Source organism: Xenorhabdus bharatensis (assembly GCF_037996705.1).
In the GTDB taxonomy this organism is placed as follows: domain Bacteria; phylum Pseudomonadota; class Gammaproteobacteria; order Enterobacterales; family Enterobacteriaceae; genus Xenorhabdus; species Xenorhabdus bharatensis.
Genome location: NZ_JBBMXG010000012.1, coordinates 1 through 115343, shown reverse-complemented (window position 1 = coordinate 115343; position 115343 = coordinate 1). Strand labels below are relative to the sequence as shown.

Annotated in this window: 95 protein-coding genes and 1 tRNA gene (1 of these 96 running past the window's edge); 55 read left to right on the top strand and 41 right to left on the bottom strand. The window is 45.8% G+C overall.

The genetic code is table 11. The features are described 5' to 3' along the window. The 5 genes from AAC855_RS13065 to gntX form a co-directional block, all read right to left on the bottom strand. Positions 1 to 291, bottom strand: partial view of a DeoR/GlpR family transcriptional regulator gene (locus tag AAC855_RS13065; protein WP_099109541.1) — the 5' end (the start) only. The gene continues 468 nt to the left of window position 1, outside the view; the window shows 291 of its 759 coding nt (coding positions 1-291); its start codon is at positions 289 to 291; its stop codon lies beyond the left edge, outside the window. Positions 292 to 350: 59 nt separating this feature from the next. After that, the gene (glpG, locus tag AAC855_RS13060) at positions 351 to 1184 is read right to left on the bottom strand and encodes a rhomboid family intramembrane serine protease GlpG (RefSeq protein ID WP_340610139.1); all 834 of its coding nucleotides are present in this window, start codon (positions 1182 to 1184) and stop codon (positions 351 to 353) included. A 48-nt stretch (positions 1185 to 1232) separates the two neighbouring features. Beyond that, on the bottom strand, positions 1233 to 1556 hold the full coding sequence (gene glpE, locus AAC855_RS13055) for a thiosulfate sulfurtransferase GlpE (protein WP_340610137.1): 324 nt from the start codon (positions 1554 to 1556) through the stop codon (positions 1233 to 1235). 149 nt (positions 1557 to 1705) lie between these two features. Beyond that, entirely contained in the window at positions 1706 to 2281 is a 576-nt protein-coding gene (nfuA, locus tag AAC855_RS13050) for a Fe-S biogenesis protein NfuA (protein ID WP_086954736.1), read from the bottom strand. A gap of 59 nt (positions 2282 to 2340) precedes the next feature. Beyond that, complete coding sequence (gntX, locus tag AAC855_RS13045; RefSeq protein ID WP_340610205.1) at positions 2341 to 3024, bottom strand: DNA utilization protein GntX; 684 nt, start codon at positions 3022 to 3024, stop codon at positions 2341 to 2343. Positions 3025 to 3091: 67 nt separating this feature from the next. On the opposite strand from gntX, the gene bioH reads away from it, so the two are divergent. After that, a complete protein-coding gene (gene bioH, locus AAC855_RS13040; protein ID WP_340610136.1) occupies positions 3092 to 3874 on the top strand; it encodes a pimeloyl-ACP methyl ester esterase BioH in 783 nt (260 codons plus the stop codon). 55 nt (positions 3875 to 3929) lie between these two features. On the opposite strand, the gene AAC855_RS13035 is transcribed toward bioH, so the two are convergent. From AAC855_RS13035 to AAC855_RS13000, 8 genes are all read right to left on the bottom strand, one after another. Further along, positions 3930 to 4373 (bottom strand): OsmC family protein, encoded by a 444-nt coding sequence (locus tag AAC855_RS13035; protein ID WP_340610133.1) that lies wholly within the window; start codon positions 4371 to 4373, stop codon positions 3930 to 3932. 114 nt (positions 4374 to 4487) lie between these two features. After that, positions 4488 to 4949, bottom strand: a complete 462-nt coding sequence (locus AAC855_RS13030; protein WP_340610131.1) for an RES family NAD+ phosphorylase — start codon at positions 4947 to 4949, stop codon at positions 4488 to 4490. Further along, positions 4946 to 5392: a type II RES/Xre toxin-antitoxin system antitoxin gene (gene parS / locus AAC855_RS13025; protein WP_340610129.1), complete on the bottom strand. Its 447-nt coding sequence runs from the start codon at positions 5390 to 5392 to the stop codon at positions 4946 to 4948. Before parS ends, AAC855_RS13030 begins: the two co-directional genes overlap by 4 nt. 123 nt (positions 5393 to 5515) lie before the next feature. Continuing rightward, positions 5516 to 5758 (bottom strand): FeoC-like transcriptional regulator, encoded by a 243-nt coding sequence (locus AAC855_RS13020; protein WP_340610128.1) that lies wholly within the window; start codon positions 5756 to 5758, stop codon positions 5516 to 5518. A gap of 8 nt (positions 5759 to 5766) precedes the next feature. After that, entirely contained in the window at positions 5767 to 8079 is a 2313-nt protein-coding gene (feoB, locus tag AAC855_RS13015) for a Fe(2+) transporter permease subunit FeoB (RefSeq protein ID WP_340610203.1), read from the bottom strand. 70 nt (positions 8080 to 8149) lie between these two features. Further along, positions 8150 to 8380: a ferrous iron transporter A gene (gene feoA / locus AAC855_RS13010; protein WP_340610126.1), complete on the bottom strand. Its 231-nt coding sequence runs from the start codon at positions 8378 to 8380 to the stop codon at positions 8150 to 8152. A gap of 286 nt (positions 8381 to 8666) precedes the next feature. After that, positions 8667 to 9191, bottom strand: coding sequence for a pyridoxamine 5'-phosphate oxidase family protein (locus AAC855_RS13005; RefSeq protein ID WP_340610125.1), 525 nt, complete (start codon positions 9189 to 9191; stop codon positions 8667 to 8669). A gap of 268 nt (positions 9192 to 9459) precedes the next feature. After that, complete coding sequence (locus AAC855_RS13000; RefSeq protein WP_340610123.1) at positions 9460 to 11808, bottom strand: Tex family protein; 2349 nt, start codon at positions 11806 to 11808, stop codon at positions 9460 to 9462. 333 nt (positions 11809 to 12141) lie between these two features. Here AAC855_RS13000 and greB point away from each other — a divergent pair, with 333 nt between their 5' ends. From greB to AAC855_RS12940, 12 genes are all read left to right on the top strand, one after another. After that, positions 12142 to 12627 carry a transcription elongation factor GreB gene (greB, locus tag AAC855_RS12995; protein ID WP_340610122.1) on the top strand — a complete coding sequence of 162 codons (486 nt, stop codon included), beginning with the start codon at positions 12142 to 12144 and terminating at the stop codon, positions 12625 to 12627. Positions 12628 to 12804: 177 nt separating this feature from the next. Further along, positions 12805 to 13524, top strand: a complete 720-nt coding sequence (gene ompR, locus AAC855_RS12990) for an osmolarity response regulator transcription factor OmpR (protein WP_340610121.1) — start codon at positions 12805 to 12807, stop codon at positions 13522 to 13524. 30 nt (positions 13525 to 13554) lie between these two features. Then, on the top strand, positions 13555 to 14565 hold the full coding sequence (locus tag AAC855_RS12985) for an ATP-binding protein (protein WP_340610120.1): 1011 nt from the start codon (positions 13555 to 13557) through the stop codon (positions 14563 to 14565). A 154-nt stretch (positions 14566 to 14719) separates the two neighbouring features. Continuing rightward, complete coding sequence (gene pstS, locus AAC855_RS12980; protein WP_340610118.1) at positions 14720 to 15760, top strand: phosphate ABC transporter substrate-binding protein PstS; 1041 nt, start codon at positions 14720 to 14722, stop codon at positions 15758 to 15760. Positions 15761 to 15790: 30 nt separating this feature from the next. Further along, positions 15791 to 16765: a phosphate ABC transporter permease PstC gene (pstC, locus tag AAC855_RS12975; protein WP_422824384.1), complete on the top strand. Its 975-nt coding sequence runs from the start codon at positions 15791 to 15793 to the stop codon at positions 16763 to 16765. 1 nt (position 16766) lies between these two features. Further along, positions 16767 to 17693 (top strand): phosphate ABC transporter permease PstA, encoded by a 927-nt coding sequence (gene pstA, locus AAC855_RS12970; RefSeq protein ID WP_340610114.1) that lies wholly within the window; start codon positions 16767 to 16769, stop codon positions 17691 to 17693. Positions 17694 to 17714: 21 nt separating this feature from the next. Further along, positions 17715 to 18494 carry a phosphate ABC transporter ATP-binding protein PstB gene (pstB, locus tag AAC855_RS12965; RefSeq protein ID WP_340610112.1) on the top strand — a complete coding sequence of 260 codons (780 nt, stop codon included), beginning with the start codon at positions 17715 to 17717 and terminating at the stop codon, positions 18492 to 18494. A gap of 26 nt (positions 18495 to 18520) precedes the next feature. Then, positions 18521 to 19237: a phosphate signaling complex protein PhoU gene (phoU, locus tag AAC855_RS12960; RefSeq protein WP_340610111.1), complete on the top strand. Its 717-nt coding sequence runs from the start codon at positions 18521 to 18523 to the stop codon at positions 19235 to 19237. A 110-nt stretch (positions 19238 to 19347) separates the two neighbouring features. Next, a complete protein-coding gene (locus AAC855_RS12955; RefSeq protein WP_340610110.1) occupies positions 19348 to 20208 on the top strand; it encodes an ABC transporter substrate-binding protein in 861 nt (286 codons plus the stop codon). A gap of 232 nt (positions 20209 to 20440) precedes the next feature. After that, the gene (locus AAC855_RS12950) at positions 20441 to 21178 is read left to right on the top strand and encodes an amino acid ABC transporter permease (protein WP_340610108.1); all 738 of its coding nucleotides are present in this window, start codon (positions 20441 to 20443) and stop codon (positions 21176 to 21178) included. A 1-nt stretch (position 21179) separates the two neighbouring features. Continuing rightward, positions 21180 to 21935, top strand: coding sequence for an amino acid ABC transporter permease (locus AAC855_RS12945; protein WP_340610107.1), 756 nt, complete (start codon positions 21180 to 21182; stop codon positions 21933 to 21935). Between the two features lie 126 nt (positions 21936 to 22061). Further along, on the top strand, positions 22062 to 23261 hold the full coding sequence (locus tag AAC855_RS12940; protein WP_340610106.1) for a hypothetical protein: 1200 nt from the start codon (positions 22062 to 22064) through the stop codon (positions 23259 to 23261). Between the two features lie 77 nt (positions 23262 to 23338). Here the strand turns inward: AAC855_RS12940 and AAC855_RS12935 are convergent, their stop codons facing one another. Then, positions 23339 to 24202 (bottom strand): alpha/beta hydrolase family protein, encoded by an 864-nt coding sequence (locus AAC855_RS12935; RefSeq protein ID WP_340610105.1) that lies wholly within the window; start codon positions 24200 to 24202, stop codon positions 23339 to 23341. Positions 24203 to 24572: 370 nt separating this feature from the next. Between AAC855_RS12935 and AAC855_RS12930 the strand changes: the two genes are divergently transcribed. Beyond that, on the top strand, positions 24573 to 25262 hold the full coding sequence (locus AAC855_RS12930) for a helix-turn-helix transcriptional regulator (protein WP_340610104.1): 690 nt from the start codon (positions 24573 to 24575) through the stop codon (positions 25260 to 25262). On the opposite strand, the gene AAC855_RS12925 is transcribed toward AAC855_RS12930, so the two are convergent. From AAC855_RS12925 to AAC855_RS12915, 3 genes are all read right to left on the bottom strand, one after another. After that, positions 25263 to 25649: a cupin domain-containing protein gene (locus AAC855_RS12925; protein ID WP_340610102.1), complete on the bottom strand. Its 387-nt coding sequence runs from the start codon at positions 25647 to 25649 to the stop codon at positions 25263 to 25265. 204 nt (positions 25650 to 25853) lie between these two features. Beyond that, complete coding sequence (locus tag AAC855_RS12920; protein WP_340610101.1) at positions 25854 to 26966, bottom strand: acyltransferase family protein; 1113 nt, start codon at positions 26964 to 26966, stop codon at positions 25854 to 25856. Positions 26967 to 27342: 376 nt separating this feature from the next. After that, positions 27343 to 28836: an MFS transporter gene (locus AAC855_RS12915; protein ID WP_340610100.1), complete on the bottom strand. Its 1494-nt coding sequence runs from the start codon at positions 28834 to 28836 to the stop codon at positions 27343 to 27345. 105 nt (positions 28837 to 28941) lie between these two features. Here AAC855_RS12915 and AAC855_RS12910 point away from each other — a divergent pair, with 105 nt between their 5' ends. Together AAC855_RS12910 and AAC855_RS12905 are read left to right on the top strand one after the other, a co-directional pair. Next, on the top strand, positions 28942 to 29493 hold the full coding sequence (locus tag AAC855_RS12910; RefSeq protein WP_340610099.1) for a TetR/AcrR family transcriptional regulator: 552 nt from the start codon (positions 28942 to 28944) through the stop codon (positions 29491 to 29493). A 163-nt stretch (positions 29494 to 29656) separates the two neighbouring features. Then, positions 29657 to 30991, top strand: coding sequence for an NCS2 family permease (locus AAC855_RS12905; RefSeq protein WP_340610098.1), 1335 nt, complete (start codon positions 29657 to 29659; stop codon positions 30989 to 30991). 96 nt (positions 30992 to 31087) lie between these two features. On the opposite strand, the gene AAC855_RS12900 is transcribed toward AAC855_RS12905, so the two are convergent. Further along, positions 31088 to 32554: a glycosyltransferase family 39 protein gene (locus AAC855_RS12900; RefSeq protein WP_340610097.1), complete on the bottom strand. Its 1467-nt coding sequence runs from the start codon at positions 32552 to 32554 to the stop codon at positions 31088 to 31090. Between the two features lie 147 nt (positions 32555 to 32701). Here AAC855_RS12900 and yihI point away from each other — a divergent pair, with 147 nt between their 5' ends. Beyond that, the gene (gene yihI / locus AAC855_RS12895; protein ID WP_340610096.1) at positions 32702 to 33217 is read left to right on the top strand and encodes a Der GTPase-activating protein YihI; all 516 of its coding nucleotides are present in this window, start codon (positions 32702 to 32704) and stop codon (positions 33215 to 33217) included. Positions 33218 to 33397: 180 nt separating this feature from the next. Then, a complete protein-coding gene (hemN, locus tag AAC855_RS12890; protein WP_340610095.1) occupies positions 33398 to 34771 on the top strand; it encodes an oxygen-independent coproporphyrinogen III oxidase in 1374 nt (457 codons plus the stop codon). 294 nt (positions 34772 to 35065) lie between these two features. On the opposite strand, the gene glnG is transcribed toward hemN, so the two are convergent. From glnG to glnA, 3 genes are all read right to left on the bottom strand, one after another. Next, a complete protein-coding gene (gene glnG / locus AAC855_RS12885) occupies positions 35066 to 36496 on the bottom strand; it encodes a nitrogen regulation protein NR(I) (protein ID WP_340610093.1) in 1431 nt (476 codons plus the stop codon). Between the two features lie 8 nt (positions 36497 to 36504). After that, positions 36505 to 37554, bottom strand: coding sequence for a nitrogen regulation protein NR(II) (glnL, locus tag AAC855_RS12880; RefSeq protein WP_340610091.1), 1050 nt, complete (start codon positions 37552 to 37554; stop codon positions 36505 to 36507). A gap of 175 nt (positions 37555 to 37729) precedes the next feature. Continuing rightward, positions 37730 to 39139 carry a glutamate--ammonia ligase gene (gene glnA, locus AAC855_RS12875; RefSeq protein ID WP_340610090.1) on the bottom strand — a complete coding sequence of 470 codons (1410 nt, stop codon included), beginning with the start codon at positions 39137 to 39139 and terminating at the stop codon, positions 37730 to 37732. Positions 39140 to 39705: 566 nt separating this feature from the next. Here glnA and typA point away from each other — a divergent pair. The 4 genes from typA (at position 39706) to fabY (ending at position 44053) form a co-directional block, all read left to right on the top strand. Beyond that, entirely contained in the window at positions 39706 to 41529 is a 1824-nt protein-coding gene (typA, locus tag AAC855_RS12870; RefSeq protein ID WP_099109505.1) for a ribosome-dependent GTPase TypA, read from the top strand. Positions 41530 to 41767: 238 nt separating this feature from the next. After that, on the top strand, positions 41768 to 42385 hold the full coding sequence (yihX, locus tag AAC855_RS12865) for a glucose-1-phosphatase (RefSeq protein ID WP_340610089.1): 618 nt from the start codon (positions 41768 to 41770) through the stop codon (positions 42383 to 42385). A gap of 234 nt (positions 42386 to 42619) precedes the next feature. Further along, a complete protein-coding gene (gene dtd / locus AAC855_RS12860; protein WP_340610087.1) occupies positions 42620 to 43057 on the top strand; it encodes a D-aminoacyl-tRNA deacylase in 438 nt (145 codons plus the stop codon). 78 nt (positions 43058 to 43135) lie between these two features. After that, positions 43136 to 44053: a fatty acid biosynthesis protein FabY gene (fabY, locus tag AAC855_RS12855; RefSeq protein WP_340610086.1), complete on the top strand. Its 918-nt coding sequence runs from the start codon at positions 43136 to 43138 to the stop codon at positions 44051 to 44053. Between the two features lie 55 nt (positions 44054 to 44108). On the opposite strand, the gene AAC855_RS12850 is transcribed toward fabY, so the two are convergent. Next, complete coding sequence (locus AAC855_RS12850) at positions 44109 to 45884, bottom strand: AsmA family protein (protein ID WP_340610085.1); 1776 nt, start codon at positions 45882 to 45884, stop codon at positions 44109 to 44111. Between the two features lie 216 nt (positions 45885 to 46100). Next, complete coding sequence (locus tag AAC855_RS12845; RefSeq protein WP_340610083.1) at positions 46101 to 47486, bottom strand: nucleobase:cation symporter-2 family protein; 1386 nt, start codon at positions 47484 to 47486, stop codon at positions 46101 to 46103. A 239-nt stretch (positions 47487 to 47725) separates the two neighbouring features. Between AAC855_RS12845 and gltS the strand changes: the two genes are divergently transcribed. Then, entirely contained in the window at positions 47726 to 48937 is a 1212-nt protein-coding gene (gene gltS / locus AAC855_RS12840) for a sodium/glutamate symporter (protein WP_099120337.1), read from the top strand. An 86-nt stretch (positions 48938 to 49023) separates the two neighbouring features. Here the strand turns inward: gltS and recG are convergent, their stop codons facing one another. From recG to gmk, 5 genes are read right to left on the bottom strand one after another with little or no spacing between them, the layout of a single operon-like run. Then, positions 49024 to 51105 (bottom strand): ATP-dependent DNA helicase RecG, encoded by a 2082-nt coding sequence (gene recG / locus AAC855_RS12835; protein ID WP_340610081.1) that lies wholly within the window; start codon positions 51103 to 51105, stop codon positions 49024 to 49026. 54 nt (positions 51106 to 51159) lie between these two features. Continuing rightward, a complete protein-coding gene (gene trmH / locus AAC855_RS12830; RefSeq protein WP_340610080.1) occupies positions 51160 to 51867 on the bottom strand; it encodes a tRNA (guanosine(18)-2'-O)-methyltransferase TrmH in 708 nt (235 codons plus the stop codon). 5 nt (positions 51868 to 51872) lie between these two features. After that, entirely contained in the window at positions 51873 to 54026 is a 2154-nt protein-coding gene (gene spoT / locus AAC855_RS12825) for a bifunctional GTP diphosphokinase/guanosine-3',5'-bis pyrophosphate 3'-pyrophosphohydrolase (protein ID WP_340610079.1), read from the bottom strand. 18 nt (positions 54027 to 54044) lie between these two features. Further along, on the bottom strand, positions 54045 to 54320 hold the full coding sequence (rpoZ, locus tag AAC855_RS12820; RefSeq protein ID WP_086954696.1) for a DNA-directed RNA polymerase subunit omega: 276 nt from the start codon (positions 54318 to 54320) through the stop codon (positions 54045 to 54047). Between the two features lie 54 nt (positions 54321 to 54374). Continuing rightward, positions 54375 to 54998 carry a guanylate kinase gene (gene gmk, locus AAC855_RS12815; protein ID WP_099109496.1) on the bottom strand — a complete coding sequence of 208 codons (624 nt, stop codon included), beginning with the start codon at positions 54996 to 54998 and terminating at the stop codon, positions 54375 to 54377. A 306-nt stretch (positions 54999 to 55304) separates the two neighbouring features. On the opposite strand from gmk, the gene ligB reads away from it, so the two are divergent. Then, the gene (gene ligB / locus AAC855_RS12810; protein ID WP_340610078.1) at positions 55305 to 56978 is read left to right on the top strand and encodes an NAD-dependent DNA ligase LigB; all 1674 of its coding nucleotides are present in this window, start codon (positions 55305 to 55307) and stop codon (positions 56976 to 56978) included. A gap of 98 nt (positions 56979 to 57076) precedes the next feature. Here ligB and AAC855_RS12805 read toward each other — a convergent pair whose 3' ends face one another. Continuing rightward, positions 57077 to 57694 (bottom strand): trimeric intracellular cation channel family protein, encoded by a 618-nt coding sequence (locus AAC855_RS12805; RefSeq protein WP_340610077.1) that lies wholly within the window; start codon positions 57692 to 57694, stop codon positions 57077 to 57079. 136 nt (positions 57695 to 57830) lie between these two features. Between AAC855_RS12805 and AAC855_RS12800 the strand changes: the two genes are divergently transcribed. Then, positions 57831 to 59120, top strand: a complete 1290-nt coding sequence (locus tag AAC855_RS12800) for a YidR family protein (RefSeq protein ID WP_340610075.1) — start codon at positions 57831 to 57833, stop codon at positions 59118 to 59120. 75 nt (positions 59121 to 59195) lie between these two features. Here AAC855_RS12800 and AAC855_RS12795 read toward each other — a convergent pair whose 3' ends face one another. From AAC855_RS12795 to AAC855_RS12785, 3 genes are all read right to left on the bottom strand, one after another. Continuing rightward, on the bottom strand, positions 59196 to 59546 hold the full coding sequence (locus AAC855_RS12795; protein ID WP_340610201.1) for a YceK/YidQ family lipoprotein: 351 nt from the start codon (positions 59544 to 59546) through the stop codon (positions 59196 to 59198). A gap of 731 nt (positions 59547 to 60277) precedes the next feature. Then, positions 60278 to 61534, bottom strand: coding sequence for a valine--pyruvate transaminase (locus AAC855_RS12790; RefSeq protein ID WP_099109491.1), 1257 nt, complete (start codon positions 61532 to 61534; stop codon positions 60278 to 60280). Positions 61535 to 61666: 132 nt separating this feature from the next. Then, complete coding sequence (locus AAC855_RS12785) at positions 61667 to 62230, bottom strand: DNA-3-methyladenine glycosylase I (RefSeq protein WP_340610073.1); 564 nt, start codon at positions 62228 to 62230, stop codon at positions 61667 to 61669. A 319-nt stretch (positions 62231 to 62549) separates the two neighbouring features. Here AAC855_RS12785 and glyQ point away from each other — a divergent pair, with 319 nt between their 5' ends. From glyQ to AAC855_RS12730, 11 genes are all read left to right on the top strand, one after another. After that, positions 62550 to 63473: a glycine--tRNA ligase subunit alpha gene (gene glyQ, locus AAC855_RS12780; RefSeq protein ID WP_340610071.1), complete on the top strand. Its 924-nt coding sequence runs from the start codon at positions 62550 to 62552 to the stop codon at positions 63471 to 63473. 9 nt (positions 63474 to 63482) lie between these two features. Further along, positions 63483 to 65552, top strand: a complete 2070-nt coding sequence (glyS, locus tag AAC855_RS12775) for a glycine--tRNA ligase subunit beta (protein WP_340610069.1) — start codon at positions 63483 to 63485, stop codon at positions 65550 to 65552. Positions 65553 to 65747: 195 nt separating this feature from the next. Then, positions 65748 to 65824: transfer RNA gene (locus tag AAC855_RS12770), tRNA-Pro, on the top strand. A 588-nt stretch (positions 65825 to 66412) separates the two neighbouring features. Beyond that, positions 66413 to 68023 carry a dipeptide ABC transporter periplasmic-binding protein DppA gene (dppA, locus tag AAC855_RS12765; RefSeq protein WP_340610067.1) on the top strand — a complete coding sequence of 537 codons (1611 nt, stop codon included), beginning with the start codon at positions 66413 to 66415 and terminating at the stop codon, positions 68021 to 68023. 140 nt (positions 68024 to 68163) lie between these two features. After that, entirely contained in the window at positions 68164 to 69183 is a 1020-nt protein-coding gene (gene dppB / locus AAC855_RS12760; protein ID WP_340610065.1) for a dipeptide ABC transporter permease DppB, read from the top strand. A 10-nt stretch (positions 69184 to 69193) separates the two neighbouring features. Further along, on the top strand, positions 69194 to 70117 hold the full coding sequence (gene dppC, locus AAC855_RS12755; RefSeq protein ID WP_340610199.1) for a dipeptide ABC transporter permease DppC: 924 nt from the start codon (positions 69194 to 69196) through the stop codon (positions 70115 to 70117). A gap of 9 nt (positions 70118 to 70126) precedes the next feature. After that, on the top strand, positions 70127 to 71107 hold the full coding sequence (gene dppD / locus AAC855_RS12750; protein ID WP_340610063.1) for a dipeptide ABC transporter ATP-binding protein: 981 nt from the start codon (positions 70127 to 70129) through the stop codon (positions 71105 to 71107). Between the two features lie 17 nt (positions 71108 to 71124). Continuing rightward, complete coding sequence (gene dppF / locus AAC855_RS12745; RefSeq protein WP_340610197.1) at positions 71125 to 72153, top strand: dipeptide ABC transporter ATP-binding subunit DppF; 1029 nt, start codon at positions 71125 to 71127, stop codon at positions 72151 to 72153. A 203-nt stretch (positions 72154 to 72356) separates the two neighbouring features. Then, a complete protein-coding gene (locus AAC855_RS12740; protein WP_340610061.1) occupies positions 72357 to 73055 on the top strand; it encodes a HAMP domain-containing protein in 699 nt (232 codons plus the stop codon). 108 nt (positions 73056 to 73163) lie between these two features. Beyond that, complete coding sequence (locus tag AAC855_RS12735; protein ID WP_340610060.1) at positions 73164 to 74633, top strand: insulinase family protein; 1470 nt, start codon at positions 73164 to 73166, stop codon at positions 74631 to 74633. A gap of 25 nt (positions 74634 to 74658) precedes the next feature. After that, complete coding sequence (locus AAC855_RS12730) at positions 74659 to 75282, top strand: glutathione S-transferase family protein (RefSeq protein ID WP_340610059.1); 624 nt, start codon at positions 74659 to 74661, stop codon at positions 75280 to 75282. Between the two features lie 200 nt (positions 75283 to 75482). On the opposite strand, the gene AAC855_RS12725 is transcribed toward AAC855_RS12730, so the two are convergent. The 8 genes from AAC855_RS12725 to AAC855_RS12690 all read right to left on the bottom strand — a co-directional run bounded on the left by AAC855_RS12725 (position 75483) and on the right by AAC855_RS12690 (position 86117). Next, the gene (locus tag AAC855_RS12725; protein WP_340610058.1) at positions 75483 to 75854 is read right to left on the bottom strand and encodes a hypothetical protein; all 372 of its coding nucleotides are present in this window, start codon (positions 75852 to 75854) and stop codon (positions 75483 to 75485) included. Between the two features lie 157 nt (positions 75855 to 76011). Continuing rightward, a complete protein-coding gene (locus AAC855_RS12720) occupies positions 76012 to 76218 on the bottom strand; it encodes a 2-hydroxymuconate tautomerase family protein (protein ID WP_099109478.1) in 207 nt (68 codons plus the stop codon). Between the two features lie 55 nt (positions 76219 to 76273). After that, positions 76274 to 77245 (bottom strand): inner membrane protein YhjD, encoded by a 972-nt coding sequence (gene yhjD / locus AAC855_RS12715; protein WP_340610056.1) that lies wholly within the window; start codon positions 77243 to 77245, stop codon positions 76274 to 76276. Positions 77246 to 77298: 53 nt separating this feature from the next. Then, positions 77299 to 77856 (bottom strand): hypothetical protein, encoded by a 558-nt coding sequence (locus AAC855_RS12710; RefSeq protein ID WP_340610054.1) that lies wholly within the window; start codon positions 77854 to 77856, stop codon positions 77299 to 77301. Between the two features lies 1 nt (position 77857). After that, the gene (locus AAC855_RS12705) at positions 77858 to 78445 is read right to left on the bottom strand and encodes a ComF family protein (protein ID WP_340610052.1); all 588 of its coding nucleotides are present in this window, start codon (positions 78443 to 78445) and stop codon (positions 77858 to 77860) included. 231 nt (positions 78446 to 78676) lie between these two features. Then, the gene (locus AAC855_RS12700) at positions 78677 to 83092 is read right to left on the bottom strand and encodes a hemagglutinin repeat-containing protein (RefSeq protein WP_340610050.1); all 4416 of its coding nucleotides are present in this window, start codon (positions 83090 to 83092) and stop codon (positions 78677 to 78679) included. Positions 83093 to 83193: 101 nt separating this feature from the next. After that, a complete protein-coding gene (locus AAC855_RS12695; RefSeq protein WP_340610048.1) occupies positions 83194 to 84867 on the bottom strand; it encodes a ShlB/FhaC/HecB family hemolysin secretion/activation protein in 1674 nt (557 codons plus the stop codon). A 731-nt stretch (positions 84868 to 85598) separates the two neighbouring features. After that, positions 85599 to 86117, bottom strand: a complete 519-nt coding sequence (locus tag AAC855_RS12690; RefSeq protein ID WP_086954674.1) for an Hcp family type VI secretion system effector — start codon at positions 86115 to 86117, stop codon at positions 85599 to 85601. Positions 86118 to 87051: 934 nt separating this feature from the next. Between AAC855_RS12690 and tssB the strand changes: the two genes are divergently transcribed. From tssB to AAC855_RS12595, 19 genes are all read left to right on the top strand, one after another. Then, complete coding sequence (gene tssB, locus AAC855_RS12685) at positions 87052 to 87549, top strand: type VI secretion system contractile sheath small subunit (RefSeq protein WP_099109472.1); 498 nt, start codon at positions 87052 to 87054, stop codon at positions 87547 to 87549. Between the two features lie 19 nt (positions 87550 to 87568). Beyond that, positions 87569 to 89047, top strand: a complete 1479-nt coding sequence (gene tssC, locus AAC855_RS12680; protein WP_340610046.1) for a type VI secretion system contractile sheath large subunit — start codon at positions 87569 to 87571, stop codon at positions 89045 to 89047. A 2-nt stretch (positions 89048 to 89049) separates the two neighbouring features. Beyond that, the gene (gene tssE / locus AAC855_RS12675; protein WP_099109470.1) at positions 89050 to 89490 is read left to right on the top strand and encodes a type VI secretion system baseplate subunit TssE; all 441 of its coding nucleotides are present in this window, start codon (positions 89050 to 89052) and stop codon (positions 89488 to 89490) included. After that, positions 89491 to 91326, top strand: a complete 1836-nt coding sequence (tssF, locus tag AAC855_RS12670; protein ID WP_340610044.1) for a type VI secretion system baseplate subunit TssF — start codon at positions 89491 to 89493, stop codon at positions 91324 to 91326. Further along, on the top strand, positions 91290 to 92342 hold the full coding sequence (tssG, locus tag AAC855_RS12665; RefSeq protein WP_340610043.1) for a type VI secretion system baseplate subunit TssG: 1053 nt from the start codon (positions 91290 to 91292) through the stop codon (positions 92340 to 92342). The genes tssF and tssG overlap by 37 nt, the downstream gene beginning before the upstream one ends. A gap of 5 nt (positions 92343 to 92347) precedes the next feature. Beyond that, positions 92348 to 93643: a type VI secretion system-associated FHA domain protein TagH gene (tagH, locus tag AAC855_RS12660; protein WP_340610042.1), complete on the top strand. Its 1296-nt coding sequence runs from the start codon at positions 92348 to 92350 to the stop codon at positions 93641 to 93643. Next, complete coding sequence (gene tssJ, locus AAC855_RS12655; RefSeq protein WP_099109466.1) at positions 93627 to 94184, top strand: type VI secretion system lipoprotein TssJ; 558 nt, start codon at positions 93627 to 93629, stop codon at positions 94182 to 94184. The genes tagH and tssJ overlap by 17 nt, the downstream gene beginning before the upstream one ends. Positions 94185 to 94186: 2 nt before the next feature. Then, on the top strand, positions 94187 to 95539 hold the full coding sequence (tssK, locus tag AAC855_RS12650) for a type VI secretion system baseplate subunit TssK (protein WP_340610040.1): 1353 nt from the start codon (positions 94187 to 94189) through the stop codon (positions 95537 to 95539). Positions 95540 to 95554: 15 nt separating this feature from the next. After that, complete coding sequence (icmH, locus tag AAC855_RS12645; protein ID WP_099120305.1) at positions 95555 to 96334, top strand: type IVB secretion system protein IcmH/DotU; 780 nt, start codon at positions 95555 to 95557, stop codon at positions 96332 to 96334. Positions 96335 to 96343: 9 nt separating this feature from the next. After that, complete coding sequence (gene tssH / locus AAC855_RS12640; protein WP_340610038.1) at positions 96344 to 99064, top strand: type VI secretion system ATPase TssH; 2721 nt, start codon at positions 96344 to 96346, stop codon at positions 99062 to 99064. Further along, positions 99064 to 99858 carry a Fis family transcriptional regulator gene (locus AAC855_RS12635; protein WP_340610036.1) on the top strand — a complete coding sequence of 265 codons (795 nt, stop codon included), beginning with the start codon at positions 99064 to 99066 and terminating at the stop codon, positions 99856 to 99858. Before tssH ends, AAC855_RS12635 begins: the two co-directional genes overlap by 1 nt. Further along, a complete protein-coding gene (gene vasI, locus AAC855_RS12630; RefSeq protein WP_340610034.1) occupies positions 99855 to 100544 on the top strand; it encodes a type VI secretion system-associated protein VasI in 690 nt (229 codons plus the stop codon). The genes AAC855_RS12635 and vasI overlap by 4 nt, the downstream gene beginning before the upstream one ends. A gap of 5 nt (positions 100545 to 100549) precedes the next feature. Then, the gene (gene tssA, locus AAC855_RS12625) at positions 100550 to 102031 is read left to right on the top strand and encodes a type VI secretion system protein TssA (RefSeq protein ID WP_340610032.1); all 1482 of its coding nucleotides are present in this window, start codon (positions 100550 to 100552) and stop codon (positions 102029 to 102031) included. Further along, a complete protein-coding gene (gene tssM / locus AAC855_RS12620) occupies positions 102028 to 105633 on the top strand; it encodes a type VI secretion system membrane subunit TssM (RefSeq protein WP_422824383.1) in 3606 nt (1201 codons plus the stop codon). The genes tssA and tssM overlap by 4 nt, the downstream gene beginning before the upstream one ends. Positions 105634 to 105713: 80 nt before the next feature. Beyond that, complete coding sequence (locus AAC855_RS12615; protein WP_340610031.1) at positions 105714 to 107075, top strand: VasL domain-containing protein; 1362 nt, start codon at positions 105714 to 105716, stop codon at positions 107073 to 107075. Between the two features lie 26 nt (positions 107076 to 107101). Continuing rightward, positions 107102 to 109219, top strand: coding sequence for a type VI secretion system Vgr family protein (locus AAC855_RS12610; protein ID WP_340610029.1), 2118 nt, complete (start codon positions 107102 to 107104; stop codon positions 109217 to 109219). Between the two features lie 54 nt (positions 109220 to 109273). Continuing rightward, positions 109274 to 109693, top strand: a complete 420-nt coding sequence (locus AAC855_RS12605) for a DUF1795 domain-containing protein (protein ID WP_099120298.1) — start codon at positions 109274 to 109276, stop codon at positions 109691 to 109693. Between the two features lie 13 nt (positions 109694 to 109706). Further along, complete coding sequence (locus AAC855_RS12600; protein WP_340610026.1) at positions 109707 to 114341, top strand: RHS repeat-associated core domain-containing protein; 4635 nt, start codon at positions 109707 to 109709, stop codon at positions 114339 to 114341. Positions 114342 to 114354: 13 nt separating this feature from the next. Continuing rightward, positions 114355 to 114825, top strand: a complete 471-nt coding sequence (locus tag AAC855_RS12595; RefSeq protein ID WP_340610024.1) for an SMI1/KNR4 family protein — start codon at positions 114355 to 114357, stop codon at positions 114823 to 114825. 64 nt (positions 114826 to 114889) lie between these two features. On the opposite strand, the gene AAC855_RS12590 is transcribed toward AAC855_RS12595, so the two are convergent. Further along, positions 114890 to 115210, bottom strand: a complete 321-nt coding sequence (locus AAC855_RS12590) for a SymE family type I addiction module toxin (protein ID WP_340610193.1) — start codon at positions 115208 to 115210, stop codon at positions 114890 to 114892. Positions 115211 to 115343 lie beyond the last annotated feature (133 nt).

Sequence of the window (115343 nt, the reverse complement as noted above, 5' to 3'; positions counted from 1 at the left end):
AATGAACAGGGTTGCACCATTTGGGATTTGGGTAGCAACCTGCTGGGCAATACGTGCTTTTTCATCTGACCACATAATTTTGCGGTCATGATAAGCTGTGTTGACAGAACTGGAAGGTAAAGCCGCACCACCGTGATGACGCTGGATCTTATTTTTGTCGGCCAGTTCGTTCAAATCACGTCGGATTGTTTGTGGGCTGACATCAAAGTGTTCGACCAGTTCTTCAGTGCTGACATAGCCCTGAAGACGTACCAGCTCGATTATTGCATCATGTCGCTGAGTTTGCTTCAAAACATTCCCCTAATTTTACCTGAAATTATTATAATTAGCTGATTTTATTTGGAATATTATTAATTCTTTTGTCTGCGTAAATTGTCCCATAACCCCATCAGTAACCCGATAATTAAGCCTGAAAAGTGGGCAGCATTGGCAATGTTAAGAGAAAATACATTGAAATAGCCAACAAATAACCAGATGACTGAAATTGCGATAAGCCCTCTGGGGGCGCTAAGTCCTTTTTGGGGTGACATTTCGCCGCTCAGCCAAACATAACTGATCAAAGCGTAAACGACACCGGAAAGCCCACCAAAATGCGAGCCACTGAACAACGATTGTGCCCAGCCACTGAAAATGGCAGAAACTATTGTGATTTCAACGAGCTTTCCGGTATTAATGTTCCTTTCAACTTGACTGCCGAAATACCACCACAGAACTAGATTGAACAGAATATGCAATAACGAAAAATGTAATAAAGCGGGGCTGAGCCAACGCCATAGTTCCAGATACTGTTCTTTGTTAGGCCATGCCAGCCAGTTCATAACCTCATTAACTCCAGCCAACTGCATCCAAAAATAGACCAGAATACAGAGCGCAGAAATGGCGATAGTTAATGGGCCGGACTGATTTTTCAGTGTATGCCAGTTCAGACTACTTTCGTATTTCAGCGGCGTACTTGTTTTACCTGTTTGCCAGCTGGCAGCTTGATAGCGCTCATTGAGCGGGTCCCGTGAAAACTGATTAAGCTCCTGTTGAACAGCGCTTAATTGTTTTTCATCTTCCAGCCACAGTTCAACCACGTGTGGTTCATCGGTCTGGCGGATGGTCAGATGAATGCCCTGTGTCGCCATATAATCAATAAAGGCCTGAGCCAGTCTTGGATTATGTATTGAAGTTACATGGATCATTGCACGTATTATCTGCCTTAAATTAAGGGTTAATGGTACGGATGCCCGTTATTCAGCATGAACGGCATGAGGATAATCTTTTTTCCATACTTCAAAACCACCGTTAACACTGTATACGGTTTCAAAACCGATATTTATCAGATACTGTGCCGCTCCCTGACTGCTATGACCGTGGTAGCACATCACCATAACCGGCTGCTCAAAATCGGCCTCTTGCAGGAGTTGATTGATAGTTTCATTCGTCAGATGAAATGCGCCTGTTACATGCCCGGCAAGGAAACTCTGCGGATCACGGATATCTACCATCAGAGCACTTTTATTGAGCCAGTTCTGGTAGGCCTGTTCAGGGCTTATTGTTTGAAAATGTTCCATAAACACTCAGCTTGGTTTCTTGAAATTTCGTTTTAAGGTTTCAGTTTCTTAATAGTGCTGTTTTATAAATTTACTACCCTCCCAATGCAGGCATTGGGAGGGCACAACAGCAGGTAACAAAGATATAAAGAAAAAATAACGGGCTAAAATCAGTAGTAAGAGTGTTCGCCACGCTGATGTTCTGTCAGGTCTTTAACGCCTTTCAGCTCAGGGAACATCTGTAACAGCTGTTTTTCGATCCCCTCTTTCAGGGTCACATCGACCATCGAACAACCGTTGCAACCACCCCCAAATTGCAGAATGGCATAACCTTCATCCGTGATTTCCATCAGGCTGACACGGCCGCCATGACCTGCGAGCTGAGGGTTAATCTGTGATTGTAGGGTATATTCAACGCGCTCAATCAGTGGCGCATCGTCAGCTACCTTGCGCATTTTTGCGTTTGGTGCTTTCAGGGTCAGCTGGGAGCCAAGCTGGTCAGTCACAAAATCGATAACCGCCTCTTCCAGAAAAGGCGCACTGATTTCATCAACATAGGCAGAAAGTTGGTCAAATTTCAATTCGGTGTCAGTGGCTTCAACAGCATCAGGTGGGCAATAGGAAACACCGCATTCTGCTGTCGGCGTTCCTGGATTAATGACAAAAACGCGGATTTGGGTACCGGGTTCTTGATTTGCCAGTAGCTTGGCAAAGTGCGCTTGCGCTGCTTCAGTAATATTAATCATGTCATTTGCTCAATAGTTGACTGTTATAGTTGGTTATAATACGCCCATTCATAAAGGAACTACAAGGTTCGGCATATTGCCCAGACTTGCACGGAACGGGCACCAGCACGAATTAACAACTGTGTGGCTTCATGCAGAGTGGTTCCCGTGGTGATCACATCATCGAAAATGACGACATGTTGATCAATAAAATCGCCACGCAATTGAAAGGCATGCTTAAGATTGGTTTTCCTCTGGGCGGCAGATAAGCCCCGTTGTGTGAGTGTAGCACGTGTACGTTGCAAAAGATTAGGCTGATATTGGCATTGCAACCAGCGTGCTAATGGCCTGATGATAAGCTCAACCTGATTAAACCCCCGCTGCCAGCGTTTCCGGCGGTGCAGAGGAATACCGAGTATACAGTCCGGCTTAATCCAGCGCCCGTCACGATAGCCCCGCAACCAGTGAAGAAGGAATATGCGCGCCAGAACGGCGGCGAGCTGGGGGGTACTATGATATTTATAACGCCGGATAAGCTGGCTTAAGGGAGGAGCATAGTCGGTAACAGCGATCATTTGTTGCCAGAGTGGCGGCTCTTTCAGGCAGCGGCCACAAGGTAAATCACGGGAACCGGCTGGCAGAGAGCAGCGTGGGCAAATGTTTTCCAGTCGTTTTAGGTTTTGCCAGCAAATGTGGCATATTCCATGATGAGCGAAATACAAATTTTGATGGCATAACCAACAGTACCCAACCATTTTTAGCATGGTTTCTGTGAACATCGCTTTCTTCCTTGATAAGAAATTCCTGAGAGTAAATAAGGTGAGAATAACAATGGATAAGTTGTTTTGGCAGACTTTAGGCGAAGCTCCTCGTGATCTTGTGATGCTGCACGGATGGGGGCTGAACGCTGAGGTTTGGCGTTCAGTGGAAACACGATTAGCTTCGCATTTTCGTTTACATTTAGTGGATTTACCGGGATACGGTCGCAGTCAGCCGTATCCGGCCATGACACTGAAAGAGATGGCAGATACGGTATGGCAACAGGCACCAGACAATGCCTTGTGGCTCGGATGGTCACTGGGAGGGCTCATTGCCAGCCAGATTGCGTTAGATCATCCTGATAAGGTGGCGGGTTTAATCACAGTAGCATCATCGCCAAAATTCAGTGAAGACGGGGATTGGCCGGGAATCAAGCCTTCGGTTCTGAGTGCATTCAAGCACCAGTTAAGTGAAGATTTTCAGAAAACGGTTGAGCGCTTTTTAGCATTACAGACTTTGGGCACTGACAGCGCCCGTCAGGATGCGCGTTTACTGAAATCAGTGGTATTGAACTTGCCGATGCCGACAGTGGAAGTGCTCAATGCCGGGCTGGAAATTCTGCACACTGATGATTTGAGAAACGAGCTGGCGCAGCTTCAACTGCCTTTCCTGCGTATCTATGGTTATCTTGATGGTTTGGTACCGCGTAAGATTGCTGCCTTGCTTGATAGTGAATGGCCGCAAACCTGTTCTGTGACTATGCGTCATGCAGCACATGCGTCTTTTATTTCCCATCCGGATGAATTTGTCGATCTATTGATAGCGTTTGCGGAGAATGGGAGTGTCGTTGATTAGTTTCAGCTATCGATTACTCATTACCCATAACAGTGATGTTATGGGTAGTTGATATTTATCTGACAGGATAAACTTCGGTGACAATTTCCGGTGTATTGACCATGGTATCGAGCACGGGGCAGTTACTTTCGACAAACTGAATAAAATCGCGGATTTCTTGTTCGGTATTATCTGCTTTTATATGAAATTTTGATGTGATTTTCGAAAAGCCAATTTTAGCGTTCTTATTCTTACCAGTGAAACCATCGGTATCTAATTCTCCTTCCACATTGACCTGAATATCAATCAGGTTGATTTTATGTTTGCGGGCAAAACTTTTGGCCACAATACATTGGCAGGCTCCGAAAGCAGAAAGAAGCGCCTCGACAGGATTCATGGCTTCATCTGTTCCCCCCAGATTTTTGGGTTCATCGACATGAAAGGTAAAACCACGCGATGAGCATTTCATTTTAAGGTGACCAGCAGACTCTATTGTTGCAGCAAATAACTCTTTAGGCATTTTAGTATATCCTCAGGTTATTAATAGTGATGACAGAACTGCATGTGAAATAATCAAAAAGCGGTTGTTATTCTTTAATCTATCATGGTGATTAAACGAATTACCGTGCTGATGTTAACGAATTAGACGTTGGTCGAATGTAAAGTTCAATTCTTTAACTGACTCAATGGATTTGGAAAATTTAGGATGATTTGGATTGATAATGATGTTGTTTTCGTAAGGAACAATACAAGAAGGGATGATAAGGGCAACATTTTCGGCAGCATTCAGCCAGCCACTGCCTATATCCATTGTCGAAGTAGGGGCTGGGTCACTCCTCCAGTCATCAGGGAGATAACGATGATCCAAATAATCTACATGGGTATCGGCTAATTCAATAGAAAATAGCTGGTATTCTTCAAGCAGACTTTCTTTTGTTGTATGAACATACAATTCTAATGTGGCAAGTGCGATAGAACTAGAGGCATAAACTGCCCCATATCCTTTATGGTTCCAGCGTCCCCCGAATCTTTTTGCTCCATACCCCGTCCATGCTTCATTAGCATGAACGGATTTTACTAATCGATAAAAAATCATGAAATGACCCCGTGTTCCAGCCGACCAATGAGGTCCATTACTTCAAGGGCCCCACTTTCTGTCGAGATAAGGGAAATAGGAGCCACATGACCTAACCCTTTCACAGGCTCTTTGAGCCAATGGTAGGCAGCTTCTTTATCACCATTAAAGAAAGTGATGGTTGCATCGAATACGCGAACTAAACGGGCGATACGTTCACTTTCATCAGGTGAAAATGGGTGACCAGTACTTTTACGACGTGCAACATTACGTTCATTGATACCAGCAATGCGAAGGATATCGGTTTTAGATATCTTTGAATCTCGATGAATATTATCCAGCACATCGAGTGGTAATCCGGCTTGTAAGGTTTTGATCAGATCACTTCCTCGGTTCGCCGGCAGGCCTACAGAACGCCAGAGTGCTTTATTGTCGATTGTATTACTTGGTATGTAGATTCTCATAAATCATCCCCCAGACAAGACAAATGTCATATTAGTTATATGACATTTGTCTTGTCTGGGCAAGTCGCTGAAAGCTGTTTAGAAGAGAGGAAGGCAGTTTATTGCTGAATTAAGAAAATGTAATCAGCATGTTCTCATCGCCAGTTGATATGCTTTAACAGCACATCTCTGAGTTTCCGGGCACTGTTTACAGCCACCACTCAGGCAGGAGGAAAGATCTACTTCCTCCAGTTTACCCATCGTCACCAATTGATTGAGCATGGCTTCTACGATGGGCAGTGGTGCTGAAAACTGATGGCTCAGTGATCTGGCATCGGTGCGCCCATGAAGGGCGACCGTATCGCGGATTTGCAGCAGACTAATCATGGCGACTCCTAGTGGCAGCTACTGCCGGAACAATCGCAGCTCCGGTCTCTGGTGCTATTGAAGGTGATTGTGATTCTGCTGCGTGCACGACGCAATCCGACAAAAACAGCGACGTTGAACAAAATGACCGCCAGAATAGTAAGCAGGCTGCTTTGTGGATGCGCGGAAAAGGTGGCAGCCTGATAAAACAGTACAGCCAGAGAATAGGCGACGTTTAATCCCCATAAAATTGAGAATGTCATCCAACCACGGCTGGTTTCCCGGGCAATGGCCCCCATCACAGAAACACAGGGCACATACAGCAGAACAAAGATCAAATAGCTGTAGGCCGCAACAGGAGAACCAAATTTGGCACTCATCACTCCCATAGAACTACTGTCCATGTTACCGTCGCCTTTGCTGGCTTCAATCGGGTTGGACAGCGCACTCAGGGTGAATGTCTCTTTCAGGCTGTCCCAAGTTTCTGTTACTGAGCCTTTCAGTTCATCCAGTAGATTAAACTCATCCAGATTGAATGGCTGTTTAGTGATGTTCTCTGCGGTATAAAGTGTATTCAGCGTACCGACAACCACCTCTTTTGCCATCGCTCCGGTAATAAGCCCGACGGTCGCCTGCCAGTTATCAGAGTGTACGCCAATAGGATGAAGGATCGGTGTAATGACTTTACTGACCGAGGCCAGCGCTGATTCATTGATATTGTCTACGGTCTTACCGGAGAAAGAAAAGCTATTGAGAGCACCGATAAACATACTGGCTGCGACAATGACTTTACCCGCCCGGATCACAAACCCTTTCAGGCGTTGCCATGTCTGGATTAATAGCGTTTTGGCATGAGGAACATGATAGACCGGCAGCTCCATGACAAAGGGGGATGCCTCACCACGCATAATGGTGTATTTGAGTAGCAGGCCGGTCAGGATGGCAACGACAATACCGAGGATATACAGAGAAAAGACAATACTGGCACCCTGTTTATTAAAGAATGCGGCAGCAAAAACGGCAAAAATAGCCAGACGTGCGCCACAGGACATAAACGGTGCCATCATGATGGTAATCAGCCTTTCACGCGGCGCATCCAGTGTTCTGGAACCCATCACAGAAGGTACATTACAGCCGAAGCCGACAATCAGTGGCACGAAGGATTTACCCGGTAATCCCAGAGATTGCATCAGCCTGTCCATCACAAATGCCGCTCTGGCCATATAGCCGGAGTCTTCAAGAAAAGAGAGAAACAGGTACATCATGCCGATCTGCGGAACCAATGGCAGCATGGTATTGATACCGCCCCCGATCCCTTGTGCAAGGAAAATGGTCAGCCAGCCGGGAAAGTGGAGGGTATAGCCGAGCCACTGCATACCATCAATGAAAATGGCAGAGGAAGCACCATCAAAAATGGGTTGTAAAGCCCCGCCGATATTAATCGCCAGTACGAACATGAGATACATGACAAACAGGAAGACAGGCACGCCCAGCCAGCGATTGAGAATAACTTTATCTATTGCCTGAGTCAGTTTATTGGGTATTGCTGAGTCAACATCCGTGACTGCCAGACACAATTTATTGATTGCCTGATAGCGGGCATCTGCAATGATAAGCTCAGGTTCTTCAATCTGTTTCTGTTGCAGGCGAAGTTGACTTTCGTCTAATTGTGCCTGCGTCAGTTCTGAACGCTCAAAGCTGTATATATCCCCTTCCAGTATTTGTAAGCTGAGCCAGCGGCGCTGTTGCAGATTAAAGTTTTTGTTGATCAGGTCGGCGAGGTTGTTGGCTTCCTGCAATAAAGTATCAGGGTATTGAACTAATACAGGGCGTACAGGCTGGTGGTAGTGGTCAATGGCCTTTTTAAGCGTATCTATCCCTGTCGAGCGGGTAGAGACGAGCGGAATGACCGGGCAACCAAGATGCTGCTCCAGCGCTGCAATATCTATGCTGATATGCTGGCTTTTGGCGATATCCAGCATATTCAGGGCAACAATGCAGGGAATCCCAAGCTCAATGAGCTGTAGTGAAAGGTAGAGATTACGTTCCAGATTCGAAGCGTCAACGACATTGATGAACATATCGGCTTCGCTGCTCAGTATATAGTGACAGGCAATCTGCTCGTCAATTGAGGTTTGTTCGGAAATGGTTGTGAGAGAATAGGTGCCGGGAAGATCCACAAGGTCTATTTGATGGTTTGGAGTGGAAAAATGCCCGGTTTTGCGTTCAACCGTGACGCCAGACCAATTACCGACCCGTTGTCGGGAGCCTGTAAGTTGGTTGAATAAAGTGGTTTTCCCAGAATTAGGGTTACCGATTAAACCTATAGTTAATTGTTTCATCATACTTTTTACTGATCAGGAATAGGGGGCATCATTGCATTCAGTTTCTGGACTGTACGGCATCTGAACTTCATTCCGTTGGATGTACTGCTAATGTGAGGAGTGCTAAGTCTTTTTTACGGAGAATAAGGTTGACTCTGCGTGCTTCTATTTGAATGGGGTCTCCCAGAGGTGCAACCCGGATAACCTGAAAAGTAGAACCGGGTAACATCCCCAGAGACAATAATTTTTGTCTGTATGCGCGATTTATCTGTGGCAAAAACCCCAGAATTTTATAGCTTTGATTTGGAGTCAGTGACATATAACACTCCGTGAAAACTTAAAAGACAGTGATTATGAGAATGATTATCCTCAATAAAGCGAAATTCACAAGGAAAAAGTATATTAGTTATTTTGGATTAAAGCGCTAATGATAATAATATGCAATACCAATATCATCTATTTATCACTGAATAAGGACGGAATAAATTGATATTAATCAATTTAATGGTGATTTAATTAAAAATTAAAGTTATGTAAAGAATATCTGAGGGAAATGAACAACAAGCTCCAATAAGAAATGGAACTTGTTGTTATATATTTTTCTATTAATTTTTCGGTGGATAAAGTAGATCATTTAATGATATTGAGATTCGGGCATCATCCTGATGTTCACTCCAGAGTGTTAAGTCATACACCCACCATGCTTCAACGTTGAATTCATAGAAACGGCGTATTGCATCGCCATGAAAATCAGAAATCGGGGGCGATTTTTGCTTTCTGATATCTTCATCCGGATGAGTTTGCAGGAAAAAGTAATCGTATGTTTCCTGTAGTTTACTGTCGGGAACCTGATGGGCATGGCCGGTAAACTGAGAGCCAGCAAGTACCAGTGAGGAATCAGGCATGGTGATGCTGCTGTATATCGTACCGCTGACCTGAGGGTTGATACTGACTCCTTGAGAATGTCGGGTATCCTGTTTTGAATACCAGATTAAACTTAATGGATTATATTTAGGAATATAAAAGAGTGTGGATGACCAGGTTGATTTTGTGTCCGGGTCATAAGTAGAAAGACCGAAGAATCTTATATTGCTGAGTAAGTCAAAACTGCTTTGGATATATTTATTCATAAATTATTCCTTAACAATTTGAGTTTATTATTTGTATTTATAATTATTTAAACAATTTATCGTAATCATTAATAATGGTTATTGAATTGTTTGGTAGGTTATATGAAGTCTTAATGAAGACAGGCTGGTATTTCTCGTGTTCAGATTCTTTAGACTGGCAATAAATTGCCGTGTGATGATAGAAAATAGTATTAATTTATTAAGGTATTTTATGCCTGACAGAACTGGCTTAATTAAGCCAGTTCTGAAAGTGAACTACCGCAGAATATTAACGTTTTTTACCAAAAGCGGCTGCCAGAGCATCACTCATGGCACTGTTAGTTAATTGTGCGGAACCGGATGAACGGAAATTCTGGCGGCCTTTGCCATTTCGGTTACGTTCATTGCCATTACGTTCCTGACGGTTATTTCCCTGAACGTTATTACGGCGTGCTGGAGCTTCTCCCGGTTGCTCATCAAGGCGCATTGTCAGAGCAATACGTTTGCGGTTCAGGTCAACATCCATTACCTTCACTTTCACGATATCGCCCGCTTTCACTACCGTGTGTGGATCTTCCACGAACCGGTCGGAAAGGGAGGAAATATGTACCAGCCCATCCTGATGGACGCCGATATCAACAAATGCACCGAAGTTGGTGACATTGGTGACAGTGCCTTCCAGAATCATACCTGCACGCAGGTCATTCATTGTCTCCACACCGTCGGCAAACGTGGCGGTCTTGAATTCAGGGCGAGGGTCGCGACCCGGTTTTTCCAGTTCTTTCAGAATGTCGGTAATCGTCGGGATACCGAATTTTTCCGTGGTAAAATCCTGAGCCTTCAAATCACGTAAAGCCGCTGGGTTACCCATCAATTCCGGTAAAGTCTGTTCTGTTGTAGACAGAATTTTTTCAACTATCGGGTAGGATTCAGGGTGGACGGTAGAAGCATCCAGCGGGTTATCACCCTGATTAATGCGCAAGAAGCCCGCACATTGCAGGAACGCTTTCGGCCCGAGGCGGCGAACTTTCAGCAGTTCTTCACGGTTGTTGAAACGACCGTTTTCATCCCGCCAAGTGACGATATTCTGGGCGACAGAGCGGGTCAGGCCTGCAACACGGGTCAGCAGAGAAACAGAGGCAGTATTCAGATCAACACCGACGCTGTTTACACAGTCCTCAACCACCGTATCCAGTTTTTTGGCAAGCTGAGTCTGGCTGACATCATGCTGATACTGACCAACACCAATGGATTTTGGCTCGATTTTCACCAATTCCGCCAGTGGGTCCTGAAGACGACGGGCAATGGAAACCGCGCCACGCAGTGAAACGTCCAGATCAGGGAATTCCTGAGCAGCCAGTTCTGAGGCTGAGTAAACAGATGCACCTGCTTCACTGACAATCACTTTCTGTGCGGTCACAGCAGGATACTGTTTCTGAACATTGGCAAAGAAGCGTTCTGTTTCACGGGATGCCGTGCCATTCCCAATAGCGACCAGCTCAACATTATGTCTGGTGCACAGCGCTGCAACCGCGGCGGCTGCTTTATTTTCCTGGCCTGTGTGTGGGTAGATGGTATCTGTCGCCAGTAATTTACCGGTTGAGTCCACGACAGCAACTTTTACACCTGTTCTCAGACCCGGGTCCAGACCCATTGTGGAACGCATACCCGCAGGCGCTGCCATCATCAGATCATTCAGGTTACGGGCGAAGACGTTGATCGCTTCGTTCTCTGCTTTTTCGCGCAGCGTCCCCATTAACTCTGTTTCCATATGCAGCAGCACTTTGATCCGCCATGTCCAGCTCACGACAGCCTTGCGCCAGCTATCAGCCGGTGCGCTGTTCAGACGCAGGTTCAGGTGGTCAGTGATAATCTGCTCGCAGTAGCTCTCTTTAGGGGCTTCTTCAAACTGGGGATCGGCATTCAGGGACAGTTGCAGGATGCCTTCATTGCGTCCGCGGAACATCGCAAGAGCGCGGTGCGAGGGGACAGAAGAGATAGCTTCATGATGATCGAAGTAATCGCTGAATTTAGCGCCTTCTTCCTCTTTACCTTCAACGACTTTGGCAGTCAGGTGGGCATTTTTCCACAGGTACTCACGAACTTTCACCAACAGAGACGCATCTTCAGAAAAACGCTCCATCAATATATAGCGAGCGCCATCCAAGGCAGCCTTGGTATCCGCAACACCGTTGTCAGCATTAACATAAGCCGCAGCGGCGGATTCCGGCTCCTGCTGCGGGTCTTGCCACAACAGATCTGCCAGTGGCTCCAGCCCGGCTTCAATCGCAATTTGCCCACGGGTACGGCGTTTAGGTTTATAAGGAAGGTAGAGGTCTTCCAGTTCGGTTTTGCTGAGCGTGGTATTAATGGCTTCAGCCAGTTCATTCGTCAGTTTACCCTGTTCTTCAATAGATTTCAGGATAGTCTGGCGGCGGTCTGACAGTTCGCGCAGATAACCAAGACGGCTTTCAAGCTGGCGAAGCTGGGTGTCATCAAGACCTCCGGTTGCTTCTTTACGGTAACGGGCAACAAAGGGAACGGTGTTTCCTTCATCAAGTAAAGTCATAGCAGCCAGAACTTGTTGGGGTTGAGCCTGTAGCTCACCGGCAATAATTCGACTTAAAGATTCATTCATAGTCTATTTTCTTCAACTTTCTCTGTGCCTGCGGATATCAGCAGGCAGTGCCAGATTCATCCTTAACGGGATGCTGGCAGGGTTCAAACTTGACTCCATTATATACGTACAGAGCGCAATAATTTCCAGTATATGCCTTTTATCTTTCGGTTGTCTGTTTTGTTGCGAGCACTGAACCACCGTAGTGATTGATTATTTCCTGCTGTGATACAACTCGTAATCTGGCAGGTATAGCATAATATTTCTGTCATGTTGCGATGGAACTCATCGAATATCTGCCCGGTTAAGATATAGTACTGCGCCATTAATCATATTTTCTCAAGTGAGTTTTTCATGGGCAAAAGTAACTATATTACCCGAGAAGGCTGGCAGGCGCTTGATCAGGAACTGAAGTACCTCTGGAAAACTGAGCGCCCACAAGTGACTCAGGCTGTCTCTGATGCGGCTGCATTAGGGGATCGTTCAGAAAACGCAGAATATATTTATGGTAAAAAAAGGTTAAGGGAAATTGACCGCCGCGTACGTTTTTTATCTAAGAGACTGGATGTCTTGCAAATTGTAGACCCTGACCCGCGACAGGAAGGAAAAGTTTTTTTTGGGGCATGGGTTAAAGTCGAAAACGAAAAAGCCGAAGAATATATTTTCCGCCTCGTGGGGCCGGATGAGTTTGATCCGGCCAAAAAATGGATTTCCATTGATTCGCCGGTGGCAAGAGCACTGCTTGGTAAGCGGGTTGATGATGAAGTCACGGTAATGACGCCGAATGGTCTGGCGGTTTACTGGGTGTTGGCAATCAGTTATCAGCCACCGGAAATATAAAAGCCGTAGGTGTAAATCAGGGATTCAGGAAAACAGGGATGAAAAACAGAAACATAAGCAATTATTGCCAATAATGTGAATATTCTTAAAATACATGGCGTTAGTGTTGTTTTAAAGCATGGATTTTCTGTAAGAATAATGGATATTGCGGGCATGGAGCATCTTGGGAGCTGAAACATGCAAGAGAGTTATAAAATCCTTGTTGTTGATGATGATATGCGTTTGCGCGTATTGCTGGAACGCTACTTATCGGAGCAGGGTTTTCAAGTTCGTTGTGTTGCAAATGCAGAGCAGATGGACCGCTTATTGACCAGAGAATCTATTCAATTGATTGTACTGGATTTAATGTTGCCGGGAGAAGATGGGCTTTCTATCTGCCGCAGATTAAGGAGTCAGAGTAACCCGATTCCTGTCATCATGATATCTGCGAAAGGAGAAGAAGTTGACCGGATTGTCGGTCTGGAAATCGGAGCAGATGATTATCTGGCAAAGCCCTTTAATCCACGGGAATTATTGGCACGCATCCGCGCAGTGTTGCGCAGGCACTCTAATGAATTAGCCGGCGCATTGACACCGGATAACGCAGTCGTGACGTTTGGTAAATTTAAACTGGATCTCGGGACGCGAGAAATGTTCCATAAAGATGAACAATTGCCTCTGACCAGTGGTGAATTCTCTGTACTGAAAGCATTGGTGTCTCATCCCCGTGAACCGTTATCGCGGGATAAGCTGATGAGTCTGGCCCGGGGCAGGGAATACGGTGCAACGGAACGCTCTATTGATGTGCAGGTTTCCCGTCTGCGCCGTTTGCTTGAAGAAGATCCGGCACATCCCCGCTATATCCAGACCGTTTGGGGGTTGGGATATGTTTTCGTCCCTGACGGTAATAAAGCATAAATCGTAATAAGGGATAAGTGGAAGTACGTTATGAAAAAGTTCAGGCTCTCACTGCATAATAGATTTTCCCGTGCTCTGGTCTGGGCACTGGCGATGCCGTTGAGCAGCCTGATGATCAGTTATCTGCCTGCCACCATGCTGGCAAGGTGGGAAGGCATCTCATTTATCACCGTATTCCCGTATATCCTGTTCAGCACACTATTGTCAGTATTATTTGTTGCCGCAATGTGCTGGCTTTACTTTCGGGCACAAAGGCGCCCTTTGGCAGCCATACAACAGGCAATCATCAGGATCGGAAAAGGAAAAATCATCGCACCATTACCTGAATCGGGAACATCTGGCACCCGGTCAGTTATCCGTGCCTTTAACCAAATGTTGGTGGCGCTTAAATCGCTGGAGGATGATCGGGCTATTTTTATCGCAGGTCTCAGCCATGATTTACGTACACCGCTGACACGGATACGGTTAGCGATAGAACTGATTGACGGTAAAAATGATTTCCTTTGCGAGTCGGTGAATCATGATATTGAAGAGTGTAATGCAATTATTAGCCAGTTCATTGATTATCAGCGGGCAGGGCAGGATACGGCAAAAACTCGTTGTGAATTGAATCTGCTCATTGAGGAAGTGGTAAAGGCAGAAAAAGTGGCGATTGCAGCTAACCTGTCGACTCTTCCGGTTCTCATTATGGCTGACTCTCTGTCAGTGAAGCGCGTACTGGCGAATATGCTCACTAATGCCCAGCGTTATGGCAATGGATGGATCGGCATCAGCAGTGGAAAAACTGAAAAATTCGGCTGGTTTCAGGTGGAAGATAATGGCGCTGGTATCACAAAGGAAGACATTGATATTTTGTTCCAGCCTTTCAGACAGGGAAAAGCGCATAACATGAATAACCGCCATGATCACAATGGCGTCGGGTTGGGACTGGCTATTATCCGCCGTATCATCGACATGCATGATGGATATCTTGATGTGGGCAGAAGCGAAAGGGGCGGCTTATCCATTCGCGCTTATATTCCATTGGCTGTTGATTCCTGAGTTCCTCATTCTGAACTGCTGTCATAAAAATGTCATAATTCGTACATTTTGCTGTCATCAAAGTGACTTATTTTTCCCTCCAGAATCATCTTTTTTAAAACCAAACGATTATCAGTTGTTTTTAATGAATGATGTGTCTCTTAGCGGAGGGTGTATGAAACCAATGCGTCTCACTGTAGTAGGTATGATGGCAGCAGCATCAGCTATGGTATCTGTCTCTTCATTTTCAGCGGCCAGCCTGACAGGAGCCGGAGCAACCTTCCCGGCACCGATATATACCAAATGGGCTGATTCCTATCAAAAAGAAACAGGCAATAAAATCAATTATCAGGGAATTGGTTCTTCGGGTGGCGTAAAACAGATCATCGCTGGCACGGTTGATTTTGGTGCTTCCGATGCACCTCTCACCGATGAAAAACTGGCATCTGATGGTTTATTCCAGTTTCCGACTGTGATCGGTGGCATTGTGTTGGCAGTGAACCTTCCGAATATCAAATCGGGCCAACTGGTGCTGGATGGTAAAACGCTGGGAGACATCTATCTCGGTACCATCAAGAAATGGAATGATCCCGCCATTGCGAAACTGAATCCGGATCTTAAACTGCCTGATCAGGATATTGCCGTTATTCGTCGTGCGGATGGCTCCGGCACTTCATTTGTCTTTACCAGTTATCTCTCCAAAGTAAATAGTGACTGGAAAGCAAAAGTCGGTGCCGGTTCTACAGTGAAATGGCCGACCGGGCTGGGAGGAAAGGGTAATGATGGTATTGCCGCATTTGTTCAGCGTTTACCCGGCTCCATTGGTTATGTTGAATATGCCTATGCGAAACAGAATAACCTTGCTTATACCGGGTTGATTACCGCTGACGGAAATACGGTTGTTCCCTCTGAAGCCAATTTCAGTGCGGCGGCAAGAGGTGCTGACTGGAGTAAAAGTTTCGCACAGGATTTGACTAATCAACCGGGCGAGAATGCGTGGCCAATCACTTCAACAACATTCATCCTCATCCACAAACAGCAGAAAAATGGCGCAAATGGGGCCGCGGTTCTGAAGTTCTTCGACTGGGCTTATGAGAATGGAGGCCAACAGGCGAAAGCGCTGGATTATGCCGTGTTGCCGCAGGATGTCATCAAACAGGTACGTGCTGCATGGAAAAGCAATATTAAGGGTGAACACGGCAATGCCCTGTACTAGCTTTTTAGCGGGTGGAAACTGATAACTCAAATGGGAATTGAACGCATGGCAGAACATAAAGCCAGTTTGCAGAAAGCCCCGAACAGGTATGGCGATATCATTTTCAGTGTACTGGTCAGGCTGGCTGCGTTGATGACGCTATTCCTGCTGGGAGGGATCATCATTTCGCTGTTTGTTGCTTCCTGGCCGAGTATGCAGCAGTTTGGAATTGCTTTCCTGTGGCAGAAAGACTGGGATGCACCGGCAGAGATCTTTGGCGCATTGGTGCCGATTTACGGCACATTAATCACCTCGCTCATTGCCCTGATTATTGCTGTTCCGGTGAGTTTTGGTATCGCGCTGTTTTTGACAGAACTGGCCCCAAACTGGCTGAAACGGCCACTTGGTGTGGCCATTGAGTTACTGGCGGCAATTCCCAGTATCGTTTATGGCATGTGGGGGCTGTTTGTATTTGCACCGCTTTTTGCTACTTATTTTCAGCAGCCTGTCGGTGCAGTTTTGTCGGGTATCCCCATTGTAGGGGAACTGTTTTCCGGCCCGGCTTTCGGTATCGGTATTCTGGCTGCGGGGATCATTCTTGCCATTATGATTATTCCCTATATCGCTTCTGTAATGCGTGATGTCTTTGAGCAGACTCCGGTCATGATGAAAGAATCGGCTTACGGCGTTGGCTGCACAACATGGGAGGTGATCTGGCATATCGTTCTGCCTTACACCAAGAATGGTGTCATCGGCGGCGTGATGTTGGGATTGGGGCGGGCATTAGGAGAAACGATGGCGGTGACTTTCATTATCGGTAACACCTACCAGTTAGATAGTTTTTCGCTCTATATGCCGGGCAACAGTATCACCTCTGCGCTGGCAAACGAATTTGCCGAAGCGGAACCGGGCCTGCATACCTCCGCTCTGATGGAACTGGGGCTGATTTTATTTGTGATCACTTTTATTGTTCTCGCGTTATCAAAATTGATGATCATGCGTCTGTCCAGAAATGAGGGGCGCTGAAATGGCGATAGCTGATAAGCAGCGAACAAAGCGAACGAATGATAGTGTTGGCTCAGAAGGTGATGTCAGCCGTAACCGGAGGCAAATTTGGCGGCGTCAGAAAAACCGCCTCGCCCTGTTTCTGTCTATGGCAACAATGGTATTTGGCCTGTTCTGGCTGGTCTGGATTTTAATTTCGACAATCACAAAAGGCCTTGATGGTATGTCCGTGGCGTTATTCACTGAAATGACGCCACCCCCTAACAGTGAGGGAGGCGGGCTGGCAAATGCGATTGTTGGCAGCGGGCTCCTGATTTTCTGGGCAACGGTATTTGGCACACCTTTAGGCATTATGGCGGGGATCTATCTGGCGGAATATGGCCGTCGCTCTTTGCTGGCTGAAATGGTTCGCTTTATTAACGATATTCTACTTTCGGCACCCTCTATTGTGGTTGGGCTGTTTGTCTACACCATAGTGGTCATGAAGATGCAGCATTTCTCAGGTTGGGCAGGGATTATTGCGCTGGCGTTGTTACAAATTCCCATTGTTATCCGCACAACGGAAAATATGCTGAAGCTGGTGCCGAATAACTTACGTGAAGCCGCCTATGCACTGGGAACACCAAAATGGAAAATGATCACAGCGATCACATTAAAAGCCTCCATATCCGGCATTATTACCGGCGTCCTGCTGGCTATTGCCCGTATTGCCGGTGAAACAGCGCCTTTGTTGTTTACCTCCCTTTCTAACCAATTCTGGAGCACAGACCTCAGCCAGCCGATTGCTAACCTGCCTGTCACCATTTTCAAATTTGCCATGAGTCCATTCTCTGACTGGCAGCAATTGGCATGGGCCGGCGTTTTGCTGATCACCCTGTGTGTGTTGTTGATTAATATTTTGGCTCGGGTTTTGTTTGCCAAAAAGAAATCTGCCAGTAAGAAATTCTGAAACTGAAGAGAGAAGCTGTTGATGAATAAGGTTAATAATGATGTAGCAGGGAGTAAAATTCAGGTACGTGATCTGAACTTCTATTATGGCAAATTTCATGCCCTGAAAAATGTGACGTTAGATATCGCGCAGAATAAAGTAACTGCTTTTATTGGTCCTTCAGGATGTGGCAAGTCAACATTGCTGCGCACCTTTAACAAAATGTATGAGCTGTACGGTGAGCAGAGAGCAGAAGGTGAAATCCTGCTTGATGGGACAAATATTCTGGCCGATAAACAGGATATCGCCTTACTGCGGGCTAAAGTGGGGATGGTTTTCCAGAAACCGACACCTTTTCCGATGTCGATTTACGACAATATTGCGTTTGGAATACGTTTGTTTGAAAAACTCTCAAGAGCGGAAATGGATGAACGGGTGCGATGGGCACTGACAAAAGCGGCATTGTGGAATGAAACAAAAGACAAACTGCATCAGAGTGGTTATAGCCTGTCAGGAGGCCAGCAACAGCGTTTATGTATTGCCCGTGGTATTGCCATTCGCCCGGAAGTTTTATTGCTGGATGAACCCTGCTCTGCCCTCGACCCGATTTCTACGGGGCGTATTGAAGAGCTTATCAGCGAACTGAAAGCGGAATATACCGTCGTGATCGTGACTCATAATATGCAGCAGGCAGCACGTTGTTCTGATTATACGGCTTTTATGTACTTGGGTGAGCTGATTGAATTCAGTGACACTAACATTTTGTTCACCACACCCAAAATGAAGCAGACCGAAGATTACATTACAGGTCGTTACGGTTGATAAAGGCAGAAATGGGGTAACTAAAGATGGACAATCTGAATTTCGGCAGGCATATCTCCGGCCAGTTCAATGCTGAACTGGAACATATCCGTACTGAACTTATGGCGATGGGCGGGTTAGTGGAGGAGCAGCTTAGCAAAGCGATTCTGGCGATGCACAATCAGGATAGAGAGCTGGCTCAGCAGGTCATTGAGGACGACCAGAAGGTTAATATGATGGAAGTGGCGATAGATGAAGCCTGTGTTCGGATTATTGCCAAGCGCCAGCCGGCTGCCAGTGATCTGCGCCTGATTATGGTTATCTCAAAAACCATTGCGGAGCTTGAACGCATTGGTGATGGCGCGAATAAAATCTGTCAGACCGCATTGGAGAGATTTTCTCAGCAGCATCAGCCGTTGCTGGTCAGTCTGGAAGCGTTGGGCTGGCATACCATCCGAATGTTGCATGATGTACTGGACGCCTTCGCTCGCATGGATTTGGCAGAAGCCATTCGTATCTATCGTGAAGACAAGAAAGTGGATCAGGAATATGAAGGGATTGTCCGTCAGTTAATGACGTATATGATGGAAGATCCGCGCACCATTCCGAGTATTATGACCGCACTCTTCTGTGCCCGCTCTATTGAACGTATCGGCGATCGCTGTCAGAACATCTGTGAGTTTATTTTCTATTACGTCAAGGGGCAGGATTTTCGTCATATTGGTGGCGATAAACTGGAAGGGCTGTTGACAAAAGGTGAGTAATTTTTATTCCAAAAGGATATAAATATATCATTTTATATTATTTCATGTGCTATGACGAAATTGATAGCTTTTGTTAAACAATGAACAATTATTGATAACAGGGGTGTCCAATGAAATACCGCAATCAATCTCGGCGTAATCAATCCCGAATAGCACTGACTGCATTACTGACCGGTCTGGTATTAGCTTCAGGTGTCGCTAAGGCAGATAAACTTGATGATATAAAAAAAGCGGGCACCGTTCGTATTGCGGTATTTGACAGTAACCCGCCTTTTGGTTTTATCGACCCTGAAACAAAAAAACTGGCCGGTTATGATGTGGATATCGCTAATGCCATTGCCAGCGATCTGGGGGTTAAACTGGAGCTACGTCCGACCAATCCCGCCAACCGTATTCCACTCCTTTCATCCAAAAAAATTGATTTAATTGCCGCGAACTTCACGATAACTGATGAGCGCGCAAAACAGGTGAATTTCTCCATTCCTTACTTTGCCACGGGGCAAAAATTCATTGCACGTAAAGGTGTTCTGACTGACCCGGACGATATCGCTAAACTGCGTATCGGGGCAGATAAAGGGACCGTACAGGAAATTACGCTGCGTGAACGTTATCCAACAACCAAAGTCATCTCTTATGACGATACTCCGCTGGCATTTGCAGCACTGAGAAATGGTAATGTTCAGGCGATCACGCAGGACGATGCCAAATTAGTGGGTCTGCTGGCCAATGTGCCCGAGGCGCAAAAAGCGGATTTTGAAATTTCCCCGTTCAGTATTACCCGTGAATATCAGGCAGTCGCTGCTTCAAAAGGAGAAGCCCGCTTGGTTGATTCCGTAAATCAGACATTACTGAAACTGGAAAAAGAAGGCGAAGCAGAAAAAATTTATAACCGCTGGTTTGGCCCTGAAACAAAATCGGCTCAGCCGCGTGGTGATTTCAGATTTGCTCCGTTAAACAATCAGGCAGAGTAATCGATCACTCCTGAAATGACAGCGAAAACCTGCCCCGTCTTTGTACGGGGCTGTGTCGTTTGTTGGTATACCCGTTGTCTTTCAAGCTGTATCTTTGTTGGCTGCGCTCACTCCGATCATCGTTTTTATAAACATACGGTTTTCTATGTTCCTGAGGATGAGATCCCTTGCCGCCGCGATGCAGCTCGAAATCTATAGGGTATAGGGTGAATATTATTATGGTGAACGCGTTATGTTTGAGCAATTTCTCAGCGAGCATTTACTGTCGCCTGAATATCTGCAATGGCTCTGGCAAGGGTTCCTGATCACGGTGTGGATCTCTGCCTGTACTATTGCTTCTTCTACCTTATTAGGTTTTGTCATTGCGGCTGCACGGGACAGCCAAATTAAGCCATTGCGCTGGCTGGTTACAGCCTATACTTCGGTATTCCGCAATACTCCCCTTTTGGTACAACTATTTTTCTGGTATTTCGCCTCCGGTCAGATTTTGCCTCAGGCCGCTATGATCTGGCTGAATACTTCCCATGAAATCAACTTGGTAGGTTTAACACTGGAGTGGCCTTCCTTTGAGTTTTTGGCCGGGTTTATCGGTTTGACACTCTATTCAGCGCCTTTTGTCGCGGAAGAACTGAGAGCAGGCATGCAGGGGATTGGGCGTGGGCAAAAATATGCGGCTCAGGCACTGGGCTTAACTGGCTGGCAGGCGATGCGCTATGTTGTGCTGCCACAAGCATTGAAAATTGCTATGCCGCCCCTACTGGGGCAGTACATGACTATCGTTAAGAACTCATCATTAACGATGGCGATTGGTGTGGCTGAGCTTTCCTATGCTTCCCGTCAGGTAGAAACACAGTCCCTGAAAACATTTGAAGCGTTTGGGGTTGCGACAGTGCTTTACATCGTGATTATTGCGGTGATGGAAGGCTGGGGTCAGTGGCGCCAGCAGAGAATACTGGCGAGAGGGCATTGATATGGATTTTACTGTTATCGCTGAAAACTGGCGCTACCTGCTGTGGGGCACATTTCCTGACGGGCCACTGGAAGGTGCTGCATTAACACTGCTAATCAGCCTGATGGCCGGAGCAATTTCCATTGTTTTGGGAGTTATTGCAGGTGTTGCACTGGCGATGCTGCGTGGCTTCTGGGCAAACCTGCTGGCGGCGGTGTTAGGTTTTTTCCGCGCTATACCGGTTATTATGCTGATTTTCTGGACTTACTTTCTGTTGCCGGTGGTGCTGGGAATGGAAATTCCCGAAATCACAACGGTTGTCTGCGCACTGGCTCTGATCACCTCTTCCTATCTGGCTCACGGTGTGAAAGCCGGCATTCTGGCAATCGGAGAAGGCCAATGGCGAGCAGGGTTGTCTTTGGGCTTTAATCGCTGGGAAGTCTTGTGGCATATCGTTTTACCACAGGCTTTGCGCATGATGGTGCCTTCATTTATCAACCAATGGATCGCATTAATCAAAGATACTTCATTGGCCTATATTGTCGGCGTGGCAGAACTGTCATTTCTGGCAACACAGGTCAATAACCGCAGTATGGTTTACCCGATGGAAGTCTTTTTATTTGTCGCGTTAGTGTATTTCGTGATGTGTTTATCACTGGAATTAACTGCCAACTATGTGGCTCGTCGTTTCTCTGTGAAACGTGAAAGGAAGGGATTTTTCACGTTCTGGTCTAAAAAGGAATTAACGATAGTTTCTAACGCTAATATTAAATGTTAGCCAGATATTTGGCTTGTTTCACTTGTTAACTCTCCACGGTTGAAGTGGGGAGTTATTATCTCTATTATATTTTAATTTTAATAAAAGTATCCTGGCAGGGAAGTAAATTAAATTTTGGAATATAGTATGAATATAAAAAGTATATTGACAAATAGTCAATTTAAACAACTTTTAGAATTACATGGAAAAATAGATGAAAAGGTTAAAAACGGTGATTCATCATTATTGGATGAGCCGGAATTTATTAATCTAAAAAAAGAAGTTTCTATCGCATCTTATTCAGGGGGAAGTTTACTACAGGCATTATTTCCAATATTGATAATTTTTTCCTATATAATATTAATTATTGTGTTTTATGGGTTCTATTTTGATTCAGATGTTGCTGGTTTCCAACGCTCTGCTAATATATTTATTATTTCCGCCACTTCGGCTTTAACTCTATACGCATATAAAGGTCATCTCTTAGCTTTAAAGACATTGAATGTGCTGAATACATTAGGTATTGTTTTTGCAATATTTATATTCATGCTTGATTATTTTATCTATTATATGCATCACGAGTGGCATTTGTTAATAATAGTAGTTTTTAACTTTTTCACTAATCGAGTTGTTATTAATAGTCACCATTTTTCTCATAGTATGAAGGAAAACTTATGGTATAAGATAAATAATGATCTCCTGCAAAATAAGATAAATAAATCAATAGAAAAAAAAGAAAGTGAATCTGATGTTAATAATAAAAAAAGGAGTGTGTTAAAAATAATTTGGCAATATTGCGTATTGAATGAAAATATAAGAAAAACCTTTCAAGAAATTAATGTGCTAAATCAGAGGATGAAAAATAATGACAAGAATTTACTGAATGATAACAAGTTAAGTAAATATAATGGATTGTTATTGTTCAGTATAAATAAAAAAATTTTGATAAAAACAGTGTTATCTATGATTTTATTGGTTAAGGCTTATGTAATGACAGCATTTATATTGCTATCTAGTCTTGATAACAAAAATGATCTTCCTATTTTGTTTTTTATTATCGCATTAGTATTAATATTTTCTTCTTTCTCTGTTTTACTAACGCACAAAGGCGTTGTTTTTGGTTTTAAGATGCTGATTTCTGCACATTATCTCTTTTTTGTATTATTTTCCCTGTTGTTGGGATTGAAGTTTATTGCGGGAATAATAGACTATAGAAATATTTCTTTATATATTATAGCAATGGATTTTTTATTGACATTCTTTATGTTAAACACTAGAAACTACAATTCTTATCTCAGAGAACTGCATTATTTTTTTGCATATCATCGGATGATGATGAAATTATAATATTTATGGTGAAAAATCTTGCAACAGTGATACCTCAAGCTCAAGTGAAGTATCACTGTTGCAAGATGAAATATTGACTAATTATATATCTTAAAAATAAATTTTTTTATTTGGCCACATAATGTAGGTTGGTATTTGATTCTGTCAAACCCAGCAGGATCTTGAGAGGGTGGGAAATTAATATTGCTCATATGTGGTGGGAATGGGCTTTGAAAAGAGTGATGTCCTGCGTTTTCAATGACTTTGTGCTGAACATTGGGATTATTTTCGAGAGCTGATGTACATAATATATCCGATAGATGATCTTTTTCCGCAGTGAGCAATAGCATTGGAATATTGATATTATTTAAGGCACCTTTGTAATTAAACCACCCACATGCCGGAGCCAGTAATATCAGTGCACAAATACGGTTATCGTATGGAACGGTAATTTTCTCAACTGATGAACCTTCTGTTTTCTCCGGTGGTATAGCCGGTATGCCTCCACTAACAGCAAGGCCGGTATAGCCTCCCATTGAATGCCCAATAAATGTTATCTTGTCTTTTAATAAGTGGTTGCTTATTAATTGATTAGTAATGATATGATCAATAACTAATTTAATATGCCGTGGTCTGTTTTCTAAATTGATTAACGTTTCGGCCAGAGAATTATCAAGATAACAATTACCCGGATGTTCTGGTGCTAATACTGCATATCCGGCTTTAACAAGCGAGCATATAAGATCTCGATGAGTTAGAGGTGAGCTGCCACTGCCATGAGATAAAACGATCAAAGGTATTTTATCTCCGTGAATTGGGGCGTTTATTGCTACGGAGATATCATAAAATCCGAACTTTTCTGTTTTCTCTTTTTCTGTTGTTGGATAAAAAAAGTGAATAGGTATAAATGTACTTTGTTTATTATCGTACACTTTACTATTTATATATCCTATGTTTTTCATAATGTATCCATTTCATTGATAATTGCAAAAAACTCAACTATCTTAGTTTTTACGTTATTTAATCTCATGATAATATTTCTTTATTTTTAACTAAATTATTATTTTTTAATTTTATTAATAGAGTCCTATTGTTGTTGGCTAGAGCGTGTTTTAGGTATGTAACACCATTCTGATATTAAATTTTACACCTAATCAAAGTATATAAATACTCATAATTAGTTGTTTAAATCTATTTTGTTGATCTCTTGAATTTCCTCATTTTAACAGTTAGGCTGACAGTGATAAGCAATGAAAGTTATAGTAATATCATTTTTAATTATAAATGTAAGAAAGAATAATAATCAGCGGGATAATTTTCAGAAGGTAGCATATGAACGGTTCAGTAGAAGACTTAATCAAACCACTGATAACATTTTGGGAAGTGAGTAATGAGCCATGGGGAGCGAAAGATCATACCTCAAAATTTATATATGCTAATAAAAAATATCATGAATTACTTTCTCTTCCTAAAGGATATAGTGTGGAGGGACATTTTGATGGTGAACTACCCGCGGCCACTGCGAATTTTCAGGAGGAATTTCAACAGCATGACAGGAAAGTTGAAATGTTATTAGATAGGGTTACTTCTATTGAAATTCATCCCTTCCAAAATCTTCCTTACCTCCAGCCGTGGTATTTCGATAAATATCCGCTTATTGATGAAAATGGAACATGCAGAGGAACCATTTTTCATGGAAGGCCAGTGGATACGCTAGCATTAGAGAAACTAAGCAAAATAAATATACAAACATCATTAGTTTTTACCCCACCGTCTACATTTTTTAGCAAAAGAGAGTGGGAAATTGTGTTTTATATTCTACAAGGTTTTTCCACTAGGGACATAGCTGAAAGATTGATTCTATCTCACAGAACGATTACTAACCACATTCAAAATGTGTACCGAAAAACAGGGATAAAGTGTAAAAAAGATTTAGTTGCATATTGTTATGAAAATAACATCGCTAACTATATCCCTGAAAGTTTTTTCAGGGAATCACAATCTATTACTTTTGCAAAATAATTATTCACATATATCAGAAAAGCATACTCTATCGTGGGACAGGTGGGATTCAGGGCATAAAAATATTAACTCCACCTTTTCATGAGCGACAAGTTGATGTGCTGTATTCGGATAAATACAAAAAATAGATCCTTGGGAGAACTGCTTTTTTTGGACATCATGAACATCATCGTTTACCACCTCACCTGTCCATATTTCCCCTTCACCAGAAAGTATGATGTACCATTCATCTCCGTTGCTGTGGTTATGGCACCCGACTTTTTTACCGGCATTGATAGACGTCGCATAAGCATTTAAGCCTTCTTTTTTTATCATATGCCTGACAGAAATACCCACTGCATCATCTTTGATGGCATCTTCTGTAGAAAAACTAGCAAAATCTATCACAATGACATCCTTATATTTTAAATGAGAGCTTTTTACTCTTTTTTGACTGAGTATTAAAATTTAACATTTATTCATATGTAAAAAAATAAATTTTTATTATTATCCGAATAATCTCTCATTTGTATTAAAGATTTTGCTATTTTTACCTATATTGGGTGATGGGATATTTCCTCAAATTTATGATAGTAACGTAAGGTAATTTTATTATTTATTAGATGAAGGTTTAATTCTATATGTCATAAATCTCGCTTCAATATTATTGTATGTAATGGTTGCGGTAACGATGACGATGAAATAGATGCTTAATGCCAGTAAATTATTGAGGAAAATATTTCCGGTAGTCAAAGTACGTCTTCCTGCGATGAGCTGAGTTAACTCTATACCCGTTTTTTTCTGGATAATAAACATGACTGTTGTAATAATTAATATTATTGCCACGTGAACCATATAAATCGAGTAGGATATCTTACCTAAATGCTGCATATATTTGTTAAGAAAAAAAGATGAAATGACACCCTTTTGATATGCCAGAATAAAAATAGTCAGGCAATAAATGATGGTACAAATTATTTGTTTTTCTTCGTGTTGAGAGTTAACAAAATAAATAAGAAATGCCACACAGAGAGTTTCTAAAATAGTTGCCGTAATAGCGTTTATTTTTATATCAGAGAAAATTCTGAAAATACTATAGGTAAATGCTCCAGCAAAAAAACTTGATACTCCTCGAGTGACAGCTTGTTGTAACATATGATTGCCACTAACAAGCAGCCATAAAGTGGTTACAGATAGTAATAGCCATATTATAGGCGCAATATTCATTTTTCTAAAAATGATAATTGTTAAATACAGTATAATATATGTATAAAATTCGACACTGAGACTCCACGTAGGGTAATTAAAGGATAGATTGAGATAATGTGTTGTGGGAGTCCATGATTGAATTAAAAAGAGATTGGGTAAAATCTCGGAAGGGGCGGTTCTTCCGGTAAATGGTGTTGCATCAAAATGAATGCCCGAATTTTTCTGAATCAATAACCGGCACAATTCCAGCAATATAAATATCAATAACATTAATATGTGAAGAGGGAATATTCTGAAGAACCGAGACGATATATACGAAGTGAATTTTACATCTCTATAGGCATAGGTATGTGTCAGCACAAACCCACTAAGTACAAAAAAAAGCTCTACAATAATATAACAGGTACGAAAAAAATGAAGTTCAGTAAATGCACCAACAATATGTAAGTGACCAGTCACAACAATTAAAGCACCGATTCCTCTGACCGCATCCAAAGATTCAAATCGCTTCATCATATCCATCTCATTCAATATGTAAGTTTTAACTGTGTATCACTACAAATAATGATTTTTTAAAAAATTAATATTATTAGTGACTTCATCGTATGTAAAAAGGAGATTATTATCGCTATAAACAAGAGGACCGAGGTTATTTTTATCTTAATCCGTTTTATCGTCGTGAGTGATATTCCTGAATAGGCATTGAAACCAATATCTGCATAATGCCCATAAATTTCTGGTATGGTCAAGTTTCATTTTGTGATAATAACTGTTATTTATATTGAAGTTAATTTAATGAATTTTTTGGGCGTGACGGTTCTATTTGATAATTCGGAATAATTTGAAAGTGGCGCTCTCAGGAATGATTGCTTACGCCACTTTTTAAGGTAAGTTAGCTGTGTTTTTTCGGGGTAAACAACGCAATTATGGTAGCGCTTAACAACAGCAAGGCACCTGCTATAGTTAAAACGGACAGAAATGCGCTATCAAAGGCCAGTTTTGCTGCCTGAAGTAGTGATAATGCCATATCACCCTTTAGCCCTTCTGCGACGATAATCGCTTCATCAATACTATTCTGTAATGCACTACTGACTGATTCTGATACAGCGATATCGGCTGGCAGGATAAATGCTGTTGTATAAATTGCCACCAACAGGCTACCGAGTACAGCAACTCCAATCAGGCCTCCTAGTTCATAGGCGATTTCTTCAATTGAGGCTGCTGTGCCTGCGCTGTGATCGGGGGCGCTGAACATGATGGATGTAGAAGCGGCTGTCATCGCAGCACCGATACCGAATCCAATCATGGAAAATGTCGTGATTTGTACCAACATTCCAGATCGGAAACCGATGAGATAGCCAAAAGTGCCTAATCCCGCCAGAAAAAGAGAAAGCCACATAATTCGGCCCGAACCCAATTTGGGTATAGCGAGACCCGCTAATGGCCCGGCAACGAAAGAAGCTAATGGGATAGGTAAAATAAATAACCCTGCCTGTAAAGGTGATAAGCCAGCAACAAGTTGCAGTCGCTGACTGATTATTAATTCAATTCCCATAAGGGCGGCGGTGCTAACAAAAGCGGTCGCGACACCGGTAGCAAAACCATAGGATCTTAATGCATTAAAGTCTATGATCGGTGCAGATGAACGACGTTGTCGAGAAACGAACATCATCGTGAATATAATGCCGATTGCGCTGGCGATAATGGCTGTTCCCATTGATGGGGCTTGTTTGCTGATTTCTTTGATAGCAAAAGTCATGCCAATCAGCCCGATCATAATTTGGATGGAGGCCAGTAGGTCGAATGTGCGTTGTGGGTTACTTTGGCTTTTAGTCATAGTGAATAGGGCGAATATTAACGCAATAACGACGATAGGGACGTTGATCAGGAAAACGGAACCCCACCAGAAATATTCCAGCAGTATTCCACCTATGACGGGGCCAAGTGCCGCGCCTCCCGCAGCAACAGCTGACCAGATACCGATGGCAAGAGCGCGTTCTCCGGGTTCTTCGAAAACCTGACGGATGATTGCGAGTGTGGCTGGCATCATCATTGCGGCACCGATGGCAAGTGTCACTCGTGCACTGATCAACATACTGGTATTCGGAGAAAATGCTGCCATCATTGAGGCAATGCCGAACACGGCTAATCCGGCAGTAAACAATTTCTTGGCACCAAAGCGATCACTTAGAGCACCTGTCCCGGGAAGCAGGCCAGCAATGGTTAATGAATAAGCATTCATGATCCATAACTTCTCAGTGGAAGATGCTCGTAAATCGTATGTTAAACGTGGTAAAGCGGTATAGAGGACTGTCATGTCGATGACAATCAGAAAAAGTGCACTGGAAATAACAGCCAGCACAAGCCAGCGAGTATTTGATTTCATATAAGAACTCATCAATGTGGTTTAGAGATCCTGTATCGCCAACCCTTGACGGTACAAATTACGTACATTATAAATACATACGTATTGAATTAAAAGAGAGTAATCATGGGACGACGTAAAACAATTGACCGGAACATTCTGTTGGATGCAGCAGAACAAATTGTCACCACACAGGGGGCAGCGGCTCTTACCATTGATGCGGTAGCAAAAGCCGTCGGGATCACTAAGGGCGGGGTTCAATACAGTTTTAACACGAAAGATGCACTTATTGAGGCAATGTTTGAACGCTGGGGACTGAGCTACGAAGAGCAATTCCACAAAATAGCCGGCGAAGCGCCCGATCCACTGACGGCAATACGTGCGCACATTGAAGCAAGTCAATGTTCCGACGAAGTGTCATCGGCGAAAGCGGCAGGATTGATGGCATCGTTATTGCAAACACCGGAACATTTGGAATCAACCCGTGGATGGTATCGTGAGCGCATTGCTAATTTGGATACAACCACAGCAGAAGGTCGTCGGGCTCGCTTAGCTTTTTTGGCGACAGAAGGTGTATTTATTTTACGCTTCTTCGGCTTGATGAATATTGGCAAGGATGAATGGGCGGATATTTTCAGCGATATTCTGGCGATGGCACCGTCTGAAAATAGTGAATAAAAACAGCGTCCATTAGTGCAGTTCGTTAATAATCACTTTGTGATATAACTTATTGATTGTACTCATAGCAATCGTTTTCTTTTTTGATCTTTTAGGATAACGATTTATTTTGATTTCCTGTAGGATGAATCGAAAACTTCATCTGTTTAGGAATAAAACATTAATGAGTACACTCAATTCAGGCTCTGCAAATAGTCAGGGCTTACTTCAGCGCGTGTTTAAACTGGAAGAGCATGGCACAACAGTTCGCACCGAGATGATTGCGGGGCTGACGACCTTTCTGACGATGGTCTATATCGTCTTTGTAAACCCACAAATTCTGTCTGTTGCCGGAATGGATATTAAAGCCGTATTTGTCACAACCTGCTTAATTGCTGCACTTGGCAGCATTATGATGGGAATAGTGGCTAATTTACCCGTTGCGGTTGCACCGGCTATGGGCCTGAATGCATTTTTTGCCTTCGTTGTTGTTGGTGCCATGGGGGTTTCGTGGCAGGTTGCGATGGGGGCAATCTTCTGGGGGGCTGTGGGGCTGCTGATCCTGACAATTTTCCGCATTCGTTACTGGATGATAGCGAATATCCCCGTGGGGCTGCGGGTCGGTATTACCAGCGGTATCGGGCTTTTTATTGCCATGATGGGGCTGAAAAATGCCGGCATTATTGTACCGAATCCAGATACGATCGTTTCTATTGGTAACTTTACTGCTCATAACGTCCTGTTGGGCGCGCTGGGCTTTTTTATCATTGCTATTTTAGCCGCACGTAATTTCCACGCCGCAGTATTGCTGTCCATCGTAATAACAACGGGGATCGGGTTTATGCTGGGGTATGTGGAATATCAGGGTATTTTTGATTTTCCACCCAGTGTTATGACTGTTGTCGGGCATGTAGATGTGAAAGGTGCGTTGGATATCGCATTAGTCGGGATTATTTTTTCTTTTATGTTGGTGAACCTGTTTGATTCATCCGGTACGTTGATTGGTGTGACCGATAAAGCAGGCCTTGCTGACAGTAACGGCAAATTCCCGCAGATGAAGCAGGCGCTGTATGTTGACAGCATCAGCTCAGTGGCAGGTTCTTACATCGGCACTTCTTCGGTAACGGCGTTTGTAGAAAGTTCTTCTGGTGTTTCTGTTGGTGGCCGTACTGGATTAACCGCTGTCGTCGTTGGTATTTTATTCCTGTTGGTGATGTTTATCTCTCCATTGGCGAGCATGGTTCCGGCTTATGCAACAGCGGGTGCGCTGGTTTATGTCGGCGTTTTGATGACATCCAGCCTGACACGGGTGAAATGGGATGATCTGACGGAATCCGTTCCGGCATTTATCACCGCTGTGATGATGCCATTCAGCTTCTCAATTACTGAAGGTATTGCATTGGGCTTTATGGCTTATTGTGTGATGAAACTGGGAACAGGCAAATGGCGCGAGATAGGCCCGTGCGTTATTGTCGTTACGTTGTTGTTTGTACTGAAAATGGTATTTGTCGATGCCTGATAATAATAATGTCGGCTAAACTGAGTAATATAAAAAAAGCCTGATGCATCAGGCTTTTTTTATGGAAATTATACGGAATATTTTTCTAAAAGAGGATTAATGGCGACTTTCTGGTGCAATAAAACCGATGCAAATTACTTTTGATTCCGCATCTGGCTGCGCCTGAAAAGTGAAATCTTCCTTATGACTGAGCGTTAATTCAGGCCATGTAGCCAACGTGGACTGGAAATGCTCCTGTGAACAGTTTTTTCCGTTTGTTCCTACCAGCAATGCACCATATTTGACAATATCACTCTCTTTAATATGGCGATTATAAATATTGGGCGGCGCACCGTTGCCGGTTTCCCACGGTTGTATGGTTTGGGGGCGATAGTGGCTGTAGAACGTCAGCCATTGATGCAGGTATTCACCTCCAACATAATGCAATGGTGTTGCATACAATTTATTCCAGCGTTGATCCAGCTGGCTGGAAAAGGTTTTTATCCCGGCAAATTTTTCTCCCGCACCACGGATATTTGCCAGCATAACACTGGCATAGCCGATGAGAACCAAGACGGCAAAAACGGCTAATCCCCGCAATGTTCCCGTTAAGGGTTTACGGGGGAGCACGGTTATCGAGCCGGCCAGCAGCGCTGGAGCGACTGCCATGAAAGGCTGGAGCCATTCGGTCATGCGCCCACCCTCATTGAAGGAGAACCAGCCATAAATAATCAGCAGAGGCAGAAGAATGACAATATTGGCCAGTTGATTCGGTTGCTGTTTTGGCCAGCCAATTTTCCCGCCTAAGAGATAAATAATGGCACTGACGATAATGAGAGGATAGAAGACGGAAAACAGAGAGCGTGTGGTGTGCAGATTAAACCCGTGTTTGATTTGCGAGTCTACCCATTTGAATGCAGAAAAATCGTTATTTGCCAGCCACCAGATATTGGGCAATATCAACATCAGCCATAGCGCAAGCGCCAGATAAAACAGCGGCTCCCGATAATGGCGTCGTACTTTGGGAACAAACAGGGAAAGTAAAAAGACTGAGCCAACAATTGAAAGTGAAGAGTACTTACTCATTGTTGCCAGCCCTGTTGCTAGCGCGAACGCCAGCCACCATTTGGGATGGTCATCGATGGCTTTCAGGAAGAACAATAGTGACCACGACCACAACATTACCAACAGATAATTGTCATTATACGGAATGATATCGAAATTGATGATGCCAGACAGATTGAGAGACAGCATAGCCAGCCATGCCAGTTCAATTCTGCCTGTTAAGCGGAAAGCCAGTTGCCAGACACCCATCATCCCTATAGCAATGGCAGCAAAGTGGATGAAATACCAATAAAAACTGAGAGAAATATGGCTGATATGAATAGCGGGTAACATCACCGCACCCACCAGCCACGGGTTTTTCGGTGAACCCCATTCACCGTTTACGCCCCAGTTCAGGGCTTCTACGGCATCATAGGGAACAGTCGGATCAAGGTAATAACTTACTAATATCCATAAGACAGCATAACCAATACACCAAAGATACAATGAAGTTCTATAAGAAATATCAAAGAAACGCATAGTTGCTAAGGCTTATATTATTTGAGTTAAGGTAACTCAAAATAGTAGCTGAACTTGAAAGAATAAGTGAATGACATTGGATGTTATATGTGGATTCTGTTAGATTCCGCCGAAAATATCTTGATAACACGAGTTGAGTCACACGCTATGAATCAGTTAAAGAAAAAATCCCCGGCAAGAGCCTCTACGGGTAAGCACAAAAGAAAAAGCCGTGAAGAATTAAATGCAGAAGGGCGTGAGCGTAAGCGCCAGAAAAAACATCGCGGTAATCCATCCGGTAATCGCCATCAGGAAAGTAACCAGAAAAAACAGTCTGGTACTAAGCAAGAGAGGGATCCGCGTATCGGCAGTAAAGTCGCGGTTCCGTTGATTGTGGGTGAAAAAACAGTTGCTAAGCCAGTTGTAAAACAGCCTAAAGAGCTTGAAAAACCTCGTTTGTCAGCGCGGGAAGAGCTGGAAATGCTGGAAAATGATGAGCGTCTGGATGATTTGCTGGCACGTCTTGAACAGGGCGAAAATCTTTCCGAAGAAGATAATGTTTATGTCGATAAGATGCTCGACCGCATTGATGTTCTGATGGAAGAGCTGGGTATTGATCTGGAAGAGGACGACAGCGAAGAAGAAAAACAAGACGACATTATGCAGTTGCTGAAAGGTAAATAATGCCTGAAGGTGAGCGGTTCTGAATGGCTAGCCGCTCATGCATAAATTATCGTGACTATCAAAGGCGGTATACCCAATGATGAACAGTATATACCCACATGTTTAATATGGTATTTGCTGTGCTTATTGGGTAGACTATAGCGGCCCATTTGATAGGCCAGAATAGCGGAAGAGATAAGCATGTCAGAGCAAGCCATTGTCTGGGATCTGCCTTTGATCCAAAAATATAATTATTCAGGGCCTCGTTATACGTCATACCCAACCGCGCTGGAGTTTAACCAGCAGTATGATAATGCGGCGTTCATACAGGCCGCAGCGCGTTACCCTGAGCGTCCTCTTTCCCTTTATATTCATATTCCGTTTTGCCACAAGCTTTGTTATTTCTGCGGCTGCAATAAGCTGGTCACACGGCAGAAACATAAAGCAGATGATTATCTGGCTGTTCTGGAACAAGAGATCACAACAAGGGCAAAATTATTTACTCATCGGCAAGTCAGTCAGATGCACTGGGGCGGAGGAACACCAACGTATCTCGATAAGACGCAAATTAGCCGATTAATGTCGATGTTGCGTAGTCACTTCTGTTTTCTGCCCGATGCTGAAATTTCCATTGAAATTGATCCGCGTGAAATTGAGTTGGATGTCATTGATCACTTGCGCCATGAGGGTTTTAACCGCCTGAGTATGGGGGTGCAGGATTTCAATAAGGAAGTGCAGAGTCTGGTCAATCGTGAACAGGACGAGGATTTTATCTTCGAGCTGGTCAATCGCGCTCGCGAGACGGGTTTTACCTCGACCAGTATTGATTTGATTTATGGTCTGCCAAAACAGACACCGGAAAGTTTTGCTTTCACATTGCAGCGCGTATTGGCGTTATCGCCGGATCGTCTGAGTGTGTTCAATTATGCTCACATGCCGAACCTGTTTGCGGCACAACGCAAAATTAAAGAGAGTGATTTACCGAGTGCGGCACAGAAACTGGATATTTTGCAGCAAACTATTGCGACTTTGACAGGCAACGGCTATCAGTTTATTGGTATGGATCATTTCGCTCGCCCTGATGATGAATTAGCGGTTGCCCAAAGAGAAGGCGTATTACATCGCAATTTTCAGGGGTACACCACACAAGGTGAGTGTGATTTATTGGGCATAGGTGTTTCGGCTATCAGCATGTTGGGCGACTGCTATGTACAGAACCAAAAAGATCTCAAAACCTACTATGCTGAGGTAAACGCGCAGGGGCATGCGTTATGGCGGGGCTTAGCGCTGACGCAGGATGATTGCATCCGTCGTGATGTGATCAAGGCGTTGATTTGTAACTTCCGGTTAAATTTTGCTGATATTGAACACGCTTATGGCGTGAGTTTCACGGATTATTTCGCCGAAGATTTGCAATTATTGGCTCCGTTGGTGAAAGATGGGCTGGTTGAAGTGAGTGAAAAGCAGATTCGGGTATCAGCAAAAGGGCGTTTGCTAATCCGCAATATTTGCATGTGTTTTGATCATTATCTGCGTAATCAAATGCGCCAGCGGCAGTTTTCACGGGTGATATGAATTTGTTGAGTATTCAGGAAATAGCGATAAAGAGGAGGTTGGGCAGGAGTGATTATTCTTTTGAGCCAGTAACTATCACTGATGTGGCACAGAATGAGGTGGGTTTTCTGCCATTGATGGTAACAATAGCGCATTCTCTTAGCTATTATGAATTACCGATAGTAAAGCACCGGATCTTATGCTAGTGGCTCAAGCCAAATACGAAGGAATAATATTAGTAACAAATGATGAAGCGATATTAACCCAGTTTACTGACTTTTCTGAATATCTACTCAGCAATAGATAGCTGATATATCACTCCAACCCCAATTCCTTCAATTTCCGCGTGATTGTATTTCTGCCCCAGCCAAGTAAACGGGCTGCTTCCTGCTTATGTCCGTTAGTATGCGTTAATGCGCAGTGAAGTAAGGTTCGCTCCAATAATGGTAAAGCGTCAGAAAGAAGATCCGTCTTGCCAGCTTGTAAGGCATTCTCTGCCCATGTCGCTAATTGTTGTGACCATTCCTCTGATGATGAAAAACCGGAAGCAGAGACATTATCTGTTTGCTCAACGGGTTGGCCTTCAATTAAATCAGTCGGTAGATCCTGTACCAGAATTTCTTTACTGACAGCCATCACTGTCAGCCAGCGGCAGACATTTTCCAACTGACGGACATTCCCGGACCATGATAGGTTCATCAGGGTTTTTTCCGTATCGGGATGCAGTTCTTTAGCCTCAATTCCCAGCTCTTTGGCGGTTTGTTGTAGGAAATGTTGTGCGATGCGAGGAATATCTTCCACGCGATCCCGCAATGGGGGTAGCTGCAAGCGAATCACATTCAGGCGATGATAAAGGTCTTCCCTGAATTTACCTTCTTCGACCCGTTGTTCAAGGTTCTGATGAGTCGCAGCAATAATGCGGACATCAACTTTTACCGGTGCATAGCCACCAACCCGATAAAACTGCCCTTCTGCCAGAACCCGTAACAGGCGCGTCTGGATATCCAGTGGCATATCGCCGATTTCGTCCAGAAACAATGAGCCGCCATTGGCCTGTTCGAAGCGACCTTGACGAACCTGATTAGCGCCGGTGAAAGCCCCTTTTTCATGGCCGAATAACTCTGATTCAATTAAATCTTTTGGGATTGCCGCCATATTCAGAGCAATAAAAGGCGCGGAGGCTCTTGGGCTATGGCGATGCAAGGCATGAGCCACCAGTTCTTTTCCTGTGCCTGATTCACCATTGATTAACACGCTGATGGATGAGCGGGAAAGACGCCCGATAATCCGGTATACCTCCTGCATGGCAGGAGCTTCTCCGATTATTTCAGAAACCGAAGAGGCTATTTTCGGGCTGCGGGAAGTTTGTTGTTGTTCACGATAATGGCTTAATGCCCGTTCAACCAGTGCGACCGTTTCATCAATATCAAACGGCTTTGGCAGATAATCGAATGCTCCGTACTGATAGGCACTGACGGCTGCATCCAGATCAGAGTGGGCAGTCATAATGATGACCGGAAGCTGTGGGTGATTCTGCCTGATTTGATTGAGTAAACTTAACCCATCCAGCCCCGGCATGCGGATATCTGACAGCAAAACTTCAGGGCTGCTCTGTGATAACGCCGCTAAGACAGAATCTGCATTTTCAAAACTGACACAATCCATACCCGCGCCACTCAACGCCCGCTCAAGCACCCAGCGGATAGAACTGTCGTCATCAACGATCCAGATTTTTCCTCGTTGCATGATATCCCCTATTTCTTGATAGGCAGGTAAATGGAAAATTCCGTATGTCCTGGCCAGCTAGTAAATTCGATTTTTCCAGTGTGCTGATCAATGAGATTGCGGGCAATCGATAACCCAAGCCCGGTTCCGCCTTCATGCCCACTCACCATTGGATAAAATAACATATCCTGAATATTCGGAGGAATGCCCGGCCCATTATCTTCAATGTCAATCCGGGCTGCCAAACGGTAACGTTCACCGTGTAAGGTAATCTGGAAGGCTGTCCGGGTACGTAAAGTAATAGTACCTTTTTGATCACCCAATGCCCGTAGCGCATTGCGGGTGATGTTTAATAAAACCTGCTCAATCTGATCAGGGTAGTGAGACAGCTCTGGCAAGCTGGGGTCGTAATCTTTGACCAGAGTAATATTACCGGGCATTTCCAGTGATACCAGCTGAGAAACCCGTTCGACAACATGGTGGATACTCTGGCTAATCTGCGCCCCCGGATGCTGAGGCCCTAATAACCGATCGACAAGGGTACGAAGCCTGTCAGCCTGTTCAATAATGACTTGTGTATATTCCCGCAGAGAGGGCTCCGGCAATGCTTTTGCCAGCAATTGAGCCGCTCCCCGTAAGCCTCCCAGCGGATTTTTAATTTCATGTGCCAGCCCCCGAACCAATTCCCGTGCAGCTATCTGCTGTGCCTGTTGAATCTGCTCTTGGCTTAAACGTCGCTGACTATCCATAGACGCGAGTTCCAACAGAATAAACTGTTCGGAAATTGGCTGGGCACTGAGCGACATAACATGCGAGTGATTATTGATCACCAATATCACTTCATTATCTGTGAAACCATGCCCGCGTATCAGGCTGGATCGCATAAATTCCGTATCCAGCGAGATATAGCTGAATAAAACCGGAAGCGGAGTGCCGAATAATTTACGTGTACTTTGCGCCAGAAGTTGCATGGCGGAATGATTGGCATAGTGGATAATCAAATCGTTATCCAGCACTAATACATTATTTATTAATGAATCAAGAATTTGCTCTGCTTTGGGAAAATCAGCCATTGCCATTCAACCTTTGCACTTTTTTGGTGCATTGTATCTTATTTAATCATAAATGGAGTACCCCTCTTTGATATCCGTGATATCGGAGGGAAAGGTCAGAAGGAAAAGGACCCATCCGAAAATGGGCCAAAAGTTTCACGGCAACAAAACTAATAAAGAACGGTAGTAACGCTTTTAGGCATTACACGCTGTAATACAGTTCAAACTCCAGAGGGTGCGGAGTCATGCGGACGCGTTCAATTTCACTATTCAGCACACCGATATAAGCATCAATTGCATCATCAGTGAAAACACCACCGCGAGTCAGGAATTCGCGGTCTGCATCCAGAGCCGCCAGTGCTTCTTCCAAAGAAGAGGCCACGGTTGGGATCTCTTGTGCTTCTTCGGCTGGCAGGTCATACAGGTTTTTATCCATTGAATCACCCGGATGTATTTTGTTGATGATCCCATCAAGACCTGCCATCAGCAGAGCTGAGAATGCCAGATAAGGGTTTGCAGCCGGGTCAGGGAAGCGGACTTCAATCCGACGGGCTTTACTGCTGGCAACAACCGGAATACGGATAGAAGCTGAGCGGTTACGGGCGGAATAGGCCAGCATCACTGGCGCTTCAAAACCGGGCACCAGACGTTTGTATGAGTTGGTTGTCGGATTGGTAAAGGCATTCAGGGCACGGGCATGTTTGATAATGCCGCCGATATAATAAAGTGCCATTTCGGACAAACCACCATATTTGTCTCCTGCGAACAGGTTAACACCGCCTTTGGACAGTGACATATGACAATGCATGCCTGAGCCGTTATCCCCTACCAGTGGTTTCGGCATAAATGTGGCGGTCTTACCAAAAGCATGGGCGACATTATGTACGACATATTTGTAAATCTGGGTTTCATCCGCTTTTTTGGTCATGGTGTTGAAGCGGGTTGCAACTTCGTTCTGGCCTGCGGTTGCAACTTCATGGTGATGCGCTTCCACAACCAGCCCCATTTCTTCCATCGTCAGACACATTGCTGAACGCAGATCCTGAGAAGAATCTACAGGGGGAACCGGGAAATAGCCGCCTTTGATACCGGGACGGTGGCCTTTGTTACCACCTTCGTAGCTGGTTCCGCTGTTCCAGGCCGCTTCGGTATCATCAATGTGGTAATAAGAACCTGAAATAGAACTGCCGAAACGAACATCATCAAACAGGAAGAATTCAGGCTCTGGCCCGAACAGAACAGTGTCAGCAATATCGCTGGAACGCAGGAAATCTTCTGCACGTTTTGCAATGGAGCGGGGATCACGACCATAACCCTGCATGGTACCGGGTTCCAGAATATCGCAACGAATAATCAGTGTGGCATCATCAAAGAAAGGGTCAAGCATCGCTGTAGAAGGGTCAGGCATTAACACCATGTCAGACTCATTGATACCTTTCCAGCCCTTGATAGATGAACCGTCAAACATTTTACCATCTTCGAAGAAGTCTTCATCAATCTGGTGGGCAGGAATAGTGATGTGCTGTTCTTTACCTTTAGTGTCAGTAAAACGTAAGTCAATAAACTTCACCTGATGTTCTTCAATCATGGATAAAACATGTTCAACGGACATACTAAGTTCTCCTGGTTTACGTCAGCCGTCTGCGTTGTCAGAAACGCCGCCTTTATCTTAAGCAGCAGATGCAGTCTTTGTATACAGACAATTCGTGGCAATTTTCAATAATAAATTCTATTGTGAAATACCAATGCGAAAAGCGTGCCAGTTTTTTAAAAAACTTTAGCCCTGATGTATCCATACATAACTAGGGAAAAATTATAAGGAATTGAGAGAAATACCGAGGAATTCCTGAGGAACTTTGCACTAAATTGGTGCGATTGGATAGCGTGATGCACTGTTATGGTGAATTGCCGGAACCGTTATAAAATACAGGTAAATTACTATAATTGTGATTGTTATCACGATTGTTATCATGATGGTTATTAATGCTATTTCAGGTTATGTCGTGTTTATATGCAAAAAAACAGATAAACTTCAAAAGTGATGCGTCTCACATTTATTTCACTCTGTGGTTATAACGTGTAAAATAGCACCATATTTGTGTTGAATGAGGGTAGCATCGCACCCTGCATGCTGTACCCATTTAATATTTCTTCAAATAGCTAAAACGGTAAAAATACTTGTCAATTAATAATTTAAGAAACATTGCCATTATCGCTCACGTTGACCATGGCAAAACAACGCTGGTTGATAAACTCTTACAGCAATCCGGTACATTTGGTGAACGTGCTGCAACAGCTGAGCGTGTGATGGATTCCAATGATCTGGAAAAAGAACGTGGTATCACCATCCTTGCAAAAAATACTGCCATTAAATGGAATGACTACCGTATCAATATCGTGGATACCCCGGGCCACGCCGACTTCGGTGGCGAAGTAGAGCGTGTAATGTCAATGGTCGACAGTGTTTTACTGCTGGTGGACGCGATGGATGGCCCGATGCCACAGACTCGCTTCGTAACCCAGAAAGCCTTCGCTCATGGTTTGAAGCCAATCGTTGTTATCAACAAAGTTGACCGTCCGGGCGCACGTCCTGACTGGGTTGTCGATCAGGTATTTGACCTGTTCGTAAACCTGGGTGCAACTGATGAGCAGCTGGATTTCCCTATCGTTTATGCTTCTGCATTGATGGGTATCGCAGGCAACGAGCACACTGAAATGGCAGAAGATATGACTCCGCTGTATCAGGCAATCGTTGATCATGTTGAGCCACCTAAAGTTGATCTTGATGGCCCGTTCCAGATGCAGATTTCCCAGCTGGACTACAACAACTACGTGGGTGTTATCGGTATCGGCCGTATTAAGCGCGGAACGGTAAAACCAAACCAGAACATCACGCTGATCGATAGCGAAGGTAAAACTCGTAACGGTAAAGTGGGTAAAGTCTTCAGTCATTTGGGTCTGGATCGTATCGAGTCAGATAAGGTTGAAGCGGGCGACATCATCGCGATTACCGGTCTGGGCGATCTGAACATCTCTGATACGCTGTGTGAAGTGAATGCGGTTGAAGCTCTGCCAGCGCTGGCAGTTGATGAGCCTACCGTTAGCATGTACTTCTGTGTTAACACTTCACCTTTCTGTGGTCGTGAAGGTAAATACGTCACATCCCGTCAGATCCTTGATCGTCTGAGAAAAGAACTGGTTCATAACGTGGCTCTGCGCGTTGAAGAAACGGAAGATCCAGATGCTTTCCGTGTTTCCGGTCGTGGTGAATTACACCTTTCCGTTCTGATTGAGAACATGCGTCGTGAAGGCTTCGAGCTGGGCGTTTCTCGTCCGAAAGTTATTTTCCGTGAAATTGATGGTCGTAAGCAGGAACCTTTTGAGCAGGTCACTCTGGATATCGAAGAGCAGCATCAGGGTGATGTGATGCAGGCGCTGGGTGAACGTAAAGGCGAGATGCGTGATATGCTGCCAGATGGCAAAGGTCGCGTACGTCTGGATTATGTTATCCCAAGCCGTGGTCTGATCGGCTTCCGTACTGAATTCATGACGATGACTTCCGGTACTGGTCTGCTGTATGCAACATTCAGCCACTATGATGACATCCGTCCGGGTGAAATTGGCCGTCGCCAGAATGGTGTACTGATTTCCAACGGTCAGGGTAAAGCTGTTGCTTATGCTCTGTATGGTTTGCAGGAGCGCGGTAAGCTGTTCCTTGGCCACGGTACAGAAGTGTATGAAGGCCAGATCATCGGTATTCACTCCCGCTCCAATGACCTGACAGTAAACTGTCTGACAGGTAAAAAGCTGACCAACGTTCGTGCTTCAGGTACTGATGAAGCGACAACCTTGTCTCCGCATATCAAGAAAACACTGGAGCAGGCACTGGAGTTTATTGATGATGACGAACTGGTAGAAGTGACTCCTGAGTCAATTCGTCTGCGTAAACGCCATCTGACTGAGAATGATCGTCGCCGCGCAAGCCGTAGCAAAGACGCTTAATTTCTCCTGACAGCTTAGGGTGCTTCGGCACCCTGAGTTTCATGACCCGCTTAATCCGAACTCTTCTCTCAATAACCTGCCAGTATCGCACCTCATTCAGTTTCTTATTTTTCAACTAAGCTTGATTCTTGTGTGGTTTGATAATCAGTGTAATTTGTCTATTTTTTGTCTCTTCACCTTTTTTCTTAATGACATTATGATAAAAATACAAAACGATATACCTCAGTCAGGAGGGAGTATGCTGTATATTTTCGATATGGGTAACGTGATTATTGATATTGATTTTAGAAGGGTACTGGCTGTTTGGAGTAACCTGAGCGGGACACCACTTGCAATTCTGGCTCCTAAGTTTTCTCTGGGCGAGACATTTGAAAAGCACGAATGTGGTCAAATTACAGATGCAGAATTTGCTGAAATGTTATGTGATGAGATGGAGGTTTCTCTTAGCTTTGAGCAGTTTTCTGAGGGCTGGAATGCGATTTTCGTTGGTGTCAGGCAGGAAGTTATTGAGTTGATGAATAAACTGCGTGAGCAGGGGCATCGGGTTGTTGTGTTATCCAACACAAATCACCTGCATTTTCAGTATTGGCCGCAACAATACCCTGAAATCACTACATCAGCAGATCACTTATATTTGTCTCAGGATCTAGGGATACGTAAACCGAATCAGGACATCTTTAAATATTTACTGGAAAAAGAAGGCGTAGCTGCTGAGCAGGCGGTTTTTTTTGATGATGTACAGGAAAATATTGAAGCAGCCAAAAGAGTCGGTCTTAATGCCATTCATGTAAGCGGCAGGGATACTATCCCTGATTATTTTAAGACACACAACTTTTCACCCCTCACTGTAACATAATCTCTGATCTTCATGTATACCCAATGGATTTCGAGTTGCATCGCGGCGGCAAGGGAGGGAATCCCCAAGAGCATAGATAACTATGTGACTGGGGTGAGCGAGCGTAGCCAACAAAGAGGCAACTTGAAAGACGAAGGGTATAACATTCAACAAGTTCTAAATAGGGTGGCATCTTGGCAAGCGAGGCTCCACCCTTACAGGTTAATCTATCGATACGGATCATAAATAAGAAAAATGATTGCATTAATTCAACGCGTAACACAGGCAAAAGTGGTTGTTGAGAGTCAGACTATCGGTGAAATTGAGCAGGGCCTGCTCGTTTTTCTGGGAGTTGAAAAAGAAGATGACCAGCAAAAAGTACAGCGTCTGTGTGAAAAGGTAATGGGTTATCGCGTATTCAGTGATGAAAATGGGAAAATGAATCTGAACGTCCAACAAGCCAATGGTAGCCTATTGGTTATCTCTCAATTCACTCTGGCTGCGGACACCCAAAAAGGTTTAAGACCAAGCTTTTCTCGAGGTGCTGAACCCAAAAAAGCAGATGAACTTTATTGCTATTTTGTTGAACAGTGCCGTGCAACTGGTGTAAAAACAGAAATGGGGCAATTTGCTGCGGACATGAAAGTGAGTCTGACAAATGACGGGCCAGTGACTTTCTGGTTACAAGTATGACTTTCTGATTAAAAATAAATGTTAAAAGCGCATGCCCCCCGACTACACACGACAACACGCAAAGAAGGGGCTGTTTCTATGTATCACCTCAGAGTACCTCAAACCGAACAAGAGCTGGAAACTTATTACCAATTCCGTTGGGAGATGCTGCGTAAACCACTTCATCAGCCTGTCGGCTCAGAAAAAGATGCTTATGATTCAATGGCTCATCATCAAATGGTGGTTGATGAGAAGGGCAGGCCAGTCGCTGTCGGACGTTTATATATCAATGCGGACAGTGAAGGTGCTATCCGTTTTCTGGCTGTTGACCCGAATGAACAGCAAAAAGGGCTGGGCACTTTGGTTGCAATGGCATTGGAGTCTGTTGCCCGGCAGGAAGGTGTGAAGCGGATAGTTTGCAGTGCACGTGAGGATGCGGTGGATTTCTTTAATAAGCTGGGGTTTCAAAACCGCGGGATTATTAACGGTGCTAACTCGTCTCCTATTAATCATTTTTTGATGATTAAACCCATTATGAGTCTTGATGATATTCTGCATCGTCCGGACTGGTGTGCTCAATTGCAGCAGGCATGGTACAAACATATCCCCCTGAGTGAAAAAATGGGTGTCCGTATTACTCAATATACGGGGCAGCGTTTTATTACCACTATGCCGGAAGCGGGAAACCAAAACCCTCATCATACTATTTTTGCGGGCAGTCTATTTTCTCAATCGACATTAACCGCATGGGGTCTGATTTGGCTGTTATTGCAGGAACGTCAACTAGGAGGAGAGATCATTCTGGTGGATGCAAATATTCGTTACCAAAAACCTATCGTTGGCCGTCCTAGTGCTGTTGCTGACCTCAACAATATGAGCGGTGATTTAGCCCGCCTTGCCCGTGGTAATAAAGCACGCGTAAAACTGGAAGTTCATGTAAGCGGTGAACAGGGACTCGGAAGTATATTCACCGGTACTTATATTGTCTTACCCGCTGAGCGGGCAGCGGCAGCATAAGCTATGACAACCTGAATTGCTGAAATATGTGGCTCTTCTGTCAAATACGGAATGGCTACAATACGACAGTTGCACAGGTTTTGTTTTGATCTCCATTCGGTTGCCCAGCCTCACCAGATTGTTCTGCGTTAGACTGCCCGGCTGGGCAGTTATCAGTAGAAATCACGCCTTGCTTAATGGATTGTGACTCTTTATTGGCAGCCTTATCTTCAGCCGTCAATGTGCCATTGATTGTGCTTTTCATATTATCGGCAGAAAGATTTCCGGTGATAGCCAGTGAGAAATTGCCCTCGCCATGCAGATTGAGTGGTATCCAGCCCCATTGTGGCAAAATTCCCAAATTCACACTCATTCCTTTTACACTGAGCTGGAAGGGTTTTTGGGTAGTAAGCTGCTCAAGGAAGCCGTTAAACTGGAGTATACCGTCACCTGAAAAAGTGTTCATTTTATCAATAATCACCTTGTCATCTGCGGCGTGTAATTGCAGGTAAGGACGCGCCACCTCAACTTTATTGAATGTACCACTCATGGCCTGCACTGAGGCTTTCCCATTCCATAAGCCCCAGTGACCATTTTTCAGGATATCCAGATTATCGACATATCCCGATAATGTAGTGAGCTGAAATGGAAAATCAGGGTTGGTATCAATCAGAAGCGTATTGTTGATACTGATATTGTTTAACTTCAGTGCTGAAATCCATTCAGGTGCCGGATTTTTAATAGAGTTGCGCCATTCCGTAGGTAAGGAATAAATCAGACCGGTGACAGAGCTATCGTTGAGAGTTAACTGACGATTTTGACGATCCCACTGCGCTTTAATATTGAATAAGCCTTTCTGATAATGGGTCGTCAGGTTAGCGATGGTAAAAATATCACCGGAAAAACTGAACTGGCCTAATATATCTTTGAACTGAGCTTCGTTGAAGGTCATATTCATGGCGTTAAAGTCAATCAGGCCATCCTCTGCCTGCCATTGCCCGTTAACCAATCCCAGACCTTTGATGCTGGTATTAAGATAATCAGCAGACCAGTCTTTTCCCTGTAATTTGGCGTTAGTGAGATTGAGATCTTTAATGTGGATCGCGGGCAAATGACGGGTTTTTTCTGTCAGGGCAGCCAGCGTCATTGGGGACTGCCAGCGTATGTCATTGATCAGAATATTATCTAAGTTCCAGCTGCCATCAGCTAATTGTTGCCCATTCCCAGAGACCAGACCCTGTAGGAATTCAGCACCAAAGGAATTGATAACCAGATTGTTATTCTGATAGCGACCCTGCATGACGACCTTATCAAATGACAGGCCATTTATGTTGATGTTATTGGCACTGAACTGGTATTGCCCTGAGCCAAAAGGCGTATTTTGGTCAGGCGACCAAGGAGTAATACCGCCGACAATATTTTTGCCCTGAATCTGTGAACCGGAGGTTGTTAGCTGAACATCCATCTTATTCAGTTGCAAAACATCGGCTTTCAAGGCGGGAGTAAACTCGGAACCTGAAAGTATCAGTTGCCCATCTTGTAAGGTCAGCTTACGCAGATTTGTTAATTTTGTCGGAGCCTGCCATTTAAAATCCAGATCTACGCTATTGGCATTGAGTGAGAAAGAGCTCTGTTTATCATGTAGACTCACATTATTGAGGATTAAGGTCATAGGCTGGAGCCAACTATGATGGATATTTTCAATATTGATCTGATAATGGCCTTGTTTATTAATCCATCTGCTTATTTTCTTTGCTCCCCAATGTGTCTGAGCAACAAAATAAACAGCAATAATTGCCAGAATCAGTAATAACAACAGAACAGCAAAGCCTTTCCCTAACCACTTCATCATCTCACCCCAATATCATCTTCCTGAAAAAGATCCTTTTATGCCGTAAAAAAGAGCATCACTCAATAGACAATGCTGAAAAACCTTTAATTCTCCCATTTAGGGCAGAATATTGCGAAAGATTACGCAAAATATAAAAAAAATCCCGCGATTAGCGCGGGATAATATAACTATCAATGTGAAAACTAAGGTAAAAATCTTAGATCGAAACGCGATAAGTTACTTTTCCTGAGGAAAAATCAGATTAAGCAGAATTGCGGTCAGGCCACCAGCGGCAATACCGGAAGAAAACAGATTTCTTATCCACTCAGGGGCAAACTGTAAAATGAGGGGTTGTTGTGCAACGCCAAGCCCCATGGCCAGTGATAATGCAATGATCATAATGGCACGGCGATTTAATGGTTCCCGGGAAACAATTCTGACACCGGATGCGGCAATCGTACCGAACATGACAATCGTGGCACCACCTAATACCGGCTCTGGAATATGCTGCACAAAACCGGCGACTGCCGGAAATAGCCCCATCAGGATCAGCATAGAAGCAATAAGGTAGCCAACATAACGGCTGGCAACACCCGTTAATTGGATGACGCCATTATTCTGACCAAAACAGGAATTCGGGAATGTATTAAATACGGCAGAAATCATCGAATTGACGCCATTTGCCAGTACACCGCCCTTAATACGCTTCATATATAGCGGGCCGCAGACAGGCTGCTCAGAAACATCTGAAGTTGCCGTAATATCCCCAATCGTTTCCAGTGATGTCACCATAAAAATCAGGATTAATGGAATGAGTAAATGCCAGTCAACAGAAAGCCCGTAATACAGCGGGGCAGGCACAGTAATAACTGGTTTGTCTTCTGTTGTGGCTGAGTGGGGTAGCATGTCCATGTACCAAGCGGCCAGATACCCTACTGCCATGGCAATAACCAGAGAAGCAACCCGCAGATAGGGATTACGCTGACGGTTCAGCAGTACGATAATGGCAAGAACAATTCCTGCCAGAAAAAGATTTTCAGGAGCGCCGAATGTACCTTGCTGAATAGCAGAATAGCCACCACCGATAGAAGTCAGCCCGACCTGAATCAGTGACAGGCCAATAATCATCACAACAATGCCGGAAACCAAAGGGGTGATGAGCATTTTAGCCAGATGAAGTACACGGGAAAGCAATATCTCTGTCGTTGCTGCAAGCATCAACGTGCCAAACAGGGCAGCCATCATGGTCGGCACATCAGCTCCGCCATTTTTCAGGGACAAGCCTCCCATGATGAGAGGAGTGACAAAATTAAAGCTGGTACCCTGAATGGAAAGTAAACCAGAACCAACAGGTCCCCAAGAGCGGATTTGGATCAGTGATGCCAGACCGGAGGCAAACAGGGACATACTGATGATGCGTTGGGTATCTTCTGCCGGAAGCCCAAGCGCCTGACAGATCAACATAGCCGGTGTGATAACCGCAACAAACATTGCCAGTAGATGCTGAAAGGCGGCAAAGACAGCATGCGGAAGATGAGGTTTATCTTCCAGACGGTAAATCAATTCGCTGTCTGATTTTTTGAGAGTTTCCAGTGCTGAATTTTCGCGGGTTGAGGTGGCCATGAGTGTAATTTCGAATGAAAAAAACACATTTTATTGATCTAAATTATAAAAGCAATCGTTTGCGTGAAATTTTGTCTATGGCTTATAACCTTATTTCGTCACATTTTTAAATGTTTTAACTTGTGTTTATTAGGAATTTTTTTTCTAATCCAATCCTTACCTGCTCTTGGCGTTTTTATAGGATGATTATAACGTCGCATTAAATTAACATAATTTTAACAATTAGATGGGGTACATAAATGTATCATCTGGATATTTATGGCACGCTCGTTGCGGCCACACTTGTTTTGCTACTGGGAAGAAAGCTCGTACAGTCAATTTCATTTCTTGAAAAGTATACAATTCCAGAGCCAGTCGCAGGTGGCTTACTGGTTGCTTTTGTTCTGCTGGCAGTTAAACAGTCTACGGGCTGGGAAGTCAGCTTTGACCTATCCCTCAAAGACCCCCTTATGTTGGCATTTTTCGCCACCGTTGGCCTGAATGCTAACCTCGCCAGCCTGAGAGCAGGCGGAAAACTTCTCTTAATCTTTGTTGTTGCCGTTGTCGGCTTGCTGTTGGTACAAAACACAGTCGGTATTGCGCTGGCGAAAATGCTCGGCCTTGACCCATTGATGGGGCTATTGGCAGGATCTGTGACTCTTTCGGGAGGGCACGGCACGGGTGCAGCATGGGGTAAGGTATTTACTGAACGCTACGGTTTTGAGAATGCGACTGAAGTGGCAATGGCTTGTGCGACATTTGGTTTGATTCTCGGAGGCCTGATTGGTGGGCCTGTTGCTCGCTTGCTGGTGAGAAACGACAAAACACCGGGTCTGGAGAATGATGATGCTGAAGTTCCATCTGCATTTGAAAAACCTTATACCGGCCGTCTGATCACGCCATTGGTCATGCTGGAAACCATCGCATTAATCTCTATTTGTTTATTGGTCGGTAACTACCTTGAGAAAGTGTTGGAAGATACTCTCTTTTTGCCAACGTTTGTCTGTGTTCTGTTTACCGGGGTGATACTGAGCAATGGCTTATCTCTGCTTGGTTTTTACCGGGTATTTGATCGTGCTGTATCGGTATTGGGTAACGTCAGTTTGTCACTCTTCCTTGCAATGGCATTGATGAGTCTCAAATTGTGGCAACTGGCTTCCCTTGCCCTGCCGATGCTGGTGATCCTCGCTGTACAGGCGGTAGTGATGGCATTGTACGCGATATTCGTGACTTACAGAGTCATGGGTAAGAATTATGATGCAGCGGTACTGTCAGCTGGCCACTGTGGTTTCGGGCTGGGTGCGACACCTACAGCTATCGCAAATATGCAGGCAATTACTGACCGTTTCGGGCCTTCACATGTGGCATTCTTGCTCGTACCGATGGTAGGTGCCTTCTTTATTGATATCGTTAACGCAGCAATTATCAAAATTTACCTGATGCTACCTATATTCCCATCTGTCACAGGTTAATTTAACTTCGCTTTTTGTTCTTGTTAGGTATGCCGCTGGAAGATTTCAGCGGCATTTTTTTAGTTATTTTTGTTAAATCTTATCACTCAGGCATGGCTATACTGAGAGCGGTCAGAAAGCCAGCGCTCTATCAGGGCCTTCGCGTTTTCCGGGTAATGCTGGTGGATATAGTGGGCAATACGCTGAACTTCAGGGAGCATACTCTGGTCTCGTAATAAATCGGCAATTTTGAATTCGACATTACCGGTTTGACGTGTACCAAGAAGTTCACCCGGCCCGCGGATCTCTAAATCTTTTTGGGCAATAACGAAACCATCATTACTGTCCCGCAGAACCTGCAAACGGATCCTGGCGGTATTGGTCAGCGGCGTTTTATAAAGCAGAACACAATGTGAGGCAATGGCACCGCGCCCGACGCGACCGCGAAGCTGGTGTAACTGAGCAAGCCCCAATCGCTCCGGGTTATCGATGATCATCAGGCTGGCATTGGGAACATCAACACCAACTTCAATCACTGTTGTGGCAACCAATAATTGTAGTTCACCACGCTTAAAAGCCTCCATGATGGTTTGCTTTTCTGTTGGCTTCATCCGTCCATGAACTAAACCGATTTTCAATTCAGGTAACGCTAGAGCAAGCTCTTCACTGGTAACCTGAGCCGCCTGTGCTTCCAGAACTTCAGAGTCTTCAATCAGAGTACACACCCAATAAGCCTGACGCCCTTCATCTAAGCAGGCATTTTTAACTCGCTGGATAATTTCATTCCGACGGGTATCGGGAATGGCGACAGTTGTTACCGGTGTCCTCCCGGGAGGAAGTTCATCAATAACGGATGTGTCCAAATCGGCATAAGCGGTCATTGCCAGTGTCCGTGGAATTGGTGTGGCAGTCATGATTAATTGATGAGGATGAAAGCCCTGTTCATGCCCTTTTTCCCACAGTGCCAGACGCTGATGAACACCGAAGCGATGCTGTTCATCAATAATTACCAATGCCAGCCCGGAAAATTTAACCTGTTCCTGAAACATAGCATGTGTCCCGACGACCATACTGACCTGCCCGCTGGCAATAGCTTCCTGTTGTGCCTGCCGGGCTTTGCCCTTTTGTTTTCCAGCCAGCCATCCTACCTGAATGCCGAGAGGTTCCAGCCACTGGCGAAAAGTGTTGGCATGTTGCTCAGCCAGTAGTTCGGTGGGGGCCATCAATGCAACTTGTTTACCATGAACGATGGCACGGACTGCCGCCAGTGCCGCAACCAGTGTTTTTCCGGATCCGACATCGCCCTGAATCAGCCTCATCATCGGAACATCTTTTTCCAGATCATGCTCTATTTCCGCCACCACGCGATCTTGTGCACGAGTCGGTGAAAAAGGGAGCAGAGCCAGTAACCGCTGTTTTAATGAATTATCCGCAGTGAGTGGCTGGGCCTGAAAGCGTTGCGCACCTGCTCTGACCGCCAGCATACTTAAATGATGAGCCAATAATTCTTCCAGAATCAGGCGGCGTTGAGCCGGATGTCTGCCACTTTCCAAATCAGCCAAGGAAATGTCAGGTGGTGGGCTGTGTAACGTATGCAGGGCATCTGAGAGGCTGATAATCTTCCGGCTGAACTGCTCAGGTAATAACTCATTAACGGCGCAGGTATCCAGCAGCTCCAAAGCCTGTTCGATTAATTTACGCAGCGTAGTTTGACGTACTCCCTCTGTCGTAGGGTAGACAGGGGTTAAGGTTTCCTGCAAATGGATACGCTCGGCGTGTTGCTGGATTTTGTATTCCGGGTGAATCATTTCAGCACCCTGAGAGCCCCGGCGTATTTCACCATAAGCGATGATATGTTTACCTTCTGCCAGACTGTTCTTCATGGCGGCAGTGAAATTGAAAAAGCGCAGGGTCAATACGCCAGTGCCGTCACTGATTTGGCAGGTCATCATACGTCGCCGCCCAAAAACGACATTGGTACGTAAAATTTCGCCTGTCACCGTCGCATAAATACCGGGCAACACTTCATTGATAGGGTATAGCCGGGTTTGATCCTCATAACGGAGAGGCAAATGCAGTAATAGATCCTGTAGATTGACCAATCCCAGTTTGGCGAGCTTACCTACCTGACTGGCTCCAACACCACGTAAAGTTGTTAACGGGATGGCATCAAGTAATCGGCCTTTCATCTCTATTCTCCATTAATCCAGTTCTCCATCAATCCGGTTTTCCGTCAGTGTGATTTATTTCCCTGCTGATGGTGTTGTCGTTGCCTGCATTGCTGCCCACCAAGATTCACTTGCTATGATTTGCCCTTGCTTATCAATGAAAGGTTGTTCCAGCCCTTTACGGTGTGAAACCGCTGCTAAAACGGGATATCCCCCTTCAAATAGCAATTTTTGTTGATCTTCCTCAGATAGCGTACTTTCTTCTCGCTGATACATGCCGGCAAGCTGGCGTTGCCGCTGTGCTTCATACAGTATCAGCGCAGAAGCAACGGAGACATTCAGCGACTGAACCATGCCTGCCATCGGAATGACAATGTCATAATCTGCCAGAGCAATAGCTTGTTTGGAAATGCCTTTCTTTTCCTGCCCCATAATGATGCAGGTAGGTTTAGTGTAATCAATCTGACGGAAATCGACGGCTTTATCAGAAAGATTGGTCGCTAATACCTGCATTCCGGCAGTTTTAAACTGGCTGATAGCCTGCTCAACGGATGAATGAGTTTTTACCTGAACCCAGCTGTTACTGCCCGCAGCGGAAGAGAGTTGAGTTCGTAATTGTTGGGTAGGCCAGACGGCGTGGATTTGGTGAATACCCACAGCATCCGCAGTACGAATCACTGCAGATACATTATGGGGTTTATGTACTTCTTCTAAACAAATCGTCAGGTCAGGCTGACGCATTGCCATCATCTGGCAAATACGTGCATAACGTTTAGGATTCATAACCTCTAATTTCGGTTACGGCTGACTCGTAGTACATCCGGCATGACACGTATCTTGCGCATGATATTTGCCAGCTGGATACGATCTTTGGCAGTCAACCTAATGAAAGCACAATAAACGCGGCCATCTTTTTCTTCGGTATTCATGCTTTGGATATTGGAGTTTGCATCATTAATGGCGGCTGTCAGATTTGCCAGTGCCCCCTGATGATTAAACATATCAACTTTAATTTCGGCAATAAAATCGCTGTTGACATCTTTATCCCACTCAACAGGCATGAATTTTTCCGGTTCTTTCTGGTAGCCACGGATATTACGGCAGGATTCGTGATGGATAACCAAACCTTTGCCCGGACTGATATGGGAAATAATCGGGTCACCCGGGATAGGACGACAACATTTGGCAAAGGTAATCAGGATACCATCCGCGCCTTTGATAGGCAGTTTACGGCTATTATTACTATTGTTGTTACTATTATTGTTGCCATTGTTATTATTGCCACTATGACTATTTGGCATTTTTTCCGTCTCGCCCAATAGATTATGAGCAACAACGACACTCATTGCATTACCTAAACCGATTTCTGCCAGCAGATCATCCAGTGAAGTCAGTTTCATTCTCGCCAGTTCTCTGGCAATGTTTTCTTCTGGGATATCGGCGACTTTCAGGCCGTTGCCGAGGGCATGATTAAGCAGACGCCGCCCTAAACTGACTGAATCATCCCGCTTAAGGTTTTTCAATAGCTGGCGGATCTTAGCGCGTGCTTTAGAGCTGACGACAAAATTCAGCCATGCGGCATTAGGACGGGCACTTGGTGCGGTAATGATTTCGACGGTTTGCCCACTGCTGAGGGTTTGAGACAGCGGATAAGGCTGACGATCAACACGAGCTCCGACACAGGCGTGACCAATATCGGTATGAACGGCATAGGCAAAATCGACAGGTGTTGCTCCTGCCGGCAATTCGACAATGCGCCCTTCAGGCGTAAAAACGTAGATTTCATCAGGAAATAGATCAGATTTGACGCTTTCAATGAATTCGAAAGAGCTACCCGCACTTTGCTGAAGCTCTAACAGGCTTTGCATCCAGCGTTGAGCACGAACCTGAGCAGTCGTACCTGATTCACCCTGTTCTTTATAAGCCCAGTGTGCAGCCACCCCCATTTCAGCCATTTGATCCATATCTTCAGTACGGATTTGCACTTCAACCGGGACTCCGTGTGGACCGATAAGAGAAGTATGCAGGGACTGATAACCATTGGCTTTGGGAATGGCAATATAATCTTTTACCTTACCGGGACGGGGTTTATACAGGCTGTGCATTTGGCCCAGAACACGGTAACAGGTATCAAGGTTATCGACGATGACACGGAACGCGTAAATATCCATGATGGAATGAAAACGCTGTTCTTTCAGGTGCATCTTACGATAGATAGAATAGAGGTGTTTTTCCCGCCCATTGACGGTACATTTGATACCGGCATCCGTTAATCTGCCCTCAATTTCTGACAGAATTTTCTGGATCATCTCCTTACGGTTGCCGCGAGCAGCTTTAACGACCTCTTTAATCACCCGGTAACGGTTCGGATACAGAGCTTCAAAACCCAGCTCTTCCAGTTCTGTTTTCAGGTGATGGATACCCAATCGATGGGCTAACGGACTGTAAATTTCCAGCGTTTCCCTGGCGATGCGCCGCCGTTTATCAGGGCGTAAGGAACCAAGGGTTCGCATGTTATGTGTACGGTCTGCCAGTTTGATCAGAATGACACGGATATCCTGTACCATTGCCATGACCATTTTGCGAAAGTTTTCTGCCTGAGCTTCTTTTTTATCACGGAAGTTCAGTTTGTCCAGCTTAGAGACACCCTCCACTAATCCGGCGACAGCTGTCCCGAATAGTTGCTCGATATCCTGAAATGTCGTTGGTGTATCTTCAATGACATCATGCAGAAGTGCGGCCATCAGTGTTTCATGATCAAGGCGCATTTCAGCAAGAATACAGGCAACAGCGACCGGATGAGTAATATATGGCTCACCACTGGAGCGGGTCTGCCCTTCATGGGCATCCCTAGCTACGATATAAGCCTGCTTCAACAGACCAATCTGATCTTCAGGCAAATATTTAAGAACAAGCTGATTCAGGCTTTCAAACAGGTACAAGGCAGACCTACCGTAAAATTAACGACGACCGTCGGCGATAGCAGAAACAGCGTTGATTTCTGCAGCTTCCTGCTCCTGTTGTTCCTGACGCTCACGAACATCAAGAATTTTATTATTGATAAGACCCTGCTCGATTTCACGCAGAGCGATAACCGTCATCTTATCGTTTTCTTCCGGAACCAGAGGATCTTTTCCGCCTGACTGCAATTGGCGTGCTCGGCGAGCAGCGACCAACACCAGGTCAAAACGGTTACCAATTTTTTCTACTGCGTCTTGAACAGTTACGCGTGCCATATGTGTGCTACTCCACAGATAAATAAGTGACCGGACATGATACTGAAACTTAGTTCAGTCTGCCAATAATTTGCTGATTAACGCATCATGCCGTTGAGCCTGCCTTTCTAAACGCAGGCGTTCTGAACGAATAACCGATTGTAAATCGGCCAGAGCGGTATTGAAATCATCATTGATGATGACGTAATCATACTCGCCATGATGCTCCATTTCAGCGACAGCCTGAGACATGCGTTTAGCAATGACCTCTTCGCTGTCCTGACCGCGCCCGCGCAGGCGGCGGAGTAATTCTTCCCTTGAAGGAGGCAGAATAAAAATACTACGGGCCGCAGGCATTTTCTGACGGATTTGTTGCGCACCCTGCCAGTCAATATCAAGAAAGACGTCAACCCCACTGGCGAGAGTATCTTCGATTACTTTACGAGAAGTGCCGTAATAGTTACCGAAAACACAGGCATGTTCCAAAAATTCATCATGGTTAATCATATTCTGGAATTCATCTGTTGTGACGAAAAAATAATGTTCACCGTGATTTTCGCCTGGACGTGCCGGACGGGTTGTATGTGAAACAGAAACCTGAGTGTCATACAAAGGCTGGGTATTTAATAAAGCCTGAATAAGGCTTGATTTGCCTGCTCCACTCGGTGCAGAAACAATATATAACGTTCCTTGGCTCATGCTGATTTCTTGACTGGTTGGGTATTAATAAATGCAAGCGCAGGAATATAAAATCCCACATAGTATACACGGATACGTTGAACCATGCAGCGTTACAATACATGCCTACGAGTGATTCAACAAAATTTTTTATTAACAAACGAAGTTTAAAGCGATATTTTGTGAAATAATTCCATATAAAATAACAGGTTGCAGCAACAAACTAATAATTTTTCGAGACTCATCGCAAACGTTCTTTTTCCTCATTGGTGCAACCAGATTTCTTGATTATCCTTTGCCTGCATTTAAGGAACGTATGGAGCAAGGATGCTTAATTTTCTCATTATAATATTGATGCTGTTATGTGGAGTACCGATAGCACTTGCAGCAGATTGCCCTGTCTGGTCAAAGGAAAAACTTCAGCTTGAAATTGAACACCTGACACCACAGGTAGCGCGATGGGAGCAGCTGTATCGCCAGCAGGGAATTAGTGAAATAGATGATGAAATTTATGATCAGCTATTGGAAACCCTGACACATTGGCAGCATTGCCTGAATCAGACACAGAATCATCCCGTTGTTATAGCCATTCCGGATAATGGAAAACAGGTTCATCCTGTCCAGCATACAGGGTTGCGTAAACTGAAAGGTCTGGACGAAGTGCGGAAATGGTTACAAGGGCGCTCGAAAGTTTGGTTACAGCCCAAAATTGATGGCGTTGCGGTGACACTGGTTTATCAGAAGGGGCGGTTGACAAGGTTAATCAGTCGTGGGAATGGAACAGAAGGCACAGACTGGCTGGATAAAAGCAAATTTATATCCAGCATTCCCGAACAGGTAAAAGATGCGCCGGAACATATGGTGTTACAAGGCGAACTTTTTTGGCAACAGAATAATCACCGCCAGTCGGTTGTCGGTAGTCAGGGCGCACGCAGCAAGGTTGCGGGTTTGATGATGCGTAAAACACCCTCAGCAGAACTCAGTCAAATAGGGGTATTTATATGGAGCTGGCCGGACGGGCCGGATGAAATGGCTGTTAAGCTTGAACAACTGGCTTCCATGGGCTTTCCGGCTACGCAACAATTCAGCCACCCTATTTCCAGTGCAGAAGAGGCAGAAGAAAAATGGAAAATGTATTTTACCCACCCCCTCCCTTTTGCTACTGATGGTGTTGTATTAAGGCAAGGAACTGAGCCGGCTGGTAGGCAATGGCGTTCAGGTTCAAACAGCTGGGCTGTTGCATGGAAATATCCCCTACAGCAACAAATCACCACAGTAAACGATATTCAATTCAGGATAGGCCGCACCGGAAAAATTTCCGTACTACTGGAGCTGGAAAAAGTTCAACTAGATGATAGGCAGATTAGCCGCGTTCATATTGGCTCGGTGACGCGTTGGAAGCATTGGGATGTTTATCCGGGAGATAAAGTAACAATCACACTGGCAGGGCATGGCATACCAAAACTCGATAAGGTGGTTTGGCGTATCACTGGGCGCAAATATCTTAATCCCCCTGATGCAGAGCAATTTCATTCACTCAGTTGTTTTGTATTGAATAATGATGAGTGCCAGCAGCAGTTTATCGCACGTCTGACATGGATGGGCGAAAAATTGAAAATGAGGGGAGTGAGTCAAGGTACATGGATGACTTTAGTCGCGAGTAAAAAGATCAAGAACCTGACAGATTGGCTAGCATTGGATGCCACACAACTAGCTGAAATACCGAATATAGGAACTAAGCGTGCTGAATCAATTTTCAGTCAATTCCAGCAATCAAAGCAGCAGCCAGCTTCATTATGGCGTGAAGCAATCGGAATGCCTTATGCCAATAAATTGACAAATGAAATTGCTTTATTCGGAAAAATGCAGTTACCCGAAGCAGAAACACAAAAATATAGTGCTTTATCGGTTAAACAAAGAGCAAAAATTGAGGGGTTTTTTCAGCACCCTGACATTAAAGACGTTGTGGAAGTATTAACCTTACAGGGCATTGATCTGTAGAGATATTATTATACATTCATTGGGGATAAGGAAAATAAAGCTGTGAAGTCGAATAAGAGCGTAGGAGCAAAAGTTTGCTTCAAACGCCCAGATTCATATCAGTGATCAGCGCCATCGTAATTAAAGATGGGTAATCCAAGACGATAGCGAATAGCTATTAGGCGGGCTGCGAGGCCAGCAATCAGGGTGATGATAATGACGCTGTTGGGATGTAGTGGAGTATGCAATAGGGCGATATATAACCAAGCAGCAGCAAAGGAGACTCCAGCGTAAATTTCTTTCTGAAACACCAGCGGGATAGTATTACAAAACATATCGCGCAGCACGCCACCAAAAACGCCGGTAATAACAGCAGCAATAGCGGCGATGATTGGGCTGTAGTCCATATCCAGAGCGATTTGTGCACCAAGAATTGAAAAAACAATCAGGCCGATTGCATCCAGAATAAGAAACAAACGACGTAAATGCTTCATCATGGGAGCTATCCAAATAGTGAAAACAGCAGCACAAGCAACAGTCACGATGTACTCTGGGTTTTTGACCCAGCCAAGTGGGTAATGGCCCAGAATTATGTCACGAACGGAACCACCACCGATGGCCGTTACAGAAGCGATAATAATCACGCCGAAGACATCCATTTTTCGGCGACCTGCGGCTAAAGCACCCGTCATGGCTTCAGCCGTGATACCAATGATATAAAGGACACTGAGTAGCATAAATTTAGTCAGATGAAAGATAATAGAGAAGTAAGAGTAATGCGGAAATAATAACGCCTCGATTGAAAATTTTTAGTTAAATTTACATAAAGTTAGTTTTTATTATCCGAATTCCCGCATATTAAGGTGGAAAAAAATGATTTTCAAGGAACGTCAGATTACATTTGATAACCGTAGCCATCAGATAACTAATATAAATATCTGGACTCCTGATAGCCAGTGGCTGGTTTATGATGTACGTCCTGACGGAGCCTCTTTTTCCGGCCTGACGATAGAAAAAATTCATATCAGTAACGGCCAGACAGAGATTATTTATCAGGCAAAAGATGGGGCACATGTTGGGGTTGTCACTGTTAGCTCACAAGAGCCGGTACGTTACGCATTTATTCATGGCCCAGAGCACCCGGATGATCACTGGCAATATGATTTTCATCATCGTCGTGGAGTGATTGTTTCCGACAATGAACCAAACGTTGCTGTCAATATTGATGCACTGGATATTACCCCTCCTTATACAGCCGGAGCCTTGCGAGGTGGTACACATGTGCATGTTTTCAGTCCTGACAGTAGCCGTTTGAGTTTTACCTATAATGACCATGTTATGCATGAGTTAGATCCTGCTCTTGATTTGCGTAATGTCGCTGTGGCTGTTCCACTCAGAACTGTGATTTCAGCGAAAAAACACCCGAGAGAATACGATGGTCGTTATTTTTCCGTCGTTGTTAGCCAAACCACAACACATCCAAAACCCGGTAGTGATGAGATCAATCGTGCATATGAAGAAGGGTGGGTTGGCCAACAGGGATATCTTAAAGAGAATGGGCAATGGCAGCGTTGGGCACTGGCTTTTATTGGTGACACGTGTGCTGAAAGTGGTGAAAAAATCCCTGAAATTTATCTGGTTGACCTGCCTGAGCATGATGAGGATTATGCACTCGAAGGTAACCAGCCATTAGCCGGAACTGAAACGGCATTACCTGCGCCGCCCGCTGGGGTTAAACAAAAGCGATTAACGTTCTCTCATCAGAACTGTTATCCGGGAGTAGTCAATATCCCCCGTCATTGGCTCAGAGCATCACCGGATGGCAGTAAAATTTGTTTTCTGATGAGAGATAACAATGGTGTTATCCAATTATGGTATATATCTCCAAATGGAGGAGAGCCGATACAGATCACAGATAATACTCATGACATACAATCTGCATTTAACTGGGATAGCCGGGGGCGGTTTATTGCTTTTGTTTGCGATAACAGTGTCATGCTTTGTGACAGCCTGAGTGGGGAAACTCTGCGGTTAACAGCACGTACTGATAATGCTCCATGCTCTGATGCAATCGTGTTTTCACCTGATGACCGATATATTGCGTTTATGCGGGATATTAATGAATATCGGCAGCTTTTCATTGTTGAGACAGGGTTGAAATAGGCACCGTTGCACAATAACGATGCCTGAAAAATAGTAGGGACAAGGTAATTTTCAGCCTAATCGGTATTGGCAAAATTAGGATTCATTATTCATCGAGTTTTCTAATATCGATTGTGTGCTGGTTGTGCTTTCTTCCAGTTTTTCAATACGAAGTTTAGGGGATTGCTCCGTTTGATCCTGATTGGAGATAGCATAATCATAGGGGAGTAAAAGGGTATCTAAAAAGGCAGATAATGGTAGATCGACTACAATCAGGGGTTTCAGAAACCATCCTGTCTTATTATCTTTTAACATATCAATATTGGCTTGTGCTCCCGAATAATACCCTTGGTTAGGGCCACTGTGGGTCATGATACTGGAGCAACCTGTTAGCAAAAGCCCTCCAATAATAGTAGAAGGTAATAGAAGCAGTTTATAGTTTTTCATCATTTCCATTCCTTGAGCTCAATGAGTTAATTGCCAATATCCAGAAGTTATATTTATGCCTAATATGATTTATTCATGAATAAGCATAAAAATAACTTTTTAATACTACTTACTATAGTTAGGTAATATTCAGTTTGCTATAGCACTTATTGTTAAATTTAATGATTTTTTTCGATAAACTTCTTTAATTCTCTGTAATGATTTTTATTTGAAATAAAAACAAAAGTAATTATTTTATTTGAATTTATATTCCAGTATTTCGAGTTGAGTCGTAGTGGAAAAAGTACGAAAAATTCGTCGGAAACAAATTTGTCCTACTAACAAGCGAGCTTGCCTATTAATACTGACCGTCACTGAATCTGGAGACTGTTAGTAGATATTATTTTCTGGCAGAGAGGAAGGTTGAAAACAGCGTTGAATAATTAAGTATATGTGTTTGATTTATTAAGTGTGCTTTAGATCACACAATACGGGGTAATTGTCTTAATTTCACATAGTAGAGGCAATTTAAAGTGAAAAAAACCTGTCTATTCAGACCATTATCTTTTTTGTTTTCTGGTTAAATATACCGAGTTCAGGGAAAGTGCATAAACAAGGATCGTTTTCCTTTCCTACTGTGTGTGAAGAATTCTTTTGGGATTCTAATAACTACTGTCCTGTTCTCAGGTAAAAAGTCCTCGTTATCATCTTACTCCCTCACCATAAATGAGGGAGCTTTTTTTATAGTCCGATTAACACGCTACTTCCTGATGGGCAATCTCAATTTCTTCGGACAAAATACGGATACCTTCTTCTATTTTTGCTAGATCAGGCACATAGTTCATGCGCATACATTGGTGAGCATGAGGCCAGTTGTGTTCCAGACCGGGGAAGAAATAATGACCCGGTACCATTAATACCTTCCGTTTTTTTAAGCGCTGATAAAGGACTTCCGTTGTAATCGGCAGATTTTTGAACCAGAGCCAGAGGAATATTGCCCCTTCTGGTTTATGGATAAGGCAGTATTCTTCTGGCAGATAGCGACGAATGATCTCAATGACTTGCTCTACCCGTTTTTTATAAAATGGTTGGATAACATTTTGGGATAAACGGAACAGATCATTACGGCGGATCATTTCCAGCGTCATGGCAGGCCCAATGCCTCCCGGAGCCAGGCTAATCACACCATTCATGTTACTGACTGCCTGAATAATCTTTTCATTGGCAACGATGATTCCGCAGCGAGCACCCGGTAGCCCAAGTTTGGACAGGCTCATACATAAGATAATATTAGGGTTCCACAGAGGAGTTGCTTCACTAAAAATAATACCCGGGAATGGCACACCATAGGCATTATCGATCAGCAGAGGAATTTGGTGTTTTTGAGCTAATGCATCCAAGCGCAGTAATTCTTCGTCAGTGACAACATTACCCGTTGGGTTCGTTGGACGCGAAACACAGATCAGGCTGATATCTTCAGAAATATTCAGGTGGTCAAAATCAACATGATATTTAAACTGCCCATTAGGCAATAATTCAATATTAGGTTTATTAGCAACAAATAGACCTTCATCCAGACCAGAATCAGAATAGCCAATATACTCAGGCGCAAGCGGAAACAGAACCCGTTTTATTGAGCCATTTTCATCACGCCCTGCTAATAAATTAAACAGGTAGAAAAAAGCACTTTGGCTACCATTGGTCAGGGCAATATTCTGTGGATTAACATCCCAACCGAGTTTTTCCTGTAATTCCTGTGCCAGTGCAGCAATTAACGTATTTTTTCCCTGTGGGCCATCGTAATTACACAGGGTTTCAGTTAATTGACCGTTTAACGCCATATCCGCCAATAGTTGCTGGAAATACTCATCCATTTCAGGAATATGGGCAGGGTTGCCACCACCAAGCATAATCGCGCCGGGTGTTCTCAGGCCCTGGTTGAGATCATTCATCAGGCGCGTAATACCTGACTCTTGTGTGAATTTGTTTCCGAATTGAGAGAATTTCATAACGGCTGTTGCGTCTTTGTTTGTATTTTGTAGGAGTATGGTAAGAAGACACCATAACTCGCGTCTTGTTATATTGTCACCTATTTTTATGCTTCGTTTTTTAAGTTACCTCTTTGTTGAGAGCGTATACGCTTATTTCCGGCATAAACAGTTTGCGATGTGATCATCCATCAAACCCGCAGCTTGCATAAAAGCATAGCAGGTGGTGCTACCGATAAATTTAAAGCCACGTTTTTTCAGTGCCTTTGAAAGAGCATCAGAAAGGTCAGTTTTGGTTGGTACTTCTGCCAATGTTTCCCAATGATTTATTTGCGGAACACCGTCAACAAACTGCCAGATAAATTCACTGAAATTTTCACCCTGCTCGGCCATTTTCAGATAGGCGCGGGCATTATCAATAATGGCATTAATTTTTGCACGGTGGCGGACGATAGCAGGATCCTGCATGAGTTTTTCGACGTCATTTTCACCCATACCGGCAACTTTTACGGGATCAAACTGATGGAAACATTTTCTGTAACCTTCGCGTTTTTTTAAAATGGTGAACCACGATAAACCCGCTTGTTGTCCTTCAAGACAAATCAATTCAAAAAGCTTTTGGCTATCCTTTAATGGCTTCCCCCACTCATTGTCGTGATAGGCCAGATAGTCAGGGTCTGAGGTAACCCAGCCACAGCGAGTTATGTCTTTATTCATGAATTGCGCATCTCCGTAGGCGTTGGTGAAGAATTACACCAATTTTAGCTGTATGAATATCCATGTAAAGTGATTCGGATAAGATTTTTTTATGTTGTGACAAAATTGGGCGGTGATCAGTGCTGTATATCTTACAGTCAAAGGGTATACTGACTCCTTTCGTTTAAATTCATATACACTTCGTCTTTCAAGTTGCCTTTTTGTTGGCTGCGTTCGCTCACTCCGGTCACATAGTTATCTATGCTCCCGGGGGTTACTCCTTTGCCGCCACGACGCATCTTGGAATCCATTGTGTATACGTATCGCGTGCGGATTCAACATGCAAAAGTTTGATACCAAAACCTTTCAGGGCATTATCCTGACATTACAGGATTACTGGGCGCGTCAAGGCTGCACCATTGTCCAACCATTGGATATGGAAGTCGGCGCAGGAACCTCTCATCCTATTACCTGTTTACGTGCTTTAGGGCCGGAGCCGATTGCTGCGGCTTATGTACAGCCTTCACGTCGTCCGACTGACGGGCGCTACGGTGAAAACCCGAACCGTCTTCAGCATTACTACCAATTTCAGGTTATCATCAAACCCTCTCCAGATAATATTCAGGAACTTTATCTTGGTTCACTGAAAGAGCTGGGGCTTGATCCTACCGTTCACGATATCCGCTTTGTTGAAGATAACTGGGAAAACCCGACTCTGGGCGCATGGGGTCTGGGCTGGGAAGTCTGGCTGAACGGCATGGAAGTGACTCAGTTCACTTACTTCCAGCAGGTGGGTGGTCTTGAGTGTAAGCCTGTTACCGGTGAAATCACTTACGGTCTGGAACGTCTTGCCATGTATATTCAGAGTGTAGACAGTGTTTACGATCTGGTGTGGAGTGATGGCCCGCTGGGTAAAACAACTTATGGTGATATTTATCATCAGAATGAAGTTGAGCAGTCTACTTACAACTTTGAATATGCAGATGTGGATTTTCTGTTCACCTGTTTTGAGCAGTATGAAAAAGAAGCGCAGGAGTTGCTGGCATTGGAAACCCCTCTGCCATTGCCTGCTTATGAGCGCATTCTGAAAGCGGGTCATACGTTTAACCTGTTGGATGCCCGTAAAGCGATTTCCGTGACTGAACGTCAGCGTTATATCTTGCGTATCCGTACTCTGACCAAAGCAGTTGCTGAAGCTTACTATGCTTCCCGTGAGGCGCTTGGCTTCCCGATGTGTAACAAAAACGGCGTAACAGAAAATTAAGAGGCCATCATGACTCAACAGACTTTCCTTGTGGAAATCGGCACAGAAGAGTTGCCACCAAAGGCGCTGCGTTCACTGGCTGAATCCTTTGCGGCCAATTTTGAAGCAGAACTGAACAACGCCAATCTGGGTCATGGTGAAGTTCGCTGGTTTGCTGCTCCGCGTCGTCTGGCGCTGAAGGTGGCCAATCTGGCGGCGGCACAGGCTGATCGTGAAGTAGAAAAACGTGGTCCTGCCATTTCTCAGGCGTTCGATGCGGAAGGGAAACCAACCAAAGCGGCAGAAGGCTGGGCGCGAGGTTGTGGGATCACTGTTGATCAGGCAGAGCGTCTGGTAACCGATAAAGGCGAATGGCTGCTGTATCGGGCACAGGTTAAAGGTTGTGAAGCCAAAGAGTTGCTGGCAGGTATGGTAAGCAGTTCATTGGCTAAACTGCCTATCCCTAAACTGATGCGTTGGGGTGATAAAGAAACTCAGTTCGTCCGTCCTGTTCATACCGTCACTATGCTGCTGGGTAGTGAGGTCATTGAAGGCGAAATTCTGGGTATCAACTCTGATCGTATTATCCGTGGTCATCGTTTTATGGGTGAAGCGCAGTTCACTATTGATAACGCAGAACAGTATCCGGCAATTTTGCAGGAGCGTGGTCGGGTTATTGCAGATTATGAAACGCGTAAAACCCTGATTAAGCGCGATGCAGAGCAGGCAGCGGCCCAGCTTGGTGGTGTGGCGGATTTGACCGACAGCCTGCTGGAAGAAGTGACTTCTCTGGTGGAATGGCCTGTAGTTCTGACGGCAAAATTCGAAGAAAAATTCCTCGAAGTACCGGCGGAAGCACTGGTATATACCATGAAAGGCGATCAGAAATATTTTCCGGTTTACGATAAATCCGGCAAATTGATGGCGAACTTTATTTTTGTTACCAATATTGAATCTTCTGATCCACAGCAGATTATCTCAGGTAATGAAAAAGTCGTCCGTCCACGTCTGGCAGATGCCGAATTCTTCTTTAAGACTGACCGTAAACAGCGTCTGGAAGATAACCTGCCGCGTCTGGAGACTGTTTTGTTCCAGAAACAGCTGGGTACACTGCGTGATAAAACAGACCGCATTCAGGCTCTGGCTGGCTGGATTGCTGACAAGATCGGGGCGGACGTTACTCATGCAACCCGCGCAGGTTTGCTGTCCAAGTGTGACTTAATGACCAACATGGTCTTTGAATTCACTGATACGCAGGGTGTGATGGGTATGCATTATGCCCGTCATGACGGAGAAGCTGAAGATGTGGCTCTGGCGCTGAACGAACAGTATCAGCCACGTTTCTCTGGTGATGAACTGCCATCAACCGGTGTTTCTTGCGCAGTCGCGATTGCCGATAAAATGGATACGCTGGCAGGCATTTTTGGTATCGGCCAGCATCCTAAAGGGGATAAAGACCCATTTGCTTTGCGTCGTGCCGCACTGGGTGTACTGCGTATTATTGTTGAGAAAAAATTACCTCTCGATCTTCAGACTCTGGCAGAAGAAGCTGTACGTCTGTATGGCGATAAACTGACCAATGCAAAAGTTGTGGATGATGTTGTTGAGTTTATGCTCGGCCGCTTCCGCACTTGGTATCAGGAGCTGGGTTACAGCGTTGATACCATTCAGGCAGTTCTGGCGCGTCGTCCGACACAACCAGCCGATTTTGATGCCCGTATGAAAGCGGTAACGCATTTCCGTACGCTGGATGAGGCTGTTTCTCTGGCAGCGGCTAATAAGCGTGTTTCCAACATTCTGGCGAAGTCAGAAGAGAAACTGAGTGATGCAGTTCAGGCTTCAGTACTGAAAGCAGCGGAAGAGATCCAGCTGGCGACTCATCTTGTCGTCCTGAAAGAAAAACTGGCTCCTCTGTTTGCTGAAGGCAATTATCAGGATGCATTGGTCGAATTGGCTTCCCTGCGTGAAGTTGTGGATGCGTTCTTCGATAATGTGATGGTTATGGATGAAGATCTGCAAGTGCGGATAAATCGTCTGACATTGCTGAGTGAACTGCGTGATCTGTTCCTGCGGGTTGCGGATATTTCACTGCTACAGTAATAAGTAATAGCCGATGGATATTATCGGATTGCTTCCCTCAAAGCCTCGCTCAGTGCGAGGCTTTTTTCTGCTGAGATATTGAACACTGCGGATGTGTTATAGGGTAGAATTTGGTTGTATTCTCGTCAAATAACTACTTATCTTTAAAAAGTTATTGACGATCTGCGACGCTGGCAGTAAGATGCGCTTCGTTTTCGGCGAGTAGCGCAGCTTGGTAGCGCAACTGGTTTGGGACCAGTGGGTCGGAGGTTCGAATCCTCTCTCGCCGACCAGCATTCTGGAACCCCGCTCTTTGAGCGGGGTTTTTTCGTATATAGCTGGCGAAAACCAATTCATCATATTCTGATTTATCAACCACCCTTTATCTCGTTCATTAAGCCACTAATGTTGCTTTCATTTTCGAAGCTTTAAAAGGTTATCTCATCTTAATTTTTCAATTTAATGGATAACGCCATTAATTTGTCCTGAATAGGGTGAATTTAAGGTTTTTCTTTTTTTTATTCGTTTTAGCCTCTTACCTCGCTTACTTTCCTGATAACTCTTTTTGCTCATTATTTAAGTATCCGGTCACAAATTTAAAATTATAAACCATAGGATGTAATGCTTTATATAAGTGATATTTTTAGTGTTTTTCTCCGCGTGTGTGTCTCGCGTCATAGTTTATAACTATTTTTGTTAATATTCTTTTGCGTTTGTGTTTTTCTATTGTTTCATATTTTGCTGAGGTTATATTGACGTCAGGCATAACAATTGTTTAATTGATAATCGAAAACAATAACACAGGCCGGGACAGTGATATTTAGGCAGGAAATTCTGGGCTTGGCTAAGGCACAATAAACACCACAAACGGAGCTTATGTAATGATTCTCTCCAAAAAGAAAAAGCCCGGTTTACTGAAATTGGGTATTGGTCTTGTTTCTTTGGCTGTAGCTGCTGGTGTGCAGGCAAAAACACTGGTCTATTGCTCAGAAGGTTCACCTGAAGGTTTTAACCCGCAGTTTTTCACCTCTGGTACCACTTTTGATGCCAGTGCCAGACCAATTTATAACCGTCTGGTAGATTTCAAATTAGGTACAACAGAGATTATTCCCAGTTTGTCTGAACGATGGGACGTTAGTGATGATGGTCAAACCTACACATTCCATTTGCGTAAGGGTATAAAGTGGCATAGCAGTAAAGATTTCAAGCCCACACGTGATTTCAACGCCGACGATATTATCTTTACTTTTATGAGGCAGAAGGATAAAAATCACCCATATCATCAAGTATCCGGTGGTGGCTATGAATACTTTAGCGGCATGGATATGGAGAATATCATCAATAAAATAGAGAAGGTGGACGATTATACTGTTCGCTTTGTATTGTCCCGCCCCGAAGCTCCTTTCTTAGCCAATCTGGCAATGGATTTCGCCTCAATTCTTTCCAAAGAATATGCTGATGTCATGATGAAAGCGGGTACGCCGGAAAAAGTCGACCTGAACCCAATTGGTACAGGGCCATTCCAGTTAGTACAGTACCAGAAAGATTCCCGTATTCTTTATAAGGCGTTTAAGGATTATTGGGAAGGACCAGCAAAAATTGACCGTCTGGTCTTCTCTATTACCCCTGATGCTTCTGTTCGTTATGCCAAGCTACAGAAAAATGAATGTCAGGTCATGCCATACCCGAACCCTGCTGATATTGCGAGTATGAAGCAGAACAAAGATATTGTCCTGAAAGAGCAGGCTGGGATGAATGTCGGTTATCTTTCTTACAATGTCACTAAAAAGCCAATGGATAACCTCAAAGTGCGTCAGGCATTGACGATGGCAGTGAACAAAGATGCCATTATTGAGGCGGTATATCAGGGTGCGGGCCAGAAAGCGAAAAACCTGATCCCTCCTACAATGTGGGGTTATAACGATGATATCAAAGATTATGCTTATGATCCGGCTAAGGCTAAAGAGCTGCTGAAAGAAGCTGGTTTCGCGAATGGTTTCGAAACCGATCTTTGGGCAATGCCGGTCCAACGCCCTTATAACCCGAATGCGCGCCGTATGGCGGAAATAATTCAGGCGGACTGGGCCAAAATTGGAGTAAAAGCCAAAATAGTCAGTTATGAATGGGGTGAATATCTGAAGCGGGCGAAAGATGGTGAACCTCAAAACGTTATGATGGGCTGGACAGGGGATAATGGAGATCCTGATAATTTCTTTGGTACGTTGTTTAGTTGCGCAGCTAAAGATCAGGGTTCTAACTATTCAAAATGGTGTGATAAACAATTTGAAGACATCATTCTACCTGCCCGTAAAACAGCAGATGTTGCCAAACGCACTGAGCTTTATAAGCAAGCGCAAGTAGTGATGCATGAACAGGTTCCGGCGTTGATTGTTGCCCACTCTACGGTTTATGAACCTATTCGTAAGGAAGTGAAAGGCTATGTGGTTGATCCACTCGGCAAGCACCTCTTTTACAACGTAGACCTCGAATAATTCTGTTTTTCATTTGTTATGACTGCCATCCCCCGAATTTCTTCGGGGGATGGTTACTCTTCTCTGGTAGGCAAGCAGGTCTGTGTAATACATAAACAGCCTGAGAGCTGTAATTAATAATTAAAAAGAGAATTCAGGATATGCTGCAATTTATCCTCCGGCGTCTGGGGTTAGTGATCCCGACGTTTATTGGTATTACTCTGCTGACTTTCGCTTTTGTGCATATGATCCCCGGTGATCCGGTACTGATTATGGCGGGAGAGCGTGGTATTTCAGCTGAACGTCATGCTGAACTGATGGCAGCAATGGGGCTGGATAAGCCTCTTTGGGAGCAATATCTTCATTACATCAATGGCATACTACATGGTGATTTGGGTTCCTCCCTGAAGAGCCGTATTCCCGTATGGGATGAATTTGTCCCCCGATTTCAGGCCACTCTGGAATTAGGCCTCTGTGCCATGCTATTCGCCATTTCTGTCGGTATTCCAGTTGGAGTGCTGGCGGCGGTCAAACGTGGTTCTGTCTTTGATCATACCGCAGTTGGTCTGGCACTGACCGGTTATTCAATGCCCATTTTCTGGTGGGGCATTATGCTCATCATGCTGGTTTCTGTTCATTGGAACCTGACTCCTGTTTCTGGTCGTATCAGCGATAGTGTGTTTCTTGATGACAGTCATCCCCTGACAGGTTTTATGCTGATAGACACCTTGTTTTGGGGAGAAGACGGCGATTTCGTCGATGCTGTGATGCATATAATCCTTCCGGCCGTTGTGCTAGGAACTATCCCACTGGCGGTCATTGTGCGCATGACCCGCTCATCCATGCTGGAAGTTTTGGGCGAAGATTATATTCGTACTGCGCGGGCAAAAGGCCTGAGCCGTTTGCGTGTCATTATCATTCATGCGCTACGTAATGCCTTGTTGCCGGTGGTCACGGTGATTGGTCTGCAAGTGGGGGTTATGTTGGCGGGCGCGATTCTGACCGAAACGATTTTTTCATGGCCGGGGCTGGGGCGTTGGTTGATTGATGCACTTCAGCGCCGTGATTATCCGGTGGTACAGGGTGGAGTTTTGCTGGTGGCAACTATGATCATTTTGGTCAACTTTGCGGTTGACCTGCTGTATGGCATCGTCAACCCACGTATCCGGCATAAGAAATAAGGAGCGCATGATGACTCAACTTACTGAACAATCAGCATCAAGTGCTGAGCAAACAGTATCAGGTGCGCCAAAAATGATGACGCCGATACAGGAATTCTGGCATTACTTTAAGCGCAACAAAGGGGCTGTTATTGGCCTTGCTTATATTGTTCTGATGTTATTGATCGCGTTGTTTGCAGGCTTACTGGCGCCACATGGCCCCGCTGAACAGTTCCGCGATTCTCTGTTATTGCCTCCGGTGTGGCAGGATGGAGGAAGCTGGCAATTTATTCTCGGCACTGACGATGTCGGGCGAGATATCCTTTCCCGCCTGATGTATGGTGCACGTCTTTCCCTGCTGGTGGGTTGTCTGGTTGTTGTGATGTCACTAGTGATGGGGATTATTCTGGGTCTGTTATCCGGTTATTTTGGCGGTGCGGTTGATGCAGCCATTATGCGGATAGTCGATATTATGCTGGCCTTGCCCAGCCTGCTGTTGGCACTGGTGCTGGTGGCTATTTTCGGCCCGTCTATTGTGAACGCATCTCTGGCTCTGACATTTGTTGCCTTGCCCCACTATATTCGTCTGACAAGAGCGGCGGTACTGGTGGAAGTCAACCGCGACTATGTGACCGCATCTCAGGTTGCCGGAGCAGGAGCAGTACGCCAGATGTTCATCAATATTTTGCCTAACTGCCTTGCCCCTCTGATTGTACAGGCATCATTGGGATTTTCGAATGCCATTCTCGATATGGCGGCTTTGGGTTTTCTGGGGATGGGGGCACAGCCGCCTACACCAGAATGGGGAACCATGTTGTCAGATGTACTGCAATTTGCGCAGAGTGCCTGGTGGGTGGTCACTTTCCCGGGGCTGGCGATCCTGTTGACAGTACTGGCATTTAACCTGATGGGAGACGGGCTGCGTGATGCGCTCGATCCTAAGCTCAAGCAGTAGGGGTATGGAATGGCATTGTTAAATATAGACCAATTATCGGTGCACTTCGGGGATGAAGAGGCACCATTCCGCGCCGTTGACCGTATCAGCTACAGTGTTGAGCAGGGGCAGGTTGTCGGTATTGTCGGAGAGTCAGGCTCAGGTAAATCCGTCAGTTCGCTGGCGATTATGGGGCTGATAGATTATCCGGGTAAAGTCATGGCTGATAAACTGGAGTTTGATGGTTGTGATCTGACAAAAATTTCTGAAAAAGAACGCCGCCAGTTGATTGGAGCGGAAGTTTCAATGATTTTTCAGGATCCGATGACCAGCCTTAATCCTTGCTATACCGTGGGCTATCAGATCATGGAAGCGCTGAAAGTCCATCAGGGTGGCAGCCGCAAAACCCGTTACCAGCGGGCGATTGATTTGCTGACTCTGGTGGGTATTCCTGATCCCGCTTCCCGTCTAGATGTTTATCCACATCAGTTATCGGGAGGAATGAGCCAGCGTGTGATGATTGCGATGGCAATTGCCTGTCGGCCAAAACTACTGATTGCGGATGAGCCGACAACAGCACTGGACGTCACTATTCAGGCTCAAATTATTGAACTACTGCTTGAACTACAGCAGCAGGAAAATATGGCGCTGATCCTGATCACTCATGATTTGGCGCTGGTTGCGGAAGCCGCACAGCATATTATTGTGATGTACGCAGGTCAGGTAGTGGAAGCCGGAAAGGCGACTGAAATATTCAAAGCGCCCCGTCATCCTTATACACAGGCATTATTGCGGGCATTACCGGAATTTGCGGTAGACAAGGCTCGCCTGGCTTCCTTGCCGGGTGTTGTACCGGGTAAATATGATCGTCCTGTCGGGTGTTTGCTTAACCCGCGCTGCCCTTATGCCACTGAACGTTGCTATCAGGTAGAGCCTGCATTGCAATTGGTTGGAGAACGTCAGGTTAAATGCCATATGCCGCTGGATGATAAGGGGAGGCCGACGATATGAGTATTCAAGAAACGGTGATGCACAAACAGGCGATTCACAACACGAGTGGGCAGGAAAAAACTTCCGTTCCTTTGCTGAAAGCGATTGAGTTAAAAAAATATTATCCGGTTAAAACGGGGGTATTTTCACCGGAGCGGATGGTGAAGGCATTAGATGGTGTCTCATTTGAACTGGAAAAAGGCAAAACGCTAGCTGTTGTCGGCGAATCTGGCTGTGGAAAATCCACCTTAGGGCGCTTGCTGACTATGATTGAAAAGCCGACAGAAGGGGAGCTGTATTATCTGGGGCAGGATTTATTGCTGCCGGATAAAGAGGCCGAAAAACTGCGGCGTCAGAAAATTCAGATTGTATTCCAGAACCCTTATGCGTCATTGAATCCACGAAAAAAAGTGGGGCAGATTCTGGAAGAGCCTCTGCTTATCAACACAACACTGACATCAGAAGAGCGCAGAGAAAAAGTGCTGCAAATGATGGCGAAAGTAGGGTTAAAACCTGAACATTACCAGCGTTATCCTCATATGTTTTCTGGGGGGCAGCGTCAGCGTATTGCCATTGCCCGTGGATTAATGCTGAATCCTGATGTGGTTATTGCAGATGAACCCGTTTCCGCTCTGGATGTTTCGGTACGAGCGCAAGTTCTGAATCTGATGATGGATTTGCAACAAGAACTGGGTCTGTCATACGTATTTATTTCTCATGATCTCTCTGTCGTTGAACATATTGCAGATGAAGTGATGGTCATGTACTTGGGGCGCTGCGTTGAAAAGGGCGACAAACATACGATTTTCAATAACCCGAGTCACCCTTACACTCAGGCACTCCTGTCTGCAACACCGCGTTTAAACCCTGAACTTCGTCGTGAACGCATCAAATTAACAGGAGAACTACCCAGCCCGATGAATCCGCCTCCGGGTTGTGCCTTTGCAGCCCGTTGCCGCCATGCTTTTGGCCCATGTACTCAGCTCCAGCCTAAACTAAAGCAATACGGCGAACGGCTTGTTGCTTGCTTTGCAGTAGAACAGAATCAAAATCCACCTGCGTCGTAATTGCCACGGGCCTTAGCACAACGTCAGTGGGCGTATATCGAATGACTACGCAGTAACTGATTTAATCCTTTAGTCTCTAACTCCCCCGCCAATTACGGCGGGGTTGTCATCTAAACGAGACGATAAGAATAAAAATCAAGTATACTCAGCCGCATTAATAAGGTGTGATAGCCCGTCTTTGGTTAATTACTGGTTTGGATAAAATGAAATCGCGTGTCAAACGTTCGTTAACTATTAAACAGATGGCGGCAGTGACTGGAGTTACTTTGGTCACTCTTGCTATTTTCATTACTATCCAATTATCGCATTTGTTGCAGCAGCGAAAAGATGATTATATTAACCAACTCCATAATGCGGCCGCTCAGATCCAAACTCCCCTGACAGATGCTTTATTAAGGTCTGATCTCAATACAGCAAAAACATTACTGATTGGGCTGAAAACATCGGGTATTTTAGGGCGGGCTGAACTGATATCCAGAGATGACTCCCGGATTATGAGTCTGGATTTCGCAACCTATCGGCCTATACCAGAACTGGCAAAGCGAGTTTTCGGTATCCCTGTAGAAATTAATATTCCTTTACATGTCTATGGCATTTCATCAAAAGAGTTGGCATCGCAGGGGCACCTCATCCTACAGGTTGATTCCAATCGTGTGTATCGCTTTGCATTAAATACACTTGCGTTAATGTTAACTACTTATTTATTGCTCGCGCTTATTATTACGGTGTCAGTAAGTTGGTGTGTCAATCGGATCATCATACATCCGTTGCGTGACATCGCGAGAGAATTGAATGAAGAACAGCCACCAGCTCCCATGTCCTGCCCCAAAGGTCATCAGGATGATGAACTGGGTCTGCTGGTAAAAGGTTATAATCGCCAAATAAGTAAGCAAAAACCTTGATGAAATGAAACCTTACAAGGTGAATAAAGGTCTAACCATTTGCGATAATATCCGGGGCCTTTATGGGTTCAAACAAGGATAAAATTAAACAGGTAGGGGTAAGTGGGAATGCAAGGCAAGAAAATCGGGTATCTTATTGGTGGCACCATTCTGGCGACAACTTATTTTGCTCAGGCAGAGACTTTACAGCCTGATCCTGCTTGGCAACAGGGAAAACTGGAAAATGGGTTCAGCTGGCAAATCCTGCAAACCCCACAACGCCCGAACGACAGAATACAGTTGCGCTTAATGGTGAAAACCGGATCTCTGGCGGAGAAAAGCTATCAGCAGGGTTATACTTACCTCATACCAAAAATTGTTCTCTCCTCCAGTAAAGATTTATCCTCACAAAAGCTGGAAGACTTGTGGCACAACGCAGTGGACAGCAAAAACCCTTTTCCGCCAGCCATCGTTTCATATGATTTCACCCTTTATAGCCTCAGCTTACCGAATAATAGGCCTGAATTATTGCAGGATGCGCTAATCTGGCTATCCGATATTGCCGGGGGTGCTGTATTCACACCACAAACGTTAACTCCGGCGATGAAAACATCGGAGCATCTGGTATCAACTTTACCCTCAGACATACATGATCCTGTATGGCGTACACGATTACAGGGCTCAACGCTGATTGGTCATGATCCCGGAGCGAGTGTATCAATCCCCGTGGATGTCAAAAAAGTCGAAGAATTTTATCGGCAGTGGTATACGCCGGATGCAATGACTTTATATATTGCGGGCAATGTTGATAGCCGGATATTGCCAGAGCGCCTTAACCATGTATTTTCTTCATTAGAAGGCAAACGTCAGACCCCTGTTGCGGTTCCTATCCTGCTGCCATTAAAAACAGAAACACTGGGAGTAGAAAGTGAGAAAGCCATACAGGATAGGCTTTCTTTAGCCTGGAACCTGAACTGGCAACCGATTAATGATTCTCAGACACTGTTTCAGCACTGGTCTAATGAACTTGCCCGTGAGGCGCTTTACCATTATTTGCAACTGAAGCTGGAAGAAAAGCAAAATAACGCCAAACTGGATTTGGATTGTCGGGTTGTGTATCAACGGGCAAACTGCTACTTAAACCTGAACGCTTCATCAGATAAACTGACTGATTCCACACTTTATCTGGCTTCTGCCTTGGCCTCACTACGTGAAAGTGGGTTACCACAAGAGCAGTTTGATGAATTGTACAAACAGAAGCGAATTCAACTTCAGCATCTTTTCGCCGTCTATGCTCGCACAGACACAGACGTACTCATTAACCAGCGCCTGATTTCCCAACAGAACAATGTGATCGACATTGCACCTGAGCAATACAGCAGATTGAGACAGGTATTTTTATCCTCCCTCACACCGCAAGTGTTAAACAAAAAACTGAAGGAGATGTTATCTCAGGAAACTTCATTTATTCTTGTGCAGCCAAAAGGGGAAGCGGTTATTGATGTGAATCAGCTCAGGGACAACTTTAACCAGATTATGCGTCCGGGGCCATTGCCGGAAGAACCGCAGGAAACTGAAGCGATAAAAAAAGCAGACTGACCTTATCCCAATGAAGGAGAATGACATGATTAGTCTTTATACTGACAGTTCCCCTAACGGATTTAAGATAACGATTGCTCTGGAAGAACTTGAGCTTCCATATGTAGTAAATCATGTTCATATTGATAAAGGTGAAAATTTACTACCAGAGTTTTTACAGCTTAATCCTCATGGTCGTATTCCCGTTTTGTCTGACAGTGATACAAATACGACTATTTTCGAATCTGCGGCAATTCTGCTTTATTTAGCGGATAAAACAAATAAATTACTTCCTTCTGAGCATAATGCCCGTTGGCAGGCTATTCAGTGGCTGATTTTTCATGCATCCAGTGTTGGCCCAATTATTGGTCAAAGAGTTAATTTTGAAATTTTTGATGAGGGAAAAAACAAAGAAGCCACTGAGCGCTATAAGAAACTGACAGAGCGGGCTTTTTCAACCATGGATAGCCATTTAGCTAATAATTTATATTTTGGTGGAGAAGAATATTCAATAGCGGACATTGCAAATTTCGGCTGGACGCATATTGCACGTATTATCAATTTTGATTTTCGCCATTATAAACACTTAAGTGAATGGTATAATCGAATTGCAGTCAGACCAGCAGTGCAACGTGGAATTTTAATCCCAGAGCCTGCGACAGGTCCCTAAAAATAAAATTTTCCAGAAAAATATACAGTAAAGAATTTTGTTTTTTCAGGAAAAGAGCAAACTCCTACATCGCTTTAGCGGTAGGAGATATTGATTTTATGATACTATCATATTGATATTATTTGAAAGAAAAATAAATTCTATTTATGGGTATTCATGCTGTTATAGATTCTGGTAATAATAAAATGCATAGAATATTTTTAAATAAACTCAACAGTGATTCTATCTGTATAAATTTTAACATATTCATTTTCAAAATATGAGTGGCTATACAAAATATCTTCTTCGAATATTAAGTTAGACATGATTATTTTATTCTCGAATAAGTAACCATTTATTTCATAAGCGAATGTATTATTTATGTTCTGTAATGAGAATTGTTTATTTTTTGATGTTTCTATTTTTATCTCATCTAAAAACATCAATCCAAGTTCAACTAAATAAGTGTTACCAATATATAATGGTTCTTTAAATTCATTGACAAAACAGCATATTTCTTGTTCTCCAAATGATAAAACAACTTCTTCTTCAATGTGTTCATTTAGAGAAATTACTTTTGCATAATATTTCATAACGATATCTCTATTTCTGTAAGAGTACTTGAATCATTAAACGTCATTTCTCCACGGTGATAGACATCATAACGTTATGTAATAATTCCTTACCCAATTAAAATAAAAAGGGCGATATATTCGCCCTAATCGTCGATTTCTCTTCTCAAGAAATACGCTATTTCTTCGCAGCGGCCCGCACTTCTGTCACGCTTTTTCCACCCACTCCCCAGTTATCCGTTTCTACTTCATCAATGATGACAAAAGTGGTGGCCGGGTTTTTGCCAAGTACATCCACCAGCAGCTGGGTTGCACCTTCAATCAGTTGTTTTTTCTGTTCAGCAGTTGCACCTTCGCGGGTGATTTTGATGTTTACAAATGGCATATATGACTCCTTGTAGTTTTTTATAAAGTGCTTCTGGTGAAGCAGTCTCGTTTTGTCACTCTTTTTTCTCTGCGGTGGCTATCCACGCAGCACAGAATAGGGTCAGTCGGGCAAAAAAATAGAAAAATGCCATCAGGCCAATAACAGAACCAAAAGCAGCGCCAGAAGGTGAGCTGGCAAGGCGTGGTAGCATCATTGTCATAATCGATTTAATGATCTCAAACCCGATAGCAGCCATTAAGGTTCCCTGAAACAGCGCTTTCCGTTCAGGCTGATGGCGGGGCAGGATCCATAATATCCATAGGAATAACAGATAATTGGCTGAAATGGAAATGAACATGCCAATGGATGTCCATGCTGGGCGAAGCCACTCGATATTCTCTAAGCCAAGGGCATGAACTATGCTTGCCTGCGCAGAGCCGGCAATGGAATTCAGGGAAAGTGTTATGACTAACGCAAATAACAGGCCAAACAGGGAGAAAACGTCACGGATATATTGAAAGTAGATTTTCTCTTTATCTTCATGAGTGCGTTCCCAGACGTCGCGGGACTGGGCACGGATCGCTTCACGCAGGTTGCCGACCCAATTCACGCCGGAATAGAGCGCAATTGCCAGACCTGTTAATCCTACGGTTGTTCTTTGCCTTATGGCGGTATCCACGCTGTTTTTCAGCGTATTTGCCAGTGATGGATCATTGATACTATTAGCAATTCCATTGATGAGTCTTGTCAGCAAGTCGGGGTTGGAAGCCAACACAAAACCTGCGATGGCAAAAGAGAGCATCAATATCGGAATAAGTGACAGAAAGGAAAAGTAGGTAATAGCAGCACCAAATTGGCTGCCCATTCTATCGTTGAAACGCTGTGCTGCCCGGATCAAGTGGGCAATGAATGGGATATGACGGATATAGTTGCCAATGCGGATCGTCACTGAAAGTGCTTTTTTCCCACCATCCAGTCCCTTCTGTAATGGCGTGTTGATAGTTTCCTTATTGATACGTTCCTTTTTTTTGAAGTCAGTGGGCATTACATCCTCTTAATTCTGGTCGTATTTGATATATGCCATAATATCCTTTTCATTCACAATGGCATTTGGTACTGGCTATTATTTAGTGATGCCAATTTATGGCGGAGGTTTATCTTTTGCTCAGCTTTTTCCAATGCTATCGGAGACATATATGCGATCAATGTTTCAAGATCTTTCGTTCTTTTAATGACCTCAAACTTCTTTGCTTTATTGATGAATACTGCGCTGAATTTATTCTGAAGCAGTAGTTCAATCACGTTGCTCAGAGTACCTGTGCTCTTCGCATCCCATACCATCAGACCATAATCGGCCTCTTCCGCCATTTTCAGGTCTTTCGCCGTAAAGAACGCACGCGTTCCTTTTGTATGCGCTGAATCTATGACACGAACAGGCCAGGAGCCCAGATTATTCCGTGGCATATTGCTGCTGCTGAATACGGTTGTTTGATGGCTTCCCATCTCTAGTAGCAGTTTCTGAATAGAGGAATCTGCGCCGTTGGCATCGCCTACAACAACATTGTAGCGGGAGTTCACAATCTTCCGTATGCGCTCTATGACCAGTGGGTCGAGGTTTTTGATCGTGATAGATCCAGCGATAAAAACGGTTGTCATTTTACCTCCAAGTCAATGTTGCGACATAAATGCTCTTAACCTTACTATAGCTCGAAAGTGCATTGCAGGCTGCTTCCATTGTAGCACCGGTATGGAACAGATCATCTACTAGCAGTACGTTCCATTTTCCTTCATTTTTGATGGTATCTTCAATTGAAAATGAATTACCAATAGCTTCCTCCTTTTCCTCTTTATTTGATAAATTTTTGAGAGAAGTTCCTCCGGTAGCTTTAAGCAGGATACCATCGAAGAATGGGCGATCTATCAATCTGGCTACTTGTTTTGCTAGTTCGCTGACAGGTTGAACCTTTCTGATATTTGACGCTGGCATAGGAATGACAAACCCGATTTTAGGAAAGTAAGGTTTAACTATTTCCTCCACAATACAATGAGAAAGTTGGTTAATATATTGAAAGTTATTATGATATTTTAGCTGATAAAGTGCCTGTCCAACGTCTGTTCTGACGGTATCGAAAATCGGATGCCCAGCTCCGTTGTAACCCAAAAAAGTACTACCTACCGAGTGCTTATCCAATGCATATCCTAGCTTCCAATTTCCTATTATTTTTCTCAGGCTAACTTTCATCATGTATCCCATTATTGTATATTTTTTGTTTACTGAGAAATTACTACGCAAACGTAGTGTCTTCAATTTCATTTTCACATATACAATCATTGGAAAAACTCAAGTAAAATAAATGAGTTAATGATAATACTTATTTGTTTATTTATATGTTTTTTGTGTTTTTATGAGTAACGGCATCATGTTTATGATGCCGTTTGTATTAAGATTCGCGTATATAACTTAGAGTGTGATCAATTAATCCAGTTGATGTCCTTTGATTCCACTATATGTGGTTGGCGTTTCTGTATTGTGATTTTCGTTTTTCACGAAAGGAATTTTACCGGAAAAGACATCTTTCTGGGCTGCTCCGGTGAAATCTGCAATTGAGTCAGGTAAGTTAACTCCCATGTTTTTGCCTCTGTCGTGGCCTGTTATGGATTGATGAGCGATTTGCTGCGTATTCACGGATACAGTTCCTTGAGTACTGTCAATCCGGCTACCGGTCAGATAGGTTCTGCCCGCAACATTCAGGTTAACTCCGTTAGCGCCGTTCAGGGTTGATTGCTCACCAACGGTTTCCTGATCAAGCGTGTCGTAATTGCTCTTCAGTTTCCCGTTGTAATCTTTAAAAGCCGCAGTCAGACGATCTGTCAGGTTTGGTGCTTCCGTGTTTGTTTTATCATCGTTAGTTGCAGCGATTTCCGCAGAGTTATTGTCAGCAATCGGTAATGTCGCTTTATGGCTGTTATCACCTTTGACGGTTCTGCTATACCCTAATCCGCTATCCAAACCGATATTCAGGCTGTCAGTTTTATCTTTCAGGCTTTCAACGTTGAGGTTGCCACCAATGTTACCCGTGACCTGATCTGCGTTGATGTTGCTGCCTTTGAGTGAGGTATCCTGAGCACTGGTCAGTGTGACGTTACCGCCAGAAACCTGACTGTTGTGGTAAGTCACTTTATTCAGTCGATCGACACCGAATTTGACTTCACCGCCTATATTGTATTTATTATCGATGATGCTGTTACCGGCTTCTCCATTGCCTGCGTTGCCATCACCGCCTTCATTATTACGCACTGTGCTGGCCATACCGCCTTTGCCTTTAGCGCCAAAATTCCAGCCATTGTTGTTGACGGCATCCTGAGCTGAGGCCAGTTCAATTCTGCCACGTTGTGCTGTCATATCGACCTGTTTGCCAGAAACGTTTGTGCCTTGCAGAGTCAGGTTATTCGCAGCATTCAGGTTTACACTCTGTCCGCCTGTAATTGTGCCGGTTTGAGCGGTGTTTCTATTCTGCTGGCTGGTGTTATAGCCAGCACCCGCACTGCCACTGAAGTTTTTGCCATCCGGGTTAGTCCCTACAGTCAGAGAAAGCTCTCCGTTATAACCACGGCTGTTTTTTTCCTCCCGGTTGGTGGCTTGTTCGAACTGAATATTTCCGCCGGAATTAACATTTGTTTGACCATTGCCACCGTTCATGGAAGTGCCCTGATAGTGTGCGTTTCTGGTGACCTGAACGTTAATGCCATTCTGGGCGTTGATTTCACTGCCAACCGCGTTTCTATTATGGGTGGATTCCGCCTGATAGCTGCCGCTACCTTTACCGTTGACAGAAAGATCGCTGCCGGTGCTGGTGTAAACGCGCATACGGGCATCGCCAACCGTATTAGATGAACTACTGTTCTGCTGGTTGTAGGCTGCTTCGCTGGTGTGGCTACCGGCAGTCAGGGACGCATTACCTTTATTTGCCTGATATTTTGTTCCTTGATCGTAAAGATCGCCATTGGTGTTGATCCTGATGTCGCCTGCTTTAACGGTAGTGACGACCGCGTTTGATTGATGGTTGGTGGAGTAATGACTTTTTCCGTTCATCTCCAGTTCAAGCCCGACATTCGGTAATCCGGTTTTTGCAATGGAAGTATCCAGCTTTCCGTTTGTTGCTGCTTTCGCCGTTTTTTCCATAGGGCGGGTTGTAGCGCTGTAATCGGCTGAACCGCTGATTTCGCCACCAACCTGCATTTGTCTTGTGGAGTCTGATTCGGTGTTGGCTGTGGCTACATTTCGGATGCTGCCGGCATTCGCCTGATAAGTTCCCTGTACCTGATATTGAGTACCTTGTTGTTTCAGTTCTCCCTGAGCATTCAGTTCAAGGTTGCCATTAATGCGTGCTTCTGAAACCACCGCAGTAGTGCGGTTCTGGGAATGACCATTATCAGAATAACCACCTTCAACACCGCCGCCGAATTTATCCATACCACCGGTGGCAAAGACACCACCACGCACTTTAGCCTGAGAATTACTGGTGGCAGTGCGGTTTTCTGCGGCTGTCAGAGCAATGTTGTTACCTGAAACTCTGGCATCACCCTGCGTTGTGACCACTTTTGTGCCATTAAAAGTCACATTTTTACCTGAATTAATGGTCATTGTGCGGCCATTTAATTCAGCCTGCTGCTGTGTGGTGGTATGGTTTTTTTGTCTATCAAGGGTATGCTCAAAACCTGCGCCGGCACGGTATTGCTTATCTTTTGTGTCATGAGCGTAATACTGCCAGTCAAGATTGTTTTTTTCCTGTTGATGTTCGTTTTGTTCACCATAGGCAAGCACGTTGATATTGCCGGAAGTATCGATATTCAGCTCACCAGCACTTTTCGCCAGACTGCCGATAACATTGATATCTTTATCACTGATTAATTTCAGGTCAGCATCAGAGATTAGCTGGCTACCGGTGCTGGTTTGCTGGCTTGTCTGTTCTTGATTGGCATTTTTGGTGATATTAAAGATGGTGCCTTTTCTTTCATCCACTTTTTTATAGACATGGCTGACGGAATTATCGATGGTTAAGTCACCGTTATTAGCTTCAACATAGGCTCCCTGTCGTGCTTTTACCTTGCTGCCGGTAATGGTGACGCCATCTATTCCACTCAGCAGTAAATGCCCGTCAGCGCTGAGATCAGAACCGTGGTGTGTTTCTACTTTATCGTGGTTGTCTTTATTGCTGCCACCGGCAAGACCACCCCATTTACGCTTATTTTTCTCAATAACATGGTCATCAACGAGGGATTGCACCGTTACTTTTGTTTGTTGTCCTGCCGAAACAATCAGGTTTTTGCCTGAATGTACTTTAGAGCCGATAATTTCAGCATTGGCACCCGCGTTGATGCCTAAATCCCCGCCTGCATTCAGTTCACTGCTCACGAGTCTTTGGGTTGTATCAATAGTTGCCCAATCGCCGGTTTGTAATCCCATACCATCGTTTTTTCTGTAACCCTTTTCGAGTTTCCTTTCTGACTCGACTAAACCAGCCAGTTTGACATCCTGTTTTGCAGAGACTGAAATCTGGTTGCCCGCGGTCACTTTACTGCCCAATATTTCTGCATTGCCTTCACTGGCTGTCAGGTGAACATTGTTCCGTGCGTTGAGAGTATTGCCTTCATACTGATATTTGTCACTCTCACTGGTGACATCCTTCTGCCAGGATAACTGCCAGTTGTTGTCGGTGTTTTGATCACGTTGGTGTAGCTGTTGACCGTCCAGTTTCAAATTAGCGCCAGTCAGTTTGATGTTATCCCCATCAATATCGGTTGCCATTATCTGATTATCTTTGCGGGCAATCAGTGTGATGTTTTTACCGGTCAACTGAGTACGAGCGATGGACTCATTAATCTGTTCCTGAGAGGTATGAGCGCCGCTAAAAGTACTTTGGTGATTATCTTCTCCTGTTTTTTGTAATGATGATCGGTTGAGGTATCCCTGCGCCCGCAAGTTTTTACCCTGTAATGTGATATCGCCGCCCTGCAAGTTTGCCGCTTCTAATTCCACATCACCGTGGGAGGCAACATAAATATCGTCACCGGCTTGCATCTTGCCCTGTAGATTGACACCACTACCTTCTGCGGTATTCACCAGACGGATACGCCCTGCCTGCATACTCCCGAAGTAATAGCTGTCGAGCGCTCCTGCACCCGCTTGTCTTGAATCCAAGATTCTGCCATCTGCGGCAATCTGGTTATTTCCGGTGGTAATATTGAGCGCTTTGGGCGTGATCACTCTGCCTACGATATCGATACGTGGCGCGATAAGGTTCAGGACATCATTGTGGGTCAGACCGGCATTTCTGATATTCAGGGCATTTTTATTATCGAAGTTATTGAACCCTTGCAGCATACCATTCTCAACTAATGGATTACCGACCACCAGCGAAGCCTGATTGGTGTTGATAAAGCCACAGCCGTTACAGGTAATACCGTTGGGGTTTGCCAGTATATAGTCGGCAGCCATGCCGAAAACTTCCTGTTTACCGAGTAAGAGTGAAGGGTTACGGCTGATCACCTCATTCAGAATGACGCTGGCGGCCTGTCCATTCAAATTACTGTTGGCCGATAATTGCCCGGCTAATTCTGACTGCCCATTAACCAGTGAGTTATTTAACACCGCGCCCATTTGGTTGACGTTGAAATCCTGATACTGGTTATGTGATAACCCAGAATCGGAAGGCGGTACGATATTAATTACCGTGGCACCTGTTTCAGCAATGCTGACGTCCGGCCGATGAGCTGCATCGCCACCGGGAGTGATGCCACTGGCAAAGCTGGTTGAACAGGTAGCCAGAATTATCGCCATTGATGCCGCAAGTTTTCCCGTAGGAGATAATCTGAATATTTTTCTTCTCATACTATTACCTCTATTTACTTTCTGTCGTGTGAATATGCAGCATCCCGGGGAGAAGATTTCCCTGATTGGCTGCGGTTAAAAAATAGTTATTATTCAGGTGGTTAAAATAAATAAGAAAAGCGGGTTAATAGCTGTATAGGCTCACTTTTATCCCTGTCCTGATGAGATAATGTTTTGCCACGGCTCAATTCAATATCCGCCAGAAAATGTTGATGGCGTAAGGCCGCACCGACACTGAATCCTGCGTTGCTTCTCCACGAAGCTTCCTGCCGGTTATGGCTTTTAACCTGACCGACATCGGCTCCGACACGCAAAGTCAGCGAACTTTCAGGCAAAGGTATTGCGTAAGATAAGGTGTTTCTCAGATACCAGCCGTTATCAGCCGAGAGGGTATTTTTGCTGAACCCCCGTACCGCATTGCGATCGGTAATATTGAGCCACTCAACGCCGGGGAGTCCATTTGGGCTGTATTGGGTATAAAACTGGCTGTTAAGGCGGTATGGCACAGTAAACAGTTTGAAATTCTGGTGTAAATTGACAGACAGCTTTCCTTTGGTGAATCGCTCATTCAGGTTATGAGTGGCTGTCTGGGCGCCGAGCCACGGTGTTCCCTGCTCAATGCCAGTGTCAAAAGTGATGAGACCATTCGGAATAATTTGTAAGTGGCTTATTCCCAGTGAGAGTACCGCGAGTTTCTGGCTACTGACGTCGGATTTGGATCCATCGAAATAGGTGTTGGAATCCTTGTAAACGAATTGAGTATTGAGCGTCGAAATCTGTGACTGATTGCGGTGAAAGAGCCAATCAATACGCATACCGGATTGCTGAGAGTTTCCGCTCAGTTTTAATGATTTGAACTGTAACTTTAGCGGGTTTTTATATTGGGAATAGCTGGTAAAACCGCTGAAAGTGACAGCGCCATAAGGTAATGAATAGAATAATGTCGCTGCCCGATTATATTGGGTGCTGGGTTTATCAAGGGTGCTGACCCCATTGACGCTGATAAAATCTGACAGCCCGAGCGGGCTATCAAAGCTGGCATTCAGCCTGCTGATCCATTTACCGGTACTTTTCTGCCCATAGTTATCCGTTATTGCAGAAATATGCCACGGTGTGGAATGCCGGTTATGCAGCCTGACGATAGATCCACCGCTGACTGTGCCGGGCAGAATATCGAGAGTTGTTTTATTCGATTGCAGACGATTTGACTGATCCAACCCTTGATCCAGTTGATTCAGGTTGAGTGGCTGATTAATAAGACCGGGGAATAGCATCCGGCTGTTAACCCAGCGGTCACCCCCTTCGATGGCTTCGACGAAACCTTCAACGACACTAAGACCTAACTCCCTATTATAATTAGGGGGAATAAATTGCACCCGGGCAGTAATGTAACCTTTGGAGATATACAGATTAGTGATTTCTGCTGTCAGTCTATTAATGTCATTGCTGGTAATACATTGTTCGGGCAGTGCACTGAGCGTATCCAGTTCAGCCAGAGAAAGCAGGGTAATGCCCTGAAGATAAACTCCGCTGATATCCAGACATGTTGGGGTTTCAGTCAGTACTGGAGAGACGGTTTCGGGTGAAAGGGTATCGGAGCGTTCGATAAATCCCCGGTAACGACGCTGTTCAATGAGCTGGTCTATTTCCCGTGAACTATCCTGTAAGGTTCTTCTGGATTCGTCTATAGGTAGTACAGCATCAGGTGCTTCCGGCAATGCGCTGGCCTGAAGGGATACAGATAATAAAATAAAAACTGCCGTCCTTTTGAACATCGTAGCACCCAAATGGCTATGGTTGAGTTGGATTGCGCATACCTTTCATCTTTCAAGTTATACACTTCGTCTTTCAAGTTGCCTCTTTGTTGGCTGCGCTCACTCACCCCAGTCACCGTTTTTATGAACATACGGTTATCTATGCTTCTGGGGTTTCTCTCCCTTGCCGCCGCGATGCACCTTGAAATCCATTGTGTATATTTCTGAAAAACCCTTAGGTATATATAGTTATTCTGGTTTACTAATTAATCATTAAAGCATATAAATTATTTTATTTTGCTCTGATTACTGGTTGTCGTTTGTTCTATTTGATTATTTATAGTTATATATTTAACTTAATTATTTACCATAACCCATTTTGGTTATGTTTTGTTGGGTGATTTGAAATTAACTCAAATGAGTGGTGGGAATTAACTAAAATTTCAAATAATTAATGGAGGAAATATAGACTGTTTTTTATAAAGATAGGTTAGATAGAAAGTGACATTGGTTATTAATAAGTCATGTAATTATTAATTTGTATATTTTTATTTATTATAAAAATAATCACTATTTAAAAATCTTTCTTGCAGAAAAAAGTAAAAAATAAAATATAAATGAGAAAAAGGAGATTTAAATCAAATTAACAGGAGGGGGTTCATTTGGAGAATATAATTCAGCCAATGGATAATACCCATTGGCTGAATATTTATTACTTAAAACTTATTATCTAAAATCTGATAAATAAGATCTTAAGCAACAATTGGCGCACGCCAGTCGTCAGCACCAGAAGTACCAGCAGTAGTGTGTTCCCACTCGATTTTACGGTAAGCCAGAGAAACACGAACCAACTGAGTGAATTCAGCTTTTGCTGGATCCTGGCAGTGTGGCATTTTGCAGTCGATGTCAACGATAGTTGCGTCTACCAGTTTAGTAGAGAAGAAGTGCTCTTGTTTGCCTTCGATAGAAGTGCGGTACCACTTCAGTTCTACTGTAGGTAACATTTCACCGGAAGCCAGTGCGTTGTACATCAGTGGAACGGCTTTGTTCAGTGCAACAGTGAAGCGGAATGGCTTATGTGCACGCTGACCAGAAGGCTGGCCTGACTGTGGGTCAGTCGGAACAGTAACGATGTGGTCAAATTCTTGAACCAGCATTTCGTCTTCGTGGCCTTGAACAAAGATATTACCTACTGATTCAGCAGTGAATGCGCCAGCAGTAATGTGACCCTGAGTTTTTCCATTGATGGAAATATAACATGGAGTTGGCATATGAATATCCTATAAAAATTTACCAATATAAGTGTAAGTGCTCATTCCTTGCGTGATTATTCCATTCACCAAATTGAAGCTCACTAAATGAAATAAAATTAGCGATGCCGAACACTCGGAGCGAATAATAAGGCCGAATTTCTCTGATGCAAAGTTATTTGTAAATTGCAAGACAAGACAAAATTCAATGACAAATAAAAATTTTATAATCATTGCTGTTATAAGATTTATGGCTGATTTTTTATAAACAGTAGGCTTATATTGCTGTTCGAAAATTAATCTTCAAGTTTTTGTTTTTTATAACTAATTGATAATTATATTCTTTTTATTTTTAAAATATTTATTTTTCATGATCATTAATAAAGTGTGACGAGTGTCAAAAAAATGAATTCAGAAAGGGTTTTTATGGAGGATAATTAATCGGAATGAAATAAAAAACGAACTTTATGATAATCTTAGGATACTAATTTGGCGATTATATTTTATTCATAACATACGAAAAATATTTCTTTTTATACAATTGACAGGTAATCGGCCTATATACACCTATAAAGAGTAAAACCAAACTTTTATCTATTTAGTAAGATAAAAATAATTATAAATTTTCAAGAACTACAATAAAAGTATTAAAAGCCAGAATAGAGGGTGTTATCAATTAGTGTTTTGGCTTTACATCAAAAAAATAAAGTGTCAAACTCGCTATTGACGATTTTTTATATCGATGTTATTTCCACGACTGGATAGAATATTTCTGTATATTTATCTATATGGTGATATATAAAAGTCTACTTATGTCTGCAAATACAGTTGTTTTCCTATGCCTATTTTTTAGGAAGCTCTGCTGTATTTGTTATATGGATAACATTGTAATTATTATCTTACCAATAATGGGTTGTTAGACAGTTCATGGTTGTATTAGCCAAAGGGTTGAAATATGAGTAAAAATAGTCCTGGTAGCGTAGCTCCTAAAGAAAGAATTAATATTAAATATGTTCCAAATACCGGTGATCAGACTGCTGAAGTTGAATTACCACTGAATCTTCTGGTTGTAGGTGACCTGAAAGGCAAGACAGAAGATACGCCAATTGAAGAAAGACCAACAGTTTCTGTTAATAAAAATAACTTCAATGCCGTAATGAATGAGGCGAATATCAACCTGACTTTTAACGTCCCTAATCGCCTTGATGAAAATAGTGAAGAAGATTTACCTGTTAATCTGGAAATAAAATCCCTAAGTGATTTCTCACCGGATAATATCGCCAAGAAAGTACCAGAGCTGAATAAACTTCTGGAACTGCGTGAAGCATTAGTTGCATTAAAAGGCCCTCTGGGAAATATCCCCGCATTTCGCGCTCGCCTACAGTCACTGCTGGATGATGAATCCGTTCGTGAACAACTCCTGAAAGAACTTGAAATCATCAATAAAAAATAACTCGTTAAAGGAATTCTAAATGGCTCAGCACGAAGAAAACAGCACAGCACTTGCTTCTGGCGCAACCACTTCTCTGCTTGATGAAATTATGTCTCAAGCGAGAATGACTCCTGAAAATGACGGCTACTACATTGCAAAACAGGGCGTTGCCGCTTTTATCGGCAGCATTCTGGATACAGGTTCTAACGAAGAACCGATCAATAAGCTCCTCGTTGATAAAATGATTGTTGAGCTTGATAAAAAGCTGAGTGAGCAGATGGATGAAATCATGCACGCTAAGCAATTTCAGGAGCTGGAATCTTCCTGGCGCTCACTGAAAATGCTGGTTGATCGCACTGATTTCCGTGAAAACATCAAAATCAACATCATCCACGCGACTAAAGACGAATTGCTGGAAGACTTCGAGTTCTCTCCAGAAATTATCCAGTCAGGTTTCTATAAGCATGTTTACTCTGCGGGTTACGGCCAGTTCGGTGGTGAACCTGTTGCGGCGGTCATCGGTAACTATGCTTTCAACAACAGCACACCTGATATCAAACTGATGCAGTATGTCAGCTCAGTGGGAGCAATGGCTCACTCTCCATTCCTCTCCTCTGTTTCACCTGAATTCTTCGGTGTGAACCAGTTCACTGACCTGCCGGCTATCAAAGATCTGAAATCTGTCTTCGAAGGCCCTTCACACACCAAATGGCGTGCATTACGTGAATCTGAAGATTCACGTTATCTGGGTCTGACTGCACCTCGTTTCCTGCTGCGTCTGCCATATTCCTCCGTTGAAAACCCAATCAAAAACTTCAACTATCAGGAAAATGTCAGCCGTGACCACGAGCACTATCTGTGGGGTAATACCGCTTATCTGCTGGCAAGCTGCCTGACAGACAGCTTCGCTAAATACCGTTGGTGCCCGAATATCATCGGCCCACAAAGTGGTGGCGCGGTGAATGATCTGCCGGTTCATCTGTATGAAGCGATGGGTCAGGTACAGGCGAAGATCCCAACAGAAGTTCTGATCACTGACCGCCGTGAATTCGAACTGGCAGAAGAAGGCTTCATCACCCTGACCATGCGTAAGGGCAGCGATAACGCCGCATTCTTCTCTGCAAACTCCGTACAGAAACCAAAAGTGTTCCCGAACACCCGTGAAGGCAACATTGCGGAAACTAACTACAAGCTGGGTACTCAGCTGCCATACATGTTCATCATCAACCGTCTGGCTCACTACATCAAAGTGTTGCAGCGTGAGCAGATCGGCTCTTGGAAAGAGCGTCAGGATCTGGAGCGTGAACTGAACATGTGGCTGAAACAGTACATTGCTGATCAGGAAAACCCACCAACTGACGTTCGTAGCCGTCGCCCACTGCGTGCTGCTGAAATCAAGGTTCTGGACGTTGAAGGCGATCCGGGCTGGTATCAGGTTGCGATGCAGGTTCGTCCACACTTCAAATACATGGGTGCGAGTTTCGAACTGTCGCTGGTCGGACGTTTGGATAAGGAATAATCATGGCTGCGCTGTACAGTTGGAACAGAGGCAGCTCTGCCAGTCTGTTCGAGCGCATTCAAGGGAAGAGCTCCGGCTCTTCCCGTCAGTCAAGGATGCGTGCTCTGCTTGATTCTATAAAGAAACATTTGAATGAAGTGCTTAATTCGCGCCCTGGTGCCTGCCAGAGTGCCATTGAACTGGGTGTCATTGACCTTAATGACGCAACCGCAACCTCAGTGGATTTCAAGCAAAGTATCGAATGGGCGATAGAAGAGTGCATCAGAAATTATGAGCCCAGAATATCAGCGGTGTCAGTCAGCGCCATCAATGATGAGTCAGATCCGTTGTTATTGAGCTTTCATATCAGTGCGGAAGTTTCCCTGGATGATATCAACGATGTTGTGGAATTCAGCATCCAGTTGGACAACAACCGGCGCTATTGCCTGGAGCGAACTCAATAAATGTCATTTGAAAAATATTTCAGAGATGAGCTGAACTATTTGCGACAACTGGGGAAAGAAGCCGCAGTTGAGCGTCCTCATCTTGCCGCTTTTCTGTCTGAACAAGGCTCAGATCCCGACGTTGAGCGTTTGCTTGAAGGTTTTGCATTCCTGACAGGCAATCTACGGGCAAAGATTGATGATCAGTTTCCTGAACTGACACATGGTCTGCTTAATATGCTTTGGCCCAATTACCTGCGTCCGACTCCCAGCATGACCATCATCGAATATACCCCTGATGAGAGTGTGGTGACAAAAGCGACACAGGTTAAACGTGGCACACAGATTATGAGTAATGCGCTGGCAGCTCATGATGATATTTACTCGAATGAAAAGCAGTCGAACGGCAAAAGGGATGATCACAGCCGCTGTACTTTCACCTTATGCCGTGATGTCTGGCTTTTCCCACTTTCTATTCAGGATATTTCCGTTAATAACAGTAATGAGCAGGGGATCATTGGCCTGAACTTTGCTTCAAAAACGGAACTGAATCTCCATGAACTGGAACTGGATAAATTACGTTTTTACCTCAGTGGTGATGACTATACCACTTCGCAACTCTATTTCTGGCTCTGTTATTACTTCAGAAAAGCGGAACTGGTGATCGGTGATATGGTGATCCCTTTGCCGGATTTTGACTTTGTACCGGTTGGGTTTGAGCGGGAAGATGCCCTGTTGCCTTACCCCAAAAATGCCTACATGGGTTATCGCATTTTGCAGGAATATTTCTGTTTTTCAGAAAGTTTCCTGTTTTTTGACGTGAAGGGTCTGCCGCAACTGCCTGAAGATCTCAAGACCAAAGATTTCAAACTGAATTTACATTTTTCTCAGGCACTGCCACCCGAAGCTAAGATCCGCCATGACACTTTTCGTCTGCACTGTACACCGGCGATTAACCTGTTCCCGATGGACAGCGAAGCGATTGAACTGAATGGTAGCCAGACGGAATACCCGCTGAAGGCCAGTTATAGCTTCCCGGATAACTACGATATTTTTTCTATCGACGGCGTAGAAAGCTGGCTGACGGGAGAGAATGGTGAGCGCAGCCGGGCACGTGTCGGTGAGCGGGTTTATACCCCGTTTGAAAGTTTCAATCACCAGATTGATAACGAAGATGAACGCTCAATGCGTTACTACCGTCTGCGGGTGAAAGAGTCACCTTTCCGCAGAGGGCTGGAACATTTCATCTCATTTGTCCGTGGTGATGAATCTGATCTGCTCAGGCTCAGACTGAAAGAGAACGTTTCCGTCAGCCTAACGTGTACCAACCGTGAACTGCCGCTGGAACTCCGTGTCGGCGACATTAATTACCCTTCTATCGGCAGCCCGTCATTTGCGACATTCCGCAATATCACACGCCCGTCAGTACCGCTTTACCCGCTGTTAGACGGCGGACTGCACTGGTCGCTGTTGTCGAACATGTCGCTGAACTACATGTCACTGCTGGATAGAGATGCACTGAAACAGGTGCTGCGTACTTACGATTTCCCGAGTATTCACAACCGACAGTCTAAACGATCATCACAGAAACGGCTTGATGCTATTGAAAAAATCGAGACAGAGCCGACGGATCGTCTGTTCCGGGGCCAGCCGGTGCGTGGTTTGCGCTCTACTTTGTATATCCGGCAGCAGGCATTCAGCTCAGAAGGCGAGCTTTATCTGTTCAGTACGATTTTGTCACGGTTTTTCTCACTGTATGCCAGCGTCAACGCTTTTCATATGTTGAAGGTAATCAATCTAGATAATCAGGAATGTTATGAATGGCCGGTACAGATAGGTCAACACTCGTTGATGTAATCACAGCGCAGAGTCCTGCCAAAGCGCTGGAATTGGACATCTCACGCTACAACTTTTACCAGTTGGTTGAGCTGCTCAATCAGCTGGCGGTAGCGTGGGAAAAAACCGGAGAAACGGATCGGCCTGAACGTGAGTCTGTTCGCTTCAAATCCAGCGCCAGTCTGGCATTTCCTACCCGTGATGTGGTTTCACTGACGCAGTCCAAACAGGGGTATTTTGAGCTGGAAGTCTCTTTTATGGGGCTACATGGCAGCCAGTCCCCGATGCCGGGTTATTACCTGGATTCACTGGCATGGGAAGACGCACAGGGTGAAAACCGACTGACGGATTTTCTCAACCTGTTTAACCATCGCTTAATCACGCTCCTGCACCAGATTTGGCGGAAGTACCGCTATTACATCTGCTTTCAGAAAGGCGGGGAAGACGGTTTTTCCCAGCGTATGTTCTCGTTGGTGGGATTAGGCAGTGACGTTAACCGTCGGATGCTGAATATCAATCACAGCAAAATGCTGGCTTATGCCGGGTTGCTGGCAAGTCCCGGCCGTTCACCGGAAGTGATATGCAGTCTGGTTTCCCACTGTTTTGACTTACAGGATGTCACCCTGCACGGCTGGCAGTTCAGGAAAGTCACGATCCCGGTTGATCAACAGAATCGTCTGGGTGGCACCAATAAAGGGCAAACGATTGGTGATACCGAGCTGTCAGTATTAGGACAAAACTTCACCATCGGTTCATGGATCGGGGACTACAGCGGGAAATTCCTGCTCAGTATCAACAATCTTCCCCGTGATCGGTTCCTGTCATTCCTGCCGGACGGAAAAAACTATCTCCCATTAGTCATGTTTATTTCCTTCGTCATGCGTAGTCAGTTTGCGTGGGAGCTGCGTCTTGGGCTGGCGGAAAATCAGGTTGGCGGCATGGTTCTGGGGGCAAAACAGCATAACCATCTGGGATGGACCAGTTTTCTCGGTGAGCCGGAAAAGAAACCCTCTGTCACAATTTCAGTTATGGAATAACGACTATGGAAAAACATCAACCAACCCTTTCATTGCGGGTTATCAACAGTGAACAACTGGAAAGTGGCCGATCCGCCAGCTGCCAGTTTTCGCCACAGGGCGGTACGGTCGGCAGCAGTGAAAGTCACCTGTGGTCTGTTCAGGACAGTCAGGGCAATATCCACCCGTCACAATTCTCTATTCAGTGGCGTGACGGAGCATTCTGCCTGCAAGTGCTGTCTGATGCGGTGCAGATCAATAATGCCACATTAACACCACAGTCCAGCCTGATCCGTTTGCAGCAGGGCGATCAGATTAAAGTCGGCAAGTTGTCGATCAAGATCCACATCAGCTTCTCTGAGTCAGATCGGATCGATCCTTCAACGGTATCCCCTGAATCACTGGTTTCCAGTTACAGCAATCCGCTGGATGCCATGATGGAAGGCGTTTCGCTGCAAAAGTCCGCATTTGCCAAAGATGACAGCGTTGCTCCGACGGTGATGCACCGTTTCAGCGATGACCCTCTCAGGGTACTGGACAGTGAAAGCCTGACCACATTGAAACAGCAGGTTGACGCTGATGATACCGAGCAGCTTCTGCCTCCGGATCATTATCAATCCCCTCCATTTGCTAACCCTATTTCTGATAACCGAGGCAGTGTTATGGATCAGGAGTTCCTTGATTTACCGGATATCGCTTCCGAGCAGCACTATGAAGATATGGATGTTGACCATGTCGCGATTACGCCTTTGATGCGCGGGCTGGAGACGCAGTTGCCTCTGCACGATACGCAGCAGGCCAACGATTTCCTACAGGAAATGGGTAAAACCATGAAGGCGGCAATCGAAGGGTTACTGGCTCTCCAGCGTGAACAACACGGGCTGCGTGATAAACAACTTCGTCCGATCGAAGACAACCCACTGCGCCTGAATATGGATTACGACACCACGATGCAGGTGATGTTTTCCGAGCAGAAAAGCCCGGTTCACCTGTCAGCTCCCGCAGCTGTCGCAGAAAGCCTGCATAACCTGCAACTGCATTATCAGGCCAACCGGGAAGCGATTTCTGCGGCACTGGATACCATGCTGGAAGCCTTTTCCCCTGAGCAGTTGCTCCGCCGGTTTTCACACTATCGCCGCAGCAGTGACGCTAGAAACAAAGATGCTTCATGGGCGTGGGAAATGTACACCAACTACTACCGTGAATTAGCTTCCAGCCGTCAGCAGGGTTTTGAAAAGCTCTTCCGTGAGGTGTACGAGCAGGCTTATGACCGCGCATTGCGTCAGGGCTTAGAGGACGCCAGTGATGAAACGTTCCGGTAGTCAGCGCATATGGTCGGTAGGGATTTTATTACTGTCAGCGATGTTACTGAACGGCTGTAGCAGTGCATGGAACGCAACCAAAAAAGTCGGTCAGGTCATCTGGGACCCTTCCACGCCGGTAGGAAGGCCGAGTGATCAGGCTTCTGTTGCCAATATCACGTTACTGGCTGAACCCAACATTAACCCCAATGAAAGTGGTGAACCGGCACCTGTTGAGATGAATCTGGTTTATCTCAGCGAGGATTCACGTTTTCTGGCTGCCGATTATGACCAGCTTGAAAGTGACAAACTCGAAAAGGCGCTGGGGAAAAACTACATCGATCATCAGGATTACACCCTGCTACCGGGGCAATACAAGCCGCTGGAAGTGATCACATTGGAAAAGAAAAACCGTTATATCGGTGTCATCGTCCACTATGCAGATGTCAATCAGTCTGAATGGAAAAAGATCATCCGGGTAAAAGACATGGGACGCCATTACAACATCTTGGTGCATGTCAGAAATAACGACGTCGAACTTAGAAAAGAGGAGGAGGAGTAATCATGCCAGGAAAGAATCGGGTGATTTGGCACGAAGGATTATTCATCAAGCCACAGCATTTCCAACAACAACAAAAACATAATGATTATCTGGCCCATAGCCTCGTCTCTGTACTGACAGCATACGGTCATGGTTTCAGCTCCATGAGCATCAATGATGATTTGCTCAAGCTGGGGCGCATCGGTATTACCGAAGCCAGCGGAATTATGCCGGATGGCACCATATTCGCCGCACCCAGTCAGGATCTGCTGCCAAAGCCGCTGGATATCGAAAACATCAATGACCTGAAAAGTAAAGATATCTATCTGGCATTACCCATGTCGAGCGACACCATTCGTGAAGTGGCTGATCGGGATACTGAAATCCAGAGCGCAGTGCGTTATCGCGAGCTGCCGAGTGATATCCGTGACTTGCATACCAAAGGCGGTGACTCTTCCATCCTGAATCTTGCTCAGCTGACACCCGTATTGATGCAGGGTTCTGAGGACATGAGTGCTTACACGGCGATCCCGCTGTGCCGCATCAAAGAAAAACAGAAAGATGGCACGATTGTGTTGGATAACGAGTTTATCCCGACCTGTCTGTCCATTTTCGTTGCTGACAAACTCAAGCGCTTCATGGTGGAAATCGATGGTTTGCTGACAGAGCGTTCAAGAACGTTAGCGAAGCGTATCGGTTCGCCGGGCCAGCAGGGGATTGCGGATGTGGCTGAGTTTATGATGCTCCAGCTGTTGAACCGCGTTCAGCCGCTGTACAACCATTATGCTAAGCAGAGCGTACTGCATCCGCTGCATCTGTACACCCAACTGATCCAGACCTGCGGTGAGCTGAGAACCTTTACCGATGCGAGCCGTCTGCCGGGCAATATTCTGGCCTATGACCACAATAACCTGACCGATACCTTTCAGGATGCCATGCACGCCATCCGTGATGCACTGAACGTTGTTCTGACCCCGCGCGCAACATCGATTGCCCTGAAACAGAATGAAGGCGGCATTCGTGTTGCCACGCTGCACGATAACGACCTGCTGCGCAAAGCTGAATTTGTTCTGGCCATCAGCGCCAGCACTCCGCAGGAACAGTTGCGTCGTCAGTTCGTCCAGCAGACCAAAGTCACCTCAATGGAGCGTATCCGCGATCTGGTCAGCGTCCAGTTGCCGGGTGTACCACTGATTGCGTTGTCCGCCGCTCCTCGTCAGTTGCCATATCACTCTGGGTATACCTATTTCCGTCTGGATCAGAAGAGCCCGGCATGGAAAGAGATCCAACAGGGTAATTCCATTGCATTCCACGTTTCAGGGGATTTCCCTGACTTAGATATGCAGCTCTGGGCTATCAGGGGCGGTAAGGACTAGTTATGAGGATTAGGCATGAGTGATATCAATGTTGACAGTCCGTCACTGGAAAAATTTGAAAAACAGGCTGAAACACTGAAAACGTTTCAGCGCCAGTACCAGCTCCCGTTGCGTGGTGAAAGCCTCAACCCGATGATCGATGCAGCCACCCCTTTACTGGGGATGGTCCTGCGTTTGCAGGACATGAGTGATCAGGCGCTGCCAGATAAGCTTTACCAACAGGTTGTTACTGACATTCGTGCTATTGAACAGCTTCTGCAAACGAAGGGCTATGAACCCGGTGCGATTGTTTCATTCCGTTACGTACTGTGCACCTTCATTGATGAAACCGCATTGGGGCACGGCTGGAACAGTCAGAATGGCTGGTTGAAGCAATCACTGTTGGTGCACTTCCACAATGAAACGTGGGGAGGTGAAAAAGTCTTTGTATTGCTTGAACGCCTGATGGGAGAGGCTCAACGCTACCAGCATCTGCTGGAGTTTATTTACCTCTGCCTCTGTCTTGGCTATCGTGGGCGTTACAAAGTCAGCACCCAGAAAAGTGATGATTTTGATCGCCTGTTCCGCCGCTTGCAGCAACAGCTTCACTCACTGCGTGGAGATGCTCCGCCGACCACGCTGTATGTCAACGTCAACGAGCGCGATGCAAGTTATCGCCTGATCCGGCGTTGGAAGATCAAACATCTGTTTGCGATAGGCATAGGTCTGCTGATTGCTATTTATAGTTTTTATGCCATACGCCTCGGTGATCAGACCCAGTACATATTAGAGCAGCTAAATAAATTATTAAGATAGGAAGTCGCCATGATTCAGATTGATCTGCCCACTCTTGTAAACCGTTTAAACCCGATGACCCGCCATGCACTGGAAGCGGCGGCGGCATCCTGCGTCAGCCAGCAACAGCCAGAGATTACTGTGGCTCAACTGCTGCTTCAGATGATCGAAACACCACTCAGTGACGTGCGTCTGATCCTGAACAAAGCAGAGATCGATAAAGATCTGCTGAAAGAACAACTCGATCAGGTGATGACGCATCACCAGTCGATTGTACAGACTTACCCTAACTTTTCCCCGATGCTGGTTGAATGGTTGCAGGACAGCTGGCTGCTGGCTTCCACTGAAATGCAGCATACCGAACTGCGCAGTGGTGTACTGCTGATCGCATTACTGTTCAGCCCGCTGCGTTATCTGGCTCCGCAGTCTGCGCGACTGTTGGCGGGTATCAACCGTGAGCTGCTGCGTCAGAACTTCGCTGAATGGACAAACGGCTCTGCCGAACAGCCTTTCAGTGCCGGTGACAAAGAAGGGCAGGGCGTTCATCCGGCAAACAGCGACAGTTTGTTGGCCCGTTTTACCCAGAATATGACGGAGCAGGCGCGTCAGGGCAAACTCGATCCGGTACTGTGCCGTGATAATGAAATTGACCTGATGATCGACATTCTCTGCCGTCGCCGTAAAAACAACCCGATTGTGGTCGGTGAGGCGGGTGTCGGTAAAAGTGCTTTGATTGAAGGTCTGGCTCTTCGCATCATCAACGATCGCGTCCCGGAAAAACTGCGTAACAGTGAATTAATGACACTGGATCTGGGGGCATTGCAGGCCGGTGCAGCCGTTAAAGGTGAATTTGAAAAACGCTTCAAAGGCATTATGGCGGAAGTGATTCAATCACCAAAGCCTATCATCCTGTTTATCGATGAAGCTCATACGCTGATTGGTGCCGGTAATCAGGCGGGTGGACTGGATATTTCCAACCTGCTGAAACCTGCACTGGCACGTGGTGAACTGAAAACCATCGCTGCGACCACATGGAGCGAGTACAAAAAATACTTCGAAAAAGATGCGGCCCTGTCCCGTCGTTTCCAACTGGTCAAAGTTTCTGAACCGAGCGCGGAAGAAGCGACTGTCATCATGCGTGGCCTGCGAGCCATTTACGAGCAGGCACACGGTGTTCTGATTGATGATGAAGCACTGAAAGCCTCGGCAGTACTGAGTGACCGTTATCTCTCCGGCCGTCAGCTACCGGATAAAGCCATCGACGTACTGGATACCGCCTGTGCCCGCGTAGCCATTAACCTGACATCGCCACCGCGCCAGATCTCCTCACTGACAACCGAACTGCACCAGATGCAGATGGAAATCGATGTGCTGGAAAGAGAGCAGCGGATGGGGCTGAACGAGCATTCAGAACGTCTGGAAGAACTGCAAAACCAGCAGCAGGAAACTCAGGAGCAACTGACCGCTCTGGAAAGTGACTGGCAACAGCAGCAGGAACTGGTGAAACAGGTAATCGAACTGCGCAGCCAGCTTTTGTCTGATGATAAAGAAGCCAGCCAAGATGCCGATAGAGAAAAACAGGCTACGGATGAAGTTTCTGACAACTCAGAAGAACATGATGCGACTGAGCAAGAAGAAGTACAGGAAGAAACGGTCACTGAACCGGCTGATGAAAAATCTCTGATCGAAAAACTGGCTGAACTGAATGAACATTTGGCAGAACTTCAGAAAAAACAAACGCTGGTTTCCCCGCATGTCGACAAAACTCAGATTGCCGGTGTTATCGCTGAATGGACGGGGGTTCCGCTGAATCGCCTGTCACAAAGTGAACTGTCAATCGTGACGGAGTTGCCTGTTCATCTGGGGCAGAGCATCAAAGGTCAGGATGTTGCCATTCAATGCCTGCATAAACATCTGTTGACTGCCCGCGCTGATTTACGCCGTCCGGGACGTCCTCTGGGCGCCTTCCTGTTGGTAGGGCCAAGTGGTGTCGGTAAAACCGAAACTGTGCTGCAAATTTCCGAACTGATGTTTGGTGGCCGTCAGTACCTCACCACCATCAATATGTCGGAGTTTCAGGAGAAACACACCGTTTCACGCCTGATCGGTTCTCCTCCGGGTTATGTGGGTTATGGCGAAGGTGGTGTACTGACCGAAGCGATTCGTCAGAAACCTTACTCCGTCGTTCTGCTGGATGAAGTGGAAAAAGCACACCCGGACGTACTGAACCTATTCTATCAGGCCTTTGATAAAGGTGAACTGGCAGACGGTGAAGGGCGCATCATCGACTGTAAAAATGTCGTGTTCTTCCTGACCTCCAATCTGGGCTACCAGACTATTGTGGATTATGCCGAGCAGCCTGAGCAGATCAACGATCAGCTCTATCCTGAACTGGCCGCCTTCTTCAAACCGGCATTGCTGGCACGTATGGAAGTGATCCCTTACCTGCCACTGGGCCATGAAACACTGAAAACCATCATTCAGGGCAAACTGGCCCGACTGGATAAACTGCTGACTCAACGTTTCAACGCCGAAGTCACTATCAGCGATGACGTGTCAGAAGAGATCCTGCTGCGCGCTACCCGCGCTGAAAATGGTGCCCGTATGCTGGAGTCGATTATTGATGGTGCGCTGTTACCGCCGGTTTCATTACTGCTGTTGCAGAAAATGGCCGCAGGCACCGCGATCAGTGCCATTCGTTTAACCGTAGCAGAGCATGAGTTTCAGGCAGAGGTTGAGGAGGCAGAATAATGAAACAGCGGCTGAAAAGCGCGTTAGCGTTATTGGAAGATGACACTATTGAACAACTGGTTGACCACTTTTTGCTGGTGAGCCAAAACCCGCGTTTTGATGCCCTGTTGGTTTTCCTGCTCAACATCCATGAAAACAGGCTGGAATGCTGTAATTTGCCAGAACCTGATGAAATCAGCTCACGCCGATTGTATCTGGATATTGATGATGTCAATAACCCGCTGATACAGGTCATGCGCAAGGGAACGCCCACAGTGTGGGATTCCCTGAATCACGGTGCGCGCATTGACGATCCTCACTTCCGTACATTCATTGCCGAGTTACCGCATAACTGCGGGCTGTATGGCATCCCACTGTTTGACTGTAACGGGCAGGCCTGCGGTGTCATTGCTATTTTTGCCGAAAATGTCAGTCATTTTACTAACAATGAAAACATGTTCGGCATTTATTGCCACCTTATGCAGCACCGACTGAAAAAGTTGCAGGAACTCGAACAACTGCGTGGGCAGTTACGTCAAATCCGTCAGGTATTTCAGGTTCAGCGTCAAAAAGAAAAACAACTGGATGAACTGCTTGCTTCCCTGAGTGAATCGAAAAACGCAGGAGCAGGCAGTATCTCCGTGGATTACAGTCACATCGATAATCTGCCAAAGGCCATAGAAGAATTTGAAAGTGCCGTGTTAGTTCAACGTCAGCGCCAGTTTGGCAACGATACCCGACTGATCGCACAAAGTTTGGGGATCGCCCAGCGGACGTTGGTTTACAAACTGGCTAAATACGGGTGTAGATTATGAATATTTCTTTAGTTATCAGTTCATTACTGGTGTCATTGGCAGGCAGTCCCACACTTGCGGAGATAGCAGAAGCACAGAAAACCGCAGCGTCCAAACCACAGGAAGTGGTTTTACAACAGGAAAAACAATTGGATGAGCTGCAAAAATGTCGCTTTGAGCGCTCCCCTCTTATCCGACTGGCATGTTATGACCGGGAGTTCGATAACCTTAAAATCGGTACTGTGCCGGTTACGCTCGACAATATGGGGCCTATGTGGCGGCAGGCGATGGAGCAGGAGATGCAGCGAACTGACCATTCGACTGGCTTCATTGTCTCGCGGGGAGAAAACGGCACAACCCGGATAATCCTGACAACCCCTGCTGTTGGGGTTCCCCCTCCGCGCCCTGTTCTGATGCTCAGTTGTATTGATCGCATCACTCGTTTACAGGTTGCTTTGCCTAAGCCTGCGGAATCGGGTGCGGTGACTGTCACGACGAACAAAACCCTGTTCAAAACCGAATGGTTCCTGCGGGAGCGGGGTTACTTATGGGAATCCAGCCGTGGTCTGCCGGGGATTGATGAAATCAAACGCTTAATGGGCAGCGAACATATGACCATCGCCCCAGAACAAGGCAATCAGATCACTTTTAACATTTCTCAGTTGGAGCAGGCCGCGAAACCATTGCGCGAAGCCTGTCGTTGGTAATCGACATGGACATCAGAACACAATTTGACTGGTTCGGCTCTCTGCTGGCCCCGCTGTCCGACGAACAGACAGGCAAAGCACTGGGAGACAATGAACCCTCATGGGAGTTTATCGATGGCGAGATGATTAAATTCGGCTCGCTGTCACACGGTTCGCTGGATGTTGAAGAGATCCAGCGGCAGGCACTGCAACTTTTCAGCGAAACCAGTAAGGATTTCCGGCTGATGGTGCATCTGTTGCGTACCCTGCAACATGCCGGTCAGCCGGCTGAACTGCTTTTGGCGATGGAATTGCTGACGGAGTACGTAAAAAACTACTGGGAAAAAGCATGGCCGAATAAACCCATGTTGAAGCGTCGTCTCGCACAGCAGGTGATCAAGCGCTTTGATTCTGCTCAGGCGAGTTTTACCGAGAAATCCAGTAAGGGTCAGCGGGATGATGCGCAGGGAGTACTGGCTCACCTTGCACAGTGCTGGCATAGCAGTGAACCGGATCTCGCAAAAGAAATCGACCAACTGCGCACCCGTTATAACCGTCAGCCAGAAGCCGGAGCAGCACCTTCACAGCCTGCCGCTGCGGCAACACCTCAGACTCCGGCTGAACCGCAATCGTCTCAGGGAGCAACGCAGGAAAATACGGCAGCGCCGATGCCGGAAGTAGACGTTAACAGCTCCAGCGACAAGGCATGGAAACAGACTCTGATGACGGTGTCTGATCTGCTTTGTGAACGCTACCCGGAATCACCGGTCGGTTATTGTCTGCGCCGCCATGCCGTCTGGCACACCATCACCACAGCGCCGATGGCGGGGGCAACGGGCAAGACTCCGCTGGCACCCGCCTCAGCGGATCGCACGGCCGATTATCTGGCGAGGTTACCGACAGCAGATAACAAACTGCTGGTGCAAATCGAACAGAGTCTGGCACTTGCACCTTATTGGCTGGATGGGCATGCCATCGCTGCTCAGGCGGCAGCACAACTGGGCTACAAAAATGTTGCCCAGTCCATTCGCCACGAACTGAATGCGTTTCTGGAACGGTTGCCCGGATTAAAAACCTTAAACTTTTCCGACATGAGTCCGTTTATTTCTCCAGAGACTCTGGACTGGCTGGCACCTGAACCCTCTTCATCAACGGGAGGCGGTTCGGTTTCTGCTGATCAGGAAGCCATCTGGCAATGTTTCCAGCAACAGGGGCTGGAAGCTGCCCTGAAAATGCTGGAAGAGCACCAGCAGCAGCTCACGGAGCCTCGTGATCAATTTTATGGTCAGTTGCTCAATGCTCAACTGCTTGAAGAAGCGGGCATGACAGCACTGGCACAACAGCATTACCGGAACTTGCTACACACGGGACAACACATGTTACTGACCCAATGGGAACCCAGCCTGCTGACGCAGTTAGTTGAAAAGATAGGCGTTGAAAAAACAGGCGCTGAAAAAATCCCTTCGCTTGATAAGGATACTGCTTCAAACAGGAGCGTTAACCTATGAAATGGCCCTCTTTGTCATCAATTGCTCAATTAAAATCGGTGCTGCCGGCGGTGGGGAAATTTAAATCCATGCCGCGTTTTAAGGCCGCGATAGCACTCATTCTGGCGCTTATCCCCTGCGTGCTGCTTATCGCAGTCTGGTGGTGGGGGCCTGACCTGAAAATCCGTGAGGATTATCCGCTGGAAAGCCTTGCTGCCCGCTGGCTGGCGACAGCCCTCATCATTATGGGCGTGCTGGGCTGGATCGGTGTGAAAGCGTGGCGTCGTCTGCGCCAGCTTGAAAAACTGAACCTTGATGTTGAGTTAAAAGTGGTTGATCCGGTTCGTATGGATATTGAATATCAGGATCGTTACCTTGACCACTGGAAATCTCAGTTACAGCGTCATCTGGATTCTTACAACTATCTATACGAACGCCCGTGGTACATGGTGATCGGTAGCCAGATGAGCGGTAAAACCTCGCTGATCAAAGAAGGTTATAAGCTGTCTGAAATCGCTGCGCCGGAATATTTGCGTCAGGATGGGGATATCTCCCTGTTATTGCGTTGCTGGCTGGGCGAAAAAGCGGTCATCATCGACCCGAAAGGCCGCCTGATTGACCAGCCTGTTCCGCTGAACAGTGACAAACCGCAGATCAACAGTCGTCTGTGGGAAGCCCTGCTGAACTGGCTGTCAGAAAACCGCCAGCGCCAGCCGCTTAACGGGATCATTCTGACCGTGGATACCCTGCGTCTGATGACAGATAACCGCGAACAGCGTGAGCGTTACGTGCGGGAAATTCATCATCGTTTGCAGGAAATTCGTCTGACTTTCCACAGCCAGTTACCTATCTATCTGGTGATGACCAAGATTGACCTGTTGCACGGTTTTGAAGCGATGTATCAGTCACTGGATCGCAAACTGCGTGACCAAATTCTGGGTGTCACTTTCAGCCTCAACAATCGCGACGAAAAAGCGTGGCGCAGTGAGCTGGAACAGTTCTGGCAGCAGTGGATGAACAACCTGAACGGCGCTATGCCGGATATGATGCTGAATGGCGTTGACGCTAATCAGCGTAGCGCCCTGTTCAGTTTCACCCGCCAGATTCAGGGGCTGTACAGCTATATCGTACAGATGCTGGAAGACATTCTGTACAACGATGAAAACCACCGCCCAATGCTGCGCGGTGTGTACCTGACTTCCGCCCATCAGGTCGGGCAGATGGATGACATGTTCACTCAGTCGGCCTCGGCGCAGTATCACCTCGGTTCTCAGGCATTTCCGACATGGCCTGCGGGAGACACTCTGCCTTTCTTTACCCAGACCCTGTTCGAAGACGTGTTACTGGCGGAGCCGAATCTGGCGGCGGAAAACCGTATCTGGCTGAGCCGCAACCGTCGCCAGTTATACACCTTCTCCACCGTGAGTGCGCTGGTCGTACTGGCAATGTGGGGTGGCTGGCATTATTTCTACCAGAAAAACTACCGTGCCGGAGAAGAAGTACTGGCAGAGGCGAAAAAATTCCTCTCTGTACCGGCTCCGAAAGGGGATGACAATTACGGTAGCCTCCAGTTACCACTATTGAACCCGATCCGTGACGCAACACTGGCTTACGGTAACTACCATGAGAAAAAATCTTTCCTGACAGATATGGGGTTATATCAGGGCGGTCTGGTAGGGAAAAAAGTGGAAAACACTTACCTGAATCTGCTGGAGCAAAAATTCCTGCCATCCCTGATGCACGTACTGTTGGATGATCTGAATAAAGCCCCTGCCGGTAGTGAGGAAAAACTCGAAATCCTGCGTGTGATGCGCATGATGGAAGATAAAAGCAAACGTAATGCTGGACTGGTTGCGCAGTATATGCGTGAGCGCTGGAGTAAAGCCTTCTACGGTCAGCGTGATGTGCAGGATGCACTGCTGAGTCACCTGAATTACGCACTGGATCGTACCGACTGGAAAGAGAAACGTGATGCCGGTGATCAGGAAGCAATTGATAGTTTTGCACCGTTTGCGAAACCTATCCGGGAAGCACAGCTGGAGCTGAGTAAGCTCTCTGTCAAACAGCGTGTTTACCAAAACCTGCGTATCAAGGCTCAGGATACTCTGCCAGCACCAATCAACCTGCGTGACCAGATTGGCCCGAGTTTTGACAGTGTATTTGTCGCCAGTAACGAAAAACGATTGGTGGTTCCTCAGTTCCTGACCCGTCAGGGTCTGAAGGATTACTTTATTCAGCAGAGCGGCAAGCTGGTCGAACTGACCGGGATGGATAGCTGGGTACTGAACTTAGCGAAGAATAAAGGTCTGTACAAAGAATCTGAATCGGCACCACGTAAAGATAATTACAGTGAACCGGATCGGGAGCGTATCGAGCGGGAAATCACCGAGCTGTATCTGGCGGATTACACCGCAACATGGCGTGCCGCGATGAATAACCTCGAAATTCGTGATTTTGAGGATTTACCACAGGCTATCAATGCCATTGAACAGGTGATTAGTGGTGAGCAGCCGATCAAACGCGCGTTACAAATCCTGAGTGATAACACCAACCCTCCGATGCTCGATAGTTCATTGAGCAATACGGAAAGAAAAGCGTTGTTAGATAAGCAGGATTACACACTTCTGACTGACATCAGCCGTGGTTTTGCTCAGGAAACCGGTGTGTTGATCGAACATGGGGATAAAGGCAGTACGCTGCAAAGTGTCTACCAGAAACTGATGGCATTGCATCGTTATCTGCTGTCTATCCAAAACTCACCAACACCGGGTAAATCAGCACTTCAGGCTGTGCAGATGCGTCTGGATAAGAACAACAGCGATGCGATCTTTGAAGTGCAGCAGATGGCGAAAAACCTGCCTGAACCCCTGAATCGCTGGGTCGGCGAACTGGCGAATCAGGCGTGGCGTGTTGTCATGATGGAAGCTGTCCGCTCGCTGGAAGTGGAGTGGCAGGATACGGTCGTCAAACAGTACAACACCTATCTGGCAGGCCGCTATCCGTTCAATCCGAATGCTAAAGAAGAAGTACCATTAAGCGAGTTTGAGCGCTTCTTCCGCCCGGATGGCACGCTTGATGCCTTCTACAAACAGAGCCTGAAACCATTTGTGGAACACAAACTGACGATGGGTACTGACGGTCGTACGCTTATCCGTCCGGATGTGTTGAAACAGCTGGAAAATGCTAACCGTATCCGCGCCACTTTCTTCTCACCACAGAACGGGCTGGGCACACAGTTTGCCATTGAGCCAGTCAGCCTGACCGGTAATAAACGCCGCGCCTTGCTGAACCTTGATGGACAGCTGGTGGATTACACCCACGGTCGCAGCAATGTTGCACGTCTGATATGGCCGAACTCTATGCGCGCAGGCACGGAAAGCAAGCTGACCCTGATGCCGGACAGAAGTAATCAGGCTCCGCGCTCTATCAGCTATATGGGGCCGTGGGCACAGTTGCGGCTGATTAACAGCGGCAAGCTGACCAACATCCAATCCGGTTCTTTTGATGTGCGCTTCAGCGTGGATGGCGGCGAGATGACCTATCGCATCTACGTGGACGAATCAGACAACCCATTTGCCGGTGGGCTGTTCAGTCATTTCAAACTGCCGGACACCCTCTATTGAGGCGAAGGTGTGGGTGAGTTTTGAAAGTAAAACCTTCCCCTGCCTTCGGGCAGGGGTTTTTTTAAGGAGAAAAAACAGATATGAGCGGACACCCTGAAAACCTCATTATCCGGGCGGGAGGCAGCCCGCTGAACCTGCCGGAATTTGCCGTTATCCGTGATGAAATCAACAAAACCAGTCACCCATCACAACCTGAAGTCAATTGGATGCTGGTGGAATCCCTGTCATTGACCCTGTTCAAAACCAACGGCGTCGATTTACAGACCGCGATTTATTACACCTTAGCCCGAATGCATCTGAATGGTCTGGCTGGGTTTACTGAAGGCTGTGAACTGCTGGCAGGGGTTATCGTCAGTGAATGGGATGCTTTATGGCCACAACAGCCGCAGGTACGCACTGATTTGCTGGAATGGTTCCACACCCGGACGGGGAGTGTCCTGCGCCAGTTGGATTTTGCCGCCAATGATTTGCGGATGATTTACCGCGCTGAGCGGGCACTCCAGCTCATCATTGATCAGCTACAACAATCTGATTTGAAACGTTTACCGAGAGTGGAGAACCTGCTGTGGTTCTTCCAGAATGCAGCGAAAAAACTGGAAAAACCGCGTCAGGCTGCGAAACCGGCACAACAGCCGGTGAAAATGCCGCCGTTGGTTTATCTGTCTAAATCTGACTCTGAGCCGGAAACACCACCGCCTTCTCCACCACCACAGCCGCAACCCGAAATTGCACCGGAAGAAAGCCAGCAGCGGGTCAGGGTACAGTTTCCAGAACAGCCACAACGCGGGCTGACCGCATGGCAGGGCTTTGGAATTGGGGCATTTCTGGGGTTGTTGGTGCTGGTAGGGAGCTGGCTCTTATTCTATAAACCGCTGCAACAGCAACTGAACGCCATAACAGAACAGCCGGCGGGTTCACGACTGGCATGGTTGTCTCAGCCAACACTGGCAAACTACGCCGCCCAGCTTGATCGCTTGGCGGAAACACCTCCGCTGGCAACATGGGATGCTGCACGAACACTGACTGCAACAGCAGAAAAACAGTGGCCACAAGTAGCGGAACAAGTTAACGCGACTCGCAACTGGCAACAGCAGATGACCATCCGCATCGATAGCGTACCGTTAAAAGGCAGTTGGTACAGCACCCGCGATCAACTCCAACAATTAGCCGACAAAATTCTGTTGCAGGAACGCACGCGTGGCAGCTTCACCCTTTCTTACCTCAAAACCGCCATTTATGACATTCAGCGCAACCACGGCAGCGAAATTCCGCTGGAAGAATTGCTGCGACAGCTGAATGTGCATGCGGAAAAAGGCGAAGCTGTTTCTCCTGTGCTGATGAAAGAAATTGATGACCGTTTTAACGCGCTGCTCGGCCGTTATGACCGCCTGCGTCATGTAACTGAACAGCGTGACCGTGCCACCAAACATACAAACATGTAAGTGGCGAACAATCAGGGAGACATATTATGTCAATTAAGAAGAGCATAGCTAAATTGCAGAAAGGACAGGCCCTTGTGCAAAAGGGGCAACAGGCCGCTCAAATGGCCAAGCAAGCCGCGGGTATGTTGGGGGGGAGCGGACAAAGTAGTGGTCAGGCGCTTCCGCATACACAGGGAATTACAGGCGGACAGGGAACATCAGGTGGTCAGGGATTAGCGCAGCAGGCAGCAAGCGGTCATAACGCAGCGGCTAAAGCCTTGCAACAAGCCAGCGCATTATTGGGCGGCGGAGGCAGTAACCCCAGTGGCCTGCAATTTACGTTAACCGCCGGAGGCTTACCGCCGCAGACTTTTGTTGTCACCGATTTCGCACTGAATGAAAGTTTTTCTCAGCCATTCAATCTGAGTGTCGGGCTGGCGAGTGCCGATCCTGCCATCGACTTTCCGACAGTTTTGGATCGCACCGCCACGCTGACCATTTTGCAGGATGGTGTTGAACAGCGCAGTATCACAGGGATCGTTTCCCGCTTTGAGCAGGGTGATACCGGGTTGCACCAGACCACTTACCAGATGAGTATCCGCCCTGACTTGTGGCGCACGACCCTGAGACAGAACTCGCGTATTTTTCAGCAGTTAGATATTCAGACCATTATCACCACTATCCTGAAAGAACACGGTATCCGTGATGTCATATTCAGCCTGCGTCATCCTCACCCTGAGCGTGAATTCTGTGTTCAGTATCAGGAAAGTGACTTTAACTTCCTACAACGCTTAACCGCAGAAGAGGGAATTTTCTACTTCTTTGAATGCGGTAATGGCCGTAATACGCTGGTTTTTGCTGATGATGCCGGTTCTGTACCGCCGGGCATCGTCCTTCCTTATCAGCCCGGTGGCGTCAGCACTATTGGAGAACCTGCTATCAGCAGCCTGACATGCAGCGCACAGGTACGACCGGCACAGGTGCAACTGAAAGACTACACCTTCAAAAACCCGGCATGGCCCGCTGAATTCCGGGCAGAGATGAAGGAAGACACCTTACAGGAGATGTATTACGAGCATTACGACTATCCCGGTCGTTTTAAAGATGAAACCCACGGTGAAGCCTTCACCCGCTACCGCCTTGAAGCTCTACGCAACGATGCCGTGATGGGACAGGGCTGCGGTAACGCTATCGCCATCCAACCGGGCCGTTTATTCACTCTGTATAACCACCCGCGCCTTGATCTTAACCAACCGTGGCAGGTCGTGGGGGCGAGCCACTCAGGCAGCCAGCCGCAAGCACGGGAAACTGCAAGTGGTGATACGGGGACAACACTGCATAGCCACTTCCACTTTATCCGCCACAACCAGAGCTGGCGCCCGACTCCCTTACCGAAACCCGTGATTGACGGCCCTCAAATTGCCAAAGTCGTCGGCCCGGCAGGGGAAGAAATCTTCTGTGACCAATACGGCCGCATTCGCCTCCAGTTCCCGTGGGATCGTTACGGACGCAGCGACGATCAAAGCTCTTGCTGGATCAGGGTGACTCAACCGTGGGCAGGACAGGGCTGGGGAATGCTGGCGATACCACGCATCGGACAGGAAGTCGTCGTGGATTTCCTGCACGGCGACCCGGATCAGCCCATCGTCACCGGTCGTACCTATCATGCCAGCAATATCCCGCCGGGCGGCCTACCGGGCAGCAAAACCCAGATGGCATTCCGCTCCAAAACCCACAAAGGCGAAGGCTATAACGAACTGCTGTTTGAAGATGCAAAAGGCAGCGAGCTGCTTTCCATGCATGCGCAGAAGGATATGAGCACGCTGGTGAAAGACAACCAGAGCCTGGTGGTGGAAAAGGGCAATAGGACGCTGACGATTCAGAAAGGCCATGAAGCTAAAAGGGTGGAAGAAGGCAATCTGTCGGAAGAAATTTGCCAGACTCGCAGTACAGCAGCCAGTTCGGTTGTTGTTGTGACGGAGGGAGCGAAAGGGGAAGAGCCGGGTACTCAGTTTTATAAAGCGACCAATGCGATCACTCTGATGGTTGGGAGCAGTCAAATCCAGCTGGATACTGAAGGTATCGCGCTGGCCTTTAACAACAACACGATTTTGATGAATGCCGAAGGGGTGTTTATCAACGGCACGCTTATCACCTTGAATTAACGGCGGATTTATCCCGCTATTATCACTAATAAATAAAGAGAAAAAGGAAACTCCATGAACGCACAAGCTTACCCAATGAAAGAAGGCACCCTGATGATCCCAGCTGACTGGCGCGATGAGTCGATGCACGTGTTTGTCCTGCCAGACGAAAGCGGAGCGAATCTAGTGATTAACCGCACACCGGTGCCTGAGGGAGTCGATCACGCCAGTTTTTACGAAGAGACACTGAGTCAATTTGTCACTCACTTACCGGGGTATCAGGAGCAGGGACGTTCGCAAATGGAACTGAGCGGCGAGCTGGCATGGCGGTTGGATTATCATTGGCAAAGCCCGGAAGGAGAGATGCACCAGATCGTGGTGTTACAAATTCGGGGAGATCAATTATTGGCTTTTAATTTGACTTCCACGCAGCCATTTAACGAAAGTCGGCGTAATACTCTGCTGCAAGTGGTGAGCAGTTTTAACGCTGTCTGACAGGGGGTCAGCCATGGGATTATTGGAAGGAGCGGCTGTTCGAGCCGCTCGGATGGCGGCAGTTCGAGCTGGCACTGCATCAGCCAAGGGCGGCAATGGGCCGAAAGCGGCCCGGATCGGTGACCCAATCCAGCATAGTAGTTTTCTGGCGGCATTAGCGGGAGTCGTCGCCGGTGCCCTTATTGCGGCTGCGGTTATCGGGGCTGTTGGCCTTTTGTTAGGGCCGATCGGAGGTTTACTCGTCGGTGGCTATCTTGTTGCAAAAATGGCCGGAACTATCGCCAGTGCAAGCGCTGCTGTGACACGAATGTGCGATAGTGTCTGTTCTCCTGATGGGATGCTGATGTCGGGATCAGAAAACGTCAAAATCGAGGGAAAAGATGCGGCTCGTGCTGAAGTTGATAAATCAGGTTGCAGTAAACATCTCAAGGTATTGATTGCACAAGGTAGCGAAACTGTGTTTATCAACAGTCAGGCTGCCGCACGCGAGGGGGATAAATTGGTGTGCGGGGCGACCATAAAGGGCGGTGCAAGTACCGTTCTTATTGGCTCCGGGCAGGGCACTTACATAGACGTAGAAGAAGAGTTTTCGCCCTGGCAGAGAGCACTGCTGGTGGCGGTAGAGTTTATCGTGCCGCCCCAGCGGGGTCTGCTGAAAGCCGGCTTAAAGCTGATGACCAAAGGAGGACGAAAAGCGCTATTCAGGCTGGCAGTGAAAGAGGCCAAAAACACCGTCCGCGATGCGAAGGCGGTAGTGGCTGGTGCCAAACTTGCCGCGAAGAACGCGAAAGCGTGGGCACAAAAAGCGGCCAAAAACCCTAAATGGGCCGCTCAAAGTGCAGCAAAAGGGGCTAAAGCTGGAGCAAAAGTAGCAGCTAGTGCGGCAAAAAATCATGTAAAACAGGTGGCTGCAAACGCCAAAAATCGTGTCAAGCAGGCTGGAAACCGTATCAGTAATGCCGGACGCAGTATGAAAAACGGCTCAGCTAAGGTATTGAATGGCACAAAAAAAGGAGCCACTACAGCAGGAAAGTCAGTCAAAAATGACTTATCTGAACGCTATCATAGTGCGAGGCGCGGTTACAATGAGACACAGGGTGCAAAACGTTACCTAGAAGCCACCAAGCGTTTCTTCTGTAAAGACCCTATTGACGTAACAACCGGCATGCTGTTTGACCAGCGCATTGATCTCGAATTAGGGCAAACCATTCCACTCACTTTTATGCGCAGTTGGTCGCCGGGTGAACGAGGGTTATTGGGTGAAAACTGGACTGACACTTTTTCTGGTAGCGCAATAGTTAATGGTGATCAGATAACCATACGTACCACTGAAGGCGCATGCCTTTACTTTGTTCTGATGCCTCATGAACAGCGTAGCCGAAATCCAGAGCATCCCGCCTTCATGCTGAGTCGTGAGGGAACAGGGTTTTGTTTGCAGGAGCGTAACAATCCGGTCAGCCAGCACTTTACTGTACCAGTGCCGACCGAAGACGGTGGGATTCAATGGCAACTGGGTGCCTTGAAAGATGTATACGGTAACCAGATCCAATTCCACTATAGTAACGAGAATCGTTTGGTCAGCGTCACTCACAGTGATGGCCCTGAGCTGATGTTGCTGTACCGTGAAGACGGCCAGCTGGAAGAGATACGCCGCAGTGATAACGAACAGGATGAAGTAATGGTACGCTATGGCTACCATGATAACGGTTGGTTGGCAGATGCTGACAGTACTCAACATTTTCATCTGTTCTATGAATACAATGATCAGGGGCTTATCAGTCGTTGGTCGGACGGTGACCAAACCGCAGTCGAATATCAGTATGATACGCAGGGGCGTTGTATTTATACCGTGGGCAGCGGCGGTTACTATCCGGGACGATTTGAATATGAGCCGGGGATCACCCGGGTTATTGACCCGGACGGGTATGTTACTACCTGGCACTACAATGCAGAACAATTGGTTACTAAGGAAATAACCCCATGTGGCCACATCACCCGTTATGAATACGATAATTGGGGGAACTTAACGCGTAAGATCCTGCCGGAAGGCCAAACTTTTACGTTGGAGTATCTGGCGGACACTGGGCTGGTGACGGTATTCACCGATGCAATGGGGGATATGTGGGAATATGACTATGATGAGCAGGATCGACTGGTGCAAGTCATGGCTCCATCTGGCCAGAAATGGATGCAACACTACGATGACCAAGGTCAACCCACGCGCTTTGTTGCACCGGACGGTAGTGAAACGACACTGACTCGTAATGAATTTGGGCTAGTAACTGCCATTGAAGACAGTGATGGACGCAAACGTACTCAGGAATACGATGCCAATCACAGGTTGACGGCCTTGTTCGACGAGGAGAACCGCAACCTGACACTGGGATATGACCGTCAGGACAGGTTGCAGCACCTCAAAACAGGCGGTGGAGCACAGTGGAGTTGGGAATATGATCGTCACCACCGCATATCCCTGAGCCATCGCCCCAACAATAGCCGAGAGCGATTACGCCATGATCGCCACGGTAATCTAACGACATGGACGGATGCACGTGGGGTTGCGTGGAGTTTGGAATACGGCCCCTTTGACCTGCCTGTGGCACGGGTAGATGGTGAAGGTCATCGATGGGAATATCGCTACGACAAAAATAGCCTACAATTGATTGAAGTGATTAATCCTCTGGGTGAACGCTACCGTTATACATTAGATGCAGATGGGCGGGTGATAACAGAGACTGATTACTCAGATACCCAGTGGCATTACGCTTATGATGGTAACGGCAACTGTACCGAGAAGCGCGACGCCTTAGGGCAAATTACCCGCTATCGATATGATGATAATGGTAAACTGACGGAGATGGAAACACCGGAAGGTACTACAACATGGTGCTATGATCCGATGGGAAGGCTACTGGAAGTAGCTGCACTGGGTACCATCCCTCTGCGCTTTGAATATGACGAGCAGGGACGACTCGTGAAGGAATATCAGGCGTACGGGCAAATCAGTCATGAGTATCCAGATGCCTTTACTCATCAGCGCATTGTGCTGGTACAGGACGGGCAGGAATGGCAGACTGAGATGGGGGTCAACAAAGCCGGAGAACTGAAACGGCTTAGGATAAGTGGCGATCATCGCCTGAACATTGAACGGGATGTGGAGGCGAATGAATGCCGCCGCTCCTCGAACAAAGGTTTTATCCTGCACCAAGAACATACCCTGATGGGGCAGTTGACCACACAACGTGCTGGGCGTAATACCGAATTCTTTGAAGCCCATGAGGTGGCAGATATCCCCCAGCCAACGCTAGCTGGGTTGGACAGGGAATATCGCTATGATGCCGCACTGAATCTGGTGGCAGCGAATGATGAACGGGAATGTTTACGTTATGTTGTCAACGGCAATGGACAAGTAACCTCCGTCAGTGAAGGCGAACGGCTGCGAGAGCATTATCAATATGATGCCTCTGGTTATCCTGCGCGCCGTTTTGACGGCTTGCATGACATTGACGGAGAACGGCTGTACCAGAAAGGCCACCGGTTACGCCAGCTCGGGCAACATCTGTTTGAGTATGATGATGCGGGGCGGATGACCGCGATGCAGCTGTGGCAGGAAGGCCACCGTGCCCAGCTCACCAAGTTCCGCTGGAACAGCCAGAACCAGTTGATTGGGGTGCAGACGCCGGGCGGCCAGCAGTGGGATTATCGCTATGACGCGTTCGGGCGGCGTATCGAGAAGGTGTGCGAGCGGTCAGGCCAGCGCACCACCTATCTGTGGGATGGCGATGTGCCGGCGGAAATCCGCGAGTACCGGCACAACCGGCTGTACAGCATCCGCCATCTGGTGTTCGACGGCTGGCAACTGGTAGCTCAACAGGTGCAGTTTTTTAGCCTGAACCCGGAAAATCGGCATGAACTTATCGCCGGAAAAATTCAGACACAGTACGCGGTCTGTGCCCCGACGGGCGAACCGCTGGCGTTGTTTGATGAAGCGGGGCACCGGGTCTGGCGGCAACCGCCGCAAAGCCTGTACGGGCTGCGTCTGGGGGTGTTGGGTGAAAATGCGGAACTGAATCCGGGCCTCAAGTTCGCCGGTCAGTGGCTGGATGAGGAGAGCGGACTGGTCTACAACCGGTTCCGGTATTACTCGCCGGTGGCAGGGCAGTATCTGACACCCGACCCTATCGGTTTAGCCGGAGGGGAGAATCCGTATGCTTACGTTGGAAATCCGACGATTTGGTTCGATCCACTAGGGCTGGCTGGATGTTGGACGGCTAAAAATGTCGTTGGAAGAAAAGTTTATCAAAATAATCAGTTATTTGATCCTAATCGTGTAGACAACCTTGGGAGAACAAATATTAAACGAATGCAGGAAGGGATCGCTCCTGTAGGCAAAGATGGTTATGAAATAAACCTTCATCACGTCACTCAAGATGAACCCGGTCCAATGGCTGAAATTTTGAGTAGTACTCATAGTAAGTATGATCGTAAGTTACATATGTTCTCTAATCAGTGGGATAAAACGTGGGTTGGCCCTGATGGTGTAAGGCGTAGATATAATAGTGCACCACCATCAATGAACAGGCGCCCATTTAACCGCTGGAAGAAAAAATATTGGAAAGCAAGAGCGCTGGACTTTTTAATTCCTTAAGAGGAAGGAAGCGATGAGTTATATAGAGTTAATTGAAAAAGAAATGATGGCAAGCGGGGAAGAAATTCTTTCTAGTGGCGGTGTTGATATCGATACCATTAGGGAATTTGAGTCATTACTTGGTGTTACTTTTCCTGAATCATACAAAGCTTTTTTAAAAAAATATGGAATGCTTTCTTTCGGTGGAGATGATTATTATGGGATCACTAAAAAAGGTATCAATGAAAATCAAGTTCCCTGTGTTTTATTTGCAACAATGGGAGCGAGAAATTTAGGCGATATTGATTCAAGAATGATTAAAATAAAATCATCAGGATATGGTCCCTCTTATTCTATTGATACCAATACCATAGGAAAGACAGGAGAGGCTGTTGTTGTCGAAACTGAATTATCTTTCAAAAGAGATGGTGTCAAAAATATCATTGCAGATAGCTATGCTGAGTTTCTTTTAACAGAAATAAGAGAAGCTATAGAGGATTTATAATCGCTATTTATATTAATAAGCAACAAGCCAGAAAAATCTGGCTTGTTTTTTGAAATAAAATCTTTTATCCCGCCCGATAATCCCCAATCAGTTCCCGCATCCGCAGCTTAATCTCACTGAGCTGGTTTTGCTGGCGTTGGTACTGTTGCTTCATGGTGCGGGTGTCGTCGCTGTCAGGAATAAGCACCAGACAGCCATCCATAATTTTAACAGTCAGTGTGCCACCAATCTCAAATCCGGCCTGCTTAAGCCATCGCCCTTTAAGGTGTATCGCAGGCGGGGCACTGGTTTTGTCATTTTGCGGCACGTATCCCACGGTGTAATAACGTTCTGTTCTGGCGGCTTTATTTACCGCACGGTTTTGCTTAGAATGCACCTTAGCCATCATTCAACTCCTTGTTAGTTGCTTGTGGTGAGCGGCGTTGGCAGGTTGCCCCCTGCCATCACCGCGTTATCTCTTCGCTTATTCTTTACTGCTCTCAATCACGGTATCTAACATCTCAGAAACAAACTTCTGT

Bases quoted from the DNA above. Each gene is read 5' to 3' on its own strand.
- gmk (WP_099109496.1), bottom strand. From the start codon at position 54,998: ATGAGCCAAGGAACGTTATATATTGTTTCTGCACCGAGTGGAGCAGGC.
- pstS (WP_340610118.1), top strand. From the start codon at position 14,720: ATGAAACCAATGCGTCTCACTGTAGTAGGTATGATGGCAGCAGCATCA.
- dppD (WP_340610063.1), top strand. From the start codon at position 70,127: ATGGCATTGTTAAATATAGACCAATTATCGGTGCACTTCGGGGATGAA.
- AAC855_RS12910 (WP_340610099.1), top strand. From the start codon at position 28,942: ATGGGACGACGTAAAACAATTGACCGGAACATTCTGTTGGATGCAGCA.
- recG (WP_340610081.1), bottom strand. From the start codon at position 51,105: ATGAAAGGCCGATTACTTGATGCCATCCCGTTAACAACTTTACGTGGT.
- AAC855_RS12950 (WP_340610108.1), top strand. From the start codon at position 20,441: ATGTTTGAGCAATTTCTCAGCGAGCATTTACTGTCGCCTGAATATCTG.
- AAC855_RS12695 (WP_340610048.1), bottom strand. From the start codon at position 84,867: ATGTTCAAAAGGACGGCAGTTTTTATTTTATTATCTGTATCCCTTCAG.
- AAC855_RS12955 (WP_340610110.1), top strand. From the start codon at position 19,348: ATGAAATACCGCAATCAATCTCGGCGTAATCAATCCCGAATAGCACTG.
- AAC855_RS12710 (WP_340610054.1), bottom strand. From the start codon at position 77,856: ATGACAACCGTTTTTATCGCTGGATCTATCACGATCAAAAACCTCGAC.
- ompR (WP_340610121.1), top strand. From the start codon at position 12,805: ATGCAAGAGAGTTATAAAATCCTTGTTGTTGATGATGATATGCGTTTG.
- tssH (WP_340610038.1), top strand. From the start codon at position 96,344: ATGATTCAGATTGATCTGCCCACTCTTGTAAACCGTTTAAACCCGATG.
- bioH (WP_340610136.1), top strand. From the start codon at position 3,092: ATGGATAAGTTGTTTTGGCAGACTTTAGGCGAAGCTCCTCGTGATCTT.
- yihX (WP_340610089.1), top strand. From the start codon at position 41,768: ATGCTGTATATTTTCGATATGGGTAACGTGATTATTGATATTGATTTT.
- glnL (WP_340610091.1), bottom strand. From the start codon at position 37,554: ATGGCAATGGCTGATTTTCCCAAAGCAGAGCAAATTCTTGATTCATTA.
- tagH (WP_340610042.1), top strand. From the start codon at position 92,348: ATGGAAAAACATCAACCAACCCTTTCATTGCGGGTTATCAACAGTGAA.
- AAC855_RS13005 (WP_340610125.1), bottom strand. From the start codon at position 9,191: ATGAATAAATATATCCAAAGCAGTTTTGACTTACTCAGCAATATAAGA.
- glyS (WP_340610069.1), top strand. From the start codon at position 63,483: ATGACTCAACAGACTTTCCTTGTGGAAATCGGCACAGAAGAGTTGCCA.
- tssJ (WP_099109466.1), top strand. From the start codon at position 93,627: ATGAAACGTTCCGGTAGTCAGCGCATATGGTCGGTAGGGATTTTATTA.
- pstB (WP_340610112.1), top strand. From the start codon at position 17,715: ATGAATAAGGTTAATAATGATGTAGCAGGGAGTAAAATTCAGGTACGT.
- AAC855_RS12690 (WP_086954674.1), bottom strand. From the start codon at position 86,117: ATGCCAACTCCATGTTATATTTCCATCAATGGAAAAACTCAGGGTCAC.
- ligB (WP_340610078.1), top strand. From the start codon at position 55,305: ATGCTTAATTTTCTCATTATAATATTGATGCTGTTATGTGGAGTACCG.
- parS (WP_340610129.1), bottom strand. From the start codon at position 5,392: ATGAGAATCTACATACCAAGTAATACAATCGACAATAAAGCACTCTGG.
- AAC855_RS12725 (WP_340610058.1), bottom strand. From the start codon at position 75,854: ATGAAATATTATGCAAAAGTAATTTCTCTAAATGAACACATTGAAGAA.
- fabY (WP_340610086.1), top strand. From the start codon at position 43,136: ATGTATCACCTCAGAGTACCTCAAACCGAACAAGAGCTGGAAACTTAT.
- AAC855_RS12740 (WP_340610061.1), top strand. From the start codon at position 72,357: ATGAAATCGCGTGTCAAACGTTCGTTAACTATTAAACAGATGGCGGCA.
- AAC855_RS12615 (WP_340610031.1), top strand. From the start codon at position 105,714: ATGAGCGGACACCCTGAAAACCTCATTATCCGGGCGGGAGGCAGCCCG.
- trmH (WP_340610080.1), bottom strand. From the start codon at position 51,867: ATGAATCCTAAACGTTATGCACGTATTTGCCAGATGATGGCAATGCGT.
- AAC855_RS12800 (WP_340610075.1), top strand. From the start codon at position 57,831: ATGATTTTCAAGGAACGTCAGATTACATTTGATAACCGTAGCCATCAG.
- AAC855_RS12940 (WP_340610106.1), top strand. From the start codon at position 22,062: ATGAATATAAAAAGTATATTGACAAATAGTCAATTTAAACAACTTTTA.
- AAC855_RS13030 (WP_340610131.1), bottom strand. From the start codon at position 4,949: ATGATTTTTTATCGATTAGTAAAATCCGTTCATGCTAATGAAGCATGG.
- AAC855_RS12735 (WP_340610060.1), top strand. From the start codon at position 73,164: ATGCAAGGCAAGAAAATCGGGTATCTTATTGGTGGCACCATTCTGGCG.
- AAC855_RS12935 (WP_340610105.1), bottom strand. From the start codon at position 24,202: ATGAAAAACATAGGATATATAAATAGTAAAGTGTACGATAATAAACAA.
- glnA (WP_340610090.1), bottom strand. From the start codon at position 39,139: ATGTCCGTTGAACATGTTTTATCCATGATTGAAGAACATCAGGTGAAG.
- dppA (WP_340610067.1), top strand. From the start codon at position 66,413: ATGATTCTCTCCAAAAAGAAAAAGCCCGGTTTACTGAAATTGGGTATT.
- feoA (WP_340610126.1), bottom strand. From the start codon at position 8,380: ATGTCACTGACTCCAAATCAAAGCTATAAAATTCTGGGGTTTTTGCCA.
- rpoZ (WP_086954696.1), bottom strand. From the start codon at position 54,320: ATGGCACGCGTAACTGTTCAAGACGCAGTAGAAAAAATTGGTAACCGT.
- AAC855_RS12985 (WP_340610120.1), top strand. From the start codon at position 13,555: ATGAAAAAGTTCAGGCTCTCACTGCATAATAGATTTTCCCGTGCTCTG.
- AAC855_RS12795 (WP_340610201.1), bottom strand. From the start codon at position 59,546: ATGAAAAACTATAAACTGCTTCTATTACCTTCTACTATTATTGGAGGG.
- AAC855_RS12595 (WP_340610024.1), top strand. From the start codon at position 114,355: ATGAGTTATATAGAGTTAATTGAAAAAGAAATGATGGCAAGCGGGGAA.
- dppC (WP_340610199.1), top strand. From the start codon at position 69,194: ATGACTCAACTTACTGAACAATCAGCATCAAGTGCTGAGCAAACAGTA.
- AAC855_RS12790 (WP_099109491.1), bottom strand. From the start codon at position 61,534: ATGAAATTCTCTCAATTCGGAAACAAATTCACACAAGAGTCAGGTATT.
- AAC855_RS12930 (WP_340610104.1), top strand. From the start codon at position 24,573: ATGAACGGTTCAGTAGAAGACTTAATCAAACCACTGATAACATTTTGG.
- AAC855_RS12700 (WP_340610050.1), bottom strand. From the start codon at position 83,092: ATGAGAAGAAAAATATTCAGATTATCTCCTACGGGAAAACTTGCGGCA.
- AAC855_RS12900 (WP_340610097.1), bottom strand. From the start codon at position 32,554: ATGCGTTTCTTTGATATTTCTTATAGAACTTCATTGTATCTTTGGTGT.
- AAC855_RS12945 (WP_340610107.1), top strand. From the start codon at position 21,180: ATGGATTTTACTGTTATCGCTGAAAACTGGCGCTACCTGCTGTGGGGC.
- AAC855_RS12635 (WP_340610036.1), top strand. From the start codon at position 99,064: ATGAAACAGCGGCTGAAAAGCGCGTTAGCGTTATTGGAAGATGACACT.
- dppB (WP_340610065.1), top strand. From the start codon at position 68,164: ATGCTGCAATTTATCCTCCGGCGTCTGGGGTTAGTGATCCCGACGTTT.
- gntX (WP_340610205.1), bottom strand. From the start codon at position 3,024: ATGCTAAAAATGGTTGGGTACTGTTGGTTATGCCATCAAAATTTGTAT.
- pstA (WP_340610114.1), top strand. From the start codon at position 16,767: ATGGCGATAGCTGATAAGCAGCGAACAAAGCGAACGAATGATAGTGTT.
- yihI (WP_340610096.1), top strand. From the start codon at position 32,702: ATGAATCAGTTAAAGAAAAAATCCCCGGCAAGAGCCTCTACGGGTAAG.
- AAC855_RS12590 (WP_340610193.1), bottom strand. From the start codon at position 115,210: ATGGCTAAGGTGCATTCTAAGCAAAACCGTGCGGTAAATAAAGCCGCC.
- AAC855_RS13035 (WP_340610133.1), bottom strand. From the start codon at position 4,373: ATGCCTAAAGAGTTATTTGCTGCAACAATAGAGTCTGCTGGTCACCTT.
- glyQ (WP_340610071.1), top strand. From the start codon at position 62,550: ATGCAAAAGTTTGATACCAAAACCTTTCAGGGCATTATCCTGACATTA.
- AAC855_RS12605 (WP_099120298.1), top strand. From the start codon at position 109,274: ATGAACGCACAAGCTTACCCAATGAAAGAAGGCACCCTGATGATCCCA.
- AAC855_RS12920 (WP_340610101.1), bottom strand. From the start codon at position 26,966: ATGATGAAGCGATTTGAATCTTTGGATGCGGTCAGAGGAATCGGTGCT.
- glpG (WP_340610139.1), bottom strand. From the start codon at position 1,184: ATGATCCATGTAACTTCAATACATAATCCAAGACTGGCTCAGGCCTTT.
- AAC855_RS12720 (WP_099109478.1), bottom strand. From the start codon at position 76,218: ATGCCATTTGTAAACATCAAAATCACCCGCGAAGGTGCAACTGCTGAA.
- tssB (WP_099109472.1), top strand. From the start codon at position 87,052: ATGAGTAAAAATAGTCCTGGTAGCGTAGCTCCTAAAGAAAGAATTAAT.
- AAC855_RS12805 (WP_340610077.1), bottom strand. From the start codon at position 57,694: ATGCTACTCAGTGTCCTTTATATCATTGGTATCACGGCTGAAGCCATG.
- phoU (WP_340610111.1), top strand. From the start codon at position 18,521: ATGGACAATCTGAATTTCGGCAGGCATATCTCCGGCCAGTTCAATGCT.
- AAC855_RS12845 (WP_340610083.1), bottom strand. From the start codon at position 47,486: ATGGCCACCTCAACCCGCGAAAATTCAGCACTGGAAACTCTCAAAAAA.
- tssG (WP_340610043.1), top strand. From the start codon at position 91,290: ATGGCCGGTACAGATAGGTCAACACTCGTTGATGTAATCACAGCGCAG.
- tssF (WP_340610044.1), top strand. From the start codon at position 89,491: ATGTCATTTGAAAAATATTTCAGAGATGAGCTGAACTATTTGCGACAA.
- AAC855_RS12850 (WP_340610085.1), bottom strand. From the start codon at position 45,884: ATGATGAAGTGGTTAGGGAAAGGCTTTGCTGTTCTGTTGTTATTACTG.
- glpE (WP_340610137.1), bottom strand. From the start codon at position 1,556: ATGGAACATTTTCAAACAATAAGCCCTGAACAGGCCTACCAGAACTGG.
- AAC855_RS12785 (WP_340610073.1), bottom strand. From the start codon at position 62,230: ATGAATAAAGACATAACTCGCTGTGGCTGGGTTACCTCAGACCCTGAC.
- tssK (WP_340610040.1), top strand. From the start codon at position 94,187: ATGCCAGGAAAGAATCGGGTGATTTGGCACGAAGGATTATTCATCAAG.
- tssA (WP_340610032.1), top strand. From the start codon at position 100,550: ATGGACATCAGAACACAATTTGACTGGTTCGGCTCTCTGCTGGCCCCG.
- pstC (WP_422824384.1), top strand. From the start codon at position 15,791: ATGGGAATTGAACGCATGGCAGAACATAAAGCCAGTTTGCAGAAAGCC.
- tssE (WP_099109470.1), top strand. From the start codon at position 89,050: ATGGCTGCGCTGTACAGTTGGAACAGAGGCAGCTCTGCCAGTCTGTTC.
- hemN (WP_340610095.1), top strand. From the start codon at position 33,398: ATGTCAGAGCAAGCCATTGTCTGGGATCTGCCTTTGATCCAAAAATAT.
- AAC855_RS12705 (WP_340610052.1), bottom strand. From the start codon at position 78,445: ATGATGAAAGTTAGCCTGAGAAAAATAATAGGAAATTGGAAGCTAGGA.
- feoB (WP_340610203.1), bottom strand. From the start codon at position 8,079: ATGAAACAATTAACTATAGGTTTAATCGGTAACCCTAATTCTGGGAAA.
- AAC855_RS12610 (WP_340610029.1), top strand. From the start codon at position 107,102: ATGTCAATTAAGAAGAGCATAGCTAAATTGCAGAAAGGACAGGCCCTT.
- yhjD (WP_340610056.1), bottom strand. From the start codon at position 77,245: ATGCCCACTGACTTCAAAAAAAAGGAACGTATCAATAAGGAAACTATC.
- dppF (WP_340610197.1), top strand. From the start codon at position 71,125: ATGCACAAACAGGCGATTCACAACACGAGTGGGCAGGAAAAAACTTCC.
- tssM (WP_422824383.1), top strand. From the start codon at position 102,028: ATGAAATGGCCCTCTTTGTCATCAATTGCTCAATTAAAATCGGTGCTG.
- glnG (WP_340610093.1), bottom strand. From the start codon at position 36,496: ATGCAACGAGGAAAAATCTGGATCGTTGATGACGACAGTTCTATCCGC.
- nfuA (WP_086954736.1), bottom strand. From the start codon at position 2,281: ATGATTAATATTACTGAAGCAGCGCAAGCGCACTTTGCCAAGCTACTG.
- tssC (WP_340610046.1), top strand. From the start codon at position 87,569: ATGGCTCAGCACGAAGAAAACAGCACAGCACTTGCTTCTGGCGCAACC.
- dtd (WP_340610087.1), top strand. From the start codon at position 42,620: ATGATTGCATTAATTCAACGCGTAACACAGGCAAAAGTGGTTGTTGAG.
- vasI (WP_340610034.1), top strand. From the start codon at position 99,855: ATGAATATTTCTTTAGTTATCAGTTCATTACTGGTGTCATTGGCAGGC.
- AAC855_RS12915 (WP_340610100.1), bottom strand. From the start codon at position 28,836: ATGAAATCAAATACTCGCTGGCTTGTGCTGGCTGTTATTTCCAGTGCA.
- AAC855_RS12600 (WP_340610026.1), top strand. From the start codon at position 109,707: ATGGGATTATTGGAAGGAGCGGCTGTTCGAGCCGCTCGGATGGCGGCA.
- AAC855_RS12905 (WP_340610098.1), top strand. From the start codon at position 29,657: ATGAGTACACTCAATTCAGGCTCTGCAAATAGTCAGGGCTTACTTCAG.
- icmH (WP_099120305.1), top strand. From the start codon at position 95,555: ATGAGTGATATCAATGTTGACAGTCCGTCACTGGAAAAATTTGAAAAA.
- AAC855_RS13000 (WP_340610123.1), bottom strand. From the start codon at position 11,808: ATGAATGAATCTTTAAGTCGAATTATTGCCGGTGAGCTACAGGCTCAA.
- greB (WP_340610122.1), top strand. From the start codon at position 12,142: ATGGGCAAAAGTAACTATATTACCCGAGAAGGCTGGCAGGCGCTTGAT.
- AAC855_RS12730 (WP_340610059.1), top strand. From the start codon at position 74,659: ATGATTAGTCTTTATACTGACAGTTCCCCTAACGGATTTAAGATAACG.
- gltS (WP_099120337.1), top strand. From the start codon at position 47,726: ATGTATCATCTGGATATTTATGGCACGCTCGTTGCGGCCACACTTGTT.
- AAC855_RS13020 (WP_340610128.1), bottom strand. From the start codon at position 5,758: ATGATTAGTCTGCTGCAAATCCGCGATACGGTCGCCCTTCATGGGCGC.